This is a genomic window from Sporosarcina sp. 179-K 3D1 HS (assembly GCF_047228905.1).
GTDB lineage: Bacteria > Bacillota > Bacilli > Bacillales_A > Planococcaceae > Sporosarcina.
Window position 1 is genome coordinate 57,672 of sequence record NZ_JBFEGI010000010.1, and the last position, 86,432, is coordinate 144,103.

An 86,432-nucleotide genomic window follows, 5' to 3' on the forward strand; every position below is an offset into this window, starting at 1 on the left:
GTATACGCGCCTTTGTTTTAATGGAAATCACTTCACCTGCCACAACGAGTATCAGGATAATCATAGTAGCAATTACAGGATCTTTCAACATACGAATCAATCCCCCTTATTGTCATTTTATTTTTATTGGAAACATAGTTTTTTGGCAATGCCGACAAAATAATCAACGCCGTACTGCAGAGCGTCCTCTTCGATTTTAAACTTTGGATGGTGCAATGGGAATGCTTCTCCGAATTCAGGGTTATGCACCCCGATGAACTGTAAGGAAGCCGGTACCTGTTGGGAAATGGCCGAAAAATCCTCTCCGCCAAATAACGGCTCCTCCACTTGGATGACATGGTCCTTTCCAAAAATACTTTCAGCCACTTCTCTCGATATGGCGACGGCATCAACGCTATTCACAACACTGGCATAGCCCTCATGCCAAGTCGTTTCATAGCTGGCTCCGTGCGCTTCCGTAATTCCTTTAACGATTTGATTGACATAGTTTTTAGCCTTTGTTCGAATATCTGCATCCAGCGCACGGATGGTGCCGCCCAATTCGACTGTATCCGGGATGATATTCAAGGCGCTTCCCCCATTGAATTTGGTTACAGAAACGACTGGCGCATGTAGTGCCGGCAGCTTTCGCGAAACGATGTGCTGGAGATTGCTCGCGATTTCCACTCCGACCATGAGCGGGTCAATGGTCCGTTCAGGGGTGGAAGCGTGTCCGCCGTGCCCGATGACTTTGATTTCAAAGTCATCGTTAGAAGCACATAGCACACCTTCTCTTATACAAATGGTGCCCGCTTGCTCGTAAGGCGTCACGTGAAGGGCAAACGCATAATCGACACTCTCCACGACCCCTTTTTCCACTAGCTCAATAGCTCCCCCCGGCGGTGATTCTTCTGCATGTTGAAAGATGAATCGGATTTCCCCGCAAATCTCGTCCGCCCTTTCCGAAAGCGCTTTCGCCGCTCCGAGTAACATGGCCGTATGGGCATCGTGCCCACATGCATGCATTATTCCAGAATTTTTCGATGCAAAAGGGATGTCGGTTTCCTCTTGGATTGGAAGCGCATCCATATCAGCCCGGAACGCGATAGTCAAGGGCTTTTCCAAAGCCTGCCCTTTCCCTATCAAAACGGCTAACACACTTGTTTTTGTAGGTCTCGTCACTTCCAAGCCGGACATCCGCCGTAATTGTTGATAGACAAATTCCGATGTCTCATATTCCTGAAATGAAAGTTCGGGATATTCATGGAGATGTCTCCTCCAGGCAATCACTTCTTGCTTTAGTGTATCCGATACTCTGCTCATGACATTGTACTCCTTCCAACAACTTAATCGTAAATTGAATCCTTCAATACTTTTCCGTATAATCAGTCTATTGAATGGAGTTTACATGGGGTCAATCCCATTTTTTCATACCGTTTATACTAAAAGATGGAGTCCCCTCCACTTTTCCAGAGGTATTAATAGGAGGTCGAGTCGTTGAAAATTGGTGGATTTGCGAAACAATTTAACGTAACAGTGGATACGGTACGCTATTATATCGAGTTGGGGCTGTTAATTCCCGACAGAGAAAATAAGCAATACCGGATGAACCAGAACTGCCTGGAAGATATGGCATTGATCAATATGTTGAAAGGGTTCCGCTTTTCCTTAAAGGAAATTCACGCCATCCTATCACTACGTCGTTTGACGAATAGCCCCCATACGGGAGACTCCAGTTATTTCACGGACTTGCTCGTTCAGAAAAAGGAGGAGTTGAGGAAGGAGAAACAACAGATTGCAACTGTGATCCGTTCCATTGAATCCAAAATCGAATCTACTCCGTCCCTGCTTTCTAATGATCCGCCGTCAGGGGTCCCGCTATATTTCGTACCTTATTTCAGTTGTCCCCATTGTCAACAGCAATTGAACTTGAATGGCGTGACTATGCAAGGGAGCTTTATTTACGAAGGAGTTTTGCAGTGTGGATGCAGCTATGAAGCCCGAATTGAGGAGGGGATTTTAGTAACGGATCAGCTGCGGTCTTCCCCTAGCAACTATTCGATCTACAATATCGATGTCACAAAGTGGAATCCCGAATTCATCAGCCTGCTGGAGAAGGGTAAGTTGTGGATGTTGAATGAATTGAAAAGGCATGAACTGGACAACAAGGTCTTGATTGAAACCAATATTGAAGTTTCCATGTTGCTGCCAAAGTACTTGGCAACGCTTTCGCCCACTTGCCATTATATCTTCACAGGGCATTCCTTTGAGGATATGAAAATTCTGAAACAGAAGATTGAACTGCTCGATCTAGGGTTGAATGTCTTGTATATGGTCAACAGCGATCTATGCTTGCCGCTGGCGCACGGGTCAATTGATTTCTTCATCGACAGTGTGTCATTCACCCAATTTTCCTTGTTGTATAGGGAACCGCCTGTTTCTATCTTACAACCTTTTTTAAAACAGTCAGGACGCGTCATTGGAAGTTTTCTTTATTACGAACCATCCATGAAATCGTTGAAAAACATCCATACGATTTATTCCCAACCGAATCAGGAGGCTTTTAAAGCGTCTTATTTGGAAAGTAATTTTGAAGAGAACGGGATGACCCTTTTGAATAAAGTAGAAACCGGGTATACAGACAACCCGGGGAGTTATTTTGTCTATCATGATCCGGAGGAAAAGTTGAAGTTACTCACCTATCAAGCCGGATTTGTAGTGGATGAAGAGATATCGATTCCCGAACGGATGGTAGGGGCCCGATAGATTGGCCTATGCCATGAAAAATTGAATTGAAGAAGGAGGAAATCAAATGAATTTTCCAGTCGAATCCTATTCCTTTGCCATCACGCCTATTTTCCGGCACATCCGATTATCGACAGAAGTGGCCGGCGCTTATTTACACCAAAGGGACGCGAAAGAGACCTTACAATTTTACAGCAGTGAAAAGGCGTTCCAGGAAGGACAACCTTACTGGGGCGCCATCCAATATGAAGGAAGTAATGATTATGGCGAAAAAGAGCCGTCCCTGGTCAGTTGGCGATTCAAACGGGCCAACCTTCCAGAAGAGTTAAGGCAGGAGTTAGAAGCAATCGAAGCATTTCGCCAAGACACCAACTCGGGTGCCTCGATGGATCCTCAAGCTGAATCCATCGCTTTCAAGTTTGGAAAATTCGATTTGGCGGCAAAAGCGACGATGAAAGAAATACGAAATGCGTTAGAGAACTTCTTGACTACTATTCATTTGGAGGAAAATGAGATTTAAACATGTCATCGATCCAGTCTTACGATAGCAGCGAGATCATTCGGAGTGCCGGCAAGCAAATCACGGATCAGCCGCGCTCCGAGCATGCTATATACAGTGCCGTTTCCACCTAGGCCAATCAGATAATACAGCCGAGGAAACTCGGGATGCTGGCCGATCAGCGGCAAATTATCAGCGCATTCCCCGAAGATCGCAGCCCATGTATGGTCCATTTCAATTTGAAATTGAGGAAACAAGCGTGCCGCCTCTTTTCTCAGGCGTTCCCCCCGTGATTGAAGCAGGGCTCCGGTACAGGGAACAGTGGACTTGTCCTCATCCAACCCGCCAATGATAATCCGATTATCCAATGTCAGCCGGGCATAGAGATACGGCCGCTTGGTCTCCCAGATCATCATCCGATCTTTCCAAAGCCTCACATCTTCGAGCGGCTTGGTAGCCATTGCATAAGTCCGTTTCAATTCCGCCTGCTTGCTATTTAAGAAAGGGGGCCGTGTATAACCTGTCGAAAAAATAATATTGTCGGCATGCAGCACCCCCGCCGCCGTTTCCACATCCACGCGGTCTTCCCTCTCCCGTATTTCTACAACCTTCGTATTTTCAAAAATATGGACGCCCCGTTCTTCAGCGAACCCTATGGCTCCTCTACAAAAACGCAACGGATTCACCTCCGCATCGCCGTGTGTGACAATCGCCCCTGGCTTGGAAAAAGGAAATTGGGCCGCAACCTCATGGCTCTCCCAGTATTCTGCAGGAAACCCGTAATGCCTTAATGTCTCATATTCTTTTTGTAATCGGGAGACGTCTTCCTCCGTACTGGCAAAGTACAAGCTGCTCCTTTGGCAGAATTCGGTGTCGACGGCCAGACTTGCCGCCACTTCGTTCAATTGTCCGATCGCGGCTTCACAAGACTTATAAAACCGGGCGGCCGCTCTCTCCCCAATTTGAGCCATTAATTCATGCAGCATAATATCGTTGGAGAACTGAAGAAGACCCGTATTGGCTGACGTGCTTCCAGCCCCGATTATGCGCTCGTCGATGAGAGCCACTTTTAGATCTTCCTTGGAAAGTATGTAAGCACACAGTGCCCCCGACATCCCACCTCCGATGATCACCACATCATAAAAATCGGCAAGGGCGGACTGCCGGAACGGCGTCCCTTCGACCGTCGTCTTCCAATACAATGAACCCGTATGTAACTCCATCGCACTCCCTCCTTCATTCGAAAATACCCTATTGAATGGAGGAAGAAACAGGGAAGGAACTAAGCGAGTGGAATAAAGTTATGAGCGATGCTCGGAAGTTATGAGCTCTTCTCGGGATTTATGAGCGCGGCACGGATTTTATGAGCGCTTGCCGGGATTTATCAGCGCGAAGCAGATATTATGAGCGCTTCCCGAGACTTATCAGCGTGGCACAGAAATTATGAGCGCTTCCCGAGACTTATGAGTTATGAGCATAACAGCGAAGAAAACCAGCCCTTCGTACGTTTAAGGGGCTGGTACCATCTTATGAGAGTTTGGTGTTGTATGGCTGTAGTGCACCGCCCGATTCTTTCCACTCCGTTTCGCTTCATAAAGCGCCGTATCTGCGAGATGAAAAATTTCATGAAACTCTTGGATCGTCCCATTATCATTGTCGGCCAATCCGATACTAACGGATACGGGAATCAATTTTCCATCCTTTTTAATTTCCAATGCACGGACTGCTTCCGCCAATTGCTCCGCTTTCCGTTTTCCATTTTCCAACGTGATATTCGGCATGACCAGCACGAACTCATCGCCGCCGTATCGGCCCATTCGATCGCCTTCCCGGATCAGTTGCGAACACGTCCGGGCCACCTTCTGAATCACTTCATCGCCGAACAGATGGCCATGCGTGTCATTCAACCCTTTCAGATTGTCAATGTCGATCGCCATGCAGAGAATACTTTCTTCGTTCGCAGCGGCCTTTTTTAGCCAAAAATTCGTATTTGTCTCCATATAACTCCGGTTATACAAGCCGGTCAGGAAATCAGTGTTCACCCGCTTCTTCATTTTCGATAGACCCAATTGGACATCCAGACGGAGAGCAAGTTTGTCCAGTTCGCCTTCCTTGATTTCTTCCAGCAAGGCGATATATTCTTTTTGAATTTTGAAGCCTTCTGCAAAATTGCCCATCCGTTCGCACAGCTCGGTCCGAAGTTCCTGAATGTCCTTCAACAATCGGAGATCCCCTTCGTCTTCCACCAACTTTTTTGCCGTAAGCAATGATGCAGACGCCTCTTCCAACCTGTTACGGGCAATAAAGTAACGCCCTTGCAAGGCATAGATCTGGGCCTTTTCGTTATTATATGTATTCAAAATAGGAGATGCGACTAGGTTGTCCAACAATCGTTCCGCTTCTTCCCACTGTTCCAAGCCTAAAAAAGCCTTCGCTCGATTCAAAAAAGCCCGCCATGTCAGAATTTCTGCAGCCGGCTCATGCAAATCCGCCATCTCCAAGCCCATCTGCGCCCAATCCAGCGCCTCTATATAATTCCCTTCCTGATTACAAACCTGGCTGAAGCGGATATAACTTGTGCTGACAATATCGTATCGCCGCAATTTCTTCCCTAAATTAATCGCATCTTCTAAGGTTGTCTTCATTTTATCGAAGTCCTGACTATAGTCATACAATAAAAATAAAATGGAGTAGGAATCCAGCTGCTCCGCATCCGTCCCATACGACTCACAAAGTTTCGCGTGCTCCTCCATATGCCGAAACGCCGATTCCAAATCACCGATTGCATGAAAAGCAGTCGCACAAGCTGCATGCGCCCCCATGACTGTAGAATAAAGGGCACACTTTCCGGCCTGATTTATTAGATGCGTACAAGCCTCGATCGTTTCCCGATGCTTCCCTTCTTCCTGCAAACGTAATATGCGCTGTTGTAATAGCTGAATGTCTCTATCCGGCATACTCTAATCCTCCTAATAATGTTACTTAAACATCCATCCATAGTTATGTACCCATAGTAACATACTACCAAACAACAGTTAGTCAATTAGCTAGGTGAATAAAAATAGGCCCCACTCTATTTAATAGAGTGGGGCCCTGCGCCTGCCTATTCTTATAGACTCAGCACTTTTTCCAAATGTTTGATCGTCGGCGTTAAATTGGCAAAGAAGTAGGCTTCGCGTAATCGTCTGGCCGGCGCACTCACTTTCAAATAAGCAGCACTGCCGTTATGGAGCATGGCGGTTTGCACCGCTTCAAGCGTCAAATACGCTGCGCCAAGCCGGATTTTTGCAATTTCTTTCCAATCTAAAGGCTCTTGGGAAATAAGTGTGAGCAATTGTTGTTGATACTCTTCTTCCTTCTGTTGCAATTCCGGTGACTGGGTACGTAAATACTGGTTGCAACCATTTTGTCGATTGACCATTTTATCAATCGAATGAATGGACGCATTCGTCACGCCGAAGCCGAGTGGAATTTGGTAGGCGATGAACGTCGGGCGGATTTTCGCCACGAACGCATTGGCATCTTCCGATAAGACCCGATCGTCTGGAATGAACACCTCTTTAAATGTGCAGCTATACGTAGCACTGCCGTTCAATCCTAAATAATCGTTTTTTTCCTTGAATGTCAAACCGGGTGAATTGCAGGAGACAAACACCATGATCTGTTGTTGTTCATTCAAACCGGCAATAGCTCCAAAAACGTGGTCCCTCCCGAGGTTGGATACTGAAGGAAGCACGCCGGATACTACATATCCTCCATCCGTACGCTTTGCGGTCAAATGGAGAGTTTCCAGTCCTGCGTAATGTTTCATCGGATTCGACAACCCAGTAGCGCCAAGCAAAGTGCCATTTTCCAAACTTGGTAACAAATCAGCTTTCAGCTTTTCGTTTTCCGTTGTCCGGACGTAGGTTAAAGCAGCGAGGTGGCACCACAGGCAGAAGGCGGTCGTCATGCACGTTTTCGCGGTCTCACCAACCAGGTACAATCCGTCTGCAAGCACTTCCGCTTGTGGACGTGCCGCAGATAACAACAATCCCGATTCGCCCAGTTTACGAAGAAAACTCTCTGCGTAAAAAGCGTCCTGATCAATCTTTTTCACATATGGCTTCAGTTCCTGCGCAATCAGTTCAGCAAGCACTTCCTGTTTTTCCATTACCATGGGCATGGTGCCACCTCCGCTAAATTTCCTTACTCGTTATCAGCTAAAATTTCCGTGATGGAATCGATCGGCGTTTGAACCGCTTCCCGTGCGCGTTTGACAGCCGCTTCGTCCGGCGCGTCGTAGAAGCAGAGGCATTTCGACATATCTTCACAGACGTACGTTCTAGCAAATGATACTTCCGGCACTTCTTCGTAGTGGACCGAATTTTTCTTTTTGCGAGCCAAGTATTGGTCCATGGTGAGGTCTTCCGGCAAGTTCCATTCGACCAAGTAATTGACGAGATCTTTGTTTTGCTTTACTTTTTCCAAATCGTCCCCGACTAGACGGACATCTTTGACCAGTTCAATCGGGATTCCCGCTTCTTTCACGATACTTGTAGCGGTTTCTTGATCAGCCGATTCGACGATGAAGAACGATCGAGAGAAATCTTTCGATACTTGGATTTCAATGAGTGCTGAGTCTCGAGCTCCCAGGTTCTCTTGCAATTGCGCCGCCTTTTGATCCAAAGCAGCTTTCGAGTCCACAATTCCTTGTAAAGACGATTCAATTAAAAATAATCCCATTTTTAAAAACCCCTTTTCCTATCGTTATTGTATGCTATACTATTCATATTAATCTACTAGGTTAAAAAAAGCAACTTACATTATCAGAAAGGACGAAATGTTTATGAAACCACGTTACAACCTACCCTGCAATATCGCTCAATCTCTCAATATCATCGGAGATCGCTGGACGCTTTTGATTGTCCATGAAATCCTAGTTGGCCGAACGACATTCAATGACATCAAAGTGGCGTTGAATGGACTATCCGCCAACATGCTGTCCGAGCGGCTCAAAATGCTCGAAGGAGAAGGCCTCGTTCAATCGGAGCTTTATTCCACCCATCCGCCACGCTATCGCTACACGCTGACACCTAGCGGAGAGGCGCTAGAACATGTTTTCAACGCATTGATCGTATGGGGCACGGACCATTTGGAAACTTGTTATAAAAAACTGGTTCACTCTGAAACGGGCGATGAAGTCGAAATCGGCTATTACTCCAAACGGACAGGCAACCGCGTCGATGATCTGCGTGCCATTAGTATCGAAGACCCTCTATTGCAAAAATCTTAACTGGGAGACCGCCAACACTCGGCGGTCTTTTTACGTTGCCGGCGGCGTACCGAAATGGCGACCGACCCAATGCTCGAAAAGCGTAATCAACCGATCGAGGATGAAACCGCTCAATCCGATGAATACAATTCCGGCCAACACATGATCGAGCTTCAACGTGTTCCGTGCATCGATAATCAAAAACCCGAGCCCAGACTGCGCCCCGACCATTTCCCCGGCAACGAGGAATACCCAAGCAGTGCCAAGCGCCAGGTGCAAGCCATTGACAATAGAAGGGAAGGCAGCGGGAAAAATGATTTTATACATGAGCGGCCATTTACGAATCTCCATATTTTCGGCGATCCTCAAATAATCTTGATCGATTTTCCGGACGCCCGCCACCGTCGTCAATAGGACCGGAAAGAAGGCGGCGATGAAAATGATCGCGATGGCCGGCATATTACCAATTCCAAACCACAAGACGATGAACGGCGACCACGCTACCGGGGACACCGGGCGCAGCACTTGGACGACCGGATCGACAATCTGCCAAGCCCGCGGCATCCTTCCGAGCATCATGCCGAGCAGGATGGCGGGGACAATTGCGAGCAAATACCCCGCCGCAAAACGTCCCAGGCTAACCCGCAAATGTTCGAACAGCGTACCATCCGCAAGCATCGCAGCGACCGCCGTTCCGACAGTGAGCGGTGACGGGAACAGCGCCTCCTCATACCCGCCGATCCAGATGACTCCCTGCCAAACCGCTACAAGAAGCACCATACCAATGATGAAATTCAACGTCTTTCTCAACCAACCCATAGCACTCACTTCACTTTATCAATAAATGTATTGTCCACGAACTCTTCATACGCCGGTGGATTTTCCGTCAATCCCATCTCCACCATAAATGCAGACAATTTGTCATACTCTTCTTCCTCAAGACGCAGATCGTCATAGGAAATCCATTGCAAGGACAAATCCAAGACTGCTTTCTCCACTTTCATGAACTCACTAAAAGATTCATAGACAGCTTCATCTTTCTTATTAGCCAACTCGCCGCCTTTTACATACTGGGCAATAAACGACTGAACTGCTTCCTCATTCTTTTGGATCGTGTCATTGCGTAACACGAGGACACAGCAGTACGATTCCGGCCAAATTTCCTCAGAGTGGTAATGAACTTTCCCTTTATCCAGCACGACAGCTTGCGCACCGAACGGCTCCGCTACGACATAGCCTGCAATCCGCTGTTCTGAAAGAGCGGCCGGCATTTCAGCAGGGGCCATTTCCACGACGTTCACATCTTCATAGGTCAACCCGTCTTTTTTCAACATTTCATTCAATAACAGATTATGGGATGAGAATTTATGCGGGATCGCATAGGTGGCGCCTTTCAAATCTGCTGTTTCTTGAACATCCTTCGAAGTGATAAGCACATTTCCGTCTTTATGGCCGAGCGCGACTGCTTTCAAGTCAATTCCTTGTTCCGTCGACATCATCGCAAGTTCCACCAAAACGGAAGCCCCGTCAATCCGCCCCGTATTCAACGCGTCCATTAAATCCGGCCAAGAGCCGAATTTGACCATTTCGACATCATAGCCTTCCACCTGCTCGTCATGAACATGTTCTTCCATATAAAGAGGACCTGCATGAGTGATCGGCAAATATCCGATCTTTAAAGTCGTCTTTCCGCCTTCAGTTGGCGTTTTTTCTTTCGTTTGAGAGCATGCACTCGTGAACGCCAATAGCAGAACAAGTAGTAACAGTGATAGTTTTCTCAATTTGTACCCTCCACTTAAATCGAATACTCGGGTACCGCTGGCGCCCCGCTCAATTCGAATTCCTCTAATATTTTCTTACGGTAATAATGAAAATCGCCATGCGTACGATCCCGCGGCTTTCCTTGATTTATGATCAACTCGTTATAGATTTTTCCGGGATGCGAACTCATGATCAGCACCCGATCGGATAGATAGACTGCCTCATCAATGTCATGCGTCACTAGCAAAATCGTAGTCTTCTTCCGGGTCTGAATGCGAATCAATTCATCTTGCAAATTGTAGCGATTGAACGTATCCAGCGCCGCAAACGGTTCATCCATCAAGATGACATCCGGCTGAATCGCAAACGCCCGGGCAATCGCGACCCGCTGCTGCATCCCCCCGGAAAGCTCATGCGGAAATTGATGCTGATGCTGATCCAACCCGACCAACTTCAACGCTTCCAAAACACGTTCGTTCTTCTCCGCGGTAGGAATCGGTTCCCCTTCTAGCCCAAGCTCTACGTTTTTCAACACAGTCCGCCAAGGCAAGAGATTCCGTTGCTGAAACAACATCACGCAACGTTTGGTCGGCCATAACACTTCTTCCCCATCCAGCAAAACCGATCCGGTATCCGGCTTCAAAAAACCGCCGACCATATTGAGGAGCGTACTTTTCCCGCAACCACTCTTCCCCAGCAGCGTGACGATCTCCCCTTTATTAACACGAAAAGAGACATCATCCAAAACATGAGCCGACTTCTCCTTCGTGCGAAACGTCTTATCCACCCCGGCTACCGTAATCATCCCTCTTCCCCCTTCATTTGAATTAAATTAATAAATCCTATCAGTTTAGTTTGTATTACAGTTAGTTTATACCACTTCGTTAAAAAAGACAACTCAATTAGTGAAAGAATTTTTAGAATGTAATAGAATGGCGATTTGGCTGGGGGTGGGGGCGGAGTTAAGAGCGCGGGAATAGAAGTATGAGCGGTTCGCGGAGGATATGGGCGTGGGATCGAAAGTATGAGCGGCCCACGGAAGTTATCGGCGCACGAACACAAAGATGAGTGGTTCGCGGAAGTTATGAGTTATCAGCTGTCCTATTGCAAAATGTTTTCATCCAACCTCATAACACCCCAACCGTACACCCCCAATTCCCACCTCAAAAAGTACTAGAAAATCCAAAAGGGTATATAATGGAAGTGAGCATGCCAAAAGCCTTTCGACCCTCGAATGGTCGAAAGGCTTTATAGCTATCAATGTGCTCTCTCAATAACTAGCCAAAATGGACGATAAGAAAAATATAGAAAGGAGGAGTGCGGATGTTTTGTATAAATTGTGGACACCAGAATCAGAAAGAGGCCCGTTTCTGCGGTGGATGCGGACAGGCGATGGGAAAGACGGGCCGGACAGGCTGGATGATCGCCATTGCCATCGGTTGCTTGCTCGTGCTTGGCGGCGTCGGTTATGGATTCAGCCAAGTACTCGGCACCGGAGATGCGAGAACCGTTTCCCATGTCGAGCCGTTGTCAGAAAGAGAGCCGGCTCCCCTAAATGAAGCCCCGGAAGCATCTGTTCAGAAAGCGGAGACGCCTCCTCCTAAGGAAAAAGAGAAGACTCAGGTCATCCAAGAGACATTGCCGCGTGTGTTCACGATTTTTACGGAAAGCGGGCTCGGTTCGGGCTTTTTGTATGCCAAAGGCGGCTTGATTGTCACGAATGCCCATGTGGTGGCTGGCTATACCGATGTAGTCGTGCGGAACTCGGACGGCAAGGATGCCGCCGGAAAAGTGATTGGCATTTCGGATAAATACGATGTTGCGTTAATTCGTTCGGACGCATACCGGAATCTTCAACCGCTCCGCGCAGAATCCATCGAAACACCGATTGGCACCGAAGTCATTGCGCTCGGCAGTCCAACTGGCTTGGAAAACACCGCCTCCATCGGCTATTTGACCGGGTTGAACCGTGATATTGAACTAGGGTTCATCTATGAAAAAGCATATCAGATCGATGCCCAGATCGACAGCGGAAGCAGTGGCGGCCCGCTACTCGACGCCAAGACGGGCAAGGTGATCGGCATAAATTCCTTGATCATGACCGATAATAGAAGGTTCGGCTTTTCCATTCCGTTGTACACCGTCACCCCCCTCATTGATTCTTGGGTGAAAAATCCGATGACGGAACGGCAAGTCGCTTCGGTCTTTGGTGTGTACGAAAATTATGCGGTCGCTGATTCCCACGACGATGAGACATATTACGACGATTACACGGAATTTTATGAGGACGGGGAGGGCGGGGAGGACTATTATCCGGAAAGCGCCGGATATTTTGACCCTGACCATCTGGAGGATTTCATTATAGAATTTCGCTCCACTTATGAAACGGCTCTGTATTACGAAGAATTCCATTTCATCGAGGACTTTTTACTCCCCGGCAGCTCTGCATACAAGGAATACCGTGACTACTTTAAAGAAATTGCCGACCAAGGCATGCACTTCGAATTTTACGAAAATGTCGTCACCGACCTCACCATCCAAAACGACACTGCTCTCCTTTCCACCTATGAAACCTTCAACTTCACCAATGCCGAAGGAGATGAACGGTTTTATGAAAAAGAGAAGGTTTACGAAGTATTGTTGGACGAAGAAGGGTATTATCGGATCAATCGGGTGGAGAATAAATAGCATGATTCAGACGAATCAATAAAACGCAATGAGCGGGGGTTATCCCTATGCTTATTGCGTTTTTTAATCGGAACAATATTCATATCCCATGCTTTTCGACCATGTAGGTAGCGAAAGCATGTTTCTAGTTTTTTCGGGTATACTCTAAACAGATTTCGATTGGCCTCCTGCCCTTTTGGACAAGGGGAAACATGTAAATAAAAGACAAGGAGGGGGGAGCTATGAAAAAAATATCAAATGTGTTCTATATAACAATCGTTCTGATTATCCTGGCAGTTGGCTACGGTGTAATCTCGCCAACTCAGTTCGAATCCGTCACCGATACGGTCAAAGGAACGGTGTCCTCCGTTTTCGGATGGTATTATATGTTACTTATCACATTTTTGCTCGCCATAAGCATCTTTCTGATTTTTAGTCCATATGGCAGGATCCGCCTTGGAAAAGATACGGATCGCCCACAATTTAAAACAGTCACTTGGATCGCGATGCTGTTTTCCGCCGGGATGGGCATCGGCTTAGTATTCTATGGAGCAGCTGAGCCACTATCCCATTATGCCATCAGTCCCGCAACTGAAGTGCCGAATACCGATGCGGCCTACAAAGAAGCTTTTCGGCAAACGTTCTTTCATTATGGCATCCATGTTTGGGCTTTATATGGGATAGTCGCTCTCGCACTGGCCTACTTCCAATTTCGAAAAGAGGAGCCCGGCTTGATATCCGCCACATTGAAACCAATTTTCGGGGATAAAATGAACGGACCTTGGGGTACAGTAATTGATGTTCTCGCCGTATTTGCAACAGCATTCGGCGTGGCCACTTCGCTCGGCTTTGGTGCCGTGCAAATCAACGCGGGACTTCATTACTTATTCGGGTTTGAACTCGGAATCCGTACTCAATTCATTATCGTTTCAATTGTAACTGTGTTGTTTATTTATTCAGCATGGTCGGGGTTAAGTCGGGGAATCCGTTACTTGTCTAATACGAACCTCGTGCTAGCCCTTGCCCTCTTGGGGTTCGTTTTGATTTTGGGACCTACCTTACTCATCTTTGATATGTTCACCGATTCAATTGGCGGCTATCTTGCCAATTTAGTCAATATGAGTTTTAGAACGTCTCCATTAAATGAATCCCACCGGGAATGGCTTGAGAGCTGGACCATTTTTTACTGGGCCTGGTGGATATCTTGGGCGCCTTTCGTCAGCATGTTCATTGCGCGGATTTCAAAAGGGCGGACGATCCGGGAATTCATGGTTGGCGTGTTGGTAGCACCTGCTTTACTAAGCTTCATTTGGTTTTCAGCTTTTGGGACGACAGCCATTGAGATCCAGCGCGCTGGCGTAACCAATTTGGCAGCAAGCGACACCTCGCTAATTGTGTTTCAGATGTTCCACTCTCTTCCTTGGTCGGCCATTACATCCGGCTTCGCCATTTTGCTGATCGCCTCGTTTTTCATTACATCCGCCGATTCGGCAACGTTTGTCTTAGGAATGCAATCCACATACGGGTCGTTGACGCCCTCCAATCCTGTTAAATTTGTTTGGGGCATCATCCAATCCAGCATTGCTTTGATCCTGCTATCGGTTGGCGGACTTTCCGCCTTGCAAAACACGATCATCATTGCGGCATTGCCATTTTCATTCATCATCTTGATGATGGTAGTCTCCCTGTTTAAATCCTTGAAAAAGGAAGAGCAAACTCCAAGAGGGACACAGACGTTTAATCCGCCTAGTTTGAGGAATGCTAAAAAGCAAGGCGGAAAGGAGTGATACAATGGCTGAAAAGAAAGAACCGCATAAGCAGTTGACTAAGAAAAACAACGGATCATCATCGACACAAGAAGTCCTTTATGCGAGCGAATTTAAAAAGGCAGACAAGGCAGCGTATCAGGATACAAACAATCGAAATCATCAAAAATGAATAGAAGCGATGAAAAGCTATAGGAAATGTTTGTTGATTCCTATAGCTTTTTGACGTTTTTTATCCTTTCCCCTATTCGACATTTCCCGGGAAATAACTGCAAGGTTTTATAAAATACTGCATTGGCAGTTCAAAACAAGCCTTAGATGTTATGTAACTTCTTCTATTTATAACCTAATTACTATTTGAAGATGTCATGTTTAAATTGTAGGATAAAGATAATTCTTACCTTAATACGTCTCATCACTAGGGGGATGAAAGTGGAGCGGAACGTCATGAAAGAATTCAAAATCACTTATTTCTTCGATCAAGAACATTACATCCGCAGGTTTATTCATGTAGATTCCTTCGAGCAAGCAAAAGCACTTGTCCAAATTGAGCGTGATCAGTATATTTCATTCATCGACAGCCGAGGCATTTACCATGAACTTCACACAGGACAAGCGCGCGTTGTCCAGATATCGGAATATTTTAGGAAGAAGAAATGCTAGGTTGGGGCTTCTAGGGAAAAGAGACTGCACAAGGCACGCAGTCTCTTTTCATTATCTTTTGAATTTGGGTATAAACGGAAACCTCACAACTTCATAGCGTTAGCACTGAACTTCTTAACCCGCTCCATATCCACTTCATAAGTATGCCCATAAATCCGAGCGATCTGCTCGATCGGCTCTTTAGGGCCATGGTAAACAATATGGAAATCATCATCATGGTACTGGACTATAAAGATTTCGTCGAATTCGGCAAATGTGTTACGGTTGAAGACGATAAATCCTGTTTTTTGGGCAGTCGTTTTGACACTGATCCGTTTCCCTTCACTGACCACATCAAAGCCATGCTGATTCGGATGGCGCGCCAAATACCCGCCTGTCATCATGGCACAAAGCAACTCTCCGATCCGACCGATCAAATGACGTAGCTCGGTCGGCCGGCATTGCAACACTTGCATCTCATATCGGAGGATCCGATTGTACTCCTCATACAACCGGTTAATTTGGTCGGCACTAATGCGATCGATCCCTTGGCTTTGCTCTGCCGTGTACATCAGCTTCACGCCAGCGCGCCACTCTCCAACGACATTCTCCTGTGCAGCACCTTTTGGTCGGTGAAAAATCAGCCCCGTATAAGCTGCCCGCTCCCCCAGATATTTGTACGTACTCTTCGTCACATATTCAAATAGATGCTGATTGAATGAAATCCCTTTATTCCAACGGTTATAACAATAATCGGACAGGATGATACTGCCGGGATTCGTGCCATAACGATTTTCCAGCTGAAACTTAAGCTTCTTTGTCGTGACGATTTCACCTTCCCTACCCAGCAATATCTCTCTCAATTGATCATAAATTTTCATAATGCACACCACTCCACTCGATTGTAATATGACTGGCACCATATAAAAGAGACTACAAAACCGCTTGTAGTCTCTCTTTATCATTTATTATACCGTCATGTGTCGCTTCTAAATTGTATGAATGACACCTTTACAACTCACCAACCCCACGGTACGCAAGATTCGCTTCCAATGTCGGATAAGTCCCCAATTGGCGAAGACCGCACCCCAAGTTGCGAATGTCCTGGCATAGCAGTTGGTAAGCCTCCCGTTTCCCCGTCGTATCCAAATCAATAAAGAACACATAATGCCCGAGTTCCGTTTTCATCGGAGCCGATTCAATCTTCGTCGGCTTGATATCGTACTTGTCGATCACACCCAACACCTGATAAAGTGTCATCAATTCATTCTCCGGAAACGAAACGATCATCGATGATTTCTGGAATTCAGCCACCAAATCCAACTTCTCATAACCTAGTGCAATGAAACGTGTCGTATTCATCCCGTTGTTTTCAATATTGCTTTGAATCGCCTTTAACTGATAGATCTCCTTGGCGATGAAATTGGAAATGGAGAGCCATGCCTTGTCCGGATTATTCGCGACGAGCCAAGCTGCTTCCGCCGAACTATTCATCGGCCGCTGCTCAATATCCGGATGGTGTGTCCGTAAATATTGATCACATTGTTTCAAGGCTTGCGGATGGGCATAGACAATTTCAAAATCCCTCTGCCCCACTTGTGCCGGATGTGCCAATAATTCATGGTGGACAGGCAGCCGGACTTCTGCTTGGATCGGCACTTCCACCTCGTGGATCAACCAATCCAACGTCATGCTGACCGATCCGCCAATGGAATTTTCGATCGGCACGACGGTCACATCTGTCTTGCGTTGATGTGCCGCCAACAAACATTCTTCAATAGAAGGAAATGAGTGCAGATTGGTCATTTCCTCATCAGGAAATAAAGCATGGACGGCTAGCCCCGTAAATGTGCCAGCGGGGCCGAGATAGCCGATCCGTCTTTCTTTTTTCATCACTTCGCCCCGTTCACCTTTCTCTATCAAAAGAACCTTAGTCAAGGAGGCCAGCTTCCTTATAGTATCGCTCCGCACCCGAGTGAAGCGGGATGTCCGCCAATTCGGTCACCGCGTTCTCAATATCCATTTGTTTCACGATCGCATGAGCCGACTCCAAGGAATCGATGTTTTCCCAGAATGCTTTGACGAGTTCATAAATGACATCATCATCAACAGAAGCATCCGCCATCAACATCATTTTGATTGCCAATGTGTCTACATCTTCGTCTTGATTATCATACGTGCCCGCTGGAATCGTCACTTCGGAGTACCACGGGTATTCTTCCATCAACGCTTTACGGATTTCCGGCTCAATACCGATCAATTTCCCATCCGCAGTCGAAGTCATCTCCGTCACCGCTGCAGTCGGCAATCCTGCTTGAATCAAAGCCCCATCAATCTGCTTATTGCGCATCAAATCGATCGCTTCTGTGAAGCCGACGAAGTTCTCTTTAATATCGCCAGGGTAGTCCAATCCGTACGCAGGAAGGATGATGCTCGACTCGACTTCCGGTGTACTTCCAACAGAACCAGGGGCAAAACGCTTCCCTTTCAAATCGCCAACCGATTCAATCCCTGCATCTTTACGGACGACAAACTGGTTCGGGTTGTAATAAAGACCCGCAATAATCCGAACGTCCTCATACTGACGATCTTTAAAGCTCCGTTCACCATTGTACGCTTCCCAAATAATGCCGGCTGTCGCAAACGAAATATGAGCCTCGCCATCTTTCAATAAATTCAAGTTGTCGACACCACCGTTGGAAGCTTGGGCGTTAACTTTGACCCCTTCCACCTTCTGATCCCACAAGTTTGCCATTGCTGCACCTAAGGGATAGATCGTTCCAGTAGTGGACGCCGTCGGGAAATTCAAGATGGTAGGCTTCTTACTTGAAGAACCACCTTTCTCCGCCCCTGCTTCTTCCGCATCATTTCCACAAGCACTGACAAGCGCAGCCAATACGGTCAACACACCAATCATCAACAAACTTTTCCATAATTTTTTCATATACTTTTCAACACTCCTTTTTTAGTCAACCTCTGTTGCGACACTGATAGCCGGTTTCTCGAGCTTCTGCCAGATAAATAAAATGACGAGCAAGCTGATGCCGATCATATCAGTCACAAGCCCAGGCACCATCATTAGAATCCCGATCGTCAACAGCATCCCTCTCTGTATCCAGTTCGCCCTCTTTAGGAACCACCCTTGCAAACCAGCCGCCAACGTAATCGTACCGACGGCAGCGGTAATAGTCGGAATCAAACTATGAATGAATGGTTCTTCTCCGAGCAATAAGGCCGGTTCGTACAGGAAGAAAAATGGCAGGATAAACCCGGTGATCCCCAATTTCATCGCAGTCATCGACACCTGGTGCTGATTCGTATCCGCAATTCCCGCTGCCACATACGATGCCAGGGCAACAGGCGGTGTAATATTGGATAAACAAGCGTAAATCAATACAAACATATGGGCAGACAACGGCGGAACGCCAAGATTTTCAAGCACCGGTGCTCCGACAGTCGCCACGATGACATACGCAGCAACGCCCGGTACGCCCATTCCAAGGACGATACTCATCAACATGACCAACAGACTCGCAATAAGCAAGCTTTCATTCGTATACGTCATGATTGTGTAACCGAACGTTAAACCGAGACCAGTCAGTGAAACCGTCCCGATAATGATTCCGATGGTCGCACAAGCAACCGCGACTCCAAGAGCCCCTTTTGCCCCTTCTTCCAGAGCTTGCAGGATTTTTTTCGGTCCCATAAACGTTTCTTTCCGGAACCAGCTGGCAACGACACATGCCAGGATTGAAAACACGGCCGCATATACCGGTGTATAGCCCGTAAATAAAAGAACAAGCAAGACAATAAGTGGAATCGAAAGATGACCCTGCTTCTTGAAAACTTCGGCCGCTTTCGGAATATTGTCGCGCGACAACCCTTTCAACCCAAGCCGCCGCGCCTCAAAATGAACAACCATAATGAGCGTTAAATAATAAAGGAACGCCGGAATGATAGCGGCGACCAGAACGGTTGTATACGGAACGCCCAAATATTCTGCCATAACAAACCCGACTGCGCCCATAATCGGCGGTGCAAACTGTCCACCTGTCGAAGCAACGGCTTCCACCGCGGCAGCAAAGCGCGCCTTATAGCCGTTCTTCTTCATTAAAGGAATCGTGATGGTCCCCGTTGTAGCAACGTTGGCTAACGCACTCCCGTTGATCATCCCCATCAAGCTGCTGGCGAGGACGGCCACTTTGGCAGGTCCTCCGGGAGAACCACCCGCGATCGTCAGCGACAAGTCATTGATGAACTGGCTGAAACCGCTGATTTTCAGAAAGGCTCCAAATAAGATGAATAAAAACACGAACGTCGCCGACACGCCGAGCGCAATCCCGAAAATCCCTTCACTACCGAAGAACATATAATCGATCACACGCTTGAAGCTAAAACCGCTATGCCCGAACATCCCGGGAACCCAAGCGCCAAGAAACGTATACAGCAAGAAAATCAGGGCCAAAATGGCCAGATTTCCCACAACCCGGCGAGACGCCTCAAACACGAGTAAAATGCCGAGCGCCCCAAAAACATAATCGGCTGTCACCAAATAGCCGCCACGCAGTACGATCGTTTTATAATTTAGTAATAAATAACCGAGCGCCGCAATGCTTAACGCAATAAAAAGAAAATCGAGCACGGTCGGGGCCGTCCTTCCAGCTTTCTCCTTCTTCCGTGCCGGGTACAGCAAAAACACCATGACCAAGACAAAGAGCAGATGCCACCCGCGAAGCGTAATCGCATCCAACACGCCGGTCCCAGCGGCATACAATTGGAAAATTGACCAAATGACTGCAATCGCAGACACCACCACTGCCGTCTTCCCGACATACTTCCGGAACCGCATCTCACTATCCACTTTCTCTACGAGCTCCTCACCCGTCTCAGCAGTTTGTCCCATTTTCCCACCCTCTCTCATGTTGGTTTGTCCCTATCTAGTAGGCAGGGAGAAGTGTGTTAGTTATGTAATAATATCTACTAAGTAAAACATTCAGACAATACACTTCTATTAGAATGTTAACAACCAAATAGAATAGAGTCAACGCAACCAGGAAAAGATAGGGAATTTTATACACTGTTTCTATAATTTCTAGAAGAGGGAGGAGGAAAGACTTATTCTCGCGAAGAGCCTCAATTATAAAAGCAAAGATTGGATAGGTGGAAGATCTTGATCAATGCTGTAATGGTGCCAGGCACCTTTACAATTCCTTTACATTTGGAGACATATAAAAACACCAGCCATCCGCCCGGCCGGTGTTGATTAGCTTGCATTATTCTTCTGTAAATCCTTAAAGATGGCCCGGGCTTGCTTTTCCGCGCTTTTCGGGTCCTTGTCGAAAACCGTGATCAATTTGTTATCAAAGATGAAATTCCATTGTTTTGCCATGTTCTCTCACCTGCCTTCCTCTAGCATGCTACGGTATATCTATTCCCTAGGTGGGGGCTTGGTAAACATGAATGTAAGGGAGACAAAATTATCAAATACAAGCTCATTTTTTAATGTTCTATGCAGCCTAGATATAGAGAATAAACTTTACGGGATAAAGGTTAGTCTATTCTTTTTTAGGGGAACTGAAGTATATATAGTAGACTAGACTTGAAACTAGACTCAGGAGGAAAGCCATCATGAAAAAACATAAACACTTCTTGGCATTTACAACGTCAGCCGCTTTGCTTGTTCCGATTGTTGCGCCAGTTACTACTGTTGCTGAGGGGTTTCCCGATATCGAAGGAAGTTCACATGAAGAAGCGATTAATGCTCTTGTGAAGGAAGGTGTGATTAACGGGTATCCGGACGGGACGTTCAAGCCCAATAAGACTCTATCCAGATCCGACGTAGTAAAAATGATGGGGAAATGGCTTGTTACCCTAGGATTCCAAGTGCCTGCCGATTATAAGTCGAAGCCACGTTTCAATGATTTGACTCCTTCTTCAAATGAAGAACTGCTAAAGTACGCGGCTTTAGTGAAAGATAATGGGGTTTTCATCGGGACACCAGACGCAAATCTGCATGCTGAGGGTGAAATCACTCGAGAGAATATGGCCATGGTCATCGTGCGCGCTTACGATGCTATCCACGGCACAAATCTCATTAACCATGTAGCACAAAGCTCATTCAATAAAGATGTAAAGGATCGTGGACAAGCAAAGGCTGAAGCCCGTCCCTATATCGATGTATTAGATTTCTACGATATTACTAATCCGGCATCTCCCGCTTTTCATCCTAAAAACACTACGACACGCGGTCAATTCGCTTCATTTTTATATAAAACTTCAAATATTGTAGATGAAGCTAAATCTGAGCCTAGACAAGAGTCTGAACCTAGACAAGAGCCTGAACCTAGACAAGATGAACCCGCTCAAGAAACGATGCCAATTCCTGGTCAGACACCTACGTCTGAACCTTCTCCAGTTCCTCCGGTGATTGAAGAAGACTTTGAGATTACTTCTATTGAATAATAGCCTTAGGATTGAATGGAGATATCCCGTCAAGTCGATAATGGGCGAGGTAGTAAATGTTTGCGAGATTACCGAGATGGGATTGCGCGGGGACCGGGCATATGGCGTGGTAGACATGGAGACCGGGAGGCTGGCGAATGCGAAGAATCCAAAAAAGTGGCCCGGCATGTTCCAGTATCGTGCGACGTTTGTGGAACCTGTAGAAGGAGGGTCCCGTCCTCTCCCACCTGTCCGAATTACATTGCCTAACGGGGAAACCGTCGTCAGCAATGAATCTCATCTAAATGAACGCCTGACAAATAGCTTCAATCGGTCCGTTCGATTGGCTAGCCCTTCTTCTTTTGGTATCGAATTCGAAGTGTATATCCCGGAAGGTATCGAGGAACTGGAAAATCCGGGTACCGTCTTTTCAAGACCATCGCCAGAAGAAACGTTCTTCGATATCTCCACGGTCCATCTCATCACGACATCCACCATTGATACTTTGCGCAGTCTAGCCCCCGACAGCCGGATCGAGCCGCGAAGATTCCGCCCGAATCTCATTCTAGAAGTTCCGAATGCAGAGGGGTTCATCGAGCAGCAATGGGTCGGTAAAACGCTAATAATCGGTGATCAAGTCCAACTAAAAATTACTCAGCCGACTAAGCGCTGTGTCATGACGACGCTGGCACAAGGTGATCTGCCGAATGATCCAGAAGTGTTACGGACTTTAGTGAAGAAAAATGAGGGTAGTTTCGGGGTGTATGCAGAGGTATTGCGTCCAGGGACAGTCCAGGTCAATGACGTGGTTTCCATCCATGAATAGCTTGCTTTCATTAATTGGTCGTAAAATAAATCAAAATTGAACTCACTTATACAGCAGATACCGCTGATTACAATAAGAAACAACCTCAGAACCGCATTTTTCCGGTTCGGAGGTTGTTTATAATTAATATGTTTTACACAACGTTTTTATCTCTCTTTATTCCACATCTCGATGCCTATTACAAGACTGTCAGCTTGCGGGCCTTGAACATAAACGTCTGTAGCTGCATTATGATAACTCAAAACTCTAATTCCTTCTTCAGGTTGTTCACCATAGGACTCTTCATCAGGTTTTCCCCATGCTTCGATAACATCAGAACCCATAATACTTTCAGATTCCGGTATTTCACGATAGATGGTGTAGATGCCGTCAAAATCATCCGCGAATGGGAAGGCGACCGAATAAGCATACTGGCCATACCGCAAATAATTGGCGCCTTTCCATCCGAATTCTTCATCCGGTGAGCCAAGCTTTTCGTAGACCTCGTCGCGTTTTGATTTGAAATTAATCGTTGCTCCCGGCATATTCCCGGCAACTAACGAATGGTAAAAATCTTTCGTCAGAAAAGATTCCGCGAAATCGGAGCGTTCCGGAGTTCCAATTGTATAATGGATCATCTCATCAAATGGATAATTGCCGATTTCAATGCTTTTGCCCATATCTTCTTTCCGTACACGGAACAGGCCAGCCTCTTGATCAAGCCAATCGACATCTGCTCTAATTTGAAAATTCGTGAGTTGAAACGGGCTTTTCCGCTTGATTAAAACGGTATCGCCAGGCTTTACTGGAAGATGGCCACCGTTCGCAATGGAACCATACAGTTCTTCATTCTCGTTCATATCAATCGAGACCACAATATCGGCAGATACGGATTGCTCTTTTATTTGTTTTTCAGAGATTGCCTTTCCGTTCGTAAAGGTGAATGTTTCTTTAACTTGCTTGTCTTCCATAGTAATTAAATTTCCAGCCAAGGTGATATCCGGACTTTGTACCACATCTGAAGTAAGGAATTCAATTGCAAAATGGTCATCTTTCTTATAGACAACTGCCACTGTTGTCATACCAAATTCAGCTTTGGATGGACTCTTCCGAAACACCACACCGCTTTGCCCCTCATCTACTTCAATGAGTCCAAGTTCTTCCTCTATATGAAAAAGGGATTCTTCGACTACGACTTGGAACACCCATTGTTGTTTCTCTTCGTTGAAACTGGCAACAGCAATTGTGACTTCCTCCATCTCCAGTTCAGTATTGCCATCATGATGGCAATATCCAACTAAAGTTTGCCGAGCGTCGGTAGAAGTCGCATAAAACTGAGTGAATTCTGTTGTTAGTTCGCCGCATCTTTCCGCAAGAAATCCTTGAAAATCAGACTCGGCCAATAATTCTTCTATAGAAACTTCCTCAGTTGCCATTTGATCAGCCAGATCTGCCGGGGGCGATTCCAAACTTTGTGCACCAAGTCCCGACTTATGTTGCGCACAGCCTGTTATGAAATAAACAGCTCCCAAAACGAGAAGGAGCAGGGTTGTCCATTTTTTCATCTTACATTTCCTTTCAAGTTGACTGTAACCTTTTATACTTAAAATAATTTCCTTAAGCTTCTTCTTTTTCTCCTAAAATAAGCGGGAAATATCAGAATTATGCTTTTCTCTTAAATTCCTTAATCGTTAACCTTCCCGCTGTAGGATAACATATGTCTTTAAAGTATAATTCACTCCTTATTTACACGTTATTCCATTCATCTACCTAGTCATTTTAGCATCTCTATGAATATTTATCTATATGAGAATAGCAAATTTTAAAGGCCTTAAGAACCCTCCTCTTACATATCCTCCCTATCTATAGATTCTAAAAATCCCCTAACCGATTTCTCAGTTAGAGGACTTTTTCCACCACATCCAGTGTTACTGAAAATATCCCGCAGGATCAGCTTCCATACCGAACCATACATGGGCATAGTTTTCATGAATGGCAACACCCATCACAGTTAAATCAGACCAAGCACCATCACCAATGATGACGTTGTTATGTCCCGGAGATCCCTTCCATGCGCCGAGAGCGTTAGTTGGGCTTAACTTCCAACTGCCATACATAGAGATTTCATAACCGTTACCTTGGTAATCGGTCAATTCTCTAGGCTTACTCCACATTAGCTGACTATATTGATGATCACTGGTATAGCAAACAGGGTTCCAGTTTCCGTTCGCAGACCAACTATGCAAATTGCATTTCACATTTCTATGATCGGTACCATTTTCCGGTGAATATTGGTTAGAGTCGTTTACATGGCTTCTAGCGACTGTCGTTAATGATTTGGAAACAGGAAGAGCTTGCAAACCGAGTGAAGTTCGATATTCATTGATCAAACGTGCCAGTTCCTGCTCTTGCTCCGTAAGGGAAGGAGCATCCACTAGATATGGTTCTTTAGGCTTCTGTTTTGGTTGGGTTGGTTTGATTGAAATGTCGGGTTTTCCAGAAGCCGCACCGCCTTCCTTAGCTATTTGAACATCTAGTTGAGATATTTTAGATGTAGTTTGCCGTAATGCCTCTTTCTTTGCAGCAAGTTCTTTGCGGCTTTTGGCAAGATCATCACGGTTACGATTCAACTGGTTCTTACAATCTGTGTATCGTTTATTAACCTTTGTCCTTTCATTTACAAGCTTGGCTACCTTCGTTTGGACATCGCTGTACGTAGTTTGCAGCGCTTTTAATTCTTTGTTGAATTTTGATTTTTGCGCTTTCGTCCCTCTTGCCAGCGCTTGATTGTTTTTTCTATAATTTTTGATTTGCTGATTCAATGATGATATTTTTTTCCGTTGAACGGTTAATTCTGATTGAATCACATCTAATTCAGCACGGATTTTTGATGCGTTTTGCAAAATTAGTTTGTTTTCACGTACCAATGAATCTACTTTGGATTGAGCACTTTTAACTTGGAGTGTCATCTTGCTTTGTTCCGTTACTAGAAGTTGCTTTTCTTTTTGGTACTTATCTAAAAGACTCGTTGCCTCGACATCGGTTGGCATCGCGATAGTCCATATGAATAAGCTGAATACTAATAAAATGCTGTTGACAACATGTTTATGCAATACCTTCTCCCCCTTAACCATTTTTATTTGTAATTATAAGAAATGCCCCACGCAAATCTGATCCATTCTCGTGGGGTGTTTGATTGGTACCGAATTATTTCACAATGATCTCCCGACCGAAAATCGCCAAGTTTCCATGCCAGTCTTGAACAGGGGTACTTCCACTTTGAACTAGTTTCACTTTCAGATTATTTACTGTACTAGATTGTAAATTGACGTTTAGCGTATTGCTTACAGAGCTTTGATAGGTAGTAGAAAGAACTACCTCGAGTACCAAATCATCATTATCAAATACCTTGTTTCCATTTACATCTAAATAAATCAAATCGCTCGTTGTTCCATTCCATACAACATTGTCCGCTATAGAGGCTTTCACATTGGCCACATAGGTATGGGCGTCTGTGATCGATTGAACGACTGAAAGAGAGTCAGGATGCACAGTTCGCCCATTCAAAGTAACACTTATATCTTTGGGAAGTAAGGATCGGACTTCCTTATTTAGTCCCAAGATGAGCGAAGTCCCGTTCGATCCTATAGCTGCGCTGCTAAGTTCTGGTTGGACTCCACTGACAAATGTCACATCACCAGAGCCAGGAGCCACAATCGTGTTTCCAGCATTGTCCCGAATATTATTGACTGTTAAAGTCGCAGTTTTGGTCGCAGTAATCCCCGAGGACGGCACATGAATTGTGACAACTGCCGAAGTGGCTCGGTCAGCAGAGCCAGTGATGGTTGTGGTGACATAAGAACCGAATGGCAATGCCTTGCCATCCCATGTGTAATTGTTAATATCTTGTACAGTTGCTAAATTGATACCGCTATCATTATCAACCACTCGATACGTTGCTGTTTGTTCAACACCTGGTGCCACACCTGATGGAACAGGATTGTTTGTAACGTCATATACGACTGGGCGTGTGTTATCATACGAAGCCACATTTTCCACCACGAACGACTGGGCAGCGATGGCATTCGGATTTGGGAGGCCCGCTTTGTCAACGACCGTGTTGGCAGGAAGCCGCAATTGGTACATTCCATTTGGCAAGGAATGGTGGATCGTTAATACGTTGTTCGCAATCTTTGCATTATTTGGTTGATTATATTTTAAAGTAATCGCCGTAGGAACACCTGTCTTTTGATCAATAATTGTTACTGATTGATTCGAACCAGTTGCAATATCTTCGGTGAAATTGGCAATAATTTTGCCGTCTTTATATTCAATAGCAGTAATTGCCGGAGGGGTTGAATCCTTCTCAAATGTGACGTTTGTAGAATATAATGCTGCACTATTGCCAACAGTGTCTTTTACGTCTGCATCGACAAATAAAATAGCTTGGTAGGCATCTCGATAAGCTAGGCCAGGCCCTGTTAACACAACGGTTTTAGCATCCTTTCCAGAAGTCGCAACCAAATTCGTAATAGCTCCATTTGAATGCACAAGACGGGCTTTTCCTTGGAAAGTAGCTAGATTCATCGCTTTGTCGTAGGTCAATTCGATTTGATTTTCCCCGACCACTTTCATATTTGTCACGGTTGGAGCCACGGTATCGGTTACAATCGTTACCGTTGTTTCCACTGGATTCGGAGAAGAGAAGTTCTGGTTATAGTCCTTCACATTCAACAATTTAATGGTTGCTGTTGTCCCTGCCGGAATGGCTTTTCCTGCGGTAACTTGTAACAGGTTCGGATTTTGTGGATCGTTTGCCACAGTCGCGACGGCATCATTCACATAGGCAATCACTCCCGAAGCACTGACAGGCTCATCAAATAGCAAGGAAAAATTATTCGTAGACGTTTTCGCCGCAGCCGAGCCCGAAACAAGTTTTGGAGCCACATTATCTTTCGCCTTGACAATCGTCGTATATTCTTCAAACTTTCCTCCCGATGCAGCTTGGACCGCATCCGTCGATTTGAAAGCATACTCACCATCGAAAATCCAGTTCGCTGTGATGGTCAATTTCTTACCGTCTTCCGACAAGGTACCAGTGAGCTGTCCAGGGTTCACTGTCGCCCCGGTCACCATGGTGAACACAAGATTTCGAACCGTATTAGAGGAATCCAACACTGTGGATTTCGCGACGGGTGCTGAAAACGTTACTTCCACTTGTTTGGCGTTAATTGCTTTGACATCGGTTACAAAACGATCGTCTGTGCTAAATTCAAATGTAATAGAAATCGTTTTTTCGACTTTCGCTTCACCTTTAACCAAATTCACCATATAAGTGCCGACAGTTTTGCCTTCAGATACTTCAGCAGTGACACCTTTTTCCGTAATTAAGGATGAGACGTACTTCCGCACAGCAACAAGTTTATCAGCATCGCTTGCCAATGGGCCCTTCGCCACGGAAACGGAACCCGCTTTTAATTGCTCCGCGGCTGCCTCAATCGCCACCTGATCTTCATCCACTTTTGGTGTCAGAAACGCTTCACTCCGGAAGACAAAGGACGCCATCTGTCCCCGGGTGACAAAAGTATTCGGAGAAAATGTAGAGGGGGTTGTCCCCGTCGTAATTTCATTGGCATACAACGCCCGGACAAATTCGATATGCCATTGTTTATTATTGATATCTTTAAATGGTAGTGAAGTAGTCTCCAAATCCTCCAAATTAAAGCCCAGGACAATAATTTTCGCCATTTGAGCACGAGTCAAACTACCAGTCGGTTTGAAAGTATTATCCTCATACCCCGAAATGATGCCTGCCTCAACAAGCGCAGCAATATACCCGTAGTACGGGCTCGTCTTACGAACATCGGTGAATCCCGGATCCTTGACATTTACGGTATCCAATTCCAACACTGAAGCCAACAACTTGGCAGCATCCTGACGGGTGATGGCTTGTCCTGGCTTAAATGTTCCATCGGGATACCCATCAATCATTCCTTGAGAGGAATATTTCATTACCGCTTCGAAAAAGTGGTGGCTTGGAATATCCCGTACGTCGGAAAACGTCAGGCTTTCCGATTGTGTATGTACCGGTGCAACGGCGACTGCTGCTACAGCCGCTGTAGCTAATGTTGCATTGAACGCTTTTTTGTAGATTTTTCGATTCATCCTCTTGACCCCCATAGTTTTATTATTTCAATTTCCAACCCGGTTATATCTGTCTAAAGATTCACTATCTATACAGATAGCAACAAGTAGACTGGCCTATTAAAATCATACTATAAAGCTAAAAGAATTGGAATTTTTGTGTAACTAATAGGGCTTGGGTCTGTCCAATTTCTTCGCCACCAACACGTTCAACTTTGATTGTGTTATCACCTTGCTTGTAGTTATCATGGACCTTTTGTTCTTCATGCAAAAAACAACCCTCTGAATAAAATCAATCAGAGAGCTGTCAAAATTCCTGTTTATTTCAATTCGGTCAAATTAGCTGCATCCATCCTTTTAAAGAAAGAAGAGATATGAGATCTCTTTAACCCTCCTGCTGCATTATATGCTTCAAAAGATGGACTATTCGTTAGATGATGCTTAGCTAAAAACTGGTATGCTCCCTTCACATCGGTTGGTCCTCCTTGGCTGCTGGACAAGATTTGGGCTACAGTGCCGCGGGTAATCTGCTTATTCCGAGCCGCCTTATCCTTATAGCCTTTTAGCGGGAAATTATACTTTTTCAAAGCAATGTAAGCCCCATCAATGTTGAAGGAATTAGATTTTCCATCCAGGGATGTATTAATATTATAATACTTCGTAAAAATAGAGACGAATTGGGATTCCGTCAGTGTGTTTTCAGGTTTGAACGAGCCATCCTGGTATCCTTGCACTAATCCTTGCTTGACCGCCCATCGAACTTCTTCCAACGCACCATGTCGAGTCATGTCTTTGATGATCGGCAAGAATTTGTTCTCCAAGTCATAGGTCTCGTACGTTGCACCCTCTCCGCTGACAATTGGGTAACTATCCCCTTGGTAAAATACATTAAGACTACGTGCAGTCTGACCACTAACTTCGATATTGTCAATATAAAGACCGCCCGCATTTTTCAGAGTTACAACATTGCTGATTCCTGGCAATACTGATTTACTCGGAAGTTCAACGTAATCCCGATGGTTGAGTGGTTTTTGAAACGCATCTGCAGCAATCATTTGCACTTTACTATTCACAGGCAATGTGAAAATATGCTCATATCCATTTAAAGTGAGCAGCTTATTACTCGATAAGGATGAGAAGTTAATGTAATTTGCTTTAGTAATAGTTGGCCCTACAAATCCTTTCACCAATTTCTGCAGGGGTACAAAGTTAAAGTTGTCAGCGTAACTAACGGCGCCTGCAAGTTCTTTCGGATAATAGACAAGAATCAAACCATCAGAAGTGATCAAAAATTTGTGATAGGTATATCGAAATTCCCCTACAATAAAACCCGGAAAACGCTCCGTGATATTTATATCCGAAACATGCTCCGTTCGGGACAAGTCAATTTTAGTATCCGTGTGAATGTATGCTGTAAAACCGGCATCTTTCAATAAATATGAGTAGACATACGGAGAGACTTCAGCGTCTTGCCCTACCCACCAATCGGCAGGCGATGCTGCATTGGCTACTGGTGTATGCCATGCACTAGCAAAAAACATTAATGCCAGACTTAAAACAATCTTCTTCAATTGAACTACCACCTCATAGTAAATTTTGTTATACAAATGATACAATAGTTAGATGTCCATGTCTATGTAGATATGATTCTAGTCCTATTCAGTAAATAGTTACTGTTGACCTTAGCTGCTCTTTTTCATGTAAAGAGGCGTTTCCATATATGTGATAAGGCAAAAAACGAAGAGCCTCAGATATCACTGAGGCTCTTCGGTGTTATTTTTGATAGAATACATTGAGATCATAGTCGTACTCATTTGCATTCCATTTATATGCTCTTGCGCCTCTGCTTCTTCATTCGATTTGACCATTCAAGATTCCCCCCTACTTCTTTGTCGTGAGTGTGTTCAGCATTGCCCAATACCGCTCCATGGTGGGTTCATCCAGCCACGCACTTCCATCTGTCCGTATGGAAAAATTGTAGAGGTACTCGCCATCCACAAACGCCCCGTCATAGAAAACGGTCCCATCCGGAGCGGAGGAAGTGAAGAGATACCGAACTTTATCAAACAGAGGATAATTATAGAGATGGGTTAGCGTCGGTCTTACCTCCCAACCATGCTCTTCTTTCATCATTTCGTGAAAATCTGTAAATGCCATCATTTGTTCTTCCGGGTCTTCCTTCAAGTTGTTTCTGTGAATAGAAATAGGGAAAGGTTCCCCACCTACACGAACGGCATCTCCGCCTATGTGAAGATTGCTGTAAAAGTCAGGATGATTCCAGTCATAATTTGATAGGGTTGTATACTCAACCGGATAAAACATGAAATCTTCAGGCATGGACATGAAAATATTGTTTTCGATATAAGTTGTTTCGAACATTTCCTCAAAATGATTGTTTCCAATATCAGAGACAATCTTGATCATTTCTAGTTTTCCGAAAATCTGGTCGGTCATCTCCGTCATGATGACCGCTTGCGAAGCCTCTTCATCAAAATTAGGAATATCGTCGACCTCATTTTCAAACATCTTTGAAGCATTATTCTTATCATTTTCATCTGTTTGATTACCTACGATTTCCTGACTGACTTCATCGGGCTTGCTAGGTTCATTTTCTACTAGTTTTGGTTTGTCCGGAACAAAAGCCGGTAAACTGCCATCCATAAGCAAATTGGCGATAATGAATCCGCTTAGAAGGCCGCCGCCTATGATTGAAAAGTATAATAAGTTTTTTCGGTAATTCTTCATATTGATCCCCCTTGTATTGCTTAATAGCAGGCGACCCGAGAGAAGCCTGTCCAATAGTTGATCCATCGAACTAAATTGTGGTGATAAGGCAAGATATTTCTAAAGCAACCGAGGGTGCGTTTGTCAAAAAAGACAAGCAACAAAGTACTCAAATGTCCCATCGGGATACCCGCTAATCTTCACGTTTGAAATGGTTTCATAACCACTTCTTGTAGTTTCGTAATTATCCTTCCGTTAACAGCCCACTCCAAATTCGTCCTTCTTTCTATTTCAAGACGATGGAAATAGCTCTATCAAAATAGTACTACATACTTCAAGTGGATTGGAATTTCGAGGAAACTATACATCTCAATTGAGCTTTAATTGAAATTGCTCTCCACGGAGCTTTTCCTTAGTTCGATGAAAATAATAATCTGGCACCCAAACTCTTAGCACAACCTTTTTCCTGTGTTATCGAATATTATAGAAGTTTGAAGTATAATTTTTACACAAGATACTGAAGACACCTTGAAGAATGGTTCGACCAAAGGAATGTTCACAATAAGAGAGGAGGGAAAGCGATTCGGTTTGCTCCCATATATGTCATTAATCCAGCAAGATACGTAATGGAAGTACTGGCTGCAGGTAATAAAACAAGAATCTCGCTAGATGGCACAGAGATCGGATTTATCGAAAAAGCGGGAGAAACAGCTGAATTCGGCCCTTTTTAGCGGGAATCTATGCAATCCAAATGACAACGCTGATCGATGGGGAGAAGTTCATGAGGAGATCCAAGCGAGTCTGTCTGGCACCAAACATATAGTTAATCTAAGTTTTGCTTCATCTGAGGAAGCAGAAGCGAAATGAGATTTACGCCCGATCTGGCTATTTCTTTGAGTCCAAAGAGCTGCAATCCTATTTAGTTTCACAATCCTGGTACTATCCTGACCCATTCTACGACGGCTCTCTGACTGAATTGGAAAAGCACAATGTCCACTTCATTAAATCGTTTGAATAACCACTATAAGCCGGCTCCTGGAATTCCTGGAAGCCGGCATTATTTCCTTATATAAATTTAGGAAATAATGTATGAACTGTACTATTGACACCTTAGCAAAAAGCAGCGCGGATGTCGCTTTCGGTAATTTCATTCAGATTAGTGCCGCCTTCTTCCGCAAGGCGGTTGCTTTGCTCCATCCGGATTTGGTCGACGATATTTCGCACCCATCTGGCGTTTCCTTGGATACGCCCTGTGTAATCCGCTTCTTTTATTAACTTTTCCAAATAAAGGTGAGCCTTGTCCGTCAATTCGAATGAAAATCCGGCTAATGCTCTTCGTGTAATTTCCGTAAGTTCGAATGCCGAGTACTCCGGGAATTTCAAACAATAGGGAATGCGCGATTCAAAGCCGGGATTCATCTGAATGAGATGGCGCATTTCATCTTCGTACCCCGCCAAAATGACGACCATCCGATCGCGTCGGTCCTCCATCGCTTTGATGAGGATATTGACGGCTTGGGCTCCGTAATCGTTGTTCCCTCCGGCTGCCAAGGCATATGCTTCGTCAATGAAAAGTACGCCGCCATCCGCCCGGTCGAGAATTTTGGTCATATTCGCTTCCGTTTCCCCGATGTAGCGTCCCACAATGGAGGAGCGATCTGCTTCGATAAATGTGCTGGATGGCAGGAAACCGACCCCGTACAGGAACTTTCCGATGATGCGGGCGACAGTCGTCTTACCTGTGCCGGGCGGTCCGGCGAAAATCATATGCATGCCAACCGATGCGCTTTTCATTCCGAGCGCTTCTCTCTTTTGCTCCATAGCCACAAAATTCATGATGCGCTTCGTCTCCCGCTTCAGCTCGGATAGCCCAACCAGAGCATCCAATTCTTCCAGCGCCTCATCGCGTATTTTCAGCAGTCCGGCTTCCGCCCCTTCATCCCGCATCGGCGAGCGGCCCAATGCTTGCCGGATATCTTCGACCATGATTTTCCCGATGTTCTCGTCACCCTCTTGCCGGGCCACTCGTATATGATGCTGTTTCACGATGCGATCGGAGAAATTGCGAGCCCAACGGCCATTCCCTTCGATGCTGCCTTTCTTTCCCTCCCGCGCGATTTCCCGCTTCAGCTCTCCGATTGCCTCGACACAATCAAACCCTTGGCTTCGCAGTAGACGGACGGTAATCCGCGTCAACTCTTCCGGGGTATAATTCGGAAATTCGAACGTATATGGGATGCGGGAGGACAATCCTTCATTCATCTTCATCAATTGCTTCATATCCGCCCGATATCCCGCCAAAATGATAACCAGATCATCCCGCTCATCTTCCATCGCCTTGATGAGCACGTTGATCGCTTCCGGTCCAAAATCGTTCCCTTCACCCACAAGCGCGTATGCTTCATCAATAAAAAGGACACCGCCCTTCGCCTTCCCAAGGATTGCCTTCATATTCGCTTCCGTCTGGCCTATGTACTGGCCGACAATATCCGAACGGTCGACCTCCACGAACTTATGCAGCCGGTTAAAGCCGATTCCATACAAGATGTCCGCGACGGTCCGCGCCACTTCAGTCTTTCCTGTTCCGGCATCCCCGGAAAACATCATATGACGCATCGGCTTCTTCTGACGGCCGATTCCGCGGCTTTCCATCTTTTTTTGCCCTTCAATCTCCAACGCCAGCATGCTGATCTCGCTTTTGATTTCCGCCAGGCCAATCATTGAATCGAGTAGTCCCATCGCCTCGGCAAGCACGTCTTCACGTGCCCGCACCGGCTCGGCCGGTTCATTTCTCATTTCCATTCGCTGCTCCGCCGCATCCTTCCCACTCAATGGTATCGCCTCCTATTCAACAAAAAGAAGGAGCGTAACTGTTCGCCACGACTCCCTCCTCCTTTTTCTGTATACCGCCCCTATCCGAAAAACATCCCGATCAAGGCAACGATGATGACGATTAAGAACAGACAGCCAATCAGGTTCCAGATAGCCCTTGCGAAATAATAGTAAATGGCTCCCGCTGCGATTCCTCCTACCGGGCTTAGCGGGCCTGACAATATGATGCCTAGGATGATGGCGATGAGAATATTCCCTCTATCCTTGACTGGAACCGGGGCATGATAGACTTCCCGAGGGGCACTTTCATACACGGGCGTCTGCCGGGCCGCCTCCTGTCGTCTCTGCCCCCGTTCCCCTTCGTGCTCTTGTTCGTGCTCCTGTTCGGCTACGCTGGATCGCAAATCACGGATTGCATCATCTATATAACCATGGCGACCATCATTCATCTGTTCCGCCAAATCGCAAATGTCCTTGACGTGACCAAGAGTGATATAGTCCTGTTCATGGATGTAATCGATCATTTGCGAAAGGATGGACTCCCTTTCCCTTTCCGATTTCGGCAAGGAGAGGATGGCATATTTCAGCCTGCGCTTTTCATTGGCTGAAATATCGACGATCCCCTCCAGCGTGATGTAATCAAGGAGCATGTGAACATGCTCAATATTCAAAGCGGTTTCCCGGACAAGGCGGTTATAAAAGTTTTTCACATCATTGAATTTGTCCTGGCGGTATAATGTATTAGCATAAACACGCTGGTAATGGACGGGCTCCGGGTTGACTTCGAGCAGTTTCGTCGCAGACTTCTCCGCTTCCCAAGCATTTCCGGTCTCCATGTAGGATAAAGCGCTATAAAAATAGAAGAATTCCTTATCTTCCTGAGTATCCAACTCCAATAGGCTCAACTGATTCAGCGCGGCGGAATAATTCTCGGTGCGATACTCGCAAAGGACCCGTTTGGCTATCAAATCCTCTGACGGCCCGTTGCGCAGCATCTCCTTTTTGATCAGCCGGATTGCTTTCTCATAATCCTCTTTCTCCATGGAGCTTTCAATTTCCTCAAGCGCCGCGATCGACTCGGGATCGGCGAAAAGGACGGCGTCATACCGCTTCCGGCTTACCGCGTCAGATAATGTCTCATACGCCTTTCGCAATTCCATGAATTCTTCGGGGTGTTCCTCGTTCGTGAAAACCCTGATTTTCCGGTAATACGCCCTTTTAATTTCATCGGTGGACGCTTGGATAGGGACGTCCAACAAATCGTAATAGCTCATCTCCGCCATTTTATTCACTTGCCATCACCAGCCTTAGCATCATTTGCGCTTCCTGGCCCACCCAGCCTGCCGACGGATGATCCGCCAGCTCCCGCAGAACGACAATCGCTTCGGATTGCTGTCCGAGCGCGTACAGCGCCTTTCCCTGTTGCAGACGAATCGCCTCGCGATAAGGCGATTCCTCGTGGTGGATGCTAGCAGGCTCCGCAAACCGTTCCGCCACTTGCAGCACCTGGTCATACGCCTCCTCTTCCAAGCGGCTGACTGCCAGGAAATAGTCGGCATCATCCGTAAAATAGGCAGGCTCTTCCGACCGGACCGCCATTTCCAAATAGGCGACCGCTTCCGGAAAACGGCCTTGACGATATTTTTCATATCCGCTCAAGTAGTAATTCTTCGCGATATGGGGAGGGATGAACAGCGGCTGATCCGCGACGGAACCGGGTACCATTTCCGGTTTCTCTTCCCTTTCCGGTACGGATTCTGCCGCCTGTTCAGGAGTTGTCCTGCTGTTCTCCATTTCCGCTTCGGACTCCACAATAACCGGGCTTGCAGCAGATGACTCCATTTTCGAAATTTCCTCATTCGCTTGCTCGGGAGACGTCTTGCTGTCAAACAGCAAAAAGGCGGATAAAGAGATAGCGGTAAGTGCCGCGGCATACAAGGCCACCATATGCTTATTCATCCGGCGTTTTTTGACGACTGGTACGGCAGTTGTTTCCAGGGACGATTGGACAGCTAAGAGGACACCGGCAATCGTCTCCTCATCCAGTGCGTGAACAGGTAACTCCAAAGCGAAACGGGCTAAAGCTTCCTCCCGAAAACGGGCGAGCAGCAACGTTTTCGCCCGATAAACGTCTAGGGGGATCGCCAAATCCCCCGCCCGTTCCATTGCATCATCCAAAATGGTGAGTGCCTGTTCCGCATTTCCTTGCTGGATTTTCAAAACTGCGCTGTTATATTCGGCGATGAGCGCTTCATATGCAGTCCATTTCACTTCAATCGCTCTTTTCAGCCGCTCCGTCCGTGGCAGCAGTTCAGCGTCTTTTATTTCATCCAGATATCGAAGGGCGATATGCAAATTCCCAATTTTACTCTCCAATACCGCCTGATGCCACAAAATCAATTGCCTGTCGCCGCCGGCAGATTCCAGAGCCTTCAAAGAAGCGAGTGCTTGCGTATATTTCTTTTGCCGTATTTTCTGTTGGATAAGGCTAGCCAGATTATGCACACGTGTCGAATTCATGCCGCCACCTTACACAAGCTCAATCAGCAGATCGAGCAGCTGTTCATCCAATTTTCGCAATGCGGCATTATCCTCGGCAGCCACCGCTGTTTCGATATCCGCCAAAATCCGTTCAATCCGGGTACGGTCTTCAGGAGAGCAGTCATCCATCATCTTTTCGGCGTTATGGATCGCTTTTTTCATCCCTTCATAGAGATCGGCGTCTAACCCTTCCTGCTCCATCCGCTCCATCGATCGTCTTTTCTCCTTGGCTGACATGACTCCTTGCTGGGACTGAATCACTTGGGTCACTTTATGCCCCGTGCTTACAATGACTGCGGAAATCTGGATAATACCATTGATGTCATAACTGAAACTGATTTCCACTTCCTCCTGCCCGGCCGCATTCGGCGGGATTCCTTCCACATGGAGTTCATCGGAAACGAGCTGGTTTTCACTGACGAACCGACCTTCCCCTTGGTATACTTTTACGTTCACCGATGTCTGATTATCGCTGACCGTATTGTATGTTTTTCTTTCCGTCACCGGAATGGCGCTGTTTTTACGGATGATAGGATCAAAATAACCTGGGATGATCTGGTTGTTCACTTTATTGACAATTTCGATACCTAGTGTATAAGGGCACACGTCAATCGCGACAAGCCCGACAGCGGAATCGATTTCCCCGCTTTTCAGGGCTGCTTGTACAGCGGCGCCGGTGGCCACCACTTCATCGGGATTGATATCTGTCCGAACTTTCTTACCGAATGCCTTTTCCACATATCCCCGAACGAGCGGAATCCGTGTCGAGCCGCCGACCATCAGAATCTCGCTCACTTGATCTTTGGAGATGGCTGCTTCCTCCAGCGTTTCATTGATCTTTATTATCGTCGATTCGACTTTTTCGCGGATGGCATTCTCGAATTCAATGCGGGTCAGCTGACCTATGAAACTGACGGGTAGATTATCCTTCAACCCGATAAACGGCAAGGAGATGTCCGTCTCCACTTGAGTGGATAGCTCGATTTTCGCGTTCTCCGCCGCTTCTTTCAACATGTAGTACAGCATATTCGCATCCTGGGCGGCTTCTTCCATCGGGAAGCCATTCGCTTTCAGGAACTTGTCTTTGATCAATTTGATGATCGTCTCGTCAAAATCCGTCCCGCCTAGGAAGTTGTCCCCTGTGCTAGATTTCACTTCGATGACGCCATCAAATAATTCGACGAGGGAGACATCGAACGTTCCACCGCCCAAGTCATATACGAGGATAAACTGGTCTTCGTCCAAATTATCGTGGCAGAATGCTAGAGCTGCAGCAGTAGGTTCATTGATGATCCGTTCGACCCGTAACCCCGCCAACTCTCCAGCGATTTTCGTCGATTTCCTCTGGGCATCCGTGAAATAGGCCGGAACGGTGATGACAGCTTCTGTCACTGGTTCCCCCAGTTTCTCCTCCGCGCTTTTCTTAAGATATCTCAGGATCTTGGAGGATATCTCCTCGGGTTTGTATGTGCGCGCCCCGACTTGGACTTCCTCCTCTCCTCCCATTTTCCGCTTCACTTCCAGCACGGTATGGCGCGGCATGGAAGCGGCACCTTTCTTGGCAGAGGAACCAATCACTTCCTCCCCATTCGGTTTCAATTGAAATGCGGAAGCCGTCGTCCGCTGATCATTGCCATTCAGGATAATTTCGGCTTCGCCGTCCTTGTACATAGCCATCGCTGAATTGGTTGTGCCTAAGTCGATTCCGATGATAGCCATTCATATTTCCCCCTTTTTATAAAACAGTCTTCACCAACGCATCTTGAATCACTTTGCCGTTCCCTTCGAATGTGAAGGCTCTGCGGAACACCACGGCTACTTGGTAGGTTTGCAAGCCCGGCTCAGTCTCTTTAGCGGGAACAGTCCCAAGCGACTCCATATAATCGCCGTCGAAATCCTTCCCGTAAACCTCTATCTCATGGATTCCCAAATCTTTCAATAGATTAAGAGAATGTGTCACCACGGCTTCCAATTTCTCCGAAACTTGCGCATTCTCCTGGGCATACGTCAATCGTACCCGATCAAACAAATTAAATATCTCGACGGCCGTTTTGGCCATGGAATATTGGTCTTCCATCGCGCCCTCTTTGAACCGGCCCAACTCTTCCTGCAACGGGCCGGCCATCTGCGCATTGTCGATCAAATCCTGTAGCGTCTGGAAGCTCTTGTATGTAAAGCGTTTGAATTGCTGAAGATCCTCTTTCGTTGCAGGCAATTCCGCGGTCTCCGCCGCAAATTCCTCAAGGGAGACCGTCGTCAACCGCGCTAGCTCCTCTTCCAGCAAATCCTGCAAATCTTCAGGAGGATCGCTGGCAGATACATGTAAAGTACTCATCCATTTCTCCATTTCCTTTATATTTTTCAATCCATTCCTGCTCATCACGTAACATTCGTTTGACAAGACATTCAGCTGTCTCTGATCAATCATTCGTAAGGATCCTAGTTGAATCAACCTGTTGATAAACAATTCTTCTTTGATTAGAAGGTAGCTATATAGGGAGTAAAGAAAGTGAATCCGCTCCAACCGTTCCACACTGTTCATCCGAATCCCCCTTACTAATCAAAAAGACCCGTTATTCTGAATAGGCGATTGCACTAATACAATAGCATTACTACTAAATTGATACAATAATGGAAACATGTTAAAGTTTAATCTCACCAAACACAGCAGTCGAGAAAAGATAGCCCCTGCTGTAATTCGCTATTTCAACTGTAGTTATATAGTTATAAGTTTTACACTTCTCCGATCATTCGGAGTCATCCGTGCTGCTGCACGTTTGACCATCGGACTCTTCATCGGTTGGATGCCCGGACTCCATTGCTTCGGCTTGTTCCCGGCCTTCTTCCTTCATATCCTCTTCCATGTCTTCATACTCAAAGTGTTCATCCAAGTAATCAACATCGACATCGTCCACATAATCCGTTTCGTCCAATCCGGATTCCTCCTCATCATCCTCACCGAATATGCGAGGGGCCAAGAGTTCGTCGATCGTTTTCCCGGCATGTGCCGTTGTGACTTTCGTGGCGGTATGCACCCGTGCGGCTTCGGCAGTGAGCAGCCCGGAAGGCTCCATAGTGATCGGATCTCCTTTCGACGCGGCCAGGACGGCGATGGAGCAATCATCATCCGTGTTCTCAATGAGTGCAATGAGCAGGGCGTTCAAGTCTTCGGAGAAAGTGTTGGTCGTCGCTTTCTGGAAATGATCTATGATGACCCCCAGGTTTTGGGTATCCAGTCCTTGCGATTTGCTGTAGAATGAAGCCGCGGAACCGTCGGACATGATTGCAAAACCCGAATCTTCTTTCACGGTTCCCCTGTAAATTCGGAAATGCTCATGTAGCGCATCCATGCTGACAAAATAGGTTTCATTTTCATAGAGCCCATTTTCCGGTTCTGACAGGATTTCCGTATTTCCGCCTTCATATTTTACAATGATGCCGTCCCCGACATGCCCTGCAATGTAGTCTTCGCCTTTCGTCACGACAAATAGCAAAGTGGACGAAAATTCCTCTTTGTTCCTGTCATGGTCGAGAACAAGGACGTTTAACTGCTCATGCAAGTAAGCATGGAGTTCCCCGGCTATGTCACGCGATTCCAATGTATTCAATCGGTCAAAACGATCGCATAAATAATAAGCTAACTTCGTTACAACCCTTTCCGCGCCTAGATGGGAATGTTCATACGATCCAGCCCCGTCCGCCAGAATGATGGCGTGGGCGCCGTCCAATTCATTGTGGACGGCGCGATCCTGGCAAGGGGTGCCCCATTCGGCGTGGCTTGTCCCGCGCGTATATGCACTCGACGATCTCCAGTGCCGCATGTCTCTCAACTCCTACGTCAAATTACATGTTCACCATCTATCAACCTAGCTATATGTTGATAGATTGCCCTTTTTAAAACGTTCAAATACATCAAATACTTGAAATGGATCCGGATTATTCGGATTCGCATCAAATGCGACTGGAAGCGTGCCGACAGATATCGTCAAATGTTCGAAGAATGCGAGGATATCGGTATCTTCCAAGCGCTTTACACTGTTAAGGCCGGTTGAAAACTGTTCCAAGAAATACAAGTCCTTCACTTCATCACCCAATGCGATAATGTGAACTTCCATATCGGTCATTTTCCGGAAGCGATCGAATTTGGACTTGGCTTCCGTGAACTCCATATCCGTTTTTTGGAGCGGGTCCGCGACCCAGTACTCTTCTCCATTTTCCACCAGTTCCGCATACTCATATCGGGACGGTTCGCCGTCTGTCATGATGAGCATGATCGGTTTTGTATTCGAAATGCCGATCGAATGGTAGGCATCGATCTGGTCTTCAATATTGTCCAGCGCCATTATGATTGCAGGACAAAGCGGCGTATTGCCGTATGCTTCGAAAGTTGGCACGGCCTGATTGCGGATATCGTCAAAATCGACCGCCAGATGGACCCGCTCCTCCCCGCCGAACGTTATGATGGACAAATCGAGACTGTCGCAGATTTTCGGGTCTTCCAGCAGTACATCATAGAAAGCTTGAAGCCCCCGATTGACTTTGCCGATATTATCATTTAGTTCCATCGTCCCGCTAATGTCAATGACGATGACGAATGGAATTTTCTTACTGCGCCGATTTTCCAGACCGGCCAGTTTCATTTTTTTTCGGTTAATGCGCTCCATCAAAGTTGTCATCACTATTCCTCCCAATATGGAATTGAAAGGGATGCCGCTCTAGGGCATCCCCTTGCCGCCTTATGAGCGGATTTGGTTCCATGGCGATACGACTCCCCTGCTGTCGTCATTGACAAGGTCCAACCGGCTTTCCGGATTTGGAACCGCACGGGTCAGCACCGAAGTACTGCGGCTCAGAAGTTTGAAAAACTCGACAATATTGTCCTGGTCCGCCATTTTCAGTACGTTCCCCGGGGAGGAAGCGAACTGTTCCAGAAAGAACGAATCGGTGATACCTTCTCCCACGCCGATCGTGATGGACACCAAGCCTTGCTCTGCTTTAAACTTATTAAACCGTTTCAGTGTATCCTTGAACTCTTGGTCTGTACTTCGCAAGTAAATCCCGTATCCCTCTTCATCCACTTGATTGCTTAACGTAGGTTCGCCGTCCGTCATGATGATCATATGAGGTGGATGGAAATAGATCCCTTGACTCGAATAAATGCCTAGCTGCTCTTCCAATGCTGAAATCCCTTTTTCAATCGCATCGCATAATGGCGTAATGCCTGCGGCTGTGAAGACAGGGAATCGCTGCTCCCGCAAGTCCTCAAAATCGACCGCCAGCCGGGTGCCCCGATTGCCGAATTCCACAATGGCCACTTCGATATGGTCACAAGTCTTCGGGTCTTTCAGCATTTCTTCTCGGTAGATAGAAAGCCCTTCATTTAATCTAGTGATATTGTCATTGTCTTTCATCGACGCACTCGTATCTACTAATATGCAAATCGGCAATTTCGTCCCTTTCCGTGCCGCAAGGCTTTCATTCTTCTTTTTGATGCGTTCAATCGTTTTCATTAATTCTGACATCTGCAATCACTCCTTGTATTAGTTGTTCCACAGTTTCTTCAGGAAACCGAATAGACCAGGCGTTTGTTGCGGACTTGAGGAACCAGGGCCGCTTTTGGCTGATTTTTGGTTATTCGCATTCGCTTTGGACGCTTGCGAATAGGGGCCCGCATGCTTGGTGGATGTGGGATTTTTCGCAGGTCCCTTCGGAGTTTGGGCAGCCGAACGAGGTCTCGGAACTGTCCGGGTCTGTTGCGCAGAATGTCGCCCGCTGGAGGAAGCCGGCCGGTTATTGCGCTTGGACAGTAAGACCATTTCAAACTTTTCCCGGTCTTTATGATCTTTATCGGGATCAAGGAAGAAATCATAAAGCAATCGCTCGACATTTTGCGGGTTTAAGCTCGCTTCCCATTCCGTCTTGAGCGCTTGCCGGTCTTTTTCAGGCAGGCTGTCATCATTCAGCCATTTTTTGATTTGCGTATCATAAATATTGATGCACTCGTTACAGTACAAGTACGTTTCATCCGAACGTAAGCTGCTCAGCACTTTGTTGTAATGGTAATAATATTCTTTTCGGCAATTCTTGGACGAGCAATGGAAGTGGATCGTATTCTGTTCAGCGATGGCGAAATTGTCGTAGACCATCTTATTACTGGACGGATTCATCTCCACGTGTTTGATGTAGCTTTCAATGCCTCTCATCATTTGAGTGGTGGATGGCCTGAAATCCTTGCCCTGGCTCGCGAATGTCGCGTAGAACATGCACTTCAAATATCTAGGCAAATGGGAGTGCGTATAATTGGCCACAGTCGGAGCTTTCTTCTCGTTGCGGTTCGGATCGGGTTCCACCTCGACTCCAAATGTCTTTTGGATGAATTTGGCATCCTCTTCCTGGATTTTATACGGATAGAGCCGCTTCCGCGTATTGTCCTGCAAATTTCTTCCTGTCGGGTGCTGGTAAGGATGCACGTTGTTGAAGATAATATTGAATAGCAAGATCGCTATCGTGAAACATTCATTTTCAATCGTTCTCGGAATGAACCCTTTGGTCTCACGTTCCTGAAGCCATAATGGATCGGTGAATTCAGGAGTCTCGAACATGGATGGAAACCCTTCAATCTGGCAACTATCTAAGTCGATAATGTAAATCTGGATATCTTCGGGACTTTTCGCGTCGACTAAAATATTTTCCAAGTTTACATCACCCATGATGATGCCGTGTGTGTGCAATTTCTTCATTTTAATAATAATCTTTTTAGCAATAGTCAATAGGTCGGATCGTTTGAACCCTTCAAATGGATAAATATTTTTTGTTATGATGTCCATAAGTACTGTGCCTTCCGCCCGATCCATAACGATTCCCACTAGCTGTCCGTTGGCATCCGTCAATTTATATTGGGGTAGGATGATATAGCGGTCATTCACTTCAAAGCGCGGGTCGCCCAACAGCACATCGAGACGCTCATTCCGGCGCCGGATGTCTTGCTGGAACTTGAAGCAGTTCGGCAAATGCGTCTGGATGTCCGGCACGGTCTTGTAGATTTTCGCCAGCTTGCCATGGCTCAGTTCGAATATGTCAGCTTCCCCCCCACCATCCATGCGGTGTCCAAGGGCGATTGGTTGTCCTTCTAGATAGACGACATCCCCTTCTTCCGGCCTTACAGTCTTATATTCCATGAACCCGCACTCCGGGGAGAAGCTGATCACTTTGGCTAGTCCCGTATCGATGAGTCGGTCCGCCAACCTCTCGGCGTTTGGATGACTTGTAAGCAGGACGGCACGCTGTTCGCTCCCTGACGCTTTCATCTGATTGACAAAACTACGGTAAAACTCTAGCTCGTAGCCGGCGATATCGTCGGGCCTCGGGTCGATGCCGGAACTGAAATACGACTCCGTCTCGAAGAAATCCATATATCCGTTCAAATATGCGTTGATGACCCGCTTGAAGGAGTGATTCTGCTCGATTTTGAGGGCATTGATCGCATACTTGCCGATGAACATTTTGTAGTTTGGATTGACGGCACGCGTATCAGCAACAAGCTGGGGCACGTAGTTTTTGATGGCTTGTTCGATCTGCTTACGCTGATCGGCCGAGTAATCCTGGTTCAACATATCGTAGAAGAAATAATGATCCACGAGCAATAGCTCTTGTCCGTTTTCAGCATCAATGGAAAAGGTCACGTTCATCGTAGTACCTACTTTCTTAAAATTTCAGAATCAAAACGCTTGGCTTCACGCTTTTCCGGGTCGAGCAGCCATTCATGGAGCTGCTCGTTCCGCAAGTCGACAAACAGCGCTTTCACGGAAAACTTGGATTCAACTGACTGCAATAGATTCAAGTTCAGCACATCGGTCGCAAGCCGGCGGTCATTGGTCAGGAGGGCCACGTTCGTATGTCGCCGCAGCTCCATGAAGATGGTCAGCAACGCGACATCATTAAATCGGCCGACTGTCCCGGTATAATCGGAACGCATGATCTCTGCGTAATTTGCCTGGATGAGGCGTTTTGCCAGCTCCCAGCCGTCCATCGCGTCGGTACGCGTCTGTAAATTTTCAGAGCCCGGCCGCTGGCTTAGATTCTCCAGCTCAGCGAGCGCCGCCTCCGGGATCAAGATGCGGAAATCCTTTACATTCTTTTTCTGCAATGTTTCATTATAGTTGTCGACAAGCGTCGAACGGATGAAGCGCTGGAACTCTTTGTGCATCAACCCGTTGGAGTCGAAGATGATGAAGTGATTGGATAGGTCAATCCCGTTGATGATCATACCGTCACACCTCCTTGGTCGACAGTAATGCCAATGAATGGCGCGCCATTTGAACTTGGATTTGTAAATCCTCGACCGCATGCAGTTCAAGGGAGAGCAGCTCGCGCTGAAATTGATGCACTTTCTCCTTGAAATCCTCGTCTGTCGGGGAAGTGACTTCCAGTTCAAACAATTCACCGCGCAATTGTTTGATGAGCGGACGGCTTTCCGTATCCGAGCGATTATACAGATCAATGATCAATTCATTCAACAGAGCTATTGATTCCTCATCCTCTTCTACAGGCACTTCCACTTCCTCGAAGTCGATGTCCCAATCTAGGTCATCGTCCTCTTCGAAAACCGTCAAGTCGACCACTTTTGCATTTCCGTTCCCTTCCACATCCACCAAAAGGAGCTCCGTTTCTTCCTGCTCTTCTTCATCAATGCCTTCTTCCCATTGCACTGCCTCCTCGTCCGCTTCTATCACTGCGGGATCAAATGCTTTTTCCCTTATTTTCTCTTCCTTTGCAGCTCCAGTGGCGAAAATAGATTCATCAAATATGTTCATCAGTTCATCATCCTTTCCTTTTGTATTGTCATGGGAACTCTCCACTTCCAGCAGGAGTTCAAGTTCTTCCAGGCCGATGGACAAGTCCGCTGATGTCTTAAATTTGGCAAGCGTACCGATAACAACCTCCAAAATCAGCACTTTTTCCACAAAACTATCCGGGGATTCAGCGACAAGCGATTTAAAGAAATCTTCTCCTAGAAGCACGGTACTAGTTTCATAACCATTCTGGAATGATAGGTAAAACACGGGGGCCAGACTGGCATCGGGCAGCTTAGAGTACAATTCAAATTCCAATTCAGCCAGTCTCTCTTCATCCATCACCGACAAATGCAAGGCATCCAGAAAACGGGACTGGGAACCACTCATGTTCTCCGCAATCATCTTCAACTGTTCCGCTTCTTGGTGACAGAGGTCATCCAAAGCGTCTTCCCGGCCGAAAACATGAATAAATGTTTTGGTAAATTTTTCAAAACTACGGTGGTATGTATTCAGAGTATGATTTTTCAAAAGCATAGGGCAAAACCTCCTTCTAGGTTTATTAACTATTCGTCATAAATATAACTTAAAGTGATAATCATGTAAAGAGATTTATTTTAATTTAGTTAAAACAAGATTTTTTCCTGACAATCAGTTATAATCGACATTAATATTACAGGAGGAGTTATTATGAGTGATATTTCAAATCGGTATATTACGTTGGGCAAGAAAATTAAAGAACGACGAAAAGAATTGAAAATGACGATGACCGAGTTGGCCAATAAGACAGATTTGTCGCAGAGCGCCATCTCAATGATAGAAAACGGTTTACGGCAATCGACGCTGCAAACAATCAATCGCATATCGGAAGCGCTCGGCTATGATTTCTCTCAGATATTAGTGTCAAACGAGCCAACTTCTCTCGAAAAGAAGTCGGAGATGCCCTCACAAAAGCAAAATGGCGAACTGACGATTAAAGCGTTACAGTTCAACTTCTCCATGCAATTGATGCGCAACGAACCGTCTCTGCCAGATCATGAGTTAAACGAATTGATCACCGCTACCGTATTGGAAGAAGTGCAATCCATCCTATACGAAGAACATACACGCAAACGTTTGGAACAACGCCTTTCACACGTAATTAAAGAAGAAGTGGAACGCAAAAAACGAGAGTTGGATCAGACATTGAGCATTCTGGATATATGAATAGGTGCCTGTGCAACCTACCATTCGAACACTATTCGGACAATTCCGGTGTAGTATTTGCCACCTTTGTTGCAGTCTATTAAAATACTTACGGGACTATTATACTTGTTTATTGCGTATTATCATAGATGAAATAAGACTGATGCAGCATGAGAAAACTACCTCGATCAGCTCGATCGAGGTAGTTTCCTTTTTCTGAGCTGGAGTTTCTCGTCCACCAACTGATCTCGACGAAGGAAATAAAATGAGCAAAGCCCCCAGACCAGATGGTTTGGGGGCTATTTGAAAGGTAATTGTCGTGTCACTCTAAGCGATATTGTCTCTGATGCTGTAAAGCTTGTTGATAATAGAAATCTCTTCGTACGATTTCACAAGTCTCAAATGCAGTTTTCTCCTTTTGGCCATTCATATATTTTTTCCCTATTTTAAAAGCACTATAAAGAAGTCGACCTGCAATTAATATACCCGTTGGATCCGGCAGCACAGCTTCTAGAGCAAGACCGCCCAATGTATCGATTCCCAGTTCGATACCAATACCCAGTACACTGAAGGCGGTAAACTCTGCCAGAGACGTGATTGCCAGGGATTTAAATTGCTGAAACGCTTGTTCATGCGTCTGCCCCTGTCTTCGCAAACGAAAGTAGGTCAGGCTCGCAGCAGTTAGAGAAATGGCAAAAAACGTGCCATTGATTGCTAGCATACTTTCAAAAAAGGTTTCTAATCCTGCAATCGAATAGTCTCCGATTACATGAGCAATGCCTGTGTGAATCGTATATCCGATTGCTCCCATTCCAAGCCCCATGATTCCTGCCATCATGCTATGAATGGCTAAATCTTTACGCTTTTGAATCCAAGGGCGTGGATCCTTTCGAAGCTTTGCCCAATCAATTATCATACTGGCCGTTACATAAATAGCCGCAGACCCCGTCGCTGCAAGTGCCCCGGCTTCCCAAAAATTAAACGTGATCAGATCTTCATTGTAAGACAAGGTGTTTGCCAATTTATCATCGCCTGAAGATTTCAACTCTATATAGGCTTCATTTGTGGGGTTTTGTGTATTTCCATCATGTAAATGGGTTCGATGAGCTTCAGCTGTGGCAAACAAGATATTATCGGGATCAGCTGCTAAGACAGTATCCGTGGGATTTTCTTTAATTGTTTCTATATGATGCCCTTCGATCCCCGCAATAGGATAGGAAGTGCCGGGATCCCATTGTTGGATCTGCTGTTGCTGTTCCTCAGTGAAATAGGCTTTATTGCCATCATCGTCGATATACTCAAATACCTCTGTTGGAGCATTTACTTCTTCCTGAGCAAAAAAATGATAGATTTCCCACTCATTTTGAACGCCTTCCGATCTGGCATAGTCCATCGAAACACCGCTATCGATCGCTTGGCTTTGAACTAACTCTTCGTAGTTCCGTACAACCTCTTCTTCATATTGGAGATAGGCAAGCTCCTTTGGTTCTACTAAAAACTCATCCACCATCCAAGCAGAGGAGACGGATGTAACGGCAGCTCCTTCATAATAACGATTTGAAGAATGAAAGAGCTGTCGATTGCTATGTCTTAAGGGCTTTCGTATCATGCATACACCGTCTTTTTCGTTGTTTTCAGCATCAGCTTCGTCATTTCCGGTTTTACTTCAGGGTTTAGTTTCGCAAAGATATCAGAATAGACATTTTGGAAATAAAGTTGAGTGGGTGGTGTTAAATAAGTTTGATCCCAACATCCTAACAAATTGGATAAGCGCGCCAAATCAATTCCTTGCTTGAAAGAACTTTCTTGCTGAGTGAATAACTCCTGGGCACTTTTGAATTGTTGAATAGCATTTAAATTATATTCGTTAACGGCTTTTTGATCGATGCTTGGGGAAAGATGAGAAAACAGTCGTTGCGTCACCTTATTATAACGTGCGTGCAGACCCTTAAAGTTTTTCAATAGGTCTTTCTGGAGCCTGTTGTCCAATTTTTCAACACGTTCGAGTTGCTTGGGTGATAGGCTTTTAGCCGACGTAATAGTCTCTAACACGCTAATAATTTGTTCCGCCTGGATTTCAAACTGCTGGACTTTACTTTTCATGTACCGGTTGCCAAGTTCCAATGCCTCATTATGCAGCTGTTTTGCCCTTTTCCACATTGACGGCTGACAATTATCCAGAAATACACGCGTCGCACGATTGTAACGCTCGAGTGCTAACTTTTGAATAGGCTGTTCCGATGACTCCAAGTATGGAGTAATACGTTTCGTGTACAGTTCGATTAGCTCACTGCTTCCCGGAAACTTGTTCAATGCACTTTCAACTTGCTGAATGGCTTGTGCATGATTGGATTCATTGTTGATCAATTCAATCCATTGATGCATCTCATATTGCTCTTGGGTGAGATAGCTATGTAATGACTGTTTAATTGTTAAATCTAACTTGTCCAATTTTTTCTCTAAGTCATTCGTGTATGTACTCGTTATAGATGCCAACTGTTCCTTAAAACGTTGCTCGTAAAACTTCGAAAGACTTTCAATTTCTGCTTCTAACTGTTGATTATGTTGCTCTTGAAGTGCCGCAACATACTGATTTGCCTTCATTAAATGGTTGTTCACTTTGACAAACAATATTCCTATACACACTAGTCCAACCACAACCAAAGTCACTGTTATATATTCCATATTCCCTCCACCTCACTCATAGGTCCATAATATCATAGTAGTGAGTTTTCAGGAATATTACAATAGTTGTTCAGATTTCTGTCCTGCATGCATCTACTCTAGATTTAGTTCATAGTCAGTGATATGTTTAAATAGAAAAACAGATTTTTGTTAGGGGGATGCAGAAGTGAAACGATGGGCGCTAGTATCAGCAATATTAATAGCCATTAGCCTACTATTTCCTAACTTCATTGAAGCGAAAGAAGCTAAGGCAAGTTTGGATTTGAAAGGAGAAAACTATCAGTCGCGAAATTTCGCTGTCAAAAGCGGTGATATTTACTATATAAATAGTGGATCTCTAGAGAACAAAGCTACTGGCATATACAAATTGAGCAAAGACTTAAAAAAGTCCAGACTCATTACAAAAGGCAGCTATAGCAATATTACTATTTACGGAAATTCCTTTATTCTATTTAATGATGACGAAGGATTACTACAACAACTTTCCTTGGACGGCAAAGTCATTAAACAATATCCGGAAGTGAGTAGTAGCAGCTTCCAGATTGACGGTAATCTGATTTATTATTATACGCAAAAGGGTTTCTATCAAATAGGTGTAAACGGTAAAGGGAATAAATCCCTATACTCACCAAAGGGCTATGTTCAAGAGTATGCAATCCATAATGGATGGATCTACTTTACTTATACTGTCCCTGTGAGTAATGATCCCTATGATATGGATGTTACATTCAATTTGGCGAAAATTAAAATCAGCAGTCCAAAAAAAGAAACCTTACTGATTAAAAATGTTAAAAACATTGATTCCATCATAGTGAGAGACGGATATATCTATTCGGTCATTCATAGAAGTGATAATGATTTAAGTAGATATATTTATCGGATGGATTACAGCGGGAAAAACTTGAAACGCGTGTCTAATATAGAAGCATCTTCAGCTTTTATTGGTTCCAAACATATTTATTTTGTGAACAATACATTTGACGATACCCAGAAACTTTTTCGGATGACTGTGGACGGAAAGAATATTAAACAAGTCGGTAATATACCCGGTAGAAAGGCCAGTTTCGAGTATTATGATGGTGTATTCTATTTTGAAGTACAAGCCATAAAACAATACAAATTTTTTCTTCATAGAATTTCGATATAAAGTTTGAGTTCTAGATTAATTCAGGTAAATACCTTCTGACTGAGGAAAGGCTCCTTAGAGAGAAATCTCTGCGGAGCTTTTCATTTGATAAAATTTTGTTCTTTGAGCATATGAGGAGATTCTCTCTGGACGATCTGCACAGTATAGCAGACACTGCAAAATTTGATACTAGAAACCCTCGAACTTTGATCGATCCGGATACCTGGCTCCCTTTCCCTTACACAATATAATCTTCCTTAGAAACAACATCATTCGGCGCATCTTTGCTGGAGAACTTACCCTTCGTAAAACTGGCTAAAAGCACGGTGTGAGTACAGATGCTAGCAGCGCAGCAAAGAAAGCGGCCGTACTTTCTAAAAATTCGCCCATGAAGCCTTCAGATAACTTTTATCTCTAAAAGGCCTTGTGGGGAGAAATCAAACTTGCTTCCTTACTCAACACACCCCGTAAATGCTCTACCACCGCTTGTACCTCATGGCTGACCCCATATTAGACTGATTAAGATTGTTCACGATTGTAAATACATGCGTAAACAGAAAAATCCCCCAACCGATTTCTCGATTAGAGGACTCATTCGTCATCACTCAGCCGTCAGAATTTTTTTATAAATTGCTTGTTGCACAGGTACCTATTTTAAAAAGTATTAATGGAAAGCTATGAATTATTTATCCCACTTATGCGACGGTAGCGCTTATTTCTCAATTAAGGAAAAATTAATGTTGATACAAAGTATAGTAATAATTTCAACTATGAGGTAAAATATACTTACCGTTATTTTCTAGTGTTAAAGTTCTATAAAAGCGTAGGGCTTTAACAAATATCACAATCAGATTGTCGGTGATCCGCAATCACTAGTTAGGGCTCCGACAAACAAACGTTAAGGCGGTCTGCTCTAGAATCAATTGTTGGGCTAATCAATCAGTTTTGTCCAGCGTGCAGACATTAAAGCTGTCTACTCAAGCTCTGAAATTACGAAGCAAGCGGCTATTAAATAAGTTTACAAAGTCAACTTGTCTAGGATGAAGCATAAATCCTTGATAAATCCATTTTAGTTTGCTTTGGCGAATCCTTAAATCAATGTGATTAAGGGAACAACTTGTCACTTCCTTTTCTAAGGTTGTTGGGTGTGTGGTAGCCTCAATTATCCTTAGATTTCAGGGGGTGCATTTTTTTGCTTGTATAGTCCCCTCTATAATAGATCTAATAACCTAAAATGAGTTTATGAAACTTACATCCTGATTGTTCCTCTAAATTTAAATTGTTGTGGATTAATAAAATTAGCTTATTACTTTACTGTCCGTCAGTGAATTGTTTTTTAAATTAACTAAAGAAATAATTAAGGGGGAAGCAAATTGAATCAAAAGTTTTGTGCATTTTGTGGAAAAGAATTAAACATTTCTACAGGATTATGTGAAAAATGTGAATCTAATTCAAATTCTGGTGTAAGTAGTACATTGGGGATTCCGAAAAATTTCGATACTAAAAAAATAGCTCTAATCGGGAAAATTATTTTCTATATTATATCGATTTATTTGGCGCTTAGTGCTTTATTGATTTTTAGTACTGGAACTATGTTCTCCTTCATGCTTCCAATGGTGCCATTAGATTTATTATTTGAGTCTGGCGCAATTGGAGTTTTCGGTATTTTAATGTTAGCGATGTTAGGAATAATTGTGTATTCATATTTCTTTAGTTCCAATATTATTTCTAAAATTGTCGTGAAGTTCAGCTTTGTTACTTCGCTATTATCTATCATTGGATTGTTATTAAGCTTGATACTATTAGTACTTACATATATTTTTCCTATAATTTCTGAAGAAACAAGATCAATGGCAGCACAATATGCAAATATTTATAATAACGAAGACCTCTACAATATGGTACGCACACAAATACGTATTGAATTCATTTTAGCTATTTTCACACTAGTACTTTTTGCTGGATACTTATATGTCTTGCTAAATCGCTGGTACAAAAAAAATCAAAATATCAATGGTATAGCAGGTATAAAACAGTTATTCACTCCAAAACCAAATTTTAAAGAACTTTTTATAATCATTAAAACAATTAAATAAAAGATGTTTCTAATATTTTATTATGATGAATTCCAAATTATTATGTAATTTATTAACTTTGTAACATGGAACGGAAGGCTATGACTCCTGCAGAATGAGCTCGAGTTCAGATGCAATATAATATTTACGGAAATTTCTTTATATCTTATTTAATTAATGATGACGAAGGATTACTACAACAACTCTCCTTGGACGGAATTTAGATAAATACCTTTTGGCTAAGGAAAGGCTCCGTGGAGAGTGAACTGCGGGGCTTTTCCTTTTTTTATTGTCATTTCTACTATCTGAGCAATTTTCTCCAATTCGATAGTTTTGATTTAAAATCGCGGACACTTACGCCGATATATAGGAATGAAGTAATTATGATCTTGAGGTGTTGGTATTGTTAAAGAATATACTTTCGAGTGTCCTATTTTTACTGGTGACACTTTGCGCCTTCCCCGCTTTCGGAGAAGAAACGGATCGGGTTATTGTTCAAGTGATGGACGAGAAGGGCAATCAGACGGTTGAAAGTGTTTTAGTTGAAGAAATTGAAGAGTTAGAGAAAGTGGATATTCTCCAGCCAGATTTTATTCGTTCAATTAGTTTACAAGAAAGTGGTGTGGAAACAAAATCATGGGGGGCGATTCGTATTGGAGCGCCGCACATGAAAACGATGATCAACTCCATCGAAGGAAGCGCGATTGTTGCAATCATCGATACAGGTGTGGATTACACACATCCTTTTTTAAAAGGTCGGCTTGTGGACGGTTATGATTTCATCAATAACGACACAAACCCGTTGGATGTACACTTTCATGGTACGCACTTGGCGGGCATTATTGCAGATACAACCCCGGCAAATGTAAAAATTATGCCGATTCGTGCGTTGGATGCCGAAGGGAAAGGATACGATTCGGATATTGCGAAGGGAATCCGATTTGCGGTAGATAACGGAGCGGATGTGATCAATATGAGTTTCGCCGGCGAAGAGTACTCCCCTTTCTTAGCGGAAGCGATTGATTATGCTCTTTCAAAGAACGTACCGATCGTTGTTTCTTCGGGTAATGAAGGTACAGATACGGAAAACTTCTACCCTGCATCCGATGAAAAAGTCATCGTCGTCTCTGCAGTCGATAAAAATGATCATCTCGCCGATTTTAGCAATACCGGCGCATCCATAGATATTTCAGCACCTGGGGTCGATATCCATTCCAGCGTGCCTGGGGGACGATTTGCCAGCTATAGCGGAACATCCATGGCAGCCCCTTATGTAAGCGGTCTGGCCGCAATGTTTAAACTGGAAAATCCGATACGATCAGTCGGAGAAATTGAAGGTTTATTGAAGAGGTATGTCGATGACCGCGGTGCGGTTGGATGGGATCCTTCTTTCGGGGAAGGAATCGTCAATGTTACGGACTACGAACTAGTTGAGGTCATTCTTGACGGCACGGGCTCAACGTTTGTCCCTTTCCCTGAAAAACGGGGTGTTCCGTTGGATGCCACTTGGACGATTACGTTTGATCGCCCCTTGACCGATGGAGACGTCGTTGACATCAAGGTGCTAAGAGGCGACAAAGAAGTCCCGACTACCCAAACTTTCAATAGCGGTAACCTGGAAATTGGTATTTCTACGCTAAAGCCGCTGCTTCCGAATACAGCTTACCGACTGTTGCTCTTTGTTGAGCATGGCATGGATTATGAGATGAAATTTGTAACGGGAGATTAAACATAAGAACTGCTCTATCCAAGGTCAGAGATGATAAAACGATCGAAAAACTTTTTTCGGTCGTTATCATTCTAAGACAATTTCGGAATCTTTCAGGAACCACATTTGAAAAAGGGAACTGATTTGGCATAGCCGCTCGGTTCCCTTTTTTCAGATTCCATCTTTTTATTCCGTAATTAAAGAAACCCCCAACTCCTCCAACAACCACTTCGGCACAACGAATCTCGCCGTCATCAAAGGGTCTACAATCTGGCAGATTTCGGATTGTCCTGCAGCACTCATCAGCATCGTCACTTCTTCCAGTGGCAGTCCGGACTTTTCCACAATGAGATCAATCATCTCAGTTGCGGCCGTTTTAGCGGCTTCATCTAAAGTGTCAGCTGAAACAATTTGTGTGAACACTTCATCATTTTCTAGCATCGGATGCCTGATAAACTGTCCTTTAATGACTTCCAACGTGACGGTCACTTCACCCGGCACCTCTACACCCGATACACTCACTTCACCGTCACCCATGGCTCCATGCAGATCGCCTAGACCAAACAACGCCCCCTCTGCAAATACCGGGAAGTACAAGGTAGCGCCTTCCGCGACCATTTTATTGTCCATGTTCCCACCGTGCGCGCCGGGGGTTCCGCAGTTGACTCCTTCCCCTTCTGGTGCAACGCCGATAACCCCGATCATTTTATTCACAGGCAGCGCGATATTATTAAAATGGACTTTGCCGTCTCGGATGGGCAAAATTTTAGAAGTCATCTTTTCGATGCTATGCCCCATTACCCCTAATTCAGGTCCAACGACCATAACGCCTTGATTACCAATTTCAATCTTCTCGATTTTCACTTTTAAAATATCTCCGGGCATCGCTTCCTTCACAAAAATCGGACCTGTGGCCGGATTGATCTTATTCCAATCGATGGCAGTCACTTCTGTTTCGGCTGATTGGATTTGATTTTGAAAACAATCATACGCCTGAATGGTTAATGTCGTCCCAGATTCCACCTCTTGGATCGGCGGATTGTTTTTGTTGAATTCATAAATGATTCCTGTTGAGCAACTTACTGTTACCATTTATACTCCCCCTTTAGAAGATAAATAATAGATACTGTTCATCAACAACACATAATTGGGATTATCCGCCATTGTATGTTCCGTCCCGCATGTACCAAATTCAGCATGCGGGGACAATAAAACCATATGTCCTTTTCCATAGGAAGCTTCCACAATGGCGGGGTACCCTTTCAAATGATGATCGAACCGTTCTCGCGTCAATGGATTAGACCACTCCATCGCATCTCTAGCAATCTGATTATTTTCCAGTGACCAGGATGGCATAGAGGCCCCCGATGCCAAGAAGTCTTTGTACCGTGCAATCACCTGAACATTCGAATTCTCAAGCATGGAAAATGCAGGCCCTTCCCAATAAATGACGTCCATCGTACTTGGCTCACCCAATGCCAAACTCATGGCAATCGGATGGTCCACATCTTCGAACTCGATGCGGACGAAGCCGGTTCCTGTTCTCCAATAGTCTAACCCGGATTCATCCGTCGCTTCAATCATATGCAACCAAACATCAGCTTGCACCGTACCTTGCTTCGCTGATAACGGAAAGTAACTTCCCGCGCAAGAACCCAAGTACATTCCGCCCCGTTGGACGAAGTTACGGATTTCTTCATACCCTTTCTCGCCCAAGCCTTCATAATAAGACTCCCCCGCATCAGGGCCGCCCGGAACAATTAACAGGTCATAGTCTTTAAGCTTTCCTTGTCTGATGTCCATGTCCGAAAGCCAGTCGACAGCTAAGCCATAGGCGCTAAAAAAGTGCCGGAACGGATCGGAACAGAAAGAAGCGCAATTTTGTCCGTCTAAAAAAGCGATTTTCCTCATTAGCTTCATTTGTGATAAACCATTCAACGATACCGATTCTAGCCGATCCACCTTAGCGCCTGATATTTCATCTTCATCTTGGACTAGTATTGTCCCAGGAAAGAACAAATGCCCTTCCGGAAACCGTTCCGTGGCGAAGCGTGTTTTCCTTCTGACTTGATGGACTTCCTTGCCCTCCGAGAGTATTCGATTCAACTGCTTATAGATGGATGATCGGCTCGGCTGGTACGATTCCTGTCCGAGCCGAGTCATCGGGACCACTTTGTACACGAATTATTACCCCCTTACATTAATATAAATGGCATGCGACGAAGTGGTCGGGATTCACTTCTTTCAACGACGGGTTCTGCTCTTGGCAGACCGTCATGGCAGAAGGGCATCGGCTGGCGAATCGGCAGCCGACCGGCAAGTCGATCGGACTCGGTAAATCCCCTTCGATGACTTCATACTCTTTTTTGATACTCGGATCTGGAACCGGGATGGCAGCCATTAACGCCATTGTGTAGGGGTGTAACGTATTTTGATATAGCTCATCTACATCGGCCATCTCCACGATTTGCCCCAAGTACATCACGGCAACTCGATCACTGATATGCTCGACCACACTTAAATCATGTGCAACAAATAGCATTGTCAAGGACAATTCTTCTTTCAATGTCACGAGCAAATTCAATATTTGCGCCTGGACAGAAACATCCAAAGCTGAAACCGGTTCATCCGCCATGATGAACTCGGGCTCCACCAGAAGGGCACGCGCGATGACAATCCGCTGCAGCTGGCCGCCGCTGAATTCATGGGGATGGCGATCCAACGCGTCGACCGGCAATCCGACAAGCGACAGGATTTCCTCCATCCGTTCCTGTTCTTTTCCTTTTGCCAGCCCATGCACTTTCAGTATTTCAGCAAAGGTTTGCCGGATGGTCATTCGGGGGTTCAAAGACGAATGCGGATTTTGGAACACCATCTGCATTTGCCGCCGTAACTCTTTCAATCGTTGCGGACCCGAGTTCGTAATCTCCTCCCCATTAAAGTGGATGGTGCCATTGCTCGGATCGACGATTCTCGTAATGCAGCGCCCCAATGTCGATTTCCCGCACCCGCTCTCCCCGACCAGCCCGAAGATTTCACCTTCTTTGATTTCAAATGAAACCCCGTCTACCGCTTTGAGAGTTTGCGTATGTTTTCCAAGCAAATTGCGCTTTCCGGTCGGAAAATGCTTATTTAAGTTTTCCACCTTCAGGACGACCTGACTCATGCATATTGCCTCCTTTGCTGGAAGATGGCCTCTACATGATGACAGCCAACGATATGCCTCTCTTCCACTTCCCGGAGCTCCGGCGACTCTGCCAGGCAGATGTCGGTTTTGTACGCACATCGTTCCGCAAACGGACAGCCCTTTAGTTCCCCATGCAGATCAGGCGGCGCCCCCTCAATCGGACTCAGCATTTTGGTCTTGCTACCCAGTTTCGGAATGGATGCAATTAGTCCGAGTGTGTACGGATGCATTGGCGCTCTGAAAATCGTTTCGACATCTCCGCTTTCCACAATCTCCCCCGCATACATGACCGACACCCGATCACATATTTCCGCAACAACGCCCAAATCATGAGTGATCAATAGGATGCCCATATCGAACTCCCCTTGCAGACGTTTGAGGAGCCGCAATATTTGTGCCTGAATTGTTACGTCTAAGGCGGTCGTCGGCTCGTCGGCGATGAGAAGTCTCGGATTGCAGGCAAGAGCAATCGCGATCATAATCCGCTGCAGCATGCCGCCACTGAACTCATGAGGATATTGGCTGTAGCGCTTTTCAGCTGCCGGAATGCCGATCTGCTCCATCAATCGGATCGTCGCTTCCTTAGCTGCCTTCTTCTTCATCTTCTTATGGTAGCGATACACTTCGGCAATCTGCTCGCCAACCGAGTAGAGCGGATTCAAGGAAGACATCGGATCCTGAAAGATCATGGAAACACTATTCCCGCGTATCGATTGCATTTCCTTCTCCTTTTTCAAAAGAAGGTCCTCGCCTTCCAGCAAGATCTTCCCTGAAATCTGACCTTTCGATTTGTCGATGAGGCGCATGATCGATTTGGCGGTCACACTTTTTCCGCTTCCGCTTTCCCCGACGAGCCCCATGATCTCGCCTACGTCGATCGAGAAATTTACAAAACGAACAGCATGGGCAATCCCGCGCTCCGTCTTGAACTTCGTTGATAAATTGTGGACCGTCAATAACTTATTCATCGCTATCCCCCTATCACACTTTCCTTTGTTTCGGATCAAAATGCTGCTGGAGACCGTCGCCGAAAAGGTTAAAGGAAATAACTGTGATCATAATGGCGAAGCCAGAGAAAATCGCAGTATTAGACGAAATCAATAAATATTCCCGCCCTTCTTCCAGCATGGCACCCCAGTCGGCTGTCGGCGGCTGTACGCCCAAGCCAAGGAAACTCAAGGCAGCAAGGTCCAGAATGGCATAGGCCAAGTCAATGGTCGCCTGCACAACGATCGGAGAAATACAATTCGGCAATATATGCCGGAACATGATCCGACTATTGGAAAAACCAAGATTCCGCGCCGCTTCCACATAAGTTTGCTCCCTCTCAACCAATGTGACAGACCGCACCAACCGTGCAATCATCGGAATGTACACGATTCCGAGAGCAATGACGGCGTTCTCCAAACCTTTCCCAAATACAGCGACAATGATAAATGCGAGCAATAAAGCTGGAAATGCAAGAATGACATCAAACGTCCGAGTGATTAGGCTGTCGATCCTGCCTCCGTAATAGCCGGCGATCAAGCCTAACGGCACTCCGATTACCGTGGCAATACCAACCACTCCAAGCGCTCCTAACAGCGTCGTCCTTGCTCCATATAAAATTCTGCTGAAGATGTCCCGCCCTTGTTGGTCCGTACCGAAGAAATGCTCTTTGGACGCCGGTTCAAGGGACATCAACAAGTCCTGTTCATTCGGATCATACGGCGCAATCGCCGGCGCGAAGATAGCGGCCAAGATGATTAGCAAAATGACAAATCCCGCTGCAACCGCAAGATAGTTTCTAAAGAACGATGATTGCAATAAACCCCTTCTTCTCGTCCGGATCATCGGTTTTCTTCCCACTACACCGGTTTGGCTCATGCTGACTCACACCTCCACCAAGTTAATAACGTATCCTAGGGTCAATGACCGCATACAGGACATCGACGACCAAGTTCATCAAGAGGAAAAAAACGACGAGAAAAATAGTCGTTCCCTGCACAAGAGGATAATCGCTCGACTGCACCGCATGCACAATCAGGCTTCCGATCCCGCCCAATCCGAATGTATACTCGACAAGCACTGTCCCGACAATGAGGAAGCCGAGCTGCAGGCCAGTCACGGTCAACAATGGAATTAGGGCGTTTTTAAACGCATGTTTCATTACAATGACCCGTTTCGGAATTCCTTTAGCGACTGCCGTCTCGATATAGTTCGTTCCCAACGCCTCAATCATTCCGCTTCGTGTGATGCGAGAGCTCAGCGCCAGCATATTGATACCCAAGGCCAACGACGGGAGCAGGAGATATTTGAAGTTTTCAACGAAATTGTCGCCCGTCCCGAATGCGGGCAGGAGATCCAACTTGTATGAAAATAGCATGACAGCAAGCACCCCGGTGAAAAATACTGGGGACGAAACGCCCACCAGGGAAATGAGCGAGGCCAAATAATCAACCCATGTATTCTTTTTCACAGCTGCAATGATACCGAGCGGAATCGCCAGCAATATTGTAATGATCGTACTCATGACAACCAATTGAATCGTCAACGGCAACCGCTCTGCAATCATTCCGCTGACGGACTGCTTCATCTTGAAGCTTTCACCGAGGTCCCCCTGAACGGCGTTGCCCGCCCAGATCAGATACTGCTTCCAGACTGGTTCATTCAGATGATATTTCACCCGGATGTTCTCCAGCACTTCCGGCGAAGTCTGCTTCCCGCCTACCATTACCAACGCAGGATCTGTCTTGGTCAGATGGGACATCCCGAATACGAGGACAGAAGCCAAAAACAATATCGGAATCAACAATAGCAATCTTCTTAGAATGTAAGAAACCATATGAGCACACCTCCCATTAGAAATGTCAATGTAATCATGCTTACTATCCATTTTACTTTTCCAATGAACAAACTTTTTAAATATTTAACCAATTTATCTTCAATATATGATTCATTTCGAAATAAATAAAAAAAGTAAGGGCAGGCACCCTTACAATTGGAGATTCTTCTGTTCGACGGGACCGAATAATACGAGAACGATAGATAATAAAAAGGAACTGCAGGCCCCTGCGAGGATGCCGAATGGAATTGTAAAAATCAACCCTACAGCCAAGCTCATGCAGAGTCCGAAGAGGAAACCGATCCTTGTTCTATAGATGGTAGTAACCGGCACGAAGATCAACCCGAACAGAGGGGACCAGAACAGTCCGAAATAAAGAAAAGCATCCAGCAAAGTGATGTTCACATAGGGCACTACCAATCCGGGAATCAGTGTGCCGATTACAATCAGCAATGGATTATACTTTTTGGGTCCGCCCTTTATGGACTCCCATAATGTAATGAAAATGAAAAAGATCATAAAAATGGTGATTGACATGAACAAAATCTGTGCGAACTGCCCGCCGAAACGATTGATCACTTGGATGCTCACCCGGTCGCTGAGGTCTGGCAAAACCGCCTGCGCTCTTCCAAGAAATGAAATCGTCCCAAACGAGATCATCACAATGGAGGAAATGATGGCCGCAATCAGGAAAGGGGCGAAGCGGGTTCGTGCCTTATGATGTATATCCACCATCCTATATAGATATTGACGGGCCACCAATATGATACCGAGGCTGGCTACGAGCAGCCAAGTGGCAGGGCGGTCGAATCTCAACAAATCCGTGGAGAGGAAGTGGATTCCCGAATACACGGTCGGAATGCTGACTTTCAAGTAGACGAGGGTCGGAATCAAAAACGAAATGGCGATACCAAGTAGAACCGTCGCAACAGCGACAAGCTTCGGATTGAATTTATATAGATAAATGACGAATAGGGGCACGGTCGCCATCAAGATGATATTGATAAGAGTCATATAGATGAAGTCCGTTTCCGTAAAAATAATCTTCAAGACGAGGAAGATGCAGAAGATGACTTCAATAATGTAAACTCCCTTGATTACACTTCGTAAGATAGGGTCCTGGATGGCGACGGGTTTCCGGTTCTGCGTAAAATAAAAAGCGATGAACGACAACGCCCACATAATTGAATAGCCCAGCAACCCCAATACCCCATGATCGTACGTGATCTGCGCAGCGAGGAAAAAGGCAATGGGGGTCATTAACGGGATGAGCAGATAAATGATCTTGGAAGCCATCCGGCTCAGCCCACTTCACTGCGGTATTTACTCGGGGATACGCCTGTGAATTTCTTGAAACAGACGGCGAAATAAGCTGCGCTGTTGAATCCGACCATATCCGAAACGACTTCCACATTATAGTTTTTAAGCAAAAGCTCTTTCGCCCGTTCGATTCGGATATCCAGCAAAATCTCGGTGAAGGTCTTCCCATATTCCTTCTTCAACAATCTGTTCAGATGGGAGGAGCTTACATGAACGGTTTTCGCCGCGTCGGTCAAAGTAATATTTTTATAAAAATTCTCTTTGATGTAATGCAGGAACAGTTGGAAAGTGGAGCGGTTCCTGTCATGATAGTCACGGACCGCTTGTGCATAGGCGGCTTTCATCGAATTGCTCTCCCCAAGGCCGTATAGGATTTGCTCTGAGTTGTTCAAGTTGTGGAGCAGGATTTGATCGATGATGGAAGGCGCATAGTTCTTCAACGTCAGCAATAGCGTAAATCCATTGATGTCTTGAGGGGATTTGAGCACTTTGATATCTTTTTGGGTATGGGTGATCTGATCCATCCAATTCCTGTTTTTGCATCGGATGACGAACATGGCCTCCGGTAGGAAGCTTAAGTTGTCCATCGCTTCTTCATCGGACAAATTGCTCTCCGAAAAAAGACTCCGTTCAATGATAGATTGGATGATGAATGCTCGTTTTTCATTCCGTTCGGCAAGAAGTCCTTCCATCTTGTTAAAAAGCTTCTTGAATTGATCTTCCGTGAACGGTTTCAACAAATAGCCGACCGCGCCGTGTTCCATCGCTCGTTGCGCGTAGATGAAATCATCGAATGCGGAGATGATGGAAACGATTGTATCAGGCCAATGCTGGTGGATTTTAGATAGAACTTCCAATCCGTTCATGCCAGGCATCTTGATATCAAGAAAAACGATATCCATTTTAACGGATTGGAGCAGGTCGATTGCTTCCAATCCATTTTCGGCTTTATGGATTTCATAATCGCCGATGTCTTTGATCATTTTCTCCAATGTCTGCAATTCCAATGGTTCGTCGTCAACTAGCAAGATTCTCATAAAGCCCTTCCCCCCCTTATGCTGATGGAACAGACAGTGCCATTCGTCATACTCCTGATTGTCAAATCGCTATTCTCCCCATAGAAATGTTGGATGCGTTCGTACGTGTTCACGATGCCGATTCCGAGGATGTCCGGTTTGATCCTATCCTGTTTCCAATTATTGAACTGGCCGATAATCTGTTGAGAAATACCAACCCCGTTATCGTGGATGCGAATTATAAAATCCTCCCCTTTCTCAATGGAGATTTTGATGAATCCGCCACGGACATTGGGCTCTATGCCATGCTTGCAGGCATTCTCCACCAATGGCTGGATGGACAGCATCGGAATTTTGACGTCGGCGCAATCCTCCGGGCACTCGATCTCCCATTCTAGGCGCTTCCCGAACCGCATCTTCTGGATCTGTAAATACATTTGGACACTGTTCAGCTCTTCTTCCACGCTGACGAGCTGCTGGGAGTCCCGCAGCGTATAGCGTAATAAAGTGGAAATCGCTTGGATGGAACTGACCGCATCTTCGTTCTTGTCCAATCGGATTAGGGAGGTGATCGTATTCAATGAGTTGAAGAGGAAGTGGGGTTGGATCTGTGAGGCGAGATTGCTGATTTGCGCGTCTTTCAATAGATATTCCAGATCGTTTTTCCTTTTCTCCATCTTCAAATAGTCATTCTCCTTTTCGGCGATCAATAAAGAAACGAGCGTCGATAAACTGCCGATCCCCCCGACAATACCGAGCACAATGAGAAAGGTGAACAATGGCTGGGATAAGATCATTGCACATCATCCTTTTCCATTTTTCTGAATGTTATAACTATTATAGTCGACATGAGGATATATTACTATAGGACTTTAGGAGACAAGCATTTTCCCGGCAGTAACTTCAATTCAATCTAGAATTTGTGGCAATAAGAAAAAAGGCGAAGGTTTCTACCCCCGCCCTTTCCCTTATTTAAACTTGACGTCTTTCAAGAAAGAATCCCAATACCACATGGCTTTCATCGTGTAACCTTCGACGTCCGTGTTCGCGACGAACATCTGCTTCGGATGGTCGATCATAATCCACGGAGTATCTTCTGCGATGATCTTTTCCGCTTTGATCATCAGCTCGGTTCTCTCTTTGTCATCCGTCAATGCCACTTGCTCATCCAAGTATTTATCGACTTCGGGATTGCTGTATTTGGAGAAGTTGGAACCGCCGTCCACACTGTTGCTGGAGTGGAAGACCGGCTGCAAGTTACCAACAGCGTCCGGGAAATCTGCCCCCCACGTCTGCATCATCATATCGTAGTCTTTGTTACCGAACGCGCGAGTGTTGGCTTCTTCCGTCGTCACTTTCTCAATCTCAAGATTGATGCCCAACGGCTTGACCGCAGCCTGCAAAGCAAGCGCCGTATTCAATTTCAATGTATCGCTTTCCGTCATGATGGTAGCGCTAAATCCGTCCGGTACGGAGGATTTGGCCAAATACTCCTTTGCTTTTTCGATATCATATTCATAGCCTGGAAGCTCTTCATAAGCTTCTTCCCATAAATCCGAGTTGAAGATCCATAATGCCGGTCCGACTGGAACCGCTTTTGCAGGAGAACCAGAATCTTTGACGATCTTTTCCATGATCTTTTGTTTGTCCAGCGCATAATTCATTGCTTTTCGGACGTTGACGTCATTGAGCGGCTCCCGCTCAACATTAATAGCGACAAAGTTGCTCATATAACTATCGACAGCATCAATGTTCACATTGTCCATCGCTTGGACGACTTCGATCAGGTCAAGCGGCAAGTTGATCGTTGCGGTCACTTGTCCCGTTTTCAACCCGGTAACGACCGTATTTCCTTCCGGAAGCATTTTGTAGACGACCTTATCCAAGTAAGGACCGGCCGATTTATCCCAATAATGATCGTTCTTCTTCAAAGTAATTTCGGAACCCGTTTTCCATTCCACATACTCGAAAGGACCGGTCCCCATCACTCCGCCGTCCGGCTTGCCGAAGTTCGCTTCATTTTCCTCATAGTACGCTTTACTGATGATGTGGCCAGCTGTCGTACCGACCGCATAGCGCCATAGGATATCTGGCTGCTTCAATTTCACCGTGACTTCCCAATCCCCTGTCGCCTCAATGGATTCCACATTACTGTACATCCAGCCAACATAAGAAGCGGTAGCTGGATCCATCGTGCGTTCCATTGAAAATATGACGTCTTCAATGGTCATTGGCGAACCATCCGAGAAATTCACATCATCGCGAATCTGATAGACATATGTTGTCGGGTCGACCGCTTCCCAGGACTCCGCCAACAATGGCTGAAGCTGCCCGTTCTCATCAAATTGCAACAGCCCTTCCGTAATCTGGGTCACAACTGGATTCGTCGCAAAGTCATATGAAAATGCGGGATCGAGTGCAATGATGTCACCCGGCAATGCGAAAGTCAGAGTTCCCCCTTCCCCGCCGCCTTCGCTTTCCGTATTGCTATCTGTACTTTTATTCTCTTCGGTGCTAGTCCCTTCCTCTTTCTTTTCAGCATCAGCCGAGTCTTCGGAACATGCCGCGAGAACGGAAGCTAATGCTAAAATCATAAGTAAAAATAAAAATCTTGTAATCTTCATAGCCTTCCCCCCATGCTTATAATTTTCCGACTAATATATATTATTCCAGTAGACCACTAAGAAAAGTTTAAGTAATTTATCATAGTATCTTAAATATTCAATCAATTTACTGAACTGCATTGACTTTCGATTTTCCTTGCTCTACATTAAAGCACAACAATAGGGATAAAAAGAGGAGGAATTGAGATGACAGGAAGAACAAAGATCATTCCGATCACCGGCGGGTATCATGTATGGACACGAAAAGTGGGCGACAGCCCGATTAAAATTCTGTTGCTGCATGGCGGGCCGGGAAGCACCCATGAATACTTGGAATCGTTCCAAGATTATTTGCCGGATGCCGGGATAGAGATCTATTTTTATGACCAGCTAGGTTCCTACCATTCCGATCAGCCCGATGATCCTTCCTTATGGACAATCGAACGGTTTCGTGAGGAAGTGGAAGAGGTCCGGCTAGCACTTGGGTTGGAACAATTTTATCTGTTTGGTTCCTCCTGGGGTGGATTTCTCGCGATTGAATATGCGCTGAAATATCAAAAACACCTGAAAGGGCTGATCATCTCCAATATGACCGCCAGCATCCCGTCATACGTCAAGAAGATCAATGAGCTTCGAAATGCGCTGCCTGTTGAAATCATTAAGAAGCTGGAGAAATATGAGAATGAAGAAGACTATCAAAACCCTGAGTATGAAGAGCTCCTCCATGAACATCTATACTCAAAGCATATTTGCCGCCTGGACCCTTGGCCGGACAGCGTTGTCCGCGGCCTCTCCCACATCAATCCTCAGGTATACAACACGATGCAAGGGCCGAATGAATTCGTCGTAACAGGCACATTCAAAGATTGGGACCGCTGGGACGACCTGCATAGAATCACAGTCCCGACACTTCTGCTAGGAGCAAAATACGATACGATGGCGGTGGAAGATAAAGAGGAAATGGGTAGAAGAATACCAAATTCCCGCGTTGCCATTTGTCCAAATGGCAGCCATCTCGCGATGTGGGATGACGCGGATAATTATTTTGATTACATTAAGGACTTTGTGAGGGATGTGGAGGGAGGGAGATTGGCTTAGGGCATAGACTTAACCTAAATTATTGGGACAATATAAAACACCTCCAAAGTGGGACATGTACTTACCTCGGAGGTGTTTTGTATGTGGCTCATATCACTTTCTCTTACACAATATAATCTTCCTTAGGAACGTCATTAGGCGCATCTTTGCTGTAAAATTTACCTTTTGTAAAAATGGCTAATAGCACGGTCAGTACAGCTGCTAGAAGCGCAGCAAAGAAGGCGGCTGTACTTTCTAAAAACTCGCCCATGAAGCCTAGTGCGGCTATTGTCCCTAACGCGCTTGCAATAAGTAAAGACCAGACCCCAACCGGATTCCATTTATACAAATATTCCTGTCGACTTTCATAATAACCAGGTCCGATCTTTAATATTTTTTTCACGACCATGGCATCAGTAACTAAGATGGCGGCCCAAGCTAATAGGAAGACGCCTTGGAAGGTCATCGCCTTATCCAAATAATTCACGATACCGCCAAGCATTAAAACCATCGCTGTTACCCCTGATACCACAACCCAAAATCTTCGACTCGGTGTAAAATGAAAGACATTTTCAAAGAAGCTGGCAAGTGATAAGGAACTGCTATAGATATTGGTCACATTAATGCGCAGTTGGGTTAACATTGTGAACAGCGCTCCCCCAATTCCAAGGAGCAAGACGATGTAAACGCCTGGGTTCGATTCGTTCAGACGAACACCAAACCAGATCCCCAGACCACCCATGACCCCAAAACAGAAAATTTGAGGAATAAATCCAATCATTACGGATCCAATCTTAATATCTTTCGGTTTCAGGAAGCGGGAATAGTCCGAGGCAAGAAGCGCTGTCAGACCCATGATCCCATGGTGCATCCCGATACAAAACAGCAAGGCCTCTCCACCAACTTCAACCCCCTCCGGCATATAAGTCCAAAAGTTACCTTCATATACGGATGGGGTAAAAACGGACACGACAATGGCAGTGATTAGAAATATAACGAATATGGGCAAAGACCATTTTTGCAATTTATCAAGTTGTTTAATGCCGAACCAATTTAACGGAATAACAAGCGTTCCGAAGAAAATAATGAGTGTCCATTTTGGTATTACAGGGAAGAATGTGTGAACAGCAGAAACTAAGATCAACCCTTCAAACGCGCAATACATGATGAAATTAGTTGCATAAATGAACGATGTCAACGAAGCACCTACATAACCAAAGCCGCCGCCCCGCGATAAAAAATTGACGTTCATTCCGGACTTTGCTGATAGATAAGTAATAAACGTTCCTAGTATGCCGGCAACGATGATGGCGTACGTGGAAGAAATGATCGCGTTAATGGCTCCAAACTTAAGTGCCATCACACTTCCCATTTGAAAATAAAAAATGGCCGTTGCGATGCCAAAGGCAATATTAGTTACACTTAACCAACCCATATTCCTTTTTTCTCGAGGCACCTTGACTAATGAATAATCGTCCTGCATCGCTTCTTTCGCTTTGTGATCTCCCATAGCTATCAACTCCGCTTTACGTATAACTTGGTCATCCATCTTCTACCTTTTGAGTAGAGATTGGTACACCAATTCTAACCATCACATCCCGTTTATAATCCTTACCTTTCTTACCTGGGAAACATTTGTCGTCAAATAGAAAGCGCTTAGGCGCTTCTAGACGGTATGACCCGTTCATAGTTCGCTGTATTTGCAGGTTATATTATTCATTTTCACCTCTTGATCGGACTTATTCTTACAGTAGTACTCATTGTAGGAACAATGATTAAATATAAAACTTTGGATATTTTTGATGGTGGGCTATATGTACTTTTCTGCGTCGCTCTTTATCCCTTGGGCATTGTATACGGTTGGAGATACATACTTGGCTACGCAAGCTATACGGAACCCTATGTACCAGCCGATAGATCTTACACTGTCCAAGAACGGAATATTTATCAGAGTAGTCAACTAATGGGAACGGTATTGCGAATCGCACTTGCCTTCACGTTAGAGTGGATTGTCGGTGTGCCAATGGCAATCAATAGATTGAGACAAGCAAAGCAATATGATTTGCGCAACAATATTTGAATCAAATAGTAAAACGACCGAAAAGAGTTTTTCGGTCGTTCTTTCATCTCTGTCCTTGGATAGAGCTGTAATTATTGTTTAATCTCCCGTCACAAACTTCATTTCATAATCCCTACCATGTTCAACAAAGAGCAACAGCCGGTAAGTCGTATGGGGAAGTAGCGGTTTTAGTGGGGCGATCATAATTTCATTTTCACCGCTATTAAAAGTTCGTGTAATCGGCACTTCTTTGTCACCCCTGAACACTTTGAAGTCAACGACGTCACCATCGGTCAACGGACGATCGAACGTAATCGTCCACTTGGCATCCAGCGGAACACCCCGTTGTTCTGGAAAAGGGACGAATGCTATAGCAGTTTTATCTTTATTGACTGTAACTTGCTCGTGATCAATCACCAAATTTTTATCATAGCCTGTAACATTAACAACCCCTTCCCCGAAGAGAGGATCCCGTCCAATTGCGCCACGGTCGTCGACATACTTCTTCAATAAACCTTCGATTTCCCCAACCGATTGCGTAGGGTTTTCAAGTTTAAACATCGCGGCAATTCCGCTTACAAAAGGAGCTGCCATCGATGTCCCACTATAGCTGGCAAATTGTCCCCCAGGCACACTGGAACTAATATTGACTCCCGGAGCTGAGACGTCAATGGAAGCACCGGTATTACTAAAATCCGCGATATGATCAATTTGGTCAATTGCGGAGACGACAATTATTTTTTCTTCGGATGCGGGGTAGAAGTTTTCCGTATCCGTACTTTCATTCCCCGAAGAAACAATGATTGGCACGTTCTTTGATAGCGCATAATCAATCGCTTCGGCTAAGAAAGGGGAGTACTCTTCGCCTGCGAAACTCATATTGATCACATCCGCCCCGTTGTCCACCGCAAATCGAATACCCTTTGCAATATCCGAGTCGTATCCTTTCCCATCGTCATCCAGTGCACGGATAGGCATGATTTTCACATTCGCCGGGGTCGTATCTACAATAATGCCCGCTACATGGGTGCCATGGAAATGTACATCCCTCGGGTTCGTGTCGTTATTGATGAAATCATAACCGTCCACAATCCGGTCTTTCAAAAAAGGATGCGTTTCATCTACACCTGTATCTATGATGGCAACAATCACGCTTCCTTCGATTGGACTGGTCATCGTTTTCATTCGCTGGGCTCCGATACGTAACGTACCCCATGATTTTGATCCTACATGACTCTCTTGTAAACTAATTGAACGTATAAAATCCGGTTGGAGGATATCCGCTTCATCTAAATCTTCAATCTCCTCGACTAAAACACTTTCAATAGTCTGATTGCCCTGGTCATCCTTCACTTGGACAATGACCCGGTCCGTTTCCTCTGCCCAAGCGGGGAAGGCGCAAAGTGTCACCAATAAAAACAGGGTGCTTGAAAATAGGTTCTTCAACAATACCAACACCTCAAGATTATAAATACTTCATTACTATATATCGGCTTAATCATGCGCATATTAAATTGGATCTTTGCTCGAAAATAATTTCCTCAAAAGTCCAGTTCGCAAAGTGTTTAAGTCTAACACCCAAACTGGAATTTGAAAATAGAAAAGCCCCGCAGAATATCTCTCCAAAAGAAGGACTATTGTATCTCTCATGGAAAATACATAATAGGATGAGGCGATTGATTAATTTTGTGAATAAAGTTGCTTGGGAATGAGAAGGAGCATGTTACTATGGATTCCGTAATTTATGCATTAATAGGTTTAGTAGGTATAATTATATTATTAATGATAATAACCACAATATCATTATTTATTAAGAGGGATAAGGAAGCAAAGCATAGCTTTAAGATGCTATTTGTTTACCTTTTTGTTTTCATTATTCTAATATGGTTGGCGCCAAAAGAAAAATTTGATATAACATCAACAGATGAGATTCATAATAATCCAACGGTAACAAAACCGAAGGAAGAAAAAAACAGGCAGGAAAAAGAAATCATGAAAGAAGAGATTGAAGGGAGCGATAATGACGGAGATAGTTGCACACCGATTTTACATACTGGACCACATGCAAAATATATCATTAGTGAAAGGGAGCAGAATCAAAACTTATCTACTGAAGAACTACTGGAAATTAGAGACCTTTTAACAAATCCGATTGACCAAATTATAGTAGATGATGACTTAGTTAAAATAATATTTACCGGTTTTCACGAAACCAAAAACGGTATGGAAAAACAAATTAGGTACTACTTTGAGGTAACGAATAAGAACAATAATGAAAAGATTGTTATTACGAAAGGAAAATCCGGTGAATTTATCTTGAATGGAAACTTGATTTATCAGGGAAATAATTCCGTTAGTATGTATGAAGAAATTGCCGAATGTTCAACTGAGCCTGTCACTTTAATTGTTGGGTCAGACGATGACAATAATCTTCCTGCGTATGATCGAAGTATTCAAGCGCCTATTCAAGTTACTATTAAATACAGCGATACCGTAAGAGATTATCAATTTGAATATAGGAGGAATTAGGTTAGTCTTTTGGAAAAGTAAGGTCAGGTTCCAAAGTGTTTTATTTTGAAAGTGCCAAACATACCATTACGGACCGGGTTTCCACGCAACATAAAAAATGTCAATCATCAAAAAACTCTGCAGTGAAATCCTACAGAGCTTTAAATCTTTTATAAACTTTTGTGCTGAAAAGCCGTTGATTTCATGGTAGAACCATCTGCCTAATTACCTGCCCTACTCTCCCTGCAATACTTGGCATACCCTTGTGGTGTTCGTTCCCAGCCGGGTGGCAACAACGAGGGTAGGAGGTTTATTATTAGATAGGGATAAGGGCTTTGCCTTTCATGGAAATAGTATTTATATGAGGAATGAGGATAAAGTTCCATCGACCGGACCATGGGCTGTTTTGTTTCAATCGGGTTCCGATGAATATAAGAGCTTACTTGCAACAGACCCGTAGCATCAATCACCTCTTTTGAAAAGTAGCGGTTTTGATAGATTTGGCCGACATAGCCGTGCCTTTTCCGGCAATAATCACTGTACCGTCGATTGAGCGGAGCCATCAGTTTGCCCAGCGGGACAATAGGGGAACGAAGGAGCAAGTGAGCGTGGTTTGTCATGATGCAATAGGCGTACAATTCAAATGGAAATTTACCATTTACGAAATCCATCACACGAAAATATTCATTCACATCCTCGTGGTTCCTAAAGATGTTTTGCCGATTATTCCCACGTACAATGATATGATAATACCCTTTCGGATGCCAAGCTCTCCTCTTTCTAGCCATCAAGGACTTCCTCTTTCCTATCCCCTAATACGGTGGAGCTAAGGCATTTCCATTTGACTGCTTCATTTATCGCGTCCCTGGTGATTGTATCTTCCCCTTGCAAGTCTGAAATGGTCCTCGCAATTCGAATGAGTTTGACCATTGTCCGGTTGCTCCATTTCTCTTCACAGCAGATGGACTGGAAATGAAGCTCCTGTTCCTTAGACAATAAGGCGGTGTCTAACAACATGGAGACATGCACATTTCCATTCAGGCCAACCGCTCCGTATCGCTTCCTCTGCAAATACCTTGCCTGACGAACCCGCTTCCTGATTATATTTGATGACTCAGGAGTCTTGCTTTCAATCAGGCCAACGCTTCTTAATGTCAAATTAAAATCGATCCGAGTCAGTAACGGTCCGGATACTTTCAATTGATATGCTTTGATCTGTTTCGCTGTGCAGGTGCAGTATCGCTCATTTGAACCGAAATAGCCGCATGGACAAGGGTTAGTGGCTGCAACTAGGATGAACGATGCTGGGTAAGTGACGGACTGCTTTACACGGTTAATGGTCACCTCCCCTGATTCCATCGGCTGTCTCAACATATCCAGTGATTTTCTTGAGAATTCTCCGAGTTCATCAAGGAATAGAACCCCGTTATACGCGAGGGAAATCTCTCCTGGACGGGGAAATGTGCCCCCTCCAATCAGCGAAACGGCGGATGCAGAATGATGCGGGTGCCGATAGGGAAGTCGCTCGGAAAAGCCGCGTTCCTCTTTCGCTAAGTGGTAGATGCCGAATGTCTCCAGCATCTCTTCATTCTTCAGATTGGGCAAAATAGTGTGGAATGCATCCGCCAGCATTGTCTTTCCACATCCAGGCGGACCGTTCAGTAGTACATGATGCCCTCCAGCGGCTGCAATTTCCATTACCCGTTTTGCATCTTCATGCCCCCTGATTACCGCAAAATCCGTCCATGTGAGAGACTCATCGGTATGGACCTGCTGATAGGTTATTAGCTCCTTGTCCGTTAATTCTAGCTGTAACTGCCCACGCAAATAAGCGAGGAGATCGACCATTGAGTGGATCGGTATGAGTTCCACCTCAGCCGGAATAGCCAGAAAGCTCAAATCAACTGGGGGTAGGATGATCCGTTCAAATCCGAGCCTTATCGCTTGTTGGAGAGAAGGTATCAACCCATGAAAAGGGACAAGATCACCCGAAAGAGAGAGGGCAGCAAGGAAGCATGTTTTTGGATCAACGGGAATCGGCTCTTCCATCACCTCTTTCAGGACGGCTAGGAGCATTGCACAATCATGCCCCGTCCCCGTTTTACGCTTATCAGCGGGTGATAGATGGATTGTCACTTTTTTCATCGCCAGATCGACATCCAATTTATGTAGACAGCTTAAGATTCGCTCTTTCGACTCTTTCATGGAAGCGTCCGGCAAGCCTACGATGACACAAGACTCCTTATCTACACGAACATTCGCCTCCACAATCACCCGATGTCCCCGCATCCCTTCAAGCCCAACGCTTATCACATGACTTATAGCACCCACCTCCATTACTATCAGTTGTTAATCATTAGGTTATCACACTGGAAAGTTTTCTCCAAAGTCGAAAAACAACGATTTGGAACGGTTTTTCAGTATAATCTGTTAGTGGCAATTTAACAATGTAGGTTTCGGCAGTATATTTTTTGCATACGATCGCTTTACATGGAGTGGCGAGCATGGTAGGCTTTTCGCCTGGCGAAAGAGCGGGTTATTGTCCTTTCGCCCTTTGCCAGACACTATGCTCGCAGAGGCTCCATGTCAAGCGACAAGGAGCGATGAATATTTATCAATCTTACAAAATAAACATACTGCCATTTTGTACATACCTTGATTGCCAAATACAGAAAAATAAAAAAAAGGGACTCCTCCTGTAAAATTAAAATAAGACTGACGACAAAACCAGCCCATCCTTACAGAGAGGAGACTCCCTATGGGAAGCATAGACCAGAACCTCGTCTTTCGTCAAATTCTATCACTGTTGCCTGCTACCCGATTAGCCTGCCCTCTGATGAACTATGATGAAAAGAAGTTGCCGGACTCTGCCTTGGTCAAAGCGTTCATCCTGGGTATCCTGTTTCAATGGGGAAGCCATCGGGATATCTCAGAGAACATACGGGCCCGCAAATCGATCCAGCGTGAATTGGGACTGGCCTCCATCAGCCATTCACAGCTGAGTCGTCGTTTGTTCGATTTGGATACCAACCTGTTGGTGGATCTGTTGGGCCAATTGGCTCAAGCCTTCTGGATCCTGCAACGGCACGCAGTCGGCATTAATAGCCTAGTCGGTATCCTTCGGATCATCGATGGAACCTATGTCAAGCTACCGGACAGCGCCTCCTGCTGGACAGCGATTTCAAAAGTCTCCAGCGGCATTAAATTGCACCTCCGGATTGTGGTCGCTTCAGCGGACAGTGTGTTTCCCGAAAAGATGGTGGCTTCCACTGGAAATGTCGCGGATTCGGACGCAGTGAACCACCTGATTGATGAGGATGCCCTGTATGTCATGGACCGCGGGTACGCCCACAAGACGAAGATGGGCGGATGGCTGGCAAGGAACAGCCAATTCCTGGTTCGTATCCGCAAAACATTCCGGTTTGAGACTTTGCGGGCCTATAGCCCTACGCATCCCGCGGTGTGCCGAAATGAGCTCGTGTCGATCCAGACAAGACCGGAGATACTGCGCTATATAGAGTTCAAGGATGAGGAAGGGACCACTTTCCGTCTACTCACAAACCGCCTGGATCTGAGTGAGGAAGACATCCTGGAAACCTACAAGAACCGTTGGTATATTGAACTCTTCTTTAAATGGATCAAGCAACATCTTAAGGTCGATCACATCTACAGCCAATCCCCGAAGGGCATCTGGAATCAGATGTATCTGACACTGATCACATTTGCGTTGATTGAGCTCATGCGGCTGATCCATCAGCCCAAAAAATCCGCGTGGGACTTCCTGAGGCAGGTACGGGTCTATTCTTTTCTGCCAATCAGTAGACTTCTGGCGAACTGCAACCGCCGTCTCCGGAAAAGCAAAGGCAGGCAGAAGGTGCCCGAGCGCATCCCGATTGAGATCAAGTATGGAGAAGATGTGGCCATCGTAGACCCGATAGCCAAGGAACACTTTCTAAAAAAAGGCTAATTTTTTGAAGAGATGCCTTAATTTTGGGGAGACTCTTCTTTTTGTTTTGTTAATTGTATGTTTTTTACTTTAATTACTTTTTAATCAACCTATGCAACGCCAGTGGGCACCCGAACTCAATTCAAGTATAAAAGAAATCGGTGATCACGTGCATTTTTTTTATCCAAATTGTATGGATACCCCAACAAATATTATAGAACCAAAAGAAAAGCCCTGCAGAGATTTCTCTCCACAGAGCTTTTCCTTTACCAGATGCAAGTTATCTGAATTGTTTCAGAAACTGGCACCCAATCTTAATGATCTTAATCACCAGATCTTAATTACTAGAGATAGTTGCTTTTCCAAATCTATCGATTTGAATTTTAGCTAACTTATCTCCATCAGCTATAGATCCAGTAGTTGTATCTGCATAAGCTGCTTTAATTAAAGTAATATTAAATGGCTCTGCATAAGAGTTTTCTTTTGCTCCCTTTGCCACAATAAATGCAGCTTCAGATAAAACAGGTCCATTAATTGAAATTGTTTTATCATCATTTGAGAATGCAATATTACCACCATTAACTTTAATATCTTCAGCTTTAAGATTTTTCAATACAGCCAAGTTACGACCAGCAGCGTCAGCATCTTCACTAGTTAGTGCTTGTAATTCAACCAAACGCGCTTTCAAAGCAACTTCAATTGCTGCTGCAGTAGTAGGTACTTCTATTTTGCCATCCTTTGCTTTATTATCGCCTTTTACAAATCCAGTCAAATAAGGATTAGCTACATTGATAGCGGAAGCAAAAGTTTCACTTACAGTTGTATTATTCACAACAGTTACTTCAACAGGAGTTGATGCTTTCTTATCAGCATTCTTGGCAATTACAGTAACTTTATCGCCTGCTTTAATTGAGCCAGCTGTAAAGCTGTAAGTAATTGTTGTACCAGTAGTATTTTTATCAACCGTTGCAACTGTAGCACCATTTACATTGATATCAAACTTGGTCGCTCCTGAGTCAATTGCATCAGTAGTAGTAAATGTAATCTCACCATCAATTGCAGAACCTGAATTCGTGTCTTTGAATCTTAGTTCTGTAACAGGTTTAACTTGATATTCATTGTCAACTACTGTGCTACCACCATTTTTATTTTCAACAGTTGCATTTTCATTCTCTACAGTAACTTTTGTTACCGCAGCGCCAGATGGAATCGTGACATTAGCAGCACCTGTTACTACTACTTCACTAATAGGAGTACCAGAGCCAGTAATTACAACTGAACCTTTTCCGGATACTTTAACAACACCAGTTACAAGGCTATTGTTAACAAATCTAGCGCCGTTTGTATCAGAAATTTCAACTGTATTCAATATACCATTGTTTGTGAATGAGCTTGAAAGTACGTCTTGAATATCAGTGTGTCCAGCTACTGCAACACCAGTTCCAAGTGTTACGTGAGCTTTCGGAGTATTAACTGTCAAGTCACCGCTGATATTTCCAAGACCAGTTGCAGACTTGTTAATATTAACGTTTTGTGTATTAGCACCAGTAATAGTTAGGTTATTTACTGAATCTACATTTACAACAATATTAATTGCTGCGTCTGTGTTAACAGTAATATTTCCGCCACCAGTCGCTGGAACTGTTACAGAAGCATCATTATTAAGAACTGCTTGCTGAATCAAGAAGTCAACGTTTTGTTGAGCGTTGAATGTAGCAGATCCGCTTGGTGCTACTACGTTGAATGTCAACTTGCCATTAGCATCTTTAGAAACTGTCAGACGAGCACCAGCTTCAAGCAATGTTTCAAATGTTTGCTCACTAACAGAAGCATTGTTCTGTAGCAATGTCGCATCTTCATAATTATAAACATGAACTTTGCTAGCGGAGTCAATTAATGCAAATGTGTTGTTTGTTTTATTAACGGAAGTTGCAACTACATCTCCTGTTACGTCAGCAGTAGAATACTGTGTGAATGTAACGGATTGTGAAGCTGGTTGTGTTGTGTTAAGAACAATTCCCGCAAGTGAACCAGTTGCTGTGATAGTTGCGCTAGATGGTTCCAAACCAATTACAGGAATAGAAACGTAGTTTTGTCCTGCCGGAATATTGACTGTTACAACATCGTTTTGTCCAGCTTGGAAAGTTTGACCTGCTACGCTGATTCGACCAGGACCTGCTTGAACGGAGAAAGTTACTCGCGTTGCTTCATTCGCAGTACGTAATTTACCGTTTTGGTCAACTAATTGGTAAACGAACCATGCTGGCGTTGTACCATCAGCCACAAGTGATTTTACTTCTTTAGATACATCACGAATTTCTCTATCTGTATCTAGAACTTTCAATTTAGCAGCGTAATCTACTTTGCTTACAAAGTATGTTACTTCACCAGTTGCTTGTAGATCGTCCTTATCCAAACCATTCACTGTGCCATTCTCAATGAATACAATAGGAGCTACATAGTCATTAGCTTCAGTAGATGTCACTGTAAATGTCGCCTGACCTGCTTTTTCTAATGGAACATTATAGTATAAGTAATCATTGTCCTGGCTATATGATGTAATAACATCACCTTTATGGTTGCGTAAGACAAAATCATTACCATTCTTATTTTTCAGACCCGTCTTAGGAATTGCTACACGTACTGTAGTTCCTTTTTCAGCAGACTTGCCATCCTTATCAGTGTAGTTGATAACATAGTCCCGTCCGCCTGTACCAATGCTAGTACCTGTGCTACTTGCAATTGCTGCGTTTTGTACACCTTCAGCTTTAATAGTCAAGCCAAGAGCATGCTGAACTGTAAATATCACAGTGTTAGCTGTTGCTTGCAACGCAGTTGCATCATACTTAGCATTGTAGTCTGCTTGGGTTGGATTAGTAACAGTGTTTAACTGCTTTCCTTCATAAACAATCGGCGTCACAGTTCCATTTGAACCTGTAAGAACAAGGTTCGCTTTGCCGTTATTGTCTAGTTTCACAGCGATAACTGCTTCCCCATTCACAGTGGCTTTGTATGGATAGGCTGTTCGTGCGAGTGCTGTTGTTGGGACACCAGATGTGTTTAGCTCGTAAGTAGTGACACCTTCAGCATTTACTGTTTTCACCAATTTATCTGGTGTAACATTCAAGTTCTCTTTAAACGTAACGAAGACATATTTGTTTTTATTACGCTCAGAGTTGATTTCATAAACTTTCTTTGAACCGTTCGCAAGTGTTGTTGCTTCAGTGATATCTTTTACAGTCAATAGAGCTTCTTTTGCCCAATATACTGTGCCAGATTCACGAAGGTCTGCTTTACCTGTTGGGTAAACCGTTACTGTATCATTACCCTCAGCATATTGCGTATAAGAGAACGTTGCAATCCCATCAGCATTTGTTACGACTTCAAATACTTGGTCTTTATTCAATGTAGTATTTGCTGCTTTCACGTTGAAAGTAACTGGAACGCCCGCTTCTTTTACGCCGATATCAGCAGAAAGAATTGCTTGTTGACCAACGATTCCTTGAACGGATCTCGTGTTCAATTTGATTGTGGATGGAATAACAGCAGAAATTCCTTCGAATGAACCAATTGCCTTTTCATTCAAGGAAACTGTGTACTTCTCTCCACCTTTTTGAACAGCAGTTGTCAATACGACCACTTTATCGTCAGTTTGTTTTACAGCTGCGTTAGAAACCGTCAAACCATCGATAGAGAAGTTAAGTGAGTTGATGTTGTCAACTTTATCTTTGAACGCAACTTCAACAGTCGTAGCGTTAACCGCCTTAACCGATGCAACGCCAGGTGCTACTACACCAGATTTAACATCAGAGAAATCTGTGTTAAGTGTTTTGTGTAGGAATGTAGCGAACTGACCACGAGTTGTTGTGCTTTTCGGGTTGAATGTTGGTGCAGCCGGGTTCGTGATGTCGAAGAAATCAAGAACGTCGATTGCCGGACGTGCTTCCGCTTTCGCGCTTCCTAGGTCAACAACGTCTTTTTTGAAATCTTGGCCCGCCACGTATGTAGCAAGATCGATATCGTTTACGCGATCAAATGCGCGAACAAGAACAATCGCCATGTTTTCACGAGTGATGTTGCCTGCTGCATCTAATTTACCGTCTGGAGTTCCAACAAATACGCCATTGTCTTTAACAACTGCAGCGTATTGTAGAAGCTCGTCGTTAGATGTCGATTTTAGATCTGTGAAACGTGGGTTCGTTTTGTAATCTGATGGTACAGCGTAGCCTTCAGATACAAGCCATTTACCCATTAGTTTGACAACGTCAGAACGTGTCAATGTTTTGTTTGGCAAGAATGTGCCGTCTGGGTAGCCAGTGATGATACCTGCATCAGATAGTGCATCGATTGCTGGTTCATGTGTGTTCCCTTTTGTATCTTTGAAATCTGCCGCGCTTGCAACAGGTGCTACTGCGGATGCTACGAGTGCAGCTGACGCAGCGCCTACTACGAACTTACGGTACTTCGTTGGTTGGTTAGCCATTGAATAATTTCCTCCTCTTGAATCGAAATTAATTTGTCATCTATCCCCACGGCAAAATGAAAGATAGAAGCCATTACACACTAAAGTATAGACAGTGACGACAAGGTTGTCAATTACAAATAAGGAAGTTTACAAGTTTCATAAACAAAACTGGACAAACTCTCCTTGCCGCTCCTATTATTCTATCGTATTTTAAATATATATCAAGCATTTTACTGAATTTGGTGCGATGTCATCAAAATGAAACATTTCTTATTGTTTATATAAAAGAGAGGAGTTGCATGAGATTTTTGAAATGGTTCCGGGAGCCAGGCACTGCCACCCGGTGGGGTGGGGTGGGAATGGGTCGGTGCCTCCCATTTGCAGCAGAATTTCAGCCAACAAAAAAACCCGGTCAGATGGGAACTGTCCGAGTTTTTTTGTGCGGTCAACCAACCGTTTCGTCCTGCGTGGCGTTTTGTTATATGATATGAGGAAATTATCCTTACACTTTCGTATTCTATCACCAAGTCTACTATATTACAAGTAGGGAATCCCTATTTTCGGGTTAATATTTCCAATAAAAATTTTGGAAGGTTCATTTGCCTCTTGATGCGGCTTGGTTCTTTCAGCAAACGATAGAGCCATTCCGCTCCGAATTTTTGAAAGACAGCCGGGGCGCGCTTAATGTTTCCAGCTAGCACATCGAATGATCCGCCAACCCCTTGGTAGAGGATCGGATGGAGGTTTTCTCGGTGCTCTTCAATCCAAAGTTCCTGCTTCGGTGAACCCATCGCGACGAATAGGATGTCCGGTTGTGCGGCGTTAATCGTATCGATCACTTTTTGCGTATCTTGCTCGTAGCCGTCCTGTGTGCCGGCGACTCTAAGATTTGAGTAAGTTTCTATCAATTTATCTGCGGCTGTCTCCGCGACACCTGGCTTAGCGCCATATAGAAAGATAGATTTACCGGTTCTTGCCGCCTCACGGACAACGCGATCCATCATGTCGACACCAGTGACCCGGGATTTGATATTGCCTTTTTGCAGCTTGGACGCGATAATGACGCCGATACCGTCCGGAATTTGGAACTCTGCACGGTTCAGGAGCGCTTTTAGTTCGGGATCGTCCTTCGCTTTCATAAGTTTTTCCGGATTGATAGCGACGACAAGCGATTTTTTCTTGTCGTCGATGTTCCGGAACAGCTTCGGGATCAGCTCATCATAATTTTCGGTGTTCACCTGTACACCTAAAATCGATTCCTTCATATAATAGGAAGTCCTTTGGCAGGTATGGATTTATTCTTCCCATCGCCGAGTTTGAAGAAATCGAAACCGGCTTGCTCCCATTTATCTCGGTCGAGCGCATTTTTCGTATCGAAGACGAGCGGTTTAGGCGATTTCGTCTGGACGGTTTGTGGATTAAGCGCCTTGAATTCCGTATGATCTGTCGTCAACAGGATAAGATCGGCCTGACTAGTCGCCTCTTCCAATGTGATCGTTTGGGTCGGGTGTTGCAATTGCTTGATATGTGGATCGAATGAGACGACGTCGATGTCGAGTTTTTGGAGTTCCTCAATCACCTTTGTGGACGGGCTTTCCCGCATATCGTCCACATCGCCTTTGAACGCAAGTCCAAGAACAGCGACTCTTCCGTTTTCGATGCCGTGCTCTTTCATTAGCTTATGTGCTTTTTGCGCGGTAAATTCCGGCATGCCGTCATTGGTCAAGCGGGATTTCTTGATGATTTTAGATTCTTCCGGGTTTAATTCCACCAAGAACCACGGATCGACTGCGATGCAGTGTCCTCCTACCCCAGGTCCCGGCGTATGGATGTTGACACGCGGGTGGAAGTTGGCAAAACGGATCGCTTCCCAGATATCGACATCAATCGACTCCGCGATTTTCGCGAGTTCGTTGGCGAATGCGATGTTGACGTCACGGTAGGTGTTTTCCATCACTTTGACGAGTTCAGCTGTTGTTGCGTCAGTGAGGTGGATTTCACCTTGCACGAACGTTTGATACAGCTCTTTCGTCATTTCCGCGGATTCCGGCGTAATGCCGCCAACTATGCGGTCGTTGTTAATGAGTTCTTCGAAAATTTTGCCCGGAATGACACGCTCCGGTGAATGCGCGACAAAAAGTTCTTCTCCAAGGATTAGATTGGATTGGCGTAGTTCCGGCAGCATAATGTTCTCTACAGTCTTCGGTGGGACCGTCGATTCAAGAATGACGAGTGCGCCTTTTTTCAAGAATGGAACGATTGATGCTGTCGCTTGGCGGATATATTCCAAATTGGCTGTATTATCCGGATTGATTGGCGACGGAACAGCCACAATATATACATCCGCTTCCACCGGCTGCGTGGAAACCGTGAATTTCCCCTCGTCGATGGCACGTTCGAGACGTTCTTGGAGACCGTTCTCTTCTATATGAAGTTGTTTATTGGAAATCAGGGAGACTGCTCTTTCATTTATATCGACGCCATGGACTTGGACGCCGCTGTTGGCGAACATGACCGCTGTAGGCAATCCGATATAACCGAGTCCGATGACGCAAAGTTTCTTATCCATCATTTTCTTTCCTCTCTACTTTGGCTTAAAACATTTACATATTATAACACAGTTAAAATGGCTGTGCATGTCCATGAATTTCACTTAATTGATGGGCTGAACCGTGACTGGCAAATAGGTCCCTTGCTTTACTGTGCGCCCTTTGTCGTTTTGCATACCTGGGTGGATGACGAGCAAATAGGATCCGCCTGGTTGCAGTTTTTTTCTTGGAATGATGTCGAGTTTGTCCTGGCCGTTTGGTTGGGCCGTAACCGGGACTGCAACACCGCCCAATTTCACGAGATCCACTTTAGTGGACGTTTGATTGCCCGAAAAGTTCATCGGTTGTGTGAAATGGATGTGAAAAGTTTTCGTGGTCGGGACGAGCTGTGGTCCTGAGACCTTTTTATAGAGCTGATTGGTGAAACGTGTATTCAAGAGCCGCTGGTGGATCGTCGTCAATTCTTGTCCGGGATTTGTCTTGATTGTCGGGTTCACGCCTTTTTGATGGACAACGGTTCCTTTTGGTCCAGTAAAATGCCCTGTTGTCAGTTTGAGCGCGCTGCCGTCGTCAAATTCGAAAAACGACTGGATGCTCCCCTTCCCTTTCGTCGTTTCCCCGGCGATGACGCCGGCATCTTGATCCTTTAGTGCCGCTGCAACAATCTCAGAAGCGGACGCGGAATAGCGATTGACGAGGACATAGGTTTGCTGCGGGAATTTGATATCCGCAGGGATTGGCTTGAATAGTTGGCTGCCTTCACGTGTCTTTAATTGATAGGCGTTCGTGGCGCCTTTGAAGAAGCCGAGCAGCTGTTCCGCGCTATCTACATAGCCGCCTCCGTTGTAGCGGAGATCCACAATTAGGTGGGTAGCCCCGGCTTTTTTCAACTTCGTCCAATGGGCCGTGACCTCTTTACCAAGATTGGCTGGGAAGGTCGGAATTTTAATATATCCGATATTGCCATACAGCATATGGGACGTAATTGCTGGCGAGGCATTGGCGATTTGCGATACCGGTGCCTCTCCCACTGCTGCGATATATGTAACATACTCCTCTGGTGTTAGGTAGCGAGAATATTCATCAAGCGCATTTATCACTTCATCCATGCTTTTCATAGAGTGCAAGCTCTTCGGAATATCGCCATAATAATAGGTATCCACAAAAAATTTGACGTCATCTAGTTTCGAAGCTTCGGTAACAGTAGGTGTGAGTACAAATAGAGTTATGAATGCAAGTAGAACTATATGAATTCGTTTCAAGGTGATCTCCGCCTTTCACTAGTGTGTCACTTAGTATGACTATACCCCAAAATGGATGGGAGGAGGTGAAGTATAGGGGAATTTTTTGTTGATGCGGGAGTGGAAATGTTGTGAGATTCGACAATCGTGTTTCGTAGTTCACTCATTACGTTGGGAGGTTGAAGGAAATCGTTTCGAGGTTCAGGAGATACGTTGCGAGGTTTGGCAATGGCGTTTCGAAGCTCCCTTAATATGTTGCGAGGTTCACTTAGTATGTTTCAAAGTTGGAAGAAAGTGTTGTGAAGTTAAAGAGAAGAACCAACTTCAGAATAAATTCCGGAGTTGGTTCTTCTTTTAAAGGGCCGTGAGGCTCGCGGGTTGATTCGACCCTAATTATTTTCTTGAGAATTGGTGGACCCAGTAGGTGGTGCCTTGGGCGTTGGTGGCGTAGCCGGAGCCGATGTGTGTGAATTCTGCTTTCAGGATGTTAGCGCGATGGCCAGTTGAGTTCATCCAACCAGTGATCACATCGACAGGCGTCGTGTAGCCCATGGCGATGTTTTCACCGTACGCCGTCCACTTATAATTGAAGCGAGAGAGCATGTCCTCGACCGATCCGTAGGTTGGCGATGTATGGCTAAAATAGTCGTTTTTTGCCATATCTTCGGCTTTCGCCTGCGCGACTTTGGATAATTCCCGGTCATGCGTCAGCGGCTTGCCCCCTTGTTTGGTTCGTTGTTCATTGACCAACTCCATTGTTTTTGATGCGTTGTCAGCCAGCTTGGCGACAGGCGGTTTCGTGACTGGTGAGTTCGTTTCAATGTACAGTTTTTGTGCCTGGTCATAATGAATGAGGCCTTTTTGGCGTTTGGCCTCGAACTCCATCGCCCGTTGGATGAAAGCCGCCATATGGGCCCGAGACAATTGGTCATTCGGCTGGAACGTCCCGCCCGGTGGAGTCGTCGTGATACCCAATTCGGCAATTGTTGTGATGTAGCCATAATACTGGCTCTGCTTCGTCACATCACGGAACCGGATGAAATCATTGTCGTCCACGATGATCTCATAGCCGAGCGTCAGGATTTTCGCCATCTGGGCACGTGTCAACGGATCATTCGGCCGGAACTGGTCCGCGTCATTGAAAATGCCCCGCTCGGTCAGTGCCCGGATATAGTTGTATGAACCGTGCGCCGGTCCGACGTCTTGAAAACGTGTTTTGAAGTTCGGAGATGCCTTCGCCCCAATCGCAAGTGCCACGATTTTCGCAGCCTGCGCCCGGGTGACCGGGTTGTTCAGACGATACGTGCCGTCCGGATAGCCATTGATCAGCCCCCGCTCCGACATCTGATCGATTGCCTCATACGCCCAATGGTTTCGCGGCACATCCGAAAACGACGCTGCTTGGGTGAGGAGCGGGGAGATTACTAGAGTAAGGGAAAGCATGGCAATGGTGAATAGCTTTTTCATGATTTCTGCCTCCTTTTCTAGTAGTATACTATTTTTTCGTGAGTATTGTGGAGTGTTGGGAGGTTCAGGGAGTAACGTTTAGATGTTCGGCTGGAGTGTTGTGAAGTTGAGTGAAAATGTTTCGAGGTAGGACGGAAGTGTTTAGAAGCAAGTGGAAAACGTTTTGAGGTTGGGGGAGAACGTTTCGAAGTGCTGTTGGGGGCGTTTCGAAGTTCGGGAGATTCTTTTCGAGGTTTGGATGAGGCTTTGCGAGGTGAATAGAAATTGTTTCGAGGTGTGTGGCGGAAATGTTGAATGGCTTTGGTGGAATCGAAGGTTGGCTTGAAAAATTGAGTTAAAAAAGAAGCGAACCGATTAGGTTGGCTTCTTTTTGCGCAAAGGCAGGTTATAGTCCCATGTATAGACGGTACCCGGCGGTCTGCCGGTGCGGTTGAGTCGAAGCTGGCTGAATAGGATACTGGCGGCAGAGGTGGAGTTTAATTCAAGAAAATATTTTAATTGTCTGTTTCGCAAGGTGGGGCTAATGAGCAAATACCAATCCGCGACGGCTTGTTCGAGTGCGGAATCGCCGGGTTGGTCGCAGGTTTCGCAAAGCCAGGTGCGTCCCTTTTTCCGTGTCACTTCCCCGTTGCATTCGAGACAAAGGACGCCCCTTCTTAATTCTCCCGGAGCGATGTTAAATCGTTCACAGGCAGTTCTCCGTCTCCATCTAATTTGGTTGTGAAAGAGAGTTTTGGCAATGGTCTCGATTTGCTGTACAGGCAACATATCCCCTTCTTGATTTAACAAACGGCGGAGATAGCGGGGTAGCTGTTTGGCATATTTGAGTGTGATGGATTCAGGGAATTCCTGAATTTCGACGTTAGGATTTGCCATGACTAGGACTGGTTCGATGGGTAATGGGATTTGTTTTTGTTTGAACCACATATCGAGGCCCGCTTTTGCGCGGTCCAGCTGGTGTAGAATGCAGTCAAACTTTTCAATTTCGCCGTCCGGGGAAATTTTCGTTGTTTTACCGGACTGCTCATCGAATTGGACAGTTCCCGCGTAATGTTTGATTTCCAGCAGGATGGCTCGAGATGGCATCAGGATGAGGGTGTCTAGTTGGATGAGGTACTCGGGGTTTATTTCTAATGTGAGATCGCGCAGGATTTTGGTTCCTGGTGGGAAGGCGACTTCACTTAGGATCCGGTCGACGATGAGTTCGCCGGAGTAACCGGCTCTGGTTTGGTAGAGCTTGGTTGTCAGGGATTTGTGTTGTGGATGGTGTTCGGGCAATCGGACGAGTAAGCGTTGCAATTGAAGCAGATCTTCTGGCGGTTTGCGAGTAGTTTGTATTGTTGCGCCCTCCTATTTTCTGAATATTTTATATTTAGTTTAGTAGATTTGTAGGGAAATAGCAAGATGTTTGGGGGATTTTGTAATTTTTTGTTGGGTTTCGTACTATATTTGGATTGAAGCTTAAAACGTTTTTGCGCCGCCTCATAACGTTTCCTCTATACTTCGAAACGTTACCGAAATACTTCATAACATTTACAGTGGACTTCAAAACGGTTCTGCCCCGCCTCACAACGTTCCCTTTCCACTTCAAAACGTTACTGAAACACTTCACAACATTTGCAGTGGACTTCAAAACGGTTCTGCTCCACCTCACAACGTTCCCTTTCTACTTCAAAACGTTACTCAAACACTTCACAACATTTGCAGTGGACCTCAAAACATTTGTAAGCGTCAATAGAACAACACCTCCTTTCTATGTCTGCCTCGTGAAATAATGGGGATAGATTTTAATCCGGAAA

Annotated in this window: 70 protein-coding genes (1 of these 70 only partly in view); 17 read left to right on the forward strand and 53 right to left on the reverse strand. The window is 45.2% G+C overall.

Annotation, left to right across the window (positions count from 1 at the left end; all coding sequences use genetic code 11):
• Positions 1-91 carry the start of a hypothetical protein gene (locus AB1K83_RS13310; RefSeq protein ID WP_413058692.1) on the reverse strand. Its footprint begins 1,100 nt before the window's first position, so only the first 91 of its 1,191 coding nucleotides appear in the window; the start codon lies at positions 89-91; the stop codon falls past the left edge of the window.
• A 32-nt stretch (positions 92-123) separates the two neighbouring features.
• The gene (locus AB1K83_RS13315) at positions 124-1,302 is read right to left on the reverse strand and encodes a M20 metallopeptidase family protein (RefSeq protein WP_413058693.1); all 1,179 of its coding nucleotides are present in this window, start codon (positions 1,300-1,302) and stop codon (positions 124-126) included.
• A gap of 174 nt (positions 1,303-1,476) precedes the next feature.
• Between AB1K83_RS13315 and AB1K83_RS13320 the strand changes: the two genes are divergently transcribed.
• Together AB1K83_RS13320 and AB1K83_RS13325 are read left to right on the forward strand one after the other, a co-directional pair.
• The gene (locus AB1K83_RS13320) at positions 1,477-2,745 is read left to right on the forward strand and encodes a MerR family transcriptional regulator (protein ID WP_413058694.1); all 1,269 of its coding nucleotides are present in this window, start codon (positions 1,477-1,479) and stop codon (positions 2,743-2,745) included.
• Positions 2,746-2,791: 46 nt separating this feature from the next.
• Entirely contained in the window at positions 2,792-3,244 is a 453-nt protein-coding gene (locus AB1K83_RS13325; RefSeq protein WP_413058695.1) for a hypothetical protein, read from the forward strand.
• A gap of 5 nt (positions 3,245-3,249) precedes the next feature.
• On the opposite strand, the gene AB1K83_RS13330 is transcribed toward AB1K83_RS13325, so the two are convergent.
• The 4 genes from AB1K83_RS13330 to AB1K83_RS13345 all read right to left on the reverse strand — a co-directional run bounded on the left by AB1K83_RS13330 (position 3,250) and on the right by AB1K83_RS13345 (position 7,948).
• Positions 3,250-4,446: an NAD(P)/FAD-dependent oxidoreductase gene (locus tag AB1K83_RS13330; protein ID WP_413058696.1), complete on the reverse strand. Its 1,197-nt coding sequence runs from the start codon at positions 4,444-4,446 to the stop codon at positions 3,250-3,252.
• A 285-nt stretch (positions 4,447-4,731) separates the two neighbouring features.
• Positions 4,732-6,180, reverse strand: a complete 1,449-nt coding sequence (locus AB1K83_RS13335) for a diguanylate cyclase (protein WP_413058697.1) — start codon at positions 6,178-6,180, stop codon at positions 4,732-4,734.
• Between the two features lie 152 nt (positions 6,181-6,332).
• Positions 6,333-7,388 (reverse strand): acyl-CoA dehydrogenase family protein, encoded by a 1,056-nt coding sequence (locus AB1K83_RS13340; protein ID WP_413058698.1) that lies wholly within the window; start codon positions 7,386-7,388, stop codon positions 6,333-6,335.
• 23 nt (positions 7,389-7,411) lie between these two features.
• Complete coding sequence (locus tag AB1K83_RS13345; protein WP_413058699.1) at positions 7,412-7,948, reverse strand: DUF4242 domain-containing protein; 537 nt, start codon at positions 7,946-7,948, stop codon at positions 7,412-7,414.
• Between the two features lie 103 nt (positions 7,949-8,051).
• On the opposite strand from AB1K83_RS13345, the gene AB1K83_RS13350 reads away from it, so the two are divergent.
• Positions 8,052-8,498 carry a winged helix-turn-helix transcriptional regulator gene (locus AB1K83_RS13350; RefSeq protein WP_413058700.1) on the forward strand — a complete coding sequence of 149 codons (447 nt, stop codon included), beginning with the start codon at positions 8,052-8,054 and terminating at the stop codon, positions 8,496-8,498.
• Positions 8,499-8,528: 30 nt separating this feature from the next.
• On the opposite strand, the gene AB1K83_RS13355 is transcribed toward AB1K83_RS13350, so the two are convergent.
• Genes AB1K83_RS13355 through AB1K83_RS13365 form a run of 3 tightly spaced genes read right to left on the reverse strand, consistent with a single transcriptional unit; the run spans position 8,529 to position 11,043 of the window.
• Complete coding sequence (locus AB1K83_RS13355; RefSeq protein ID WP_413058701.1) at positions 8,529-9,296, reverse strand: ABC transporter permease; 768 nt, start codon at positions 9,294-9,296, stop codon at positions 8,529-8,531.
• A 5-nt stretch (positions 9,297-9,301) separates the two neighbouring features.
• Complete coding sequence (locus AB1K83_RS13360; protein ID WP_413058702.1) at positions 9,302-10,258, reverse strand: ABC transporter substrate-binding protein; 957 nt, start codon at positions 10,256-10,258, stop codon at positions 9,302-9,304.
• A 14-nt stretch (positions 10,259-10,272) separates the two neighbouring features.
• Positions 10,273-11,043 carry an ABC transporter ATP-binding protein gene (locus AB1K83_RS13365; protein ID WP_413058703.1) on the reverse strand — a complete coding sequence of 257 codons (771 nt, stop codon included), beginning with the start codon at positions 11,041-11,043 and terminating at the stop codon, positions 10,273-10,275.
• A gap of 518 nt (positions 11,044-11,561) precedes the next feature.
• On the opposite strand from AB1K83_RS13365, the gene AB1K83_RS13370 reads away from it, so the two are divergent.
• From AB1K83_RS13370 to AB1K83_RS13385, 4 genes are all read left to right on the forward strand, one after another.
• Positions 11,562-12,926, forward strand: coding sequence for a trypsin-like peptidase domain-containing protein (locus tag AB1K83_RS13370; RefSeq protein ID WP_413058704.1), 1,365 nt, complete (start codon positions 11,562-11,564; stop codon positions 12,924-12,926).
• A gap of 221 nt (positions 12,927-13,147) precedes the next feature.
• Positions 13,148-14,692: a BCCT family transporter gene (locus AB1K83_RS13375; RefSeq protein WP_413058705.1), complete on the forward strand. Its 1,545-nt coding sequence runs from the start codon at positions 13,148-13,150 to the stop codon at positions 14,690-14,692.
• A gap of 4 nt (positions 14,693-14,696) precedes the next feature.
• Entirely contained in the window at positions 14,697-14,843 is a 147-nt protein-coding gene (locus AB1K83_RS13380; protein ID WP_413058706.1) for a YfhE family protein, read from the forward strand.
• 260 nt (positions 14,844-15,103) lie between these two features.
• Entirely contained in the window at positions 15,104-15,334 is a 231-nt protein-coding gene (locus tag AB1K83_RS13385; protein WP_413058707.1) for a hypothetical protein, read from the forward strand.
• A gap of 83 nt (positions 15,335-15,417) precedes the next feature.
• On the opposite strand, the gene AB1K83_RS13390 is transcribed toward AB1K83_RS13385, so the two are convergent.
• From AB1K83_RS13390 to AB1K83_RS13410, 5 genes are all read right to left on the reverse strand, one after another.
• Positions 15,418-16,194, reverse strand: coding sequence for a DUF6998 domain-containing protein (locus tag AB1K83_RS13390; RefSeq protein WP_413058708.1), 777 nt, complete (start codon positions 16,192-16,194; stop codon positions 15,418-15,420).
• 130 nt (positions 16,195-16,324) lie between these two features.
• Positions 16,325-17,251: a prephenate dehydratase gene (gene pheA / locus AB1K83_RS13395; RefSeq protein WP_413058709.1), complete on the reverse strand. Its 927-nt coding sequence runs from the start codon at positions 17,249-17,251 to the stop codon at positions 16,325-16,327.
• Positions 17,244-18,257 carry a TAXI family TRAP transporter solute-binding subunit gene (locus AB1K83_RS13400; protein WP_413058710.1) on the reverse strand — a complete coding sequence of 338 codons (1,014 nt, stop codon included), beginning with the start codon at positions 18,255-18,257 and terminating at the stop codon, positions 17,244-17,246. Before AB1K83_RS13400 ends, pheA begins: the two co-directional genes overlap by 8 nt.
• A 21-nt stretch (positions 18,258-18,278) precedes the next feature.
• Entirely contained in the window at positions 18,279-20,216 is a 1,938-nt protein-coding gene (locus AB1K83_RS13405) for a TRAP transporter permease (RefSeq protein ID WP_413058711.1), read from the reverse strand.
• 360 nt (positions 20,217-20,576) lie between these two features.
• A complete protein-coding gene (locus AB1K83_RS13410) occupies positions 20,577-20,702 on the reverse strand; it encodes a hypothetical protein (RefSeq protein WP_413058712.1) in 126 nt (41 codons plus the stop codon).
• A 239-nt stretch (positions 20,703-20,941) separates the two neighbouring features.
• Between AB1K83_RS13410 and AB1K83_RS13415 the strand changes: the two genes are divergently transcribed.
• Both AB1K83_RS13415 and AB1K83_RS13420 read left to right on the forward strand, forming a co-directional pair.
• On the forward strand, positions 20,942-21,775 hold the full coding sequence (locus AB1K83_RS13415; protein ID WP_413058713.1) for an S-layer homology domain-containing protein: 834 nt from the start codon (positions 20,942-20,944) through the stop codon (positions 21,773-21,775).
• Positions 21,768-22,580, forward strand: coding sequence for an MOSC domain-containing protein (locus AB1K83_RS13420; RefSeq protein WP_413058714.1), 813 nt, complete (start codon positions 21,768-21,770; stop codon positions 22,578-22,580). The genes AB1K83_RS13415 and AB1K83_RS13420 overlap by 8 nt, the downstream gene beginning before the upstream one ends.
• Before the next feature lie 146 nt (positions 22,581-22,726).
• On the opposite strand, the gene AB1K83_RS13425 is transcribed toward AB1K83_RS13420, so the two are convergent.
• The 6 genes from AB1K83_RS13425 to AB1K83_RS13450 form a co-directional block, all read right to left on the reverse strand.
• Positions 22,727-24,124: a hypothetical protein gene (locus AB1K83_RS13425; protein ID WP_413058715.1), complete on the reverse strand. Its 1,398-nt coding sequence runs from the start codon at positions 24,122-24,124 to the stop codon at positions 22,727-22,729.
• Between the two features lie 363 nt (positions 24,125-24,487).
• Positions 24,488-25,672 (reverse strand): CAP domain-containing protein, encoded by a 1,185-nt coding sequence (locus tag AB1K83_RS13430; RefSeq protein ID WP_413058716.1) that lies wholly within the window; start codon positions 25,670-25,672, stop codon positions 24,488-24,490.
• A gap of 94 nt (positions 25,673-25,766) precedes the next feature.
• The gene (locus AB1K83_RS13435) at positions 25,767-28,724 is read right to left on the reverse strand and encodes an S-layer homology domain-containing protein (protein WP_413058717.1); all 2,958 of its coding nucleotides are present in this window, start codon (positions 28,722-28,724) and stop codon (positions 25,767-25,769) included.
• Positions 28,725-28,842: 118 nt separating this feature from the next.
• Positions 28,843-28,974 carry a hypothetical protein gene (locus AB1K83_RS13440; RefSeq protein WP_413058718.1) on the reverse strand — a complete coding sequence of 44 codons (132 nt, stop codon included), beginning with the start codon at positions 28,972-28,974 and terminating at the stop codon, positions 28,843-28,845.
• A gap of 49 nt (positions 28,975-29,023) precedes the next feature.
• Positions 29,024-30,274, reverse strand: a complete 1,251-nt coding sequence (locus tag AB1K83_RS13445) for an S-layer homology domain-containing protein (protein ID WP_413058719.1) — start codon at positions 30,272-30,274, stop codon at positions 29,024-29,026.
• A gap of 310 nt (positions 30,275-30,584) precedes the next feature.
• A complete protein-coding gene (locus AB1K83_RS13450; protein ID WP_413058720.1) occupies positions 30,585-31,448 on the reverse strand; it encodes a hypothetical protein in 864 nt (287 codons plus the stop codon).
• A gap of 814 nt (positions 31,449-32,262) precedes the next feature.
• Here AB1K83_RS13450 and AB1K83_RS13455 point away from each other — a divergent pair.
• Complete coding sequence (locus tag AB1K83_RS13455) at positions 32,263-32,445, forward strand: YARHG domain-containing protein (RefSeq protein WP_413058721.1); 183 nt, start codon at positions 32,263-32,265, stop codon at positions 32,443-32,445.
• Between the two features lie 92 nt (positions 32,446-32,537).
• Here the strand turns inward: AB1K83_RS13455 and AB1K83_RS13460 are convergent, their stop codons facing one another.
• From AB1K83_RS13460 to AB1K83_RS13510, 11 genes are all read right to left on the reverse strand, one after another.
• Positions 32,538-34,259 carry an AAA family ATPase gene (locus tag AB1K83_RS13460; RefSeq protein ID WP_413058722.1) on the reverse strand — a complete coding sequence of 574 codons (1,722 nt, stop codon included), beginning with the start codon at positions 34,257-34,259 and terminating at the stop codon, positions 32,538-32,540.
• Positions 34,260-34,339: 80 nt separating this feature from the next.
• Positions 34,340-35,542: a J domain-containing protein gene (locus AB1K83_RS13465; RefSeq protein WP_413058762.1), complete on the reverse strand. Its 1,203-nt coding sequence runs from the start codon at positions 35,540-35,542 to the stop codon at positions 34,340-34,342.
• 1 nt (position 35,543) lies between these two features.
• Entirely contained in the window at positions 35,544-36,779 is a 1,236-nt protein-coding gene (locus tag AB1K83_RS13470) for a tetratricopeptide repeat protein (RefSeq protein ID WP_413058723.1), read from the reverse strand.
• A gap of 9 nt (positions 36,780-36,788) precedes the next feature.
• Positions 36,789-38,519 carry an Hsp70 family protein gene (locus tag AB1K83_RS13475; RefSeq protein ID WP_413058724.1) on the reverse strand — a complete coding sequence of 577 codons (1,731 nt, stop codon included), beginning with the start codon at positions 38,517-38,519 and terminating at the stop codon, positions 36,789-36,791.
• 16 nt (positions 38,520-38,535) lie between these two features.
• On the reverse strand, positions 38,536-39,342 hold the full coding sequence (gene grpE / locus AB1K83_RS13480) for a nucleotide exchange factor GrpE (RefSeq protein ID WP_413058725.1): 807 nt from the start codon (positions 39,340-39,342) through the stop codon (positions 38,536-38,538).
• Positions 39,343-39,547: 205 nt separating this feature from the next.
• A complete protein-coding gene (locus tag AB1K83_RS13485) occupies positions 39,548-40,621 on the reverse strand; it encodes a PP2C family serine/threonine-protein phosphatase (RefSeq protein WP_413058726.1) in 1,074 nt (357 codons plus the stop codon).
• A gap of 45 nt (positions 40,622-40,666) precedes the next feature.
• Positions 40,667-41,476, reverse strand: a complete 810-nt coding sequence (locus tag AB1K83_RS13490; protein ID WP_413058727.1) for a vWA domain-containing protein — start codon at positions 41,474-41,476, stop codon at positions 40,667-40,669.
• A gap of 60 nt (positions 41,477-41,536) precedes the next feature.
• On the reverse strand, positions 41,537-42,322 hold the full coding sequence (locus tag AB1K83_RS13495) for a vWA domain-containing protein (RefSeq protein WP_413058728.1): 786 nt from the start codon (positions 42,320-42,322) through the stop codon (positions 41,537-41,539).
• An 18-nt stretch (positions 42,323-42,340) separates the two neighbouring features.
• The gene (locus AB1K83_RS13500; protein ID WP_413058729.1) at positions 42,341-44,488 is read right to left on the reverse strand and encodes a protein kinase domain-containing protein; all 2,148 of its coding nucleotides are present in this window, start codon (positions 44,486-44,488) and stop codon (positions 42,341-42,343) included.
• Positions 44,489-44,496: 8 nt separating this feature from the next.
• Entirely contained in the window at positions 44,497-45,066 is a 570-nt protein-coding gene (locus AB1K83_RS13505) for a PIN domain-containing protein (protein ID WP_413058730.1), read from the reverse strand.
• A 4-nt stretch (positions 45,067-45,070) separates the two neighbouring features.
• On the reverse strand, positions 45,071-46,129 hold the full coding sequence (locus AB1K83_RS13510) for a hypothetical protein (RefSeq protein WP_413058731.1): 1,059 nt from the start codon (positions 46,127-46,129) through the stop codon (positions 45,071-45,073).
• A 153-nt stretch (positions 46,130-46,282) separates the two neighbouring features.
• Here AB1K83_RS13510 and AB1K83_RS13515 point away from each other — a divergent pair, with 153 nt between their 5' ends.
• Positions 46,283-46,798 (forward strand): helix-turn-helix domain-containing protein, encoded by a 516-nt coding sequence (locus AB1K83_RS13515; protein WP_413058732.1) that lies wholly within the window; start codon positions 46,283-46,285, stop codon positions 46,796-46,798.
• A gap of 301 nt (positions 46,799-47,099) precedes the next feature.
• Here the strand turns inward: AB1K83_RS13515 and AB1K83_RS13520 are convergent, their stop codons facing one another.
• Both AB1K83_RS13520 and AB1K83_RS13525 read right to left on the reverse strand, forming a co-directional pair.
• Entirely contained in the window at positions 47,100-48,386 is a 1,287-nt protein-coding gene (locus AB1K83_RS13520; RefSeq protein ID WP_413058733.1) for a hypothetical protein, read from the reverse strand.
• The gene (locus AB1K83_RS13525; RefSeq protein ID WP_413058734.1) at positions 48,383-49,462 is read right to left on the reverse strand and encodes a hypothetical protein; all 1,080 of its coding nucleotides are present in this window, start codon (positions 49,460-49,462) and stop codon (positions 48,383-48,385) included. Before AB1K83_RS13525 ends, AB1K83_RS13520 begins: the two co-directional genes overlap by 4 nt.
• 166 nt (positions 49,463-49,628) lie before the next feature.
• On the opposite strand from AB1K83_RS13525, the gene AB1K83_RS13530 reads away from it, so the two are divergent.
• From AB1K83_RS13530 to AB1K83_RS13540, 3 genes are all read left to right on the forward strand, one after another.
• Positions 49,629-50,609: a DUF5050 domain-containing protein gene (locus tag AB1K83_RS13530; RefSeq protein WP_413058735.1), complete on the forward strand. Its 981-nt coding sequence runs from the start codon at positions 49,629-49,631 to the stop codon at positions 50,607-50,609.
• 1,352 nt (positions 50,610-51,961) lie between these two features.
• Positions 51,962-52,684: a hypothetical protein gene (locus AB1K83_RS13535; protein ID WP_413058736.1), complete on the forward strand. Its 723-nt coding sequence runs from the start codon at positions 51,962-51,964 to the stop codon at positions 52,682-52,684.
• Between the two features lie 382 nt (positions 52,685-53,066).
• Positions 53,067-54,392, forward strand: a complete 1,326-nt coding sequence (locus tag AB1K83_RS13540) for a S8 family peptidase (protein ID WP_413058737.1) — start codon at positions 53,067-53,069, stop codon at positions 54,390-54,392.
• A 165-nt stretch (positions 54,393-54,557) separates the two neighbouring features.
• On the opposite strand, the gene AB1K83_RS13545 is transcribed toward AB1K83_RS13540, so the two are convergent.
• The 10 genes from AB1K83_RS13545 to AB1K83_RS13590 form a co-directional block, all read right to left on the reverse strand.
• The gene (locus tag AB1K83_RS13545) at positions 54,558-55,463 is read right to left on the reverse strand and encodes an acetamidase/formamidase family protein (RefSeq protein ID WP_413058738.1); all 906 of its coding nucleotides are present in this window, start codon (positions 55,461-55,463) and stop codon (positions 54,558-54,560) included.
• Positions 55,464-56,552 carry a BPL-N domain-containing protein gene (locus AB1K83_RS13550; RefSeq protein WP_413058739.1) on the reverse strand — a complete coding sequence of 363 codons (1,089 nt, stop codon included), beginning with the start codon at positions 56,550-56,552 and terminating at the stop codon, positions 55,464-55,466.
• Positions 56,553-56,571: 19 nt separating this feature from the next.
• Positions 56,572-57,537 (reverse strand): ABC transporter ATP-binding protein, encoded by a 966-nt coding sequence (locus AB1K83_RS13555; RefSeq protein ID WP_413058740.1) that lies wholly within the window; start codon positions 57,535-57,537, stop codon positions 56,572-56,574.
• Positions 57,534-58,526 carry an ABC transporter ATP-binding protein gene (locus AB1K83_RS13560; protein WP_413058741.1) on the reverse strand — a complete coding sequence of 331 codons (993 nt, stop codon included), beginning with the start codon at positions 58,524-58,526 and terminating at the stop codon, positions 57,534-57,536. The genes AB1K83_RS13555 and AB1K83_RS13560 overlap by 4 nt, the downstream gene beginning before the upstream one ends.
• A 13-nt stretch (positions 58,527-58,539) precedes the next feature.
• Positions 58,540-59,424, reverse strand: a complete 885-nt coding sequence (locus AB1K83_RS13565; RefSeq protein ID WP_413058742.1) for an ABC transporter permease — start codon at positions 59,422-59,424, stop codon at positions 58,540-58,542.
• 22 nt (positions 59,425-59,446) lie between these two features.
• Positions 59,447-60,382, reverse strand: coding sequence for an ABC transporter permease (locus AB1K83_RS13570; protein WP_413058743.1), 936 nt, complete (start codon positions 60,380-60,382; stop codon positions 59,447-59,449).
• A gap of 150 nt (positions 60,383-60,532) precedes the next feature.
• Positions 60,533-61,678, reverse strand: a complete 1,146-nt coding sequence (locus AB1K83_RS13575) for a hypothetical protein (RefSeq protein ID WP_413058744.1) — start codon at positions 61,676-61,678, stop codon at positions 60,533-60,535.
• A 5-nt stretch (positions 61,679-61,683) separates the two neighbouring features.
• A complete protein-coding gene (locus tag AB1K83_RS13580; RefSeq protein ID WP_413058745.1) occupies positions 61,684-62,739 on the reverse strand; it encodes a response regulator transcription factor in 1,056 nt (351 codons plus the stop codon).
• Positions 62,736-63,515 carry a sensor histidine kinase gene (locus AB1K83_RS13585; RefSeq protein ID WP_413058746.1) on the reverse strand — a complete coding sequence of 260 codons (780 nt, stop codon included), beginning with the start codon at positions 63,513-63,515 and terminating at the stop codon, positions 62,736-62,738. The genes AB1K83_RS13580 and AB1K83_RS13585 overlap by 4 nt, the downstream gene beginning before the upstream one ends.
• Positions 63,516-63,686: 171 nt before the next feature.
• Complete coding sequence (locus tag AB1K83_RS13590) at positions 63,687-65,342, reverse strand: ABC transporter substrate-binding protein (protein WP_413058747.1); 1,656 nt, start codon at positions 65,340-65,342, stop codon at positions 63,687-63,689.
• A gap of 186 nt (positions 65,343-65,528) precedes the next feature.
• Here AB1K83_RS13590 and AB1K83_RS13595 point away from each other — a divergent pair, with 186 nt between their 5' ends.
• Positions 65,529-66,419 carry a proline iminopeptidase-family hydrolase gene (locus AB1K83_RS13595; RefSeq protein WP_413058748.1) on the forward strand — a complete coding sequence of 297 codons (891 nt, stop codon included), beginning with the start codon at positions 65,529-65,531 and terminating at the stop codon, positions 66,417-66,419.
• Between the two features lie 103 nt (positions 66,420-66,522).
• Here AB1K83_RS13595 and AB1K83_RS13600 read toward each other — a convergent pair whose 3' ends face one another.
• Together AB1K83_RS13600 and AB1K83_RS13605 are read right to left on the reverse strand one after the other, a co-directional pair.
• The gene (locus tag AB1K83_RS13600; RefSeq protein ID WP_413058763.1) at positions 66,523-67,908 is read right to left on the reverse strand and encodes a purine-cytosine permease family protein; all 1,386 of its coding nucleotides are present in this window, start codon (positions 67,906-67,908) and stop codon (positions 66,523-66,525) included.
• 648 nt (positions 67,909-68,556) lie between these two features.
• Positions 68,557-69,903 (reverse strand): S8 family peptidase, encoded by a 1,347-nt coding sequence (locus tag AB1K83_RS13605; protein WP_413058749.1) that lies wholly within the window; start codon positions 69,901-69,903, stop codon positions 68,557-68,559.
• Positions 69,904-70,185: 282 nt separating this feature from the next.
• On the opposite strand from AB1K83_RS13605, the gene AB1K83_RS13610 reads away from it, so the two are divergent.
• Positions 70,186-70,986: a hypothetical protein gene (locus AB1K83_RS13610; RefSeq protein ID WP_413058750.1), complete on the forward strand. Its 801-nt coding sequence runs from the start codon at positions 70,186-70,188 to the stop codon at positions 70,984-70,986.
• A gap of 200 nt (positions 70,987-71,186) precedes the next feature.
• Here AB1K83_RS13610 and AB1K83_RS13615 read toward each other — a convergent pair whose 3' ends face one another.
• Both AB1K83_RS13615 and AB1K83_RS13620 read right to left on the reverse strand, forming a co-directional pair.
• Positions 71,187-71,753 carry a transposase gene (locus AB1K83_RS13615; RefSeq protein ID WP_413058751.1) on the reverse strand — a complete coding sequence of 189 codons (567 nt, stop codon included), beginning with the start codon at positions 71,751-71,753 and terminating at the stop codon, positions 71,187-71,189.
• On the reverse strand, positions 71,746-73,278 hold the full coding sequence (locus AB1K83_RS13620) for a YifB family Mg chelatase-like AAA ATPase (protein WP_413058752.1): 1,533 nt from the start codon (positions 73,276-73,278) through the stop codon (positions 71,746-71,748). The genes AB1K83_RS13615 and AB1K83_RS13620 overlap by 8 nt, the downstream gene beginning before the upstream one ends.
• Before the next feature lie 445 nt (positions 73,279-73,723).
• On the opposite strand from AB1K83_RS13620, the gene AB1K83_RS13625 reads away from it, so the two are divergent.
• Complete coding sequence (locus tag AB1K83_RS13625) at positions 73,724-74,932, forward strand: IS4 family transposase (RefSeq protein ID WP_413058753.1); 1,209 nt, start codon at positions 73,724-73,726, stop codon at positions 74,930-74,932.
• 316 nt (positions 74,933-75,248) lie between these two features.
• Here AB1K83_RS13625 and AB1K83_RS13630 read toward each other — a convergent pair whose 3' ends face one another.
• From AB1K83_RS13630 to AB1K83_RS13655, 6 genes are all read right to left on the reverse strand, one after another.
• Positions 75,249-79,394 carry an S-layer homology domain-containing protein gene (locus AB1K83_RS13630; protein WP_413058754.1) on the reverse strand — a complete coding sequence of 1,382 codons (4,146 nt, stop codon included), beginning with the start codon at positions 79,392-79,394 and terminating at the stop codon, positions 75,249-75,251.
• 536 nt (positions 79,395-79,930) lie between these two features.
• On the reverse strand, positions 79,931-80,641 hold the full coding sequence (locus AB1K83_RS13635; RefSeq protein WP_413058755.1) for a WecB/TagA/CpsF family glycosyltransferase: 711 nt from the start codon (positions 80,639-80,641) through the stop codon (positions 79,931-79,933).
• On the reverse strand, positions 80,638-81,945 hold the full coding sequence (locus tag AB1K83_RS13640) for a nucleotide sugar dehydrogenase (RefSeq protein WP_413058764.1): 1,308 nt from the start codon (positions 81,943-81,945) through the stop codon (positions 80,638-80,640). The genes AB1K83_RS13635 and AB1K83_RS13640 overlap by 4 nt, the downstream gene beginning before the upstream one ends.
• A gap of 84 nt (positions 81,946-82,029) precedes the next feature.
• Positions 82,030-83,187, reverse strand: a complete 1,158-nt coding sequence (locus tag AB1K83_RS13645; RefSeq protein WP_413058756.1) for a S41 family peptidase — start codon at positions 83,185-83,187, stop codon at positions 82,030-82,032.
• A 372-nt stretch (positions 83,188-83,559) separates the two neighbouring features.
• Positions 83,560-84,633 (reverse strand): S-layer homology domain-containing protein, encoded by a 1,074-nt coding sequence (locus tag AB1K83_RS13650; protein ID WP_413058757.1) that lies wholly within the window; start codon positions 84,631-84,633, stop codon positions 83,560-83,562.
• 354 nt (positions 84,634-84,987) lie between these two features.
• Entirely contained in the window at positions 84,988-85,932 is a 945-nt protein-coding gene (locus AB1K83_RS13655) for a nuclease-related domain-containing protein (protein ID WP_413058758.1), read from the reverse strand.
• Between the last annotated feature and the right edge of the window lie 500 nt (positions 85,933-86,432).

What these genes read in the sequence shown, in the direction of transcription:
- AB1K83_RS13315 (WP_413058693.1), bottom strand. Translation starts at nt 1,302, where the DNA reads ATGAGCAGAGTATCGGATACACTAAAGCAAGAAGTGATTGCCTGGAGG.
- AB1K83_RS13325 (WP_413058695.1), top strand. Translation starts at nt 2,792, where the DNA reads ATGAATTTTCCAGTCGAATCCTATTCCTTTGCCATCACGCCTATTTTC.
- AB1K83_RS13330 (WP_413058696.1), bottom strand. Translation starts at nt 4,446, where the DNA reads ATGGAGTTACATACGGGTTCATTGTATTGGAAGACGACGGTCGAAGGG.
- AB1K83_RS13335 (WP_413058697.1), bottom strand. Translation starts at nt 6,180, where the DNA reads ATGCCGGATAGAGACATTCAGCTATTACAACAGCGCATATTACGTTTG.
- AB1K83_RS13340 (WP_413058698.1), bottom strand. Translation starts at nt 7,388, where the DNA reads ATGCCCATGGTAATGGAAAAACAGGAAGTGCTTGCTGAACTGATTGCG.
- AB1K83_RS13345 (WP_413058699.1), bottom strand. Translation starts at nt 7,948, where the DNA reads ATGGGATTATTTTTAATTGAATCGTCTTTACAAGGAATTGTGGACTCG.
- AB1K83_RS13350 (WP_413058700.1), top strand. Translation starts at nt 8,052, where the DNA reads ATGAAACCACGTTACAACCTACCCTGCAATATCGCTCAATCTCTCAAT.
- AB1K83_RS13355 (WP_413058701.1), bottom strand. Translation starts at nt 9,296, where the DNA reads ATGGGTTGGTTGAGAAAGACGTTGAATTTCATCATTGGTATGGTGCTT.
- AB1K83_RS13365 (WP_413058703.1), bottom strand. Translation starts at nt 11,043, where the DNA reads ATGATTACGGTAGCCGGGGTGGATAAGACGTTTCGCACGAAGGAGAAG.
- AB1K83_RS13370 (WP_413058704.1), top strand. Translation starts at nt 11,562, where the DNA reads ATGTTTTGTATAAATTGTGGACACCAGAATCAGAAAGAGGCCCGTTTC.
- AB1K83_RS13375 (WP_413058705.1), top strand. Translation starts at nt 13,148, where the DNA reads ATGAAAAAAATATCAAATGTGTTCTATATAACAATCGTTCTGATTATC.
- AB1K83_RS13380 (WP_413058706.1), top strand. Translation starts at nt 14,697, where the DNA reads ATGGCTGAAAAGAAAGAACCGCATAAGCAGTTGACTAAGAAAAACAAC.
- AB1K83_RS13390 (WP_413058708.1), bottom strand. Translation starts at nt 16,194, where the DNA reads ATGAAAATTTATGATCAATTGAGAGAGATATTGCTGGGTAGGGAAGGT.
- AB1K83_RS13400 (WP_413058710.1), bottom strand. Translation starts at nt 18,257, where the DNA reads ATGAAAAAATTATGGAAAAGTTTGTTGATGATTGGTGTGTTGACCGTA.
- AB1K83_RS13405 (WP_413058711.1), bottom strand. Translation starts at nt 20,216, where the DNA reads ATGGGACAAACTGCTGAGACGGGTGAGGAGCTCGTAGAGAAAGTGGAT.
- AB1K83_RS13410 (WP_413058712.1), bottom strand. Translation starts at nt 20,702, where the DNA reads ATGGCAAAACAATGGAATTTCATCTTTGATAACAAATTGATCACGGTT.
- AB1K83_RS13415 (WP_413058713.1), top strand. Translation starts at nt 20,942, where the DNA reads ATGAAAAAACATAAACACTTCTTGGCATTTACAACGTCAGCCGCTTTG.
- AB1K83_RS13425 (WP_413058715.1), bottom strand. Translation starts at nt 24,124, where the DNA reads ATGAAAAAATGGACAACCCTGCTCCTTCTCGTTTTGGGAGCTGTTTAT.
- AB1K83_RS13435 (WP_413058717.1), bottom strand. Translation starts at nt 28,724, where the DNA reads ATGAATCGAAAAATCTACAAAAAAGCGTTCAATGCAACATTAGCTACA.
- AB1K83_RS13450 (WP_413058720.1), bottom strand. Translation starts at nt 31,448, where the DNA reads ATGAAGAATTACCGAAAAAACTTATTATACTTTTCAATCATAGGCGGC.
- AB1K83_RS13465 (WP_413058762.1), bottom strand. Translation starts at nt 35,542, where the DNA reads ATGGCGGAGATGAGCTATTACGATTTGTTGGACGTCCCTATCCAAGCG.
- AB1K83_RS13470 (WP_413058723.1), bottom strand. Translation starts at nt 36,779, where the DNA reads ATGAATTCGACACGTGTGCATAATCTGGCTAGCCTTATCCAACAGAAA.
- AB1K83_RS13475 (WP_413058724.1), bottom strand. Translation starts at nt 38,519, where the DNA reads ATGGCTATCATCGGAATCGACTTAGGCACAACCAATTCAGCGATGGCT.
- grpE (WP_413058725.1), bottom strand. Translation starts at nt 39,342, where the DNA reads ATGAACAGTGTGGAACGGTTGGAGCGGATTCACTTTCTTTACTCCCTA.
- AB1K83_RS13485 (WP_413058726.1), bottom strand. Translation starts at nt 40,621, where the DNA reads ATGCGGCACTGGAGATCGTCGAGTGCATATACGCGCGGGACAAGCCAC.
- AB1K83_RS13490 (WP_413058727.1), bottom strand. Translation starts at nt 41,476, where the DNA reads ATGACAACTTTGATGGAGCGCATTAACCGAAAAAAAATGAAACTGGCC.
- AB1K83_RS13495 (WP_413058728.1), bottom strand. Translation starts at nt 42,322, where the DNA reads ATGTCAGAATTAATGAAAACGATTGAACGCATCAAAAAGAAGAATGAA.
- AB1K83_RS13500 (WP_413058729.1), bottom strand. Translation starts at nt 44,488, where the DNA reads ATGAACGTGACCTTTTCCATTGATGCTGAAAACGGACAAGAGCTATTG.
- AB1K83_RS13505 (WP_413058730.1), bottom strand. Translation starts at nt 45,066, where the DNA reads ATGATCATCAACGGGATTGACCTATCCAATCACTTCATCATCTTCGAC.
- AB1K83_RS13510 (WP_413058731.1), bottom strand. Translation starts at nt 46,129, where the DNA reads ATGCTTTTGAAAAATCATACTCTGAATACATACCACCGTAGTTTTGAA.
- AB1K83_RS13515 (WP_413058732.1), top strand. Translation starts at nt 46,283, where the DNA reads ATGAGTGATATTTCAAATCGGTATATTACGTTGGGCAAGAAAATTAAA.
- AB1K83_RS13520 (WP_413058733.1), bottom strand. Translation starts at nt 48,386, where the DNA reads ATGATACGAAAGCCCTTAAGACATAGCAATCGACAGCTCTTTCATTCT.
- AB1K83_RS13525 (WP_413058734.1), bottom strand. Translation starts at nt 49,462, where the DNA reads ATGGAATATATAACAGTGACTTTGGTTGTGGTTGGACTAGTGTGTATA.
- AB1K83_RS13545 (WP_413058738.1), bottom strand. Translation starts at nt 55,463, where the DNA reads ATGGTAACAGTAAGTTGCTCAACAGGAATCATTTATGAATTCAACAAA.
- AB1K83_RS13555 (WP_413058740.1), bottom strand. Translation starts at nt 57,537, where the DNA reads ATGAGTCAGGTCGTCCTGAAGGTGGAAAACTTAAATAAGCATTTTCCG.
- AB1K83_RS13560 (WP_413058741.1), bottom strand. Translation starts at nt 58,526, where the DNA reads ATGAATAAGTTATTGACGGTCCACAATTTATCAACGAAGTTCAAGACG.
- AB1K83_RS13565 (WP_413058742.1), bottom strand. Translation starts at nt 59,424, where the DNA reads ATGAGCCAAACCGGTGTAGTGGGAAGAAAACCGATGATCCGGACGAGA.
- AB1K83_RS13570 (WP_413058743.1), bottom strand. Translation starts at nt 60,382, where the DNA reads ATGGTTTCTTACATTCTAAGAAGATTGCTATTGTTGATTCCGATATTG.
- AB1K83_RS13575 (WP_413058744.1), bottom strand. Translation starts at nt 61,678, where the DNA reads ATGGCTTCCAAGATCATTTATCTGCTCATCCCGTTAATGACCCCCATT.
- AB1K83_RS13580 (WP_413058745.1), bottom strand. Translation starts at nt 62,739, where the DNA reads ATGAGAATCTTGCTAGTTGACGACGAACCATTGGAATTGCAGACATTG.
- AB1K83_RS13585 (WP_413058746.1), bottom strand. Translation starts at nt 63,515, where the DNA reads ATGATCTTATCCCAGCCATTGTTCACCTTTCTCATTGTGCTCGGTATT.
- AB1K83_RS13590 (WP_413058747.1), bottom strand. Translation starts at nt 65,342, where the DNA reads ATGAAGATTACAAGATTTTTATTTTTACTTATGATTTTAGCATTAGCT.
- AB1K83_RS13595 (WP_413058748.1), top strand. Translation starts at nt 65,529, where the DNA reads ATGACAGGAAGAACAAAGATCATTCCGATCACCGGCGGGTATCATGTA.
- AB1K83_RS13600 (WP_413058763.1), bottom strand. Translation starts at nt 67,908, where the DNA reads ATGGGAGATCACAAAGCGAAAGAAGCGATGCAGGACGATTATTCATTA.
- AB1K83_RS13610 (WP_413058750.1), top strand. Translation starts at nt 70,186, where the DNA reads ATGGATTCCGTAATTTATGCATTAATAGGTTTAGTAGGTATAATTATA.
- AB1K83_RS13615 (WP_413058751.1), bottom strand. Translation starts at nt 71,753, where the DNA reads ATGGCTAGAAAGAGGAGAGCTTGGCATCCGAAAGGGTATTATCATATC.
- AB1K83_RS13625 (WP_413058753.1), top strand. Translation starts at nt 73,724, where the DNA reads ATGGGAAGCATAGACCAGAACCTCGTCTTTCGTCAAATTCTATCACTG.
- AB1K83_RS13630 (WP_413058754.1), bottom strand. Translation starts at nt 79,394, where the DNA reads ATGGCTAACCAACCAACGAAGTACCGTAAGTTCGTAGTAGGCGCTGCG.
- AB1K83_RS13635 (WP_413058755.1), bottom strand. Translation starts at nt 80,641, where the DNA reads ATGAAGGAATCGATTTTAGGTGTACAGGTGAACACCGAAAATTATGAT.
- AB1K83_RS13640 (WP_413058764.1), bottom strand. Translation starts at nt 81,945, where the DNA reads ATGGATAAGAAACTTTGCGTCATCGGACTCGGTTATATCGGATTGCCT.
- AB1K83_RS13650 (WP_413058757.1), bottom strand. Translation starts at nt 84,633, where the DNA reads ATGAAAAAGCTATTCACCATTGCCATGCTTTCCCTTACTCTAGTAATC.